General features: G+C 42.6%; 118 protein-coding genes and 2 pseudogenes (2 of these 120 cut by a window edge). 29 read left to right on the top strand and 91 right to left on the bottom strand.

Annotated features, from left to right (window positions below):
- The 3 genes from panF to ACFS5O_RS05470 all read right to left on the bottom strand — a co-directional run.
- Positions 1 to 69, bottom strand: the 5' end (the start) of a protein-coding gene (panF, locus tag ACFS5O_RS05480) for a sodium/pantothenate symporter (protein ID WP_066398724.1). 1,371 nt of this gene lie to the left of the window's left edge; 69 of the gene's 1,440 nt are visible here — the first part of the coding sequence; its start codon is at positions 67 to 69; its stop codon lies beyond the left edge, outside the window.
- On the bottom strand, positions 66 to 359 hold the full coding sequence (locus ACFS5O_RS05475; RefSeq protein WP_205725003.1) for a YhdT family protein: 294 nt from the start codon (positions 357 to 359) through the stop codon (positions 66 to 68). Before ACFS5O_RS05475 ends, panF begins: the two co-directional genes overlap by 4 nt.
- 182 nt (positions 360 to 541) lie before the next feature.
- Complete coding sequence (locus ACFS5O_RS05470) at positions 542 to 1,174, bottom strand: spore coat protein (RefSeq protein ID WP_205725474.1); 633 nt, start codon at positions 1,172 to 1,174, stop codon at positions 542 to 544.
- A 335-nt stretch (positions 1,175 to 1,509) separates the two neighbouring features.
- Here ACFS5O_RS05470 and ACFS5O_RS05465 point away from each other — a divergent pair, with 335 nt between their 5' ends.
- Positions 1,510 to 2,070, top strand: coding sequence for a transposase (locus ACFS5O_RS05465; protein ID WP_318300106.1), 561 nt, complete (start codon positions 1,510 to 1,512; stop codon positions 2,068 to 2,070).
- A gap of 130 nt (positions 2,071 to 2,200) precedes the next feature.
- On the opposite strand, the gene ACFS5O_RS05460 is transcribed toward ACFS5O_RS05465, so the two are convergent.
- Positions 2,201 to 4,174 carry a methyl-accepting chemotaxis protein gene (locus ACFS5O_RS05460; protein ID WP_205725001.1) on the bottom strand — a complete coding sequence of 658 codons (1,974 nt, stop codon included), beginning with the start codon at positions 4,172 to 4,174 and terminating at the stop codon, positions 2,201 to 2,203.
- A 255-nt stretch (positions 4,175 to 4,429) separates the two neighbouring features.
- Between ACFS5O_RS05460 and ACFS5O_RS05455 the strand changes: the two genes are divergently transcribed.
- A complete protein-coding gene (locus tag ACFS5O_RS05455; protein ID WP_082861519.1) occupies positions 4,430 to 4,600 on the top strand; it encodes an aspartyl-phosphate phosphatase Spo0E family protein in 171 nt (56 codons plus the stop codon).
- A 142-nt stretch (positions 4,601 to 4,742) separates the two neighbouring features.
- Here ACFS5O_RS05455 and ACFS5O_RS05450 read toward each other — a convergent pair whose 3' ends face one another.
- Together ACFS5O_RS05450 and ACFS5O_RS05445 are read right to left on the bottom strand one after the other, a co-directional pair.
- Positions 4,743 to 5,690, bottom strand: coding sequence for a nucleoside hydrolase (locus ACFS5O_RS05450; RefSeq protein WP_205725000.1), 948 nt, complete (start codon positions 5,688 to 5,690; stop codon positions 4,743 to 4,745).
- Positions 5,691 to 5,766: 76 nt separating this feature from the next.
- Complete coding sequence (locus ACFS5O_RS05445; RefSeq protein ID WP_318300105.1) at positions 5,767 to 6,183, bottom strand: thiol-disulfide oxidoreductase DCC family protein; 417 nt, start codon at positions 6,181 to 6,183, stop codon at positions 5,767 to 5,769.
- Positions 6,184 to 6,303: 120 nt separating this feature from the next.
- Between ACFS5O_RS05445 and ACFS5O_RS05440 the strand changes: the two genes are divergently transcribed.
- The 3 genes from ACFS5O_RS05440 (at position 6,304) to ACFS5O_RS05430 (ending at position 9,494) form a co-directional block, all read left to right on the top strand.
- Positions 6,304 to 6,966 carry a DUF975 family protein gene (locus ACFS5O_RS05440; RefSeq protein WP_205724999.1) on the top strand — a complete coding sequence of 221 codons (663 nt, stop codon included), beginning with the start codon at positions 6,304 to 6,306 and terminating at the stop codon, positions 6,964 to 6,966.
- A gap of 201 nt (positions 6,967 to 7,167) precedes the next feature.
- A complete protein-coding gene (locus ACFS5O_RS05435; RefSeq protein ID WP_379838778.1) occupies positions 7,168 to 8,793 on the top strand; it encodes a hypothetical protein in 1,626 nt (541 codons plus the stop codon).
- Between the two features lie 5 nt (positions 8,794 to 8,798).
- Positions 8,799 to 9,494 carry an OmpA/MotB family protein gene (locus ACFS5O_RS05430; RefSeq protein WP_205724997.1) on the top strand — a complete coding sequence of 232 codons (696 nt, stop codon included), beginning with the start codon at positions 8,799 to 8,801 and terminating at the stop codon, positions 9,492 to 9,494.
- Between the two features lie 56 nt (positions 9,495 to 9,550).
- Here ACFS5O_RS05430 and ACFS5O_RS05425 read toward each other — a convergent pair whose 3' ends face one another.
- On the bottom strand, positions 9,551 to 10,033 hold the full coding sequence (locus tag ACFS5O_RS05425) for a hypothetical protein (RefSeq protein WP_205724996.1): 483 nt from the start codon (positions 10,031 to 10,033) through the stop codon (positions 9,551 to 9,553).
- A gap of 217 nt (positions 10,034 to 10,250) precedes the next feature.
- Here ACFS5O_RS05425 and ACFS5O_RS05420 point away from each other — a divergent pair, with 217 nt between their 5' ends.
- The 5 genes from ACFS5O_RS05420 to ACFS5O_RS05400 are packed head-to-tail and all read left to right on the top strand — an operon-like array spanning position 10,251 to position 14,835.
- Positions 10,251 to 10,796, top strand: coding sequence for an RNA polymerase sigma factor (locus ACFS5O_RS05420; protein WP_205724995.1), 546 nt, complete (start codon positions 10,251 to 10,253; stop codon positions 10,794 to 10,796).
- Positions 10,797 to 11,552: a hypothetical protein gene (locus ACFS5O_RS05415; protein WP_205724994.1), complete on the top strand. Its 756-nt coding sequence runs from the start codon at positions 10,797 to 10,799 to the stop codon at positions 11,550 to 11,552.
- A complete protein-coding gene (locus ACFS5O_RS05410) occupies positions 11,553 to 12,437 on the top strand; it encodes an ABC transporter ATP-binding protein (protein WP_205724993.1) in 885 nt (294 codons plus the stop codon). It abuts the gene before it with no gap.
- Positions 12,421 to 13,689, top strand: coding sequence for a hypothetical protein (locus ACFS5O_RS05405; RefSeq protein ID WP_205724992.1), 1,269 nt, complete (start codon positions 12,421 to 12,423; stop codon positions 13,687 to 13,689). Before ACFS5O_RS05410 ends, ACFS5O_RS05405 begins: the two co-directional genes overlap by 17 nt.
- 15 nt (positions 13,690 to 13,704) lie before the next feature.
- A complete protein-coding gene (locus tag ACFS5O_RS05400; RefSeq protein WP_205724991.1) occupies positions 13,705 to 14,835 on the top strand; it encodes a hypothetical protein in 1,131 nt (376 codons plus the stop codon).
- Between the two features lie 47 nt (positions 14,836 to 14,882).
- Here the strand turns inward: ACFS5O_RS05400 and ACFS5O_RS05395 are convergent, their stop codons facing one another.
- From ACFS5O_RS05395 to ACFS5O_RS05380, 4 genes are all read right to left on the bottom strand, one after another.
- Positions 14,883 to 15,758, bottom strand: coding sequence for a permease prefix domain 1-containing protein (locus ACFS5O_RS05395; protein ID WP_205724990.1), 876 nt, complete (start codon positions 15,756 to 15,758; stop codon positions 14,883 to 14,885).
- Between the two features lies 1 nt (position 15,759).
- Complete coding sequence (locus ACFS5O_RS05390) at positions 15,760 to 16,095, bottom strand: PadR family transcriptional regulator (RefSeq protein ID WP_205724989.1); 336 nt, start codon at positions 16,093 to 16,095, stop codon at positions 15,760 to 15,762.
- Between the two features lie 133 nt (positions 16,096 to 16,228).
- Positions 16,229 to 17,098, bottom strand: coding sequence for an AraC family transcriptional regulator (locus tag ACFS5O_RS05385; RefSeq protein WP_205724988.1), 870 nt, complete (start codon positions 17,096 to 17,098; stop codon positions 16,229 to 16,231).
- 194 nt (positions 17,099 to 17,292) lie between these two features.
- On the bottom strand, positions 17,293 to 18,255 hold the full coding sequence (locus tag ACFS5O_RS05380; RefSeq protein ID WP_205724987.1) for a DMT family transporter: 963 nt from the start codon (positions 18,253 to 18,255) through the stop codon (positions 17,293 to 17,295).
- A 473-nt stretch (positions 18,256 to 18,728) separates the two neighbouring features.
- On the opposite strand from ACFS5O_RS05380, the gene ACFS5O_RS05375 reads away from it, so the two are divergent.
- Complete coding sequence (locus tag ACFS5O_RS05375) at positions 18,729 to 19,517, top strand: GNAT family N-acetyltransferase (protein ID WP_205725472.1); 789 nt, start codon at positions 18,729 to 18,731, stop codon at positions 19,515 to 19,517.
- A gap of 111 nt (positions 19,518 to 19,628) precedes the next feature.
- Here the strand turns inward: ACFS5O_RS05375 and ACFS5O_RS05370 are convergent, their stop codons facing one another.
- From ACFS5O_RS05370 to ACFS5O_RS05360, 3 genes are read right to left on the bottom strand one after another with little or no spacing between them, the layout of a single operon-like run.
- Positions 19,629 to 20,159, bottom strand: coding sequence for a chromate transporter (locus tag ACFS5O_RS05370; protein ID WP_205724986.1), 531 nt, complete (start codon positions 20,157 to 20,159; stop codon positions 19,629 to 19,631).
- The gene (locus ACFS5O_RS05365) at positions 20,156 to 20,737 is read right to left on the bottom strand and encodes a chromate transporter (protein ID WP_205724985.1); all 582 of its coding nucleotides are present in this window, start codon (positions 20,735 to 20,737) and stop codon (positions 20,156 to 20,158) included. The genes ACFS5O_RS05370 and ACFS5O_RS05365 overlap by 4 nt, the downstream gene beginning before the upstream one ends.
- Before the next feature lie 36 nt (positions 20,738 to 20,773).
- Complete coding sequence (locus ACFS5O_RS05360; RefSeq protein ID WP_205724984.1) at positions 20,774 to 22,417, bottom strand: gamma-glutamyltransferase family protein; 1,644 nt, start codon at positions 22,415 to 22,417, stop codon at positions 20,774 to 20,776.
- 290 nt (positions 22,418 to 22,707) lie between these two features.
- On the opposite strand from ACFS5O_RS05360, the gene yhfH reads away from it, so the two are divergent.
- From yhfH to aceA, 3 genes are all read left to right on the top strand, one after another.
- Positions 22,708 to 22,839, top strand: coding sequence for a protein YhfH (gene yhfH / locus ACFS5O_RS05355; RefSeq protein ID WP_082861521.1), 132 nt, complete (start codon positions 22,708 to 22,710; stop codon positions 22,837 to 22,839).
- 83 nt (positions 22,840 to 22,922) lie between these two features.
- On the top strand, positions 22,923 to 24,512 hold the full coding sequence (gene aceB, locus ACFS5O_RS05350) for a malate synthase A (protein ID WP_205724983.1): 1,590 nt from the start codon (positions 22,923 to 22,925) through the stop codon (positions 24,510 to 24,512).
- Between the two features lie 297 nt (positions 24,513 to 24,809).
- A complete protein-coding gene (gene aceA / locus ACFS5O_RS05345) occupies positions 24,810 to 26,096 on the top strand; it encodes an isocitrate lyase (RefSeq protein ID WP_205724982.1) in 1,287 nt (428 codons plus the stop codon).
- A gap of 257 nt (positions 26,097 to 26,353) precedes the next feature.
- On the opposite strand, the gene ACFS5O_RS05340 is transcribed toward aceA, so the two are convergent.
- The 3 genes from ACFS5O_RS05340 to ACFS5O_RS05330 all read right to left on the bottom strand — a co-directional run bounded on the left by ACFS5O_RS05340 (position 26,354) and on the right by ACFS5O_RS05330 (position 29,257).
- Positions 26,354 to 27,313, bottom strand: coding sequence for an ABC transporter permease (locus ACFS5O_RS05340; RefSeq protein ID WP_205724981.1), 960 nt, complete (start codon positions 27,311 to 27,313; stop codon positions 26,354 to 26,356).
- Entirely contained in the window at positions 27,285 to 28,235 is a 951-nt protein-coding gene (locus ACFS5O_RS05335; RefSeq protein WP_205724980.1) for an ABC transporter ATP-binding protein, read from the bottom strand. Before ACFS5O_RS05335 ends, ACFS5O_RS05340 begins: the two co-directional genes overlap by 29 nt.
- A gap of 89 nt (positions 28,236 to 28,324) precedes the next feature.
- A complete protein-coding gene (locus tag ACFS5O_RS05330) occupies positions 28,325 to 29,257 on the bottom strand; it encodes a DMT family transporter (RefSeq protein ID WP_205724979.1) in 933 nt (310 codons plus the stop codon).
- 375 nt (positions 29,258 to 29,632) lie between these two features.
- On the opposite strand from ACFS5O_RS05330, the gene ACFS5O_RS05325 reads away from it, so the two are divergent.
- Positions 29,633 to 30,553 carry a DMT family transporter gene (locus tag ACFS5O_RS05325; RefSeq protein WP_205724978.1) on the top strand — a complete coding sequence of 307 codons (921 nt, stop codon included), beginning with the start codon at positions 29,633 to 29,635 and terminating at the stop codon, positions 30,551 to 30,553.
- Positions 30,554 to 30,822: 269 nt separating this feature from the next.
- Here the strand turns inward: ACFS5O_RS05325 and yidC are convergent, their stop codons facing one another.
- The 5 genes and pseudogenes from yidC to ACFS5O_RS05300 form a co-directional block, all read right to left on the bottom strand.
- Complete coding sequence (yidC, locus tag ACFS5O_RS05320) at positions 30,823 to 31,572, bottom strand: membrane protein insertase YidC (protein ID WP_205724977.1); 750 nt, start codon at positions 31,570 to 31,572, stop codon at positions 30,823 to 30,825.
- A 26-nt stretch (positions 31,573 to 31,598) separates the two neighbouring features.
- Positions 31,599 to 31,880 (bottom strand): hypothetical protein, encoded by a 282-nt coding sequence (locus tag ACFS5O_RS05315; protein WP_205724976.1) that lies wholly within the window; start codon positions 31,878 to 31,880, stop codon positions 31,599 to 31,601.
- Between the two features lie 38 nt (positions 31,881 to 31,918).
- Entirely contained in the window at positions 31,919 to 32,935 is a 1,017-nt protein-coding gene (locus ACFS5O_RS05310; protein ID WP_205724975.1) for a MoeB/ThiF family adenylyltransferase, read from the bottom strand.
- Positions 32,932 to 33,634: pseudogene (locus tag ACFS5O_RS05305) on the bottom strand (thiazole synthase). Before ACFS5O_RS05305 ends, ACFS5O_RS05310 begins: the two are co-directional and overlap by 4 nt.
- A 365-nt stretch (positions 33,635 to 33,999) precedes the next feature.
- Entirely contained in the window at positions 34,000 to 35,298 is a 1,299-nt protein-coding gene (locus tag ACFS5O_RS05300) for a YjiH family protein (RefSeq protein WP_205724974.1), read from the bottom strand.
- A 202-nt stretch (positions 35,299 to 35,500) separates the two neighbouring features.
- Here ACFS5O_RS05300 and ACFS5O_RS05295 point away from each other — a divergent pair, with 202 nt between their 5' ends.
- On the top strand, positions 35,501 to 35,770 hold the full coding sequence (locus tag ACFS5O_RS05295; RefSeq protein ID WP_205724973.1) for a hypothetical protein: 270 nt from the start codon (positions 35,501 to 35,503) through the stop codon (positions 35,768 to 35,770).
- A gap of 90 nt (positions 35,771 to 35,860) precedes the next feature.
- On the opposite strand, the gene ACFS5O_RS05290 is transcribed toward ACFS5O_RS05295, so the two are convergent.
- From ACFS5O_RS05290 to ACFS5O_RS05275, 4 genes are all read right to left on the bottom strand, one after another.
- A complete protein-coding gene (locus ACFS5O_RS05290) occupies positions 35,861 to 40,198 on the bottom strand; it encodes a pullulanase X25 domain-containing protein (RefSeq protein ID WP_318300147.1) in 4,338 nt (1,445 codons plus the stop codon).
- 607 nt (positions 40,199 to 40,805) lie between these two features.
- On the bottom strand, positions 40,806 to 41,018 hold the full coding sequence (locus tag ACFS5O_RS05285) for a hypothetical protein (RefSeq protein WP_153238101.1): 213 nt from the start codon (positions 41,016 to 41,018) through the stop codon (positions 40,806 to 40,808).
- A gap of 164 nt (positions 41,019 to 41,182) precedes the next feature.
- Positions 41,183 to 41,659 carry a GNAT family N-acetyltransferase gene (locus ACFS5O_RS05280; protein WP_205724971.1) on the bottom strand — a complete coding sequence of 159 codons (477 nt, stop codon included), beginning with the start codon at positions 41,657 to 41,659 and terminating at the stop codon, positions 41,183 to 41,185.
- 22 nt (positions 41,660 to 41,681) lie between these two features.
- Entirely contained in the window at positions 41,682 to 42,278 is a 597-nt protein-coding gene (locus ACFS5O_RS05275) for an SGNH/GDSL hydrolase family protein (protein ID WP_318300104.1), read from the bottom strand.
- 125 nt (positions 42,279 to 42,403) lie between these two features.
- On the opposite strand from ACFS5O_RS05275, the gene ACFS5O_RS05270 reads away from it, so the two are divergent.
- Positions 42,404 to 43,438 carry a class I SAM-dependent methyltransferase gene (locus ACFS5O_RS05270; RefSeq protein ID WP_205724969.1) on the top strand — a complete coding sequence of 345 codons (1,035 nt, stop codon included), beginning with the start codon at positions 42,404 to 42,406 and terminating at the stop codon, positions 43,436 to 43,438.
- Positions 43,439 to 43,468: 30 nt separating this feature from the next.
- On the opposite strand, the gene ACFS5O_RS05265 is transcribed toward ACFS5O_RS05270, so the two are convergent.
- Entirely contained in the window at positions 43,469 to 43,897 is a 429-nt protein-coding gene (locus ACFS5O_RS05265; RefSeq protein WP_205724968.1) for an RrF2 family transcriptional regulator, read from the bottom strand.
- 172 nt (positions 43,898 to 44,069) lie between these two features.
- Here ACFS5O_RS05265 and ACFS5O_RS05260 point away from each other — a divergent pair, with 172 nt between their 5' ends.
- Positions 44,070 to 44,537 (top strand): cysteine dioxygenase, encoded by a 468-nt coding sequence (locus tag ACFS5O_RS05260; protein WP_205724967.1) that lies wholly within the window; start codon positions 44,070 to 44,072, stop codon positions 44,535 to 44,537.
- On the top strand, positions 44,530 to 45,966 hold the full coding sequence (locus ACFS5O_RS05255; protein WP_205724966.1) for a 4-hydroxyphenylacetate 3-hydroxylase family protein: 1,437 nt from the start codon (positions 44,530 to 44,532) through the stop codon (positions 45,964 to 45,966). Before ACFS5O_RS05260 ends, ACFS5O_RS05255 begins: the two co-directional genes overlap by 8 nt.
- 389 nt (positions 45,967 to 46,355) lie before the next feature.
- Here the strand turns inward: ACFS5O_RS05255 and ACFS5O_RS05250 are convergent, their stop codons facing one another.
- From ACFS5O_RS05250 to spoIID, 10 genes are all read right to left on the bottom strand, one after another.
- Complete coding sequence (locus tag ACFS5O_RS05250; protein ID WP_318300103.1) at positions 46,356 to 46,886, bottom strand: HAD hydrolase-like protein; 531 nt, start codon at positions 46,884 to 46,886, stop codon at positions 46,356 to 46,358.
- Positions 46,887 to 47,021: 135 nt separating this feature from the next.
- Complete coding sequence (fabZ, locus tag ACFS5O_RS05245) at positions 47,022 to 47,447, bottom strand: 3-hydroxyacyl-ACP dehydratase FabZ (protein ID WP_066398842.1); 426 nt, start codon at positions 47,445 to 47,447, stop codon at positions 47,022 to 47,024.
- Between the two features lie 132 nt (positions 47,448 to 47,579).
- Positions 47,580 to 47,867, bottom strand: coding sequence for a DNA-directed RNA polymerase subunit beta (locus ACFS5O_RS05240; protein WP_318300102.1), 288 nt, complete (start codon positions 47,865 to 47,867; stop codon positions 47,580 to 47,582).
- Positions 47,868 to 47,882: 15 nt separating this feature from the next.
- Complete coding sequence (locus ACFS5O_RS05235) at positions 47,883 to 48,710, bottom strand: flagellar hook-basal body protein (protein WP_205724965.1); 828 nt, start codon at positions 48,708 to 48,710, stop codon at positions 47,883 to 47,885.
- Positions 48,711 to 48,721: 11 nt separating this feature from the next.
- Positions 48,722 to 49,555: a flagellar hook-basal body protein gene (locus ACFS5O_RS05230; protein ID WP_205724964.1), complete on the bottom strand. Its 834-nt coding sequence runs from the start codon at positions 49,553 to 49,555 to the stop codon at positions 48,722 to 48,724.
- A 197-nt stretch (positions 49,556 to 49,752) separates the two neighbouring features.
- A complete protein-coding gene (locus ACFS5O_RS05225) occupies positions 49,753 to 50,844 on the bottom strand; it encodes a low temperature requirement protein A (RefSeq protein ID WP_205724963.1) in 1,092 nt (363 codons plus the stop codon).
- 144 nt (positions 50,845 to 50,988) lie between these two features.
- Positions 50,989 to 51,984: a rod shape-determining protein gene (mreB, locus tag ACFS5O_RS05220; protein WP_066398851.1), complete on the bottom strand. Its 996-nt coding sequence runs from the start codon at positions 51,982 to 51,984 to the stop codon at positions 50,989 to 50,991.
- Positions 51,985 to 52,179: 195 nt separating this feature from the next.
- Complete coding sequence (gene spoIIID / locus ACFS5O_RS05215) at positions 52,180 to 52,446, bottom strand: sporulation transcriptional regulator SpoIIID (RefSeq protein WP_007203593.1); 267 nt, start codon at positions 52,444 to 52,446, stop codon at positions 52,180 to 52,182.
- Between the two features lie 532 nt (positions 52,447 to 52,978).
- On the bottom strand, positions 52,979 to 53,944 hold the full coding sequence (gene spoIIQ, locus ACFS5O_RS05210; RefSeq protein ID WP_205724962.1) for a stage II sporulation protein SpoIIQ: 966 nt from the start codon (positions 53,942 to 53,944) through the stop codon (positions 52,979 to 52,981).
- Between the two features lie 186 nt (positions 53,945 to 54,130).
- The gene (gene spoIID, locus ACFS5O_RS05205) at positions 54,131 to 55,171 is read right to left on the bottom strand and encodes a stage II sporulation protein D (RefSeq protein WP_318300101.1); all 1,041 of its coding nucleotides are present in this window, start codon (positions 55,169 to 55,171) and stop codon (positions 54,131 to 54,133) included.
- A gap of 195 nt (positions 55,172 to 55,366) precedes the next feature.
- On the opposite strand from spoIID, the gene ACFS5O_RS05200 reads away from it, so the two are divergent.
- On the top strand, positions 55,367 to 55,981 hold the full coding sequence (locus ACFS5O_RS05200) for a DUF3298 and DUF4163 domain-containing protein (protein WP_205724961.1): 615 nt from the start codon (positions 55,367 to 55,369) through the stop codon (positions 55,979 to 55,981).
- Positions 55,982 to 56,131: 150 nt separating this feature from the next.
- Here ACFS5O_RS05200 and ACFS5O_RS05195 read toward each other — a convergent pair whose 3' ends face one another.
- The 18 genes from ACFS5O_RS05195 to ACFS5O_RS05110 form a co-directional block, all read right to left on the bottom strand.
- Complete coding sequence (locus ACFS5O_RS05195) at positions 56,132 to 56,836, bottom strand: YetF domain-containing protein (RefSeq protein WP_205724960.1); 705 nt, start codon at positions 56,834 to 56,836, stop codon at positions 56,132 to 56,134.
- 1 nt (position 56,837) lies between these two features.
- Positions 56,838 to 57,548, bottom strand: a complete 711-nt coding sequence (locus tag ACFS5O_RS05190; protein ID WP_205724959.1) for a YetF domain-containing protein — start codon at positions 57,546 to 57,548, stop codon at positions 56,838 to 56,840.
- Between the two features lie 136 nt (positions 57,549 to 57,684).
- On the bottom strand, positions 57,685 to 59,352 hold the full coding sequence (locus ACFS5O_RS05185) for a M4 family metallopeptidase (protein WP_205724958.1): 1,668 nt from the start codon (positions 59,350 to 59,352) through the stop codon (positions 57,685 to 57,687).
- Between the two features lie 225 nt (positions 59,353 to 59,577).
- On the bottom strand, positions 59,578 to 59,724 hold the full coding sequence (locus ACFS5O_RS05180) for a lmo0937 family membrane protein (protein ID WP_137791095.1): 147 nt from the start codon (positions 59,722 to 59,724) through the stop codon (positions 59,578 to 59,580).
- Between the two features lie 315 nt (positions 59,725 to 60,039).
- On the bottom strand, positions 60,040 to 61,350 hold the full coding sequence (murA, locus tag ACFS5O_RS05175; protein WP_205724957.1) for a UDP-N-acetylglucosamine 1-carboxyvinyltransferase: 1,311 nt from the start codon (positions 61,348 to 61,350) through the stop codon (positions 60,040 to 60,042).
- Between the two features lie 30 nt (positions 61,351 to 61,380).
- On the bottom strand, positions 61,381 to 62,127 hold the full coding sequence (locus ACFS5O_RS05170; protein ID WP_205724956.1) for a YwmB family TATA-box binding protein: 747 nt from the start codon (positions 62,125 to 62,127) through the stop codon (positions 61,381 to 61,383).
- A 109-nt stretch (positions 62,128 to 62,236) separates the two neighbouring features.
- Positions 62,237 to 62,470, bottom strand: coding sequence for a DUF1146 family protein (locus ACFS5O_RS05165; protein ID WP_137791098.1), 234 nt, complete (start codon positions 62,468 to 62,470; stop codon positions 62,237 to 62,239).
- 448 nt (positions 62,471 to 62,918) lie between these two features.
- Positions 62,919 to 64,451: an NADH-quinone oxidoreductase subunit NuoN gene (gene nuoN / locus ACFS5O_RS05160; protein WP_205724955.1), complete on the bottom strand. Its 1,533-nt coding sequence runs from the start codon at positions 64,449 to 64,451 to the stop codon at positions 62,919 to 62,921.
- A 3-nt stretch (positions 64,452 to 64,454) separates the two neighbouring features.
- On the bottom strand, positions 64,455 to 65,972 hold the full coding sequence (locus ACFS5O_RS05155; RefSeq protein WP_205724954.1) for a complex I subunit 4 family protein: 1,518 nt from the start codon (positions 65,970 to 65,972) through the stop codon (positions 64,455 to 64,457).
- Complete coding sequence (gene nuoL / locus ACFS5O_RS05150) at positions 65,969 to 67,837, bottom strand: NADH-quinone oxidoreductase subunit L (protein ID WP_205724953.1); 1,869 nt, start codon at positions 67,835 to 67,837, stop codon at positions 65,969 to 65,971. Before nuoL ends, ACFS5O_RS05155 begins: the two co-directional genes overlap by 4 nt.
- An 18-nt stretch (positions 67,838 to 67,855) precedes the next feature.
- Positions 67,856 to 68,170 carry an NADH-quinone oxidoreductase subunit NuoK gene (nuoK, locus tag ACFS5O_RS05145; RefSeq protein WP_205724952.1) on the bottom strand — a complete coding sequence of 105 codons (315 nt, stop codon included), beginning with the start codon at positions 68,168 to 68,170 and terminating at the stop codon, positions 67,856 to 67,858.
- Positions 68,167 to 68,679: an NADH-quinone oxidoreductase subunit J gene (locus ACFS5O_RS05140; RefSeq protein ID WP_066398893.1), complete on the bottom strand. Its 513-nt coding sequence runs from the start codon at positions 68,677 to 68,679 to the stop codon at positions 68,167 to 68,169. Before ACFS5O_RS05140 ends, nuoK begins: the two co-directional genes overlap by 4 nt.
- A complete protein-coding gene (gene nuoI, locus ACFS5O_RS05135) occupies positions 68,676 to 69,095 on the bottom strand; it encodes an NADH-quinone oxidoreductase subunit NuoI (protein ID WP_205724951.1) in 420 nt (139 codons plus the stop codon). Before nuoI ends, ACFS5O_RS05140 begins: the two co-directional genes overlap by 4 nt.
- 473 nt (positions 69,096 to 69,568) lie before the next feature.
- Positions 69,569 to 70,570 carry an NADH-quinone oxidoreductase subunit NuoH gene (gene nuoH / locus ACFS5O_RS05130; RefSeq protein ID WP_066398898.1) on the bottom strand — a complete coding sequence of 334 codons (1,002 nt, stop codon included), beginning with the start codon at positions 70,568 to 70,570 and terminating at the stop codon, positions 69,569 to 69,571.
- Entirely contained in the window at positions 70,567 to 71,667 is a 1,101-nt protein-coding gene (locus ACFS5O_RS05125) for an NADH-quinone oxidoreductase subunit D (protein ID WP_205724950.1), read from the bottom strand. The genes nuoH and ACFS5O_RS05125 overlap by 4 nt, the downstream gene beginning before the upstream one ends.
- Before the next feature lie 5 nt (positions 71,668 to 71,672).
- Positions 71,673 to 73,097 carry an NADH-quinone oxidoreductase subunit C gene (locus ACFS5O_RS05120; RefSeq protein WP_205724949.1) on the bottom strand — a complete coding sequence of 475 codons (1,425 nt, stop codon included), beginning with the start codon at positions 73,095 to 73,097 and terminating at the stop codon, positions 71,673 to 71,675.
- On the bottom strand, positions 73,094 to 73,609 hold the full coding sequence (locus ACFS5O_RS05115) for a NuoB/complex I 20 kDa subunit family protein (RefSeq protein WP_137791106.1): 516 nt from the start codon (positions 73,607 to 73,609) through the stop codon (positions 73,094 to 73,096). Before ACFS5O_RS05115 ends, ACFS5O_RS05120 begins: the two co-directional genes overlap by 4 nt.
- Positions 73,600 to 73,974 (bottom strand): NADH-quinone oxidoreductase subunit A, encoded by a 375-nt coding sequence (locus ACFS5O_RS05110; protein ID WP_066398906.1) that lies wholly within the window; start codon positions 73,972 to 73,974, stop codon positions 73,600 to 73,602. Before ACFS5O_RS05110 ends, ACFS5O_RS05115 begins: the two co-directional genes overlap by 10 nt.
- 219 nt (positions 73,975 to 74,193) lie before the next feature.
- On the opposite strand from ACFS5O_RS05110, the gene ACFS5O_RS05105 reads away from it, so the two are divergent.
- Positions 74,194 to 74,391 carry a hypothetical protein gene (locus ACFS5O_RS05105; protein WP_066398908.1) on the top strand — a complete coding sequence of 66 codons (198 nt, stop codon included), beginning with the start codon at positions 74,194 to 74,196 and terminating at the stop codon, positions 74,389 to 74,391.
- 32 nt (positions 74,392 to 74,423) lie between these two features.
- Entirely contained in the window at positions 74,424 to 74,813 is a 390-nt protein-coding gene (locus ACFS5O_RS05100; protein ID WP_205724948.1) for a DUF1722 domain-containing protein, read from the top strand.
- 324 nt (positions 74,814 to 75,137) lie between these two features.
- On the opposite strand, the gene ACFS5O_RS05095 is transcribed toward ACFS5O_RS05100, so the two are convergent.
- From ACFS5O_RS05095 to ACFS5O_RS05080, 4 genes are all read right to left on the bottom strand, one after another.
- Positions 75,138 to 76,796 carry a glycerol-3-phosphate dehydrogenase/oxidase gene (locus ACFS5O_RS05095; protein WP_205724947.1) on the bottom strand — a complete coding sequence of 553 codons (1,659 nt, stop codon included), beginning with the start codon at positions 76,794 to 76,796 and terminating at the stop codon, positions 75,138 to 75,140.
- Between the two features lie 238 nt (positions 76,797 to 77,034).
- On the bottom strand, positions 77,035 to 78,537 hold the full coding sequence (glpK, locus tag ACFS5O_RS05090) for a glycerol kinase GlpK (RefSeq protein WP_205724946.1): 1,503 nt from the start codon (positions 78,535 to 78,537) through the stop codon (positions 77,035 to 77,037).
- Positions 78,538 to 78,573: 36 nt separating this feature from the next.
- Entirely contained in the window at positions 78,574 to 79,401 is an 828-nt protein-coding gene (locus ACFS5O_RS05085; RefSeq protein ID WP_198768668.1) for an MIP/aquaporin family protein, read from the bottom strand.
- Positions 79,402 to 79,605: 204 nt separating this feature from the next.
- A complete protein-coding gene (locus ACFS5O_RS05080) occupies positions 79,606 to 80,151 on the bottom strand; it encodes a glycerol-3-phosphate responsive antiterminator (RefSeq protein WP_066398926.1) in 546 nt (181 codons plus the stop codon).
- 192 nt (positions 80,152 to 80,343) lie between these two features.
- On the opposite strand from ACFS5O_RS05080, the gene ACFS5O_RS05075 reads away from it, so the two are divergent.
- Complete coding sequence (locus tag ACFS5O_RS05075; protein ID WP_205724945.1) at positions 80,344 to 80,523, top strand: hypothetical protein; 180 nt, start codon at positions 80,344 to 80,346, stop codon at positions 80,521 to 80,523.
- A gap of 589 nt (positions 80,524 to 81,112) precedes the next feature.
- Here the strand turns inward: ACFS5O_RS05075 and ACFS5O_RS05070 are convergent.
- The 10 genes from ACFS5O_RS05070 to ACFS5O_RS05025 form a co-directional block, all read right to left on the bottom strand.
- Positions 81,113 to 81,520, bottom strand: coding sequence for a F0F1 ATP synthase subunit epsilon (locus ACFS5O_RS05070; protein ID WP_066398933.1), 408 nt, complete (start codon positions 81,518 to 81,520; stop codon positions 81,113 to 81,115).
- A gap of 22 nt (positions 81,521 to 81,542) precedes the next feature.
- On the bottom strand, positions 81,543 to 82,931 hold the full coding sequence (gene atpD, locus ACFS5O_RS05065) for a F0F1 ATP synthase subunit beta (RefSeq protein ID WP_144696930.1): 1,389 nt from the start codon (positions 82,929 to 82,931) through the stop codon (positions 81,543 to 81,545).
- Between the two features lie 56 nt (positions 82,932 to 82,987).
- A complete protein-coding gene (gene atpG, locus ACFS5O_RS05060; RefSeq protein ID WP_066398937.1) occupies positions 82,988 to 83,839 on the bottom strand; it encodes an ATP synthase F1 subunit gamma in 852 nt (283 codons plus the stop codon).
- 242 nt (positions 83,840 to 84,081) lie between these two features.
- Entirely contained in the window at positions 84,082 to 85,581 is a 1,500-nt protein-coding gene (gene atpA / locus ACFS5O_RS05055) for a F0F1 ATP synthase subunit alpha (RefSeq protein WP_066398939.1), read from the bottom strand.
- A gap of 19 nt (positions 85,582 to 85,600) precedes the next feature.
- Complete coding sequence (locus ACFS5O_RS05050) at positions 85,601 to 86,152, bottom strand: F0F1 ATP synthase subunit delta (RefSeq protein WP_205724944.1); 552 nt, start codon at positions 86,150 to 86,152, stop codon at positions 85,601 to 85,603.
- Positions 86,149 to 86,667 carry a F0F1 ATP synthase subunit B gene (gene atpF / locus ACFS5O_RS05045; protein ID WP_197195284.1) on the bottom strand — a complete coding sequence of 173 codons (519 nt, stop codon included), beginning with the start codon at positions 86,665 to 86,667 and terminating at the stop codon, positions 86,149 to 86,151. Before atpF ends, ACFS5O_RS05050 begins: the two co-directional genes overlap by 4 nt.
- A gap of 112 nt (positions 86,668 to 86,779) precedes the next feature.
- Positions 86,780 to 86,992, bottom strand: a complete 213-nt coding sequence (gene atpE, locus ACFS5O_RS05040) for a F0F1 ATP synthase subunit C (protein WP_066244772.1) — start codon at positions 86,990 to 86,992, stop codon at positions 86,780 to 86,782.
- Between the two features lie 83 nt (positions 86,993 to 87,075).
- Positions 87,076 to 87,786, bottom strand: coding sequence for a F0F1 ATP synthase subunit A (gene atpB / locus ACFS5O_RS05035; protein WP_205724943.1), 711 nt, complete (start codon positions 87,784 to 87,786; stop codon positions 87,076 to 87,078).
- A 6-nt stretch (positions 87,787 to 87,792) separates the two neighbouring features.
- Positions 87,793 to 88,179 carry an ATP synthase subunit I gene (locus tag ACFS5O_RS05030; protein ID WP_144696912.1) on the bottom strand — a complete coding sequence of 129 codons (387 nt, stop codon included), beginning with the start codon at positions 88,177 to 88,179 and terminating at the stop codon, positions 87,793 to 87,795.
- Entirely contained in the window at positions 88,176 to 88,400 is a 225-nt protein-coding gene (locus ACFS5O_RS05025; protein WP_066244770.1) for an AtpZ/AtpI family protein, read from the bottom strand. The genes ACFS5O_RS05030 and ACFS5O_RS05025 overlap by 4 nt, the downstream gene beginning before the upstream one ends.
- A gap of 291 nt (positions 88,401 to 88,691) precedes the next feature.
- Here ACFS5O_RS05025 and ACFS5O_RS05020 point away from each other — a divergent pair, with 291 nt between their 5' ends.
- Complete coding sequence (locus tag ACFS5O_RS05020; RefSeq protein ID WP_205724942.1) at positions 88,692 to 89,117, top strand: DUF3889 domain-containing protein; 426 nt, start codon at positions 88,692 to 88,694, stop codon at positions 89,115 to 89,117.
- A 318-nt stretch (positions 89,118 to 89,435) separates the two neighbouring features.
- Here the strand turns inward: ACFS5O_RS05020 and upp are convergent, their stop codons facing one another.
- The 4 genes from upp to ACFS5O_RS05000 form a co-directional block, all read right to left on the bottom strand.
- Positions 89,436 to 90,065: a uracil phosphoribosyltransferase gene (gene upp / locus ACFS5O_RS05015; protein WP_066398955.1), complete on the bottom strand. Its 630-nt coding sequence runs from the start codon at positions 90,063 to 90,065 to the stop codon at positions 89,436 to 89,438.
- A 399-nt stretch (positions 90,066 to 90,464) separates the two neighbouring features.
- Positions 90,465 to 91,112: a class F sortase gene (locus ACFS5O_RS05010; RefSeq protein ID WP_205724941.1), complete on the bottom strand. Its 648-nt coding sequence runs from the start codon at positions 91,110 to 91,112 to the stop codon at positions 90,465 to 90,467.
- 92 nt (positions 91,113 to 91,204) lie between these two features.
- Positions 91,205 to 92,569: a copper amine oxidase gene (locus ACFS5O_RS05005; protein ID WP_205724940.1), complete on the bottom strand. Its 1,365-nt coding sequence runs from the start codon at positions 92,567 to 92,569 to the stop codon at positions 91,205 to 91,207.
- 185 nt (positions 92,570 to 92,754) lie between these two features.
- Positions 92,755 to 93,990 carry a serine hydroxymethyltransferase gene (locus ACFS5O_RS05000; RefSeq protein ID WP_205724939.1) on the bottom strand — a complete coding sequence of 412 codons (1,236 nt, stop codon included), beginning with the start codon at positions 93,988 to 93,990 and terminating at the stop codon, positions 92,755 to 92,757.
- 189 nt (positions 93,991 to 94,179) lie between these two features.
- Between ACFS5O_RS05000 and ACFS5O_RS04995 the strand changes: the two genes are divergently transcribed.
- Positions 94,180 to 94,635: a hypothetical protein gene (locus ACFS5O_RS04995; RefSeq protein ID WP_205724938.1), complete on the top strand. Its 456-nt coding sequence runs from the start codon at positions 94,180 to 94,182 to the stop codon at positions 94,633 to 94,635.
- Between the two features lie 16 nt (positions 94,636 to 94,651).
- Here ACFS5O_RS04995 and ACFS5O_RS04990 read toward each other — a convergent pair whose 3' ends face one another.
- On the bottom strand, positions 94,652 to 96,190 hold the full coding sequence (locus tag ACFS5O_RS04990; RefSeq protein WP_318300100.1) for a gluconokinase: 1,539 nt from the start codon (positions 96,188 to 96,190) through the stop codon (positions 94,652 to 94,654).
- Positions 96,191 to 96,357: 167 nt separating this feature from the next.
- On the opposite strand from ACFS5O_RS04990, the gene ACFS5O_RS04985 reads away from it, so the two are divergent.
- The gene (locus tag ACFS5O_RS04985) at positions 96,358 to 96,834 is read left to right on the top strand and encodes a GNAT family N-acetyltransferase (protein ID WP_205724937.1); all 477 of its coding nucleotides are present in this window, start codon (positions 96,358 to 96,360) and stop codon (positions 96,832 to 96,834) included.
- 278 nt (positions 96,835 to 97,112) lie between these two features.
- On the opposite strand, the gene ACFS5O_RS04980 is transcribed toward ACFS5O_RS04985, so the two are convergent.
- From ACFS5O_RS04980 to ACFS5O_RS04965, 4 genes are all read right to left on the bottom strand, one after another.
- Positions 97,113 to 97,685 carry a TIGR01440 family protein gene (locus tag ACFS5O_RS04980; protein ID WP_144696897.1) on the bottom strand — a complete coding sequence of 191 codons (573 nt, stop codon included), beginning with the start codon at positions 97,683 to 97,685 and terminating at the stop codon, positions 97,113 to 97,115.
- A gap of 41 nt (positions 97,686 to 97,726) precedes the next feature.
- Positions 97,727 to 98,167, bottom strand: coding sequence for a ribose 5-phosphate isomerase B (rpiB, locus tag ACFS5O_RS04975; RefSeq protein ID WP_066398975.1), 441 nt, complete (start codon positions 98,165 to 98,167; stop codon positions 97,727 to 97,729).
- A gap of 108 nt (positions 98,168 to 98,275) precedes the next feature.
- Complete coding sequence (locus ACFS5O_RS04970; protein ID WP_066398977.1) at positions 98,276 to 98,884, bottom strand: low molecular weight protein arginine phosphatase; 609 nt, start codon at positions 98,882 to 98,884, stop codon at positions 98,276 to 98,278.
- Positions 98,885 to 99,189: 305 nt separating this feature from the next.
- On the bottom strand, positions 99,190 to 99,732 hold the full coding sequence (locus ACFS5O_RS04965; protein WP_318300146.1) for a manganese efflux pump MntP: 543 nt from the start codon (positions 99,730 to 99,732) through the stop codon (positions 99,190 to 99,192).
- 197 nt (positions 99,733 to 99,929) lie between these two features.
- Here ACFS5O_RS04965 and ACFS5O_RS04960 point away from each other — a divergent pair, with 197 nt between their 5' ends.
- Entirely contained in the window at positions 99,930 to 102,149 is a 2,220-nt protein-coding gene (locus tag ACFS5O_RS04960) for a PAS domain S-box protein (RefSeq protein ID WP_205724936.1), read from the top strand.
- Between the two features lie 269 nt (positions 102,150 to 102,418).
- On the opposite strand, the gene ACFS5O_RS04955 is transcribed toward ACFS5O_RS04960, so the two are convergent.
- The 3 genes from ACFS5O_RS04955 to spoIIR form a co-directional block, all read right to left on the bottom strand.
- Positions 102,419 to 103,474, bottom strand: coding sequence for an L-threonylcarbamoyladenylate synthase (locus tag ACFS5O_RS04955; protein ID WP_205724935.1), 1,056 nt, complete (start codon positions 103,472 to 103,474; stop codon positions 102,419 to 102,421).
- A 123-nt stretch (positions 103,475 to 103,597) separates the two neighbouring features.
- Complete coding sequence (locus ACFS5O_RS04950; RefSeq protein ID WP_066398985.1) at positions 103,598 to 104,035, bottom strand: GNAT family N-acetyltransferase; 438 nt, start codon at positions 104,033 to 104,035, stop codon at positions 103,598 to 103,600.
- A 158-nt stretch (positions 104,036 to 104,193) separates the two neighbouring features.
- Complete coding sequence (spoIIR, locus tag ACFS5O_RS04945) at positions 104,194 to 104,862, bottom strand: stage II sporulation protein R (RefSeq protein ID WP_205724934.1); 669 nt, start codon at positions 104,860 to 104,862, stop codon at positions 104,194 to 104,196.
- A 176-nt stretch (positions 104,863 to 105,038) separates the two neighbouring features.
- Between spoIIR and ACFS5O_RS04940 the strand changes: the two are divergent.
- Positions 105,039 to 105,179 (top strand): annotated as a pseudogene (locus ACFS5O_RS04940) (D-ribose ABC transporter substrate-binding protein); the annotation flags it as partial.
- Positions 105,180 to 105,325: 146 nt separating this feature from the next.
- On the opposite strand, the gene prmC reads toward ACFS5O_RS04940, so the two are convergent.
- The 4 genes from prmC to ACFS5O_RS04920 form a co-directional block, all read right to left on the bottom strand.
- The gene (prmC, locus tag ACFS5O_RS04935) at positions 105,326 to 106,192 is read right to left on the bottom strand and encodes a peptide chain release factor N(5)-glutamine methyltransferase (RefSeq protein WP_205724933.1); all 867 of its coding nucleotides are present in this window, start codon (positions 106,190 to 106,192) and stop codon (positions 105,326 to 105,328) included.
- Between the two features lies 1 nt (position 106,193).
- Complete coding sequence (gene prfA, locus ACFS5O_RS04930; protein WP_205724932.1) at positions 106,194 to 107,267, bottom strand: peptide chain release factor 1; 1,074 nt, start codon at positions 107,265 to 107,267, stop codon at positions 106,194 to 106,196.
- A 144-nt stretch (positions 107,268 to 107,411) separates the two neighbouring features.
- Positions 107,412 to 108,035 carry an MOSC domain-containing protein gene (locus ACFS5O_RS04925; RefSeq protein WP_205724931.1) on the bottom strand — a complete coding sequence of 208 codons (624 nt, stop codon included), beginning with the start codon at positions 108,033 to 108,035 and terminating at the stop codon, positions 107,412 to 107,414.
- Between the two features lie 63 nt (positions 108,036 to 108,098).
- A complete protein-coding gene (locus tag ACFS5O_RS04920) occupies positions 108,099 to 108,425 on the bottom strand; it encodes a hypothetical protein (protein ID WP_205724930.1) in 327 nt (108 codons plus the stop codon).
- 153 nt (positions 108,426 to 108,578) lie between these two features.
- Here ACFS5O_RS04920 and ACFS5O_RS04915 point away from each other — a divergent pair, with 153 nt between their 5' ends.
- Complete coding sequence (locus tag ACFS5O_RS04915; RefSeq protein WP_205724929.1) at positions 108,579 to 109,913, top strand: FAD-dependent oxidoreductase; 1,335 nt, start codon at positions 108,579 to 108,581, stop codon at positions 109,911 to 109,913.
- Positions 109,914 to 109,958: 45 nt separating this feature from the next.
- Here the strand turns inward: ACFS5O_RS04915 and ACFS5O_RS04910 are convergent, their stop codons facing one another.
- From ACFS5O_RS04910 to murA (ACFS5O_RS04885), 6 genes are all read right to left on the bottom strand, one after another.
- Positions 109,959 to 110,429: a hypothetical protein gene (locus ACFS5O_RS04910; protein ID WP_205724928.1), complete on the bottom strand. Its 471-nt coding sequence runs from the start codon at positions 110,427 to 110,429 to the stop codon at positions 109,959 to 109,961.
- Between the two features lie 297 nt (positions 110,430 to 110,726).
- Complete coding sequence (locus tag ACFS5O_RS04905) at positions 110,727 to 111,353, bottom strand: thymidine kinase (protein WP_066399020.1); 627 nt, start codon at positions 111,351 to 111,353, stop codon at positions 110,727 to 110,729.
- 212 nt (positions 111,354 to 111,565) lie between these two features.
- Positions 111,566 to 111,811, bottom strand: a complete 246-nt coding sequence (locus ACFS5O_RS04900; RefSeq protein WP_066399025.1) for a type B 50S ribosomal protein L31 — start codon at positions 111,809 to 111,811, stop codon at positions 111,566 to 111,568.
- 104 nt (positions 111,812 to 111,915) lie between these two features.
- Positions 111,916 to 113,202 carry a transcription termination factor Rho gene (gene rho / locus ACFS5O_RS04895; protein ID WP_205724927.1) on the bottom strand — a complete coding sequence of 429 codons (1,287 nt, stop codon included), beginning with the start codon at positions 113,200 to 113,202 and terminating at the stop codon, positions 111,916 to 111,918.
- Positions 113,203 to 113,530: 328 nt separating this feature from the next.
- Positions 113,531 to 114,499: a class II fructose-bisphosphatase gene (gene glpX / locus ACFS5O_RS04890; protein ID WP_066244703.1), complete on the bottom strand. Its 969-nt coding sequence runs from the start codon at positions 114,497 to 114,499 to the stop codon at positions 113,531 to 113,533.
- Positions 114,500 to 114,582: 83 nt separating this feature from the next.
- Positions 114,583 to 115,343, bottom strand: partial view of a UDP-N-acetylglucosamine 1-carboxyvinyltransferase gene (gene murA / locus ACFS5O_RS04885; protein ID WP_137791147.1) — the 3' portion only. Its footprint extends 532 nt past the window's final position; the window shows 761 of its 1,293 coding nt (coding positions 533–1,293); its start codon lies beyond the right edge, outside the window; its stop codon occupies positions 114,583 to 114,585.

The following is a 115,343-nucleotide window of genomic DNA, read 5'->3' as shown; positions in this document are numbered from 1 at the left end:
TGTATAGATACCTACTAAAAAAACGGAGATCAAAAAGAAAGCTAAAGGAAGAATCACATCCCAATTCATCGGACATCTCCCTCCCCATCCTCGTTCGTTTCATCAAGGTCAAACGGAACCTCTTTGAAGAAAAACTTCACCATGATCCAAACTAAAATGGTGAAAACAACAAATCCCATCATACAGCTATAAAAAAACCATGCTGGAAATCCAAGTATGTATGTGTATTCTTTAATAGGACGTCCGCCTAGGCCGTAAGCGAACGCATACCACCAGATAAAGTTCAAAATGGCAAGCACGGTACCCATGACAGCTTCTCTATTCGATACTCGATACCGCCAGTCTGTTCCCTTTTTCATTTCCTTAACCCCCTGGAGTTTCAGTACAAAATATAAGTCCACTCATAACTATGGCAAATTCGTTTCTTGTTGTCGAGTCCTTTCAACTTTATGAAATTTTCTATTTCTTCTCATGATATCCCTGTTTTAACCTGTGTAAAAGTAAAAACGAGCACCTTTATAGGTACTCGTTTAAGTCATTTTTATTGAAGAGGTGGTTGTGTTGATGGAGCGTATGCACCGAGCATGCTCGTCATATCTTGTTGGTTCAGTTGAGGTACTTGATAATAATGGTTCTTATTCTGCCAGATCGATAATTCATAGGCCATCTCGATCCAGTTTGGAATCCCATCTGCTAATACTCGTCTAAGCACTGGATTTGTAACTTCGAGTGTCGCCATTCCTCTTAGCGAAGCATTCGATTTTAATGTTCCTAGAATTAGAGATGATACAGATTGATCGTTTAATTCTGTAACGCTTTGAATAGGTTTAACCGGTTGAGCAGGCTTCAAGCCATATACAAAATCATTATCTTGAGCCATCTTGTAAGATTCTGTACGCATTGCTGGATCTTTTCCTGTCTGAAAAGCTTGAACACACGCGTTATATTCTTTTGTAATGTGCTGATAATGACGATTGAGCATCGTTTTAAGCTCAGGGTCCTGGACATGCCCTTTACAAAGTGTATATAAGTTTAAAGTTCCTACAATGCCGCTTAACATCTCATGAACATCAAACATCTCATGTCCGCCATGGTTCATCTGGGCTAACACTTGACCAGTCTGCATGTTTAGATGGTTAAATTCAGGATTGGTGTTCCCTGATTGAGGATTCATGTTTTGTTGATTTGAATCTTGATTCATCATACATACCTCCGATTTATAAAATACGGGGTTATTGTATGTAGAAAGGAATACTCTATTCTCTTTTTTTAATAATTTCCGAGGAAATATGATAGAAACTCTAAAGAAGAGACGAAGTTCGACATTTTTTAAGAGGGGCTATTCGCGAAAAAGGTGACTTTCTGAAAAGAAAAGTTTCGAACCGTTTGCATTTCAAAACTGCTTTAGGGTTTTACTTGAAAACAGCAGGGGAAATAATTTTTTTGGGGTCAGTCCCCATTTCCCAGATTCAGGTTCAACCCTTATAATAAAGATACGATTGAAAGGAGGTGAAAATCATTCCTAGATCCCCTCGCATTTGGTATCCGGATGCTGTTTATCACGTGACTACTCGCGGAAATCGCAGGGAACCTCTTTTTTATTCCCACTTGGATTTCCACCGCTATTTAAAGATTCTTAGCCACTGTGTTAAAAAGCACGAAGTCGAGCTCTTCTCGTATTGCCTCATGACCAACCACACTCACTTACAAATATTGTGCAGCAAGTCCCCACCTGGAGATTTCATGAAAGAATTAAATGAAACGTACGCGATGTATTTCAACAAGAAATATGAGCTCACTGGTCATGTGTTTCAAGGACGTTATGGAGCAGAATTGATCGAAGATCGTTCGCATTTATTAGACACTAGTCGCTACATTCATTTGAATCCTGTTTCTGCCGACCTGGTCATGTATCCTTTAGAATATCAGTGGAGCAGTTACCGCTATTATGTAACCCCATCGGTGTGTCCTTTCGTAAACACCTCAACCCTTCTTGAACAGTTTAACCATTCGAAATCTCAGTACCGAGATTATGTTGAAAGCAAGATCACCCCTGTTGTTGAGCTTTAAACCCTTTAAACTAAATGTATAACTACACACTTTCCTTTTTCAAAAGTCAGTACTAACAAAGAAAAAAGCCGTTTTTGTCTTTTTGGAAAAGACAAAAACGGCACAAATGTAATTGTGTGGGGTCAGACCCCTAAAATGTGAACCGCTGGACGTGGTTGCGCATCTGTTCAGCGTACTGCTCAAGCTGATCCGCTAGATGGTTCAACTGCTCCATTGATGCTGATTGCTGTTCTGCTGATGCAGATACCTCTTCTGTTCCAGCCGCTGTTTCTTGCGTGATCGCCAAGATATGCGACGCATTCTCAAGGAGTACATTCTTTTGCATCGTCATTTCGTCAACAGACTGAATCACGTCTTTTAATGCCGCTGCATTCCCTTTAACTGCAGTAGAGATCGCGCTAAAGCTTTGCTCTGTCTCTTCAACTGCTTCGCTTTGTGAAAGAATGAGAGCGGCAGCTTCTTGAACTTGTCCGACGGTGTTTTCCGTTACTTGCTGCATATCCGTGATCAATGCGCTGATATCTTTTAAGGAAAGCTCGGTCTGCTCTGCCAGTTTTCTTACTTCATCCGCAACGACCGCAAAGCCTCTTCCTGACTCTCCAGCTCTCGCTGCCTCGATTGCCGCGTTTAATGCTAGTAAATTCGTTTGATTGGCTATATCGCTGATCGTTAGAACGATCTGTTGAACGCTGCCAGATGTTTCATCAAGCTTTTTAATAGAAGAAATCATCTCTTTTGTCATTTCTGTTGTCATCAGTGACTTCTCTTTTAGCACGCTCACTTTTTTTACACCGTTCAACGATTCTTCATTCATTTGTTTTGTTGCTTTTTCAATTCTTTCGCCATGTGCATGAACGGTACCGATACGCTCAGCCAGCACATTGGCTGCCTTTGCGTTCTGATCCATCAACTCTGCTTGATGAGAAGAGCCTGCTGCGATCTGCTGCATCGTTGTTGAAACTTCTTGTGCAGATGCTGAATTTTCTTCTGCACTCGCAACGACCGTTTGAGACGCGTCCGTCACATGATCGGTAATCTGAGCCATCTCTCTGATCAACGTTCGCATCTGGTTAGACATATCATCAAAGCTTGCAGCTAGTTCACCGATCTCGTCTTTTCTTTGTATAGAAACGCTCGCCTGTAGGTTTCCATTCCTGATCTCATGCATTGCGTTCTTTAGTTGGTTCACGGGTACTGTAATTCTTCTTGAAACGAACACCGAAATAATGGCCGCCACTAAAAGAGTGATGAGTAAGGCGATTCCGATTGGTAGAAGAATCACATAAGCCTTTTCCTCAAACTCACTAAGCGAGACAGTTCCAGCTAGTTTCCAACCGGTTGTATCATTTTTCGTATAGCTGACTACTCTCTCTTCACCATTGATCTTTGTGGTTAACGTTCCACTTTTTTTAGTAATAGCATTATAAAAAGATTCTTTTGTAGCGCTTTTCCCCAGCTTTTTTGCATCAGGATGAACCATATAATTCCCCGAATTATCGATGAGAAGAGCATAACCGGTGTCCCCGATTTTCACGTTTTGCATCAGCGTTAAGATATCATTTACTGCGATATCAATCGCTGTTACACCCACGATTTTTCCGCTGTACTCAACGGCTTTTACAGCTTTTACAACCGGACGATCGGTCGCTTCATCGATGAAAGGATCTGTCCAGAACACTTGAGTAGGGTTCTTCGTTGCCTGTTGATACCACGGTGTTAACGTCATGTCCTCAACCGGTGATGCAGGAATCGGATACATGACCACTTCCTTATCATCCGAAATGAAATAGCTGTTCATGATCGCTTCATTTGCTAGATGATAGTCTTCAAACTTAGAAATAATATAGTCCGGGCTATCTCCTTTTGCATGAAGCTTAATCGTAGCGGAATCTGCATAGGCCGATACAAAATTTGCGTTATCTCTCAAAAAACCATTGAGCGTCTCATCTAGATCAAGCATACGTTCAGATGTATTCTCTGAGGAATTTTCAATGGTAGTTTTCTTGCTGAACATATAACTAACTCCGCTCACTACAACTCCTGTCATAACAATGAGCAATATAAAAGGCACTAGAATCTGCCTCTGTAGACTTTTTTTAATCATTTCTTCCTCCTGCAGTTACTTTTTACTAGACAGCAAAAAGTATATCGACAGAAAGCTACAAAGTTTTACAGAAATAGAGCAGAACTTGTCTATTGGAGTAGTACAAAACGAGGAAAAGTGTAATTGTAGGGGGTCTGTCCCCCTATATGTGTAAAAAAATAATAGACTTGACACAAAATATGGTATATAATATTTACAAGATTTACCGATATTAATGGTGCAGAAGTGGTTATTATATTAGAGGGGGAATGGACCATGAGCCGAAGCAATGCTCTTGTCTTAACTACAGAGATAGACGCCATTCGCACGACCATGTATGAGGTAAGTAAAAAGGTTAATAGTCTTGCAGATCCGCTTCTTGTTCAACTTAGCCAGATATTAGATGAAAAACTAAACAAACTGGATCAAATTAAAAATTGCGCTTAATCTCATAAACTACTATTAAAAGTTAAACCGGGGTCCTAACACGTTGTGGGACTTCCGGTTTTTTTATTATAGGAAAGCTTTAATCTTCTACATCCTTCTACTAAAACAGGTGCTCCAAGAGTTCGCCTTCCATATCAACATGCTATGAAAACTTCTCCCCTGTCATGATACTCATAAAATCTCGGAAGAAATAGCTATAATCGAAATCAAACGCGATTCGGTGCCTTTTTTTACCATCTGCAAACTGAGCATACGGTCGAACATCCGCGATACTCTGTCCTCTCGCCGTATTGCCGTCTTGAAGCACAATATGTACCGGTAGCGACTTATACGTGAACATATCTTCTCTTATGGATGCCATCAATGTAATCGCATCATGAACAGGACTTCCCAAAATATCTGGGTTTCTGCTTTTGTAAAAATTGTAATAAAAATCGAGCATCGGTTTTAAAATGGGCATCTTACCCTTGTAATCGATATAATTCACCATTTCAGGAGTGACAACAGCCCGATCGGTAACATTCAGCGGAATGATCGTCACGTTTTTGGCGTACGTTAATACGATTCTAACCGCGATCGGATCTCCAAAAAAATTCGCTTCAGACACTGGCGTCACATTTCCTGGCACCCAGAACGCTCCGCCCATAATATAGTACGCTTTTACTTTTTTCATCAGCGACTGAAACAAAATAAACATCGTAGCCAGAGAGGTCAGCCTGCCTGCATTCACGATAATCAGTTCATCTTGATACTGTTCGATCAAATTTACGATTTCAAAAAAGTTTTCTATGAATCCTTCCGATATACCCGGATCGATCGGACCCAATCCATAAACCCCGTGCACGTCTGGATAAAACGTTGGTTTTTCCCCTGTCATCGGAACTTCTGCTCCACCAATCACTCTCACATTTACCGGAAAGTTAAATGTTTTAGCAATAAATTTCACATTCGATACCGTTTGTTCCCTTGATACGTTGCCATAGTCTGCCACAACGCCAACAATATCTATTTCATCGCTAAAAAAAGCATAAGCTAGTGCAATCGTATCGTCGATTCCAGCGTCACCAAAGAACAGAACTTTTTGTCCCATCGTGCAGTTCCCCTTTTTAGGCATTTGTTCTATCCTATTAGTAGATCTGCAGACTTATGAAGTTTGCTGGTAAAAACTATTGCAAAAACCTATTTCGAAGGTCAGGTGTTGGAATCATACAACTCTCTTTTTGCCCAAACCATTTATACCGATTACTCGCGACCTTTTTATAGGTAGCATTGCGAATCGGGCGAGGTACCACTTTCATGTAACTTCCTAGGTTGTATGGGAATTTTAGAAACTCTGCAACTTTTGCTACGGCATCTGATTCTGTATATACCACTCCGTCACTAATTAAAATAACGGAGTTTGTTTGTTCGGGGTCTATGCTGTACTGTGATAACAATTTTTGCCCGGCTTCTGATTGAATAGCTGAGAACTTTAAATCGGAATTTTTTTCGTGTTTCAGGATAAATTGAATGCTTCCATTACAAAGATTACATACTCCATCAAAAAGAAGCACTGCAGGAGTTATTTCTTCATTATTTTTCACTCTCAGACCTCCTCTAACATCCGCTTTCCTCTAGTTTACTATTAATTTTCATGAAAACGCATCTTTCTGCCTTTTAAACCGTAGTATAATCATAGGACAACTTCAGAAAGGTGATACATCATGAAAAATAAAGAAATCAAACAGCAAGCTCGTCTTCAGCTCAAAGGACAATGGGGCACTGCGGCGTTATTCACGTTGTTGTTCTCGAGCATCTATTACCTCATCCCACTCATTATTGAAGTGAATTTGAGTGGTGGTTGGAGCGCTTGGTTGAACAAGCCTAGCGACGAAATGGACGGACCGGCAGCCAGCACGTTCATCATTACACTCGTTTTATTACCATTATATATTGGATATTTGTGGACTTTTTTATCTGTGATCCGTACAGGTGAAAAAATTAACGTTTCAAGCCTATTTCAAGCGTTTTCTGAGATCAGCACGTATGTAAAAATACTCGGCGCCTACTTAGTGATGATGGTGTACTTGATTCTGTGGTCTCTTCTTCTATTGATCCCTGGAATCATCAAAGCGTTCAGTTATTCGCAAACGTACTTTGTTCTAAAAGATCATCCTGGTATTGGCATCAACGCTGCGATCAAGAAAAGCCGACAGCTGATGGACGGATATAAGTGGAAGTTTTTCGTTCTACAACTAAGCTTTCTAGGCTGGGGCATTCTCTGTGTTTTATCTCTCGGAATCGGATTCTTCTGGCTCGCTCCCTACATGAGTACTTCGTATGCTGCGTTTTACAACGATCGTGTAAAAAATTACAAGAGAGATTAAGGTACACGTGGCATGGAGATTAATTTCTCTACTTTGTAAAAATTAACCCCAAAAAGTTTCCCCCTTAACTGTCCATCTTAAATGGACAGTTAAGGGGGTTTTGTATTTGTTTGGGGTCAGACCCCATTTCCTAAAATATTTCCCAACACCGGGACATATCTATCAATATAGGACAGTCAGACAAGACATCTAAGGGGTGGCATGATGGATCAACTTACTTTAATCGTCGTCGGGATTATTGGGTTTCTCGTATTTATAGGGATTGTAGGTCATACACAGACCGCTTATCACTTTCGCAAATGGAACAAAGAGCTTCAAGGGGTCGAAACCAATAAAGAGCAGCAGCCGTATTCGCATTGGCTGCAACGTGTTACAGCCGATTACAAACAGTTTCATCTAGCAGGAGTTCCACAGCTCAACACACAAGCACTAATCGAAAAACACCTATACAACGAACGCATTCCACTTCTGGGTGTCTTGCGAGTGCCGGTCGGAAACATTCAGAAGCTACTCAACCAGCTTCCGTCCTTCACGATCATTTTCGGCGTGCTTGGAACGTTTGTCGGACTTACGCTCTCTCTTTTATCGATGCAAGATACGCTCATGACGCTCGGAACACAGCCTGCTGACTCAAACCTTACGCTAAATTCGATCATCTCCTCCCTCACCGCACCATTTGAAGGGATGAGTGTCGCTTTTTATACGAGTATTGCCGGAATCGGTGCCGCACTTCTGCTCAATTCCATTCAGTCAGGCTTCTTCTCGCAAGGAACATCACTTTCTTACATGCAGAACAAACTTTTAGCCGATTGTGAAGTGTACCTGGATCACAACATCAACAGCGACCTGATCAACGACAAGCCACAAGATTCGGTCGAACGCCTTCTTGATCGCCTTGCCTCACGCGTCGAGTCGTCATTTGATAAAACACTCGGTGAGTTCGCATCACAGATGGTCAATTTTACAGCAGGTCTTCAAAAAGCGATGGAAGACGTGAATGGCATATTTGAAGCACAGCGCGAGCACGCTGAACGGTTCGCGGCATCTGCTACACAGCTCGATCAGTTCGGACAGCGGTTCAACGAGACGACAAAAGAACTCGGAACCATTCAAAAAACGGTCGACACGAGTATTAACGCACTCGCTAAGAACATCTCTTCTTTCGAGCAGCAGCTAAAAACAAGCAATGACCGGCACACTCAAGGTCAGCAAAAGTTTGAACAGCTCATTCAACGTTCTGATAAAATGCTGCAAGAAGCTCAGCGTCGGTCTGAAGAGCATGCGCAATCAATGTTGCGCGGCATGCAGGAACAGCTTCAGCACTACCAAAATCAGCATGATGCACTCGAGAACCGTCTCGCACAAAAGCAAGACGAATGGCATTACCGCTATGCCGAAAAACAAGGAGAATACGGCCGTGCGGCAGCTGACTTTGCTTCAAGCGTCGGTCAGCTCGAAAAAGGATTCTACGCTGCGGTGGAGCATATCAAGCGTGATTTTACCGATGGAGTTAGAAACATCATGGACAGTCAGAGCAGACAGCTCGCTTCTGCCTTAAACAACTCACAAAATCAAAACAGCCGCGATGATGATATGCGCGAGCTCGCTCGAACGCTCGAAAACCTGCACCACGGCTTGACGCGAAGCATCACCGACAACAATCGTACGCTCTCTGACATGTATCACCTCATGCAGCGCATCTACCAAGCTGCGATGAACCAATCATCCAACCAAGTGATCTATGAAACCCGCAGTCCTCGCGCACCCGAATACGTAGAAGATGAACGCATGCCAGAAGTCTCGCCGCAACATTTTAGGAGACGGTGATCGGTATGAAAGCGCGTAAATCCTACTACAACGACGATAACCAAGAAACGCAAGAAATCTTCTGGCCAAGTTTTACCGATATGATGAGCATGATGGTGCTCGTTATGATTTTTATCGCGATCCTTGCTTATGTGCAGAGCATCTATAACGCGTATGATCAAGCTCAGATCAAGCGTGAGCTCGGACAGGTGGCTGAAGTGAAGAAGCACATCTCTGATCTCATTCAAAAACAGCTGGAAGAAAACGTGGGAAAAGACAAGATCATCCGTGGACCGAACAACACGATTTCTGTAGAAGGAAACATTCTTTTTGATACGGGAAGTGCCGATATTTCAGAAAAAGGAAAGCAAGTGCTCGACCCGCTCGCTGACGCACTCGCCGCGATCATCGAAGAAAAAGATATGAGTCAATATCTGTACATCATTCTGATTGAAGGCCATACCGATTCTGTTCCATACGACAACTGGTCGCTCTCCACTCAGCGTGCGGTTGCAGTCGTCGATTATCTTGGAAAAGCGAACCCAAAACTCGCAAAAAAAGAGTACGCTCAATACCTTGCCGCAACCGGATACAGCGAATATAAGCCGATCGCAAAAGGAAACTCTGCTGACGCCTTACAAAAAAATCGCCGCATCTCGTTTCAGATCATTTTGGACGACGACAAGTGGCAGAGCAAGCTGAAAGAAATTGTAGAACAATAACATCACTTAAAAGCACAAAAAAACGAGCGGAACACTTCGCTCGTTTTTGTTTGCTATTAAGCTTCTTTTTTACGTAACTGACGCTTGAAATACAGAAAGACCGGAAATGGAATGAGTATAAACCCAGAACTTTTGAAAATATTATTTATCTCATTCCTTCTCTCCTGCAACTTTTCGTTTTCAATCATCATCTCGTAGTCTTTCCGCATCTCTTCATCCGTTTTCTTATTAGGCAACGGTTTTCCGTTTTCATCAAATACAGTCTCCGCTAAACCCAGTTTGTATTCTGCAAAACTAGCTTGATACGTATCCGGGCTCACGATATCAGCCACGCTCATAAATATGCTAATACTTCCTCCTATCGTTAGCGAAAGCGTCGTAAACAACACCAAATATATATACAAATGTCTAAACATCTTCTCTTCCCCCTTCTCATCGTAAGCTGTTTTTGACTTCACAGCTGCAATCGCCACTCCGACAAATAACAATAATACGACCACGGCAAAATACACCAAGTAATCCAGATCAAAATAAAACATATCTTCACCTAGCTTTCTATTAAAAATTGCTATATTAACAGAGCTACTCTTCTATAGTTCTTCTATTATTTGCTATTACTATATAATTCTCCTTTAACCTCCTATAAGAACCTATAATAAAAATGGAAATATTTTTATAAAACGTAAAACTATTTATCTTTCCTTTACGAATATATGAGCAAGACAACCTTTTTAGTCTGGAAGTGAAGACAAAATCATGATGAAGCAGAAAAGATGGATCAGCTCTGTTCAAAAAAGAGGCGATCAACATGCAGCGAACGAGCTGATCTCTCATTACTATCAATCGATTTATGCCTATGTTTATAAACAAACACTGAACAAAGAACTATCACTCGATCTGACACAAGACATTTTTATTAGCATGCTTCAATCGATCCAGCAGTTTGATGAGAAAAAAGCATCCTTCAAAACGTGGCTGTACCGAATCGCGACCTACAAACTCGTAGATTATTTCAGATCTAAAAACTATACATATGATCGTTCCACAGACTCGATGGAAGGTGTAGACATAGCCACACCTTCAGATTTCACGCTCGAATTGGAATGGAGGGAAGATATAGAAAAGGTGGCACAGCTTATAAACCAGTTCTCTATTATTGATCAGCAGGTACTAAGGCTTAAATTGTTCGGCGAGCAAACGTTTATCGAAATCGCCAGTTCTCTAGATATGCCTGAGTCATCTATTAAAACAAAGTATTATGCTGCAATAAAGAAAATAAAACATCGAATGGAGGCTGAATAAATGGAGAAGGAAAAGTTTCACATCGAGTATCCAACGGATTCCGAAAGAGGTAAACAGATTTCGTATATCGTATCTGTCGGTCTAACAAAACCCAAATCGTTTCTATCTTATCTTCATGAAATGTATCAGCAGCTTGGCTTCCGCTATTTATTTCGAGATGCCACTGAAATTCTGTTCACGATCGGTTTGGCGCTAGCTGTAATGCTCTACGGCATATTTTCTCTAAAATCATCCATAGACACGCAAGCTTTGTATTCTTTTATCTTTACGTTGTCTCCTATTTGTTTCTTTGCGCTATCCTCTCTATTTTTAGTGCGCGCTTTAACGAAAGACACCTTTTCAGTAGAGATGACCTGTAAGTACCATGTGTTCCAGCTAGCCGCTTTTCGTATGTTGATTTTCAGTCTGCTTACGATGGTTATGAATATCGTATTGATCATCGTACTATCGTTCCTGTTTCAATCGATTCACATTCTAGATGCACTGCTGTTATCATGCAGCTCGTTAAGCATATTTTCGGTTCTTTACCTGTACGCTTTACGCCATGCAAAAGGGCTGTACGCCACTTATGTCATGATGACAAGCTGGCTGATCGTGAATGTTCTGCCGGCGTTCTTAAGTCAAAACATGTACAGTATGTTTTTAAGTCATGTACCGGCATATGTGTACGGAATCGTACTCATCATCAGCATCGTGCTCTATGTAAAAACGTTAAAAAAACTAATCGCATTTCGAGGTGCAGAAGGAGTTCAATAAATGTTAATTGTTGAAGACGTTACAAAAAATTTCGGGCAGTTCAATGCACTGAAAAATATAAACCTTGAGTTTCATAACGGTGTGTATGGATTATTGGCGCCGAACGGAGCGGGCAAGACAACACTGATCAAAATGCTCACGACACTGTTGTTCCCAACGAGTGGAAGCATTCGTTATGACGGAGAAGATATTATTAAGATGGATGAAAGATACCGCGAGATGATTGGTTACCTTCCCCAGGAGTTTGGCTATTACAAAAATTATTCGCCTACCTCTTACCTCCTTTACCTTGCAGCGTTAAAAGGAATACACCGAAAAACGGCGATAGCTCGCGTTGAAGAACTGCTTAAAACCGTAGCACTGGATCATGTGGCCAACAAAAAGATGAAGAAGTTTTCCGGAGGGATGATTCAGCGTGTCGGAATCGCTCAGGCCATGTTGAATGATCCGAAAATTCTTATTCTAGATGAGCCTACAGCTGGCTTAGATCCAAAAGAACGAGTTCGCTTTCGTAATCTGCTTACGAATCTCGCTCGAGATCGCATTGTCATTTTATCCACGCATATCGTATCAGATGTAGAATCGATCGCAAACGAGATCATCATGATTAAAAATCAAGAAGTGTTATACAAAGATACCGTTTCTAACATTTGCGGTAACATTCAAGGCCTCGTTTACGAGACTAAAGTTGCTTATGATGAAACGGAGCGGTTTCGTTCTACTTACCTTACATTGTCTGAAAAACAAGAAAACGGAAGCATGTACATGCGTTTTTTAACAGAAGATACAGCTAAAGCAGAATGGAAACCGGTTCATCCAAACTTAGAAGATGTCTTTTTGTATATCTATCAAGATGGAGTACTATCTGATGATCAAACAGCTTGAATTTAAAAAAATTATCTCGTCCCCTATTATTCTAGGATTGTTTGTACTGTTTCTTCTGTTCAACTGTTTTCTCATCTATCAGCAATCAACTCTGCGTCATGATATGAGGTCACTTCAGCCAATCGTACATGAAACGGGAACGTTAATGAATGAAGAGGGACGTCAAAAGCTGCAAACCTCTTATGAGCAAGATTTAAATACTTGGAATAAGCTCTCACAGAGCAAAACTGGAGACACCTATCAAACCGCAGTGGAATTTTATAAGCCCGAACTCTACTATAGTTTGATTGAATCAAACATTTATTCAAAAGAAGAGCTGCAAGACATCAACAAACTCGCGATAAAAGAAACGTATGTGAACTCCATACAAGAGATTGAGACAAAATATAATGAACTAAATGTAATGGAAAATGCAGAAGAAGGTATTAGGCTTTTCGGATTGAAAGGTGCAGCTGCTGAAAAAGTTCGTGAGCAATACACGGTATTAAAACCACGTGTAGAAGAGCTTATCCAAAACAAAGAACATCTTCACCTTTTCTTTCATGGAAAGATGTTTGGTACACATTCTTTTCTTTTTAAAACGTTATTTGGGTTTATGCTTTTTCAAGCGATGATCTTAATCGTTCTCTTCACTGCATTTATCGTGAACTATGAATTTGAACATAAAACATCCTTAGTCGCTTATGCAACAAAACGCGGCAGAAGATTAATGTGGGATAAACTTCTTGTGTCCATCTTCACATCAACACTTGTAACTGTCGTTCTACTCGCTATAACACTATTCGTTTATTTTATGGTGTTTGACTATTCTAGTCTTTGGAATGTTCCCATTAGTTCTGGGTTCTTAATAGAATTAAACAAAATACCTTTTATAAGCTGGTGGAACGTCACGTTTATCCAATATCTATTGATGTCATGTGGTTTAGTTGTAATCTGCCAAATCCTATTTGTTTTGATTACGTTTTGCCTCTCCATGCTGATACGGAACAGCTACATCGTTTTCACGCTTTTTGGTGTTATCTTTTTGGCAGGTCTTTATGTTCCGAGCATCATTCCCAAGGACAGCACAATGCTTCTATACGCGCACTTCTCTCCTTTTATTCTTGTAATGAACGTGAAGAAATGGTGGATGGAAAGCGGCGTTTTTACGACGTTCAAATTTTACGAAGTCATTACCGTCACAGGATGGTTAATCGCTTTACTGCTCACAGCATGGCTGTTGATCAAACGTTTTGCCAGAGAAAATATATAGATAGGACGCGAACTTATGAGAATCTTATTTAATGAGATAAGAAAGCTGTTTTCGGTAAAAATCATCTGTCTGCTGCTTTTAGTCAGCTTCATCGTATATCAACAGTTTATCATGTTTGAATTTAAGTATTTTCCTAACGGCAGACCACTATTAGATGATTTCCGAGCTACGCAAAAGATGCTAGTTGATTATGGTAAATCTATGGATAATGAGGAATTTGAAGATTTTAAAGAGATTAAGGAACAACGAATAGCAGAAGCAACAGAGTATCTTAAGTCACAGAAAGAAATGGTCGCGGCAGACATTGATACGTATGAGGAATTTAGCAACATGGATCTGGAAAACGAAAAACTAGCTGCCCTGCACAGCAAAATCTTTTTTGAAGACTCTGTAGATATTTTTTGGGAGATTCAGGCACGTGATGGGATCATTGATAGATATGAGCATCCTGAACGTTTTATTGAGCATGAACTAACTCCAAAACAAGATGCACGCATGGATGAATTGGTTGAAAATGGATCAACAAAGGCGATATTTACGGATATGGTATTTGATAATTACAATGCTTTAATAAAATTTGTAGCCATTCTCATCTTCTTAAACATCATGATTATCCTAATGCCACTATACATTCGCGACAAGCGAAATCACGTACAGCTTCTGCAGTATACATCAAAAACGGGACGCAAACTTTTTTCTCAAAAGCTCGTTACAGGAATATCTGCCGCAATGATCGTTATTACTACTCAGCTCGCTTTTTTCTTTTTCATGTATAAAGGCAATGACACGAGTATGTTCTATCCACTGCCGATCAACTCTATTTTTAATTTCTTTGTTTCATGGTATGATCTAACCTTTTTTCAATATATTGTTCTTACTGTTATATGTGTCTACCTGTTAGGAATCGCATTGGTATTGGTAGGAGCTTGGATATCAAGCATCGCTCCCAATTATATGACAAGTGTAGGTCTGCACGTTCCGCTAGCCTTCTTGCTGTTTGGTTCAGGTACTACATATCTTGTTCAGAACCTTACTATAATTTATTCAAATCCTTACCTCGCACCTATTTCTTTCGTTATCATTTTAGTTCTTAGTTCACTATTGTTTATGTGGCGTTATCGAAGTGAAAAAGTGAAGAATATTTAAGGAGGAGCAGCATCGGCTAGTTTATGCAGATGCTGCTTTAATACACGTTATTCCATTACCGTACTCAATCTCTTATTCTGCCTATTCAAAAACAGCCATACTCCACCAAATGCTATAAATAATGCAGCAAACAGAATCGGAATTTGATAGAAACTCCAGATGCTCGGTCCATAGTTGGTATACTGAAGATGTTTTTCAACCGTTTTTTCATAAGAAGTTCTGTATTCGTACTGAACGACCCAGTTGTCATTCGCCATGATTACCGTTCCCATGTCATAGTCACTCGGTACAATTTGATCCTTATCCTCTATTACTTTATTGTTGCCAATAACGATGCTCGCATTTGCATAGTCGATTGGATAATGAGTGTCAGGTCCTTCCTTTACAGCTTGGTTATCTTTGTCTTGCAACCAATCTTCTACATCCTTAGCAGAGAACACGGCAACTAAATTCAACTTATCATCATACTTGTTGAAGACATCTAGCAAATCGTATCTTTCTTTGTCTCCTACTTCATTTGATGTATCTAGTACATCAAACACATCGTTCATGATGATTTCCTTTTCCTCTTCCACTACTTGAAGCTGATCTAGTTCTTCTTTATAAGCATTTGCTTTTGAATAGGATGTGATGAAGAAGATCGCGCTTAGAACGAGAAAGAGAACTGAGAGCGTTAGGATATAGTTCGTAAACTTTTTCTGAACCGTAAAGAATTCAGAAAGTCCTTTAACCATTTGATTTCTTCCGCCAAAATTATTAATCGCCATACGAATCGCTTCTTCTTCCGTTTTTCCTTCTGCTTTCAATTCTTCAACGGCTTCAATGAGGTGAGATCGCATCTCTCTTTTTAGCTCTTCCACTTCGTTTCTTGAACCTACAACATCTTTATAGATGGATTGAATGTATTTATCGATCTGCTTCAACCTATTTTCCTCCTTCAATGAACTGATCAATGATTCGTTTTACAAACTGCCATTCTTTTCGCTTTTGCTCAAATCCATCCTTACCTTGCTCTGTCAATCTATAATACTTCCGTCTTCCTCCTGGACCGTGCTCATCTCCCCAATAGGATTCAATCCATTTGTTCTTTTCTAAACGCTTTAATGATAAATAAAGTGTTCCTTCTTTTAGTTCAAACTGATCTTCGCTTTTTTCGCGAACGAGCTTTGCCAGCTCATAACCGTACATATCTCTTTTAACCATTAACGATAAAATCAACGTGTCAATGTGGCCTTTCAGAACTTCTTTGTTAACTTCCATTAATAACCACCTCCAAATTCAATATAAAATATAATACCTAATAATGCAAGGTATTATTAAAAAAATATATTAGAACTCTTTTCCCCATGAAAAAAGCACCGGCCACTTAGCCGACACTTCCTACACTACTTCTTTATTTTTTCTTAACAGGCACCCAAATCTCACTTCTAAATGTAGGTGACGTCGTATCTTTATCCGCGTTCCAAAGAATCTCTGGTCCTTCTGTTTGTTCATACGACGATGATGGAAACCATTCTGAATAGATGCGTCCCCACACGTTCTGCAGGGTTTCTGGAAACGGACCGACCGCTTCAAATACTGCCCAAGTGGATGCTTCCACTTTTAGTTCTGACAGATTCTCGGGACAAACACATGTTGTAGCTGCCCCAATATAATGATCAAGCTCACTGTTTTCAGTAGTTCTCTCGGAAAAGTTCGTTGAAGCGCTAATTATGCCACTCGGCTCTATATTTGATAAGCTCTTTAGCTCACTAATCATCTCTGGTGTGAGGCTTTGCCACATCCCGGCGATTTCCGGATTTACTCCTTCAAAAACGAGTGGAACACGTTTTTTAAGACCCACAATAGAAAAGGCTTCTTTTTCAACGATACGATAGTTCATCTCACTTCCTCCTTTTACTGATAATTGAAAGGACATGCGCGGAAAAGCTTTGAGTGAATGACCACTTTTACGAGCTTCTGAAGGTGTTATACCATGCATCTGCTGAAAGGCTTTTGTAAAAGAATCTGGTGAAGAGTAGCCATATTTCACTGCCACATCAATTACTTTTATGTCGCTGTTCTGCAATTCAAAAGCTGCAAGAGTTAGCCTTCTGCGGCGAACGTATTCTGAAAGTGGAACTCCTGCCAAAAAGGAAAACATGCGTTTAAAATGATACTCTGAACAATACGCTCGTTTCGCTACTTCCGCAAAGTCGATCTCATATTGAAGATGATCCTCCATATATTGCAACGCGTCGTTCATACTCTTAAGCGAATCCATTACTAACGCCTCCTTTCAAAATAAGAATAACAAGGGGAAGAAGATGACATCCGACAATCTCTGTATATAGTTTAACGGATTTGACGTTTTTATCGCACAAAAAAACAACCGCTGCTACGGGCAACGGCTGTTCCAAATTACTATTTAAAAAGGGGGGGTAGTACTACTATTCCCAGCTCACATTTTTTTATTCATCATTTTGCAAGTTTCATAGATTTTTTTTGCACAACTTCTGTTTTTCCATAATAACTGTGTAAAAACATGCCGAGCATGATGATGAGAACACCCATCATAGAAAGGAACGTTGGACTTGCGATCGATAACAACCACATCTCTCCTGCCAACACAAAAATAATTTCAGCCGATTGCGTCGCTTCTACACCTGCCAGTTTTACAGGATTGTTCGCACAAAGATCCGTCGCTTGGAAAAAGAGCACGGTTGCGATAACACCTGATGATATGGCTACTAAAAACGTCTGCCATAACTGATCGTTCGTTGGAGGTCCGCTCTCTACCCATCCGATTCCGGCGAGGACAATCCACCATGGAAGTGATGCGATGGTCATGCCGAATGCTCGCTGAAAAGCATCGAGGCGTTTATTTGTTACAACCATCATTTTTCGGTTGCCCAGTGGATAAGCGATCGCCGCAATCAGAACAGGCAGCACAACGTTCAACCAAGCGGAGCCGTTCACACCGCTCGCTTCTTGCACTTGAACGAGTGCGACACCTCCTAGTATGATCAGCGAAAAACCTAATCCTTTAAAAGGTATCTTCTGACGTGTTGCTCCTTTGCTTTTGTCTCCTTCATAGAAGAAGGGCACGAGAAGAGAACCTGCAACGATCGTAATCTGCCAAGTCGCCGCGACTAACCAAGCCTCTCCAAAACCTGCTGCATATGTAATCGGTGCATAAAAGAGTACGAATCCTACCGAACTCCATAAAAACCACGTGCCAAATCGTTTCTTAAGTTCTTGAAAAACGGGACGCACGTTGCCACGCATCCAAACGATGATCCACAATAACGGAACCATGTAAAAAAAGCGAAGGGCTGCACTCCAATGCCAGCTTCCACCTGATAAGTCCATGGAACGATTCAATATAAATGTGACGCCAAAGAAAAAGGCTGCCGCAATGCCAAGCCATATCGGTCTCATGTTAAGTCCTCCGTTTCCCCTTAGAAAGTATGCATCTGTCTTGTCCAACATGCTTATCTTTTTTTATTATCTTACCATACGGTTGTATGAAATTGGGAGGACTCTCCATAAAAGCGAGGGCAAAAAAAAGACGCGTGAAGAGCGGTTGTACAAACGTTGTTTTTCATACGATGTTGCTCTTGATTTTTGCTCACATGCGCTCGCTTTCTGTAGAGTGTGTGGAGCATTTGATTCTTGGTTGTGAAGCTTTGTCATAGTTCTAAGACACGTGTTTAATCATTTTACGTTTATACTAGTAATGCTACTAACAGGATTCATTAGGCAAAACGCTTTGTATGGAGAACAAGTAAGTTTACTTTATCCTTTTCTTCATTCTGCTTCCTATGTACATAACGAAGATCTTTATTTGTGGTTCCTGTCTCTTAAATCATTATTGTCAGCAGCATATTTTGATGTTGCATGAAAGGAGTTTCATTTTGAATATGAAAGATGTTACTTTACTTGATTTTGCTTACCTTAACACCTTTACAAAACGAACAGAATTTTCGTGGGGGTCCATTTTTTGCAATCCAAGTCAGCCTACTTATTTTGATGCAAATCATGCTCATATAAGTGATACTATTGATAACCCTCAGTCAGTCATTGATGATGTGGTGAAATTCTATAAAACAAGAAACATCATACCTAGATTTTATATATATAACCTAGAAAATCAAAAAGACTTAATACAACAATTAACAATTAATCATTTCAAGTTTGAAGAATTAGTCAATCCAGTTCAATTGTGGGATCAAAGAGTTCAACAAACAGAACAGCACAAAAAGATTTCTATTGAGTTAGTTACAAAAGATAATTATAGCGAAGCCTTAAACATAGAATGCAGCATTAAAGAATTCGGAGGCAGATCCGTTAGGGAAAAGGCATTTGAAATTGAGTTTAACCATCCTAGTTTTGAACATTATATACTCCGCTATGATGGAATAGCGTGTGCTACAGCTTGTATATTTATTACAGAAAACCAAGCAAGAATGGAGAGCGTTGCAACACTTGAAGAATTTAGAGGCAGAGGTTTGATCGGTAAATTAATTCGGTATATTCAAGCTGAGTTTACAAAAAAAGGATTAGAAAACCTTTGGGTGTTCCCTATTAACGAGACCATTGAGAACGTGTACAAAAAATACGGCTTTAAGACCATTAGCAAACAGAGGATGGGGCATGCTTTTTTAGGCGGTAGAAGCATTACGGAAATTCAGGGTTCTTAGTGGTATGAAATAAAACATAAACAATACATGGAGATAGGGATATTCGCTCATGTGGTGCACTTCATAAGGGTGCATAACACGAGCGAAATTTCCATAAAGTTACACTTCCCCCTAAGCCAAAAACACAGCTCCATATCCAAGCGAGCCTATAATGACAAACACCGGGGACACTTTTAATTTCTCCATCAATAAAAAACTGACAGCAGCTAGAAACAGCGTGTGCATCCAACCGACACTGATATAAGATTCGGCAAAAAACTGATACGCCATGATGCCAAGAAGCACAGCAATCGTCGGCTTTACATACGTGCTCATGTTCTTCACGCGTGGTGAATCTTTAAATTTATAGACAAGACCTAAAAATGCGACCATCAATAAAAGGGAAGGCGCAACGGTTGCGAAGACACCAACAAACGCCCCGAACCAGCCTCCTTCTTGAAATCCGATGTAGCCTGCCATCTTCGTCGCGATCGGACCAGGAAGTGCGTTACCTAGCGCCAGAACTTCAGTAAACTCATTAACAGAAAGCCATTCATAGCGGTCGACGACTTCGTTTTCAATCAAAGGAATCGACGCTGGGCCACCGCCATATCCTAAAATTCCAGGTAGAAAAAAGGCGAGAAAGATATGCCAAAACGTCATCCTGTCTTCTCTCCTTCCTGTACGGTTACTTTCTTTTTATCCGTTCCCTTCAATGGTCCAAAAAGAGCGTATGCCAATAACGCACCAATGATGATTCCAGGGTGAACACCTAGAAATTGAAGAAGGATAACGCCCGCAAAGATGTGAAAAAGGCTCAGTTTTAAGCCTAATCCTTTTTTGGAGCTATCAAAGAACTGCCATGTGAGGACAGCGAGCATCACAGCGACAACGGGAATGACGCCTTTTGTCATGCCTTGTACCCATGGCTGATCCTTAAATTCTCGGAGTGAGGTTAAGAGCAGAATCATGAGGATAATGGTCGGCAGAATCGTTGCTAATAGCGCAACTAAAAGACCCATCATGCCTGCCACTCGATATCCAATGTATCCGGCCATTTTTGTCGCGATCGGCCCAGGCAGTGTGTTTCCTAGCGCCAACACATCTCCAAATTCTTCATCGTTCATCCATTTGTATTTTCCGACCACTTCCTTATGAACCAAAGGGATGGAAGAAGGACCTCCCCCATACCCCAGCATGCCCGACCGAAAGAAGGCAAGAAACAAGTTGAGATACGTCATGTGATCAGTCCTTTATTCTTAGTTGAGTTTTGTTTGTTACCATGTAGCGATCGAGCCATCTGTTCTTCCTTCCGTTCCACCTGCTAATACACCAGTCTCTGGGTCTCTCCATATAATCTGCCCTCGACCAAAGTTACCTGAATCTGCAGCCACTTGAACGTCATGACCCCTTCTTGCTAAGTCATCAACAATATGCGGCGGCAGTGAGCGTTCAACTAGAACTTTCTTATTCTCCATCCACTGCCAGCGTGGCGCATCTAGTGCCGCTTGCGGGTTCAGATGAAAATCAACCGTGTTCATCACAACCTGCAGATGACCTTGAGGCTGCATATAGCCTCCCATCACACCGAAAGGACCTACCGCTTTTCCGTTCTTCGTTAAGAAGCCAGGAATGATCGTATGATACGTCTTTTTACCAGGAGCGAGCGCATTATCATGATTTGGATCTAGCGAAAAATCATGTCCTCTATTCTGTAGTCCAATTCCTGTTCCAGGAACGACCACGCCAGAACCAAAGCCCATGTAGTTGCTCTGAATGAACGAGACCATATTACCTTCTTCATCTGCCGTTGCTAAATATACCGTTCCACCACTTGGCGGTGTTCCGGGTTCTGGCTGAAGAGCTTCACTACTGATCAGGTCTCTTCGTTTTGCAGCATAGCTCTCTGACAATAATCCCTCAACAGATACATTCATCCTTAGTGGGTCTGTTACATATTTTTTCGCATCCATAAAGGCTAGTTTGATGGCTTCGATCTGTTTATGATACGTTTCCGCTGATTCTTTTTCGGTAAAATCATACCCTTTTAACATGTTGAGTGCCATGAGTGCAACGATGCCTTGACCGTTCGGCGGTATTTCCCAAACGTCGTATCCTCTGTAGTTCACTTTGATGGGGTTCACCCACTCTGGATAAAAAGTAGCGAGATCTTCACTTCGGAGGAATCCACCGTGCGCTTCTGACGCCTCGTTTATTTTTTGTGCGAGTGCTCCTCTATAAAAAGATTCGGATTTCGTTTCTGCGATATCTCGTAATGTACTAGCATGGTGAGGGGAGCGCCAAATCTCGCCTACTTCTGGTGCACGTCCATCTGGCGCAAAGGTTTGGAACCAACTCTCGAACTCCTCGCCTTTTAATTCACGCTTGTACGTTTCATACGCTTTGCGCCAGTACTTACCGAGAATAGGCGTCAAAGGGTAACCTTCTTCTGCGTAAGAGATCGCAGGTTTCAGCACTTCTTTAAACGGTAGCTTGCCAAATCGGTTGGACAATTCCGCCCAAGCAGCGGGCGCACCTGGAACCGTAACAGGCAGCCAGCCGAACTTAGGCATGATATCATGTCCCGCTTTCTTTACTTCCTCGATCGAGATGCTTCTTGGTGCAGGACCACTCGCGTTCAAGCCATGCAGTTCACCATTCATCCAGACGAGGGCGAACGCATCACCACCGATTCCGTTTGATGTTGGCTCAACGACCGTTAGGCAAGCTGCGGTGGCAATAGCTGCATCAACTGCATTCCCACCCTTTTTTAACATGTCAAGCCCAGCTTGTGCGGCGAGCGGCTGACTCGTCGCAACCATCCCTTTTTTCGAAAAAACGCTCATCCGATCTGAATGATAAGGGTTATGAAGGGCATTGTACTGAAGTTTCTGTTGTGTATTGTGTATCGTTTGATTCATTTTTATCACCTTTCGTTTTGGGAAGTTAAGGTGCCTTTATAGAATGCATTCATTGTATGGTTTATTGTCTAAAAATTCAAATAATCACACCGATACAGATCTGTATTACAACAGTTTTTTAATTTTTAACACATTCCTACAAACCCAGTCATATCAAGGATAAACAGTGGGACAGATGACTCAATTTTATAAAAAATGCGAAAATGTTATAAAACAGGTGTTGCAAAATATAATCTGTTATAATACAATGCATTATAATCAATTCAAAAACAAAACAGGAGGAATTTAAAATGAAAAACTACTTGGAGCTTCACCGTAATATTCCGGACAAAACGTGTATAGAATGTGGATGTGTAATCGAAGAACAACATGAATCTTATCTTTATGAGTGCGAGCGCTGCATGGGAAAACACGAGAGGTAAATTTTTTTACCTCTTCTGTTATATAACAATAATATTTTAACTCTATCTGTTTAATAACATGTTCAGAAAGGACTGTGTAATAAGTGACGATTGAAACTACTAATCTTCAAGTGTTAGGCGACATTACCCCAGCGTACGAAAAAATATTAACACCAGGTAGCATTCTTTTCTTAAAATCATTGCACCTTCACTTTAACAACACCCGAAAAGAACTTCTGAAACAACGTAAAGCGAGGCAAAGTGAAATTGATGCTGGAATCATGCCCACCTTTTTACCGGAAACCGAACATATCCGTAACAGTGATTGGACCATCTCACCGCTTCCCCAAGATCTTCAAGACCGACGAGTAGAAATTACAGGTCCTGTTGACCGCAAGATGGTGATCAACGCGCTTAACTCAGGAGCTAAGCTGTTCATGGCAGATCTTGAAGATTCCAATTCTCCCACTTGGGAAAACACGATCGATGGTCAGATCAACTTAAAGGATGCCGTTAACCGTACGATCTCTTTTGATAATGGTAACGGAAAAACATATACATTGAACGAACAGATTGCCACGCTTATCGTACGTCCACGCGGCTGGCATCTTGAAGAAAAACATATTGTTGTCGACAACGAACCGATGTCAGGTAGTTTAGTAGATTTCGGACTTTATTTTTATCACAACGCTAAGACACTGATCGAAAAAGGGTCAGGACCGTATTTCTATCTTCCTAAAATGGAAAGTCATAAAGAAGCTCGCCTTTGGAACGATGTGTTTATTTACGCACAAGAACAGCTAGGGATTCCAAGAGGCACGATTAAAGCAACTGTACTAATCGAGACGATCGTTGCCGCATTTGAGATGGACGAAATTTTATACGAACTTCGTGAACATTCCGCAGGCGTAAACTGTGGCAGGTGGGATTATATTTTCAGCTATATTAAGAAGTTCCGTAATCAGCCACACGTCATTCTTCCTGACCGTTCGCTCGTTACAATGACTGTTCCGTTCATGAGATCCTACTCTCTTTTGGCAATCAAGACATGTCATAAACGAAATGCTCCTGCGATCGGTGGAATGGCGGCACAGATTCCAATTAAAAACGATGAGGCTGCAAATGCTGCTGCTTTTGAAAAAGTACGTGCTGACAAAGAGCGCGAGGCTTCTGACGGTCATGACGGAACATGGGTTGCCCATCCGGGACTCGTGCCTGTTGCTATGGACGTGTTCGACCGAATCATGCCAAAACCTAATCAGATCGATCGAAAACGTGAAGATGTAGTCGTAACGGCTGATGATTTAGTGGCTGTACCAGAAGGCGAAATCACAGAAGAAGGTTTGCGCGTCAACATTAGCGTCGGCATCCAATACATCGCTTCTTGGCTGAGAGGTAAAGGAGCTGCACCGATCAACCATCTCATGGAAGATGCAGCTACGGCAGAAATCTCACGAGCTCAAGTATGGCAATGGATCCGACATCCTAAAGGTATTTTAAGTGATGGCCGCAAAGTGACGTTCGAGCTGGTAGAGGACCTAAAGTTGCAGGAAGTTCAAAAGTTGAGACAAGGAATGAATGAGGAGTCATTCAATTCTGGTCGTTTTATGGAAGCTGTCGCGCTGTTTGATGAGCTGATCCGCGATGATGAGTTTCAAGATTTCTTGACCAATCGTGGGTATGAGGTGTTGTAAGTCTTATTTCTAGCTGCTTATGGAAGAGGTTGTTGATTTCCATTAGCTATCAGATTTTTTCTAAAAAGGCGTCACTGAATAGTTAATCGGAGTGTAAGGCGCGAGACTCCTGGGGGATCAGCGGGACAGGTGAAACACCTAAGGACGCATAGCGTCGAGGTGGTTCACCGCACGCCCCCCGGAAAGCGAGCACCTAAAACGGAGATTAACCACCCACAAGAACAACTTGAGTTAACTTTACGCTACCCACTTTTCAACAATAAAAATCTAAAATATAAACCTTAAGGAGAGAGATTAATGAATCAATCACGTGTGGAGAAATTACAGGATATGTGGCAAAACGAAGAGCGCTGGTCAGGTGTTCAGCGTCCTTATACAGCAGAAGAGGTTATTCGCTTACGCGGATCCATCGATATCGAGCATACACTTGCTAAAAAGGGTGCCGAAAAATTTTGGGATCTGCTTCAGAACGAAACATATGTAAACGCTTTAGGAGCACTAACGGGTAATCAGGCTGTTCAACAAGCTAAGGCAGGTCTGAAAGCCGTATACTTAAGCGGTTGGCAGGTCGCAGCAGACGCCAATCTTTCTGGAAACATGTATCCTGACCAAAGTTTGTATCCGGCAAACTCTGTGCCACACGTGGTAAAACGTATTAACTCTGCTCTTCAGCGCGCTGATCAGATACAGCACATGGAAGGCGGAAACGAAGTCGATTACTTCCTTCCGATCGTTGCCGATGCAGAAGCTGGTTTTGGCGGACAACTAAACGTGTTTGAACTGATGAAAGGCATGATTGAATCTGGAGCGTCAGCAGTTCACTTTGAAGATCAGTTATCTTCTGAGAAAAAATGCGGACATCTAGGTGGAAAAGTGCTTTTGCCCACGATGACGGCTGTACGCAATTTAATTTCTGCTCGTCTGGCTGCTGATGTAATGGGTACGCCAACAATATTGATCGCACGTACAGATGCTGATGCTGCAGACTTGATCACGAGTGACATCGATCCAGTGGATCGCGCGTTTATTACAGGTGAGCGAACAGCTGAAGGCTTTTACCGTACGAATGCTGGGCTTGATCAAGCAATTGCACGTGGTCTTGCGTATGCTCCATATGCGGATCTAATCTGGTGTGAAACGAGTGAACCAAATCTAGAACAAGCGCAGCGTTTTGCAGATGCCATTCATGAGCAGTTCCCTGGTAAACTATTAGCTTACAACTGTTCACCTTCTTTCAACTGGAAAAAGAAGCTGGATGACGCAACGATTGAAACGTTCCAGCAGCAGCTTGCCGCGATGGGCTATAAGTTCCAGTTCGTCACGTTGGCTGGTTTCCACGCACTGAACCATAGCATGTTCGAGCTAGCAAAAGGATATAAAGCGAGAGGAATGGGTGCCTATTCTGAGCTGCAACAACGAGAGTTTGATAGTGAGATCGATGGCTATACAGCAACTCGCCACCAACGTGAAGTAGGAACAGGCTATTTTGATGAAGTAACACAGCTTGTTTCAGGTGGTACAGCTTCAACAACGGCTCTAAAAGGATCTACTGAAGAAGACCAATTTCAGTCACAAAAAGCGTAGAGATAGAGTAATTGGATAGGAGATATATATAAAGGACAGGAGCAGACGCCCCTGTCCTTTTAATTTGCATGTAGAATTGTCGAAAGGCCTATATATAATTTTGAGGGACTATAGATTTTTTTGAAGGACTATAAAAAGATTGGAAGGACTATAAAAAATGTTTTAGGGCTTATAAACTGCTTTTTAGGGCCTATAAATAAGTTTTTACCTATTAAAAAAGGGACAACTCACAAAACTGAGAGTCATCCCTACAACCTTTAAGCTTTTACATCACGCTTTTGGAAGACCGTAAACGTAATCGCGAGCATGATTGCTGTATACACAGCGAGCACACTAATGGAGAACGGTAGCGTTAAATCCTTAACGAGCTGGTTTTGCCCATCAATCAATACACTCAAATCCATGTTAGCGAACAACGTGTAGATCACCCAATCTTTATTAGCAAGAAGAGTAACAATGATGTTACCTGCAAATAGCGTAAACATGGCAACACCAATTGCCACCGAGTTACTCATAAATAGCGTTGATATCATGAACGACATGGCCACGAGTGTTGTTAGTTCAATAAATTCTACACCGATGTTAGCAAATACATATTCAACGATTAGTCTTTCTTTTACTTGGCCATCATCTGCTGTTATTAAGTAGGATTGATCCATTCCTCCGAATCCATAGGCTAGACCACCTACAAGCCATGTAGCTACAATCACAACGAGCCACATAACAAACGCAAAGCCTAATGTTGCAACAAATTTGGATAAAAGAATCTTCCATCTGCTGTAAGGACGGATCAGAAGCATCTTAATCGTCCCTTTTGCAAACTCATTTGAAACAATGTCACTAGCCACAACGATTACAAATAACCCGATAAGTGACGAGATGAATGCCATGTCTTTCATAAACTGCCATGCTGTTGTTTCATATGGTGAGATGTCGTTAGCAATCGCATACTTATTCTGTTTGATGGCTGATTCAAGCGAATCAATGTATATGGCGTTGTCACCATTCTTTTTGGCATCATCTAACGCTTTTTGGTCATCTTTGACCGTTTGTGTCAGCTCTTGCTTCCAATTTTCGTTCACTTCAACATCTGTTGTGACTTTATCATAAACAGCGATACCGATAATGATAACGATTGGGATGGCAAGGAAGATCCATGTACGTGTACGGCTAAAGATTTTAATCCACTCATTTGTTAACAGGGACAGCCACTTCATTCAGATCTCCCCCTTTCTTTGTCATTTCTAAGAATCGTTCTTCAAGCGTTTTTGTTTTGCGTTGGATACCAACAACGAGAACGCCAGCAAGAACCAGTTGTTTGTTTAATTCAGCTATGAATCGAACATCTGCTGTTTGAACGATCAGTTCTTGACCTGACTCGGTTACGTTCAGATCTTCATTTAAGTTAAGAAGAACTTGTTTTGCCTGTGCTACGTCTCCTTCAATTTGAAAGTGAACTTTAACTTCAGTTTCGTCTTCTTGGTTTAAAATCTCATCGATACGCACAAGCTTTCCATGTTGAATAATCGCTACACGGTCACACATCATCTGCATCTCAGCCAGCATATGAGAAGAAACGATCACAGAGGTACCGTTGTTCGCGAGTAGGCGTAAATAGTTACGAAGGTCATAGATTCCTTGTGGATCGAGTCCGTTTGTCGGTTCGTCCAGAATTAACACGTTCGGTCTATGTAAAAGTGCCTGAGCTACACCCAGTCGCTGTCTCATACCAAGCGAGTATGTTTTCACCTTATCGTGAATTGCGTACTTCAGGTCAACGAGTTCAATCACTTCGTCAATTCTTTCCTTCGTCACATCGGGCATGATCCTCGCATATTGCATGAGGTTTTTATAGCCTGTCATATAATCGTACAGCTGCGGGTTTTCAACGATTGCCCCAACGCGTTCCATTGCTTTTTCAAAGTTTCCACGCAGGTTATCTCCGTTAATCAAAACGTCTCCATCCGTGATAGAGATCAGTCCTACGATCATTCTTATTGTTGTCGTCTTACCCGCTCCGTTCGGACCAAGCAGACCGAAAATCTCACCTTCTCTTACCGAAAATGAGAGATCATCCACAATGGTCTTGCCTTTGATCTTTTTCGTTAAGTTCTTAAGTTCTAACGTATGTGTTGTCATGCGCTCCCCAATTCCTCCTATCATAAAACTCTCTCTTTTCACACTGTAATACGACTGAAACAAAAGAAAAGTTTCGCTAATTTTGTAAATTATTTACTTATTACTTTAACGCTTCTATTTGGTGATTGCTTATGTTTTTCTCTTTTTGTAAGGCCGGTTGAGATAAAAACACCCAGTATAACGAGCACACCGCCAGCTCCTTGATACCATGCGAGCGATTCGTCGATAAAAAGAACGGCAAAGATCGCAGCAAACACAGGGATCAGGTTCAAAAAGACTCCAGCTTTACTCGGACCCACCCGCTCAACCGCTGTATTCCAAGACATGAACGCAACGATCGATGCAAAGATCCCTGTGTAAAGAATGGTTGCAACAGTACCTATTGACCACACAATTTCTTTCGTCTGCATCTCACGTACGGAAAATGGCAGCAAGATGAGGATACCGAGAAACGCCGTTACAATAAACGTGCTGTATGTAGGAAGAATTCCAGCATATCTTCGAATAAGAAGCGAATAGATGCTCCAGCAGATCACAGCTCCGATCACGATTAAATCACCTTTATTAAACGACAGCTGGAGTAAGACTAAGATTGAGCCTTTTGAGATAATAAATAGCAGTCCGATGAGTGAAAGCAGAGCTCCTGCAATCTGTTTCGAGTTAAGCTTCTCTTTTAGAAAAAGGAACGACAATAGGAAAAGCAGAATCGGCGTTGATGTGTTTACGATGGATGCATTAATGGACGTCGTAAAGTTCAAGGCGATGTACAGAAGCGTATTAAAGCCCGTGATCCCAGTGATCGATAAGACGAGCACAACTTGCCAGTGCTTTTTTAGCACCTGCCATTCTTTTCGTAAAAAGGGTACGGCAAACGGAAGAAAAAGGAGAAATGCCGTGCACCATCGCATAAAAGAAAGGGTTACTGGCGGTAAACTGCTCGTTATCGCACGGCCGATCACAAAATTCCCGCCCCAGATTAAGTTCGCGACCACTAATAGTACATACGGGTTAACTTTTTGCACGGTGTGAATCACCTCTTTTTTTGAGATTAAGTCGTTTTGAGCTTTAATAAGGTCATTTTCATAGTAGATTAAGTTTAATCAGCCACGCATTAAGTCTAAACAGCGACCAATTAAGTCTAAAATCAAAAATAAAGGCGATTCGACAAACCTGACCATAAAACGTCGCCTGCCAGCCCCCACCTAATCAGCAGCTTCAAAATTATTTTCTCCCACTATAGCAGACTACCTTTTAAAGTAGATATGGTCATATTGCCTCAATCTAAAATTTGTAAGCTTTTTTCCTGTAAATCCACTTTGAATGCTGTACAATGGAAATTAAAATCATTGAAATACTTTACTTTATGAAGTAAAAAGCAGAAGAAAGAAGATGACATAATGAAAGCGTATCGGACGTATGTGATTTTATTCCTGGTGATGGTGGTATGGGGCTTAAACGTAACCGCGACGAAAATTTTGGTTACGAACTTTTTGCCTGTTACCATCACTGGAATTCGTGTTCTAACAGCGGGTTTAACCGTATTTCTGCTTCTCTCTATAATAAAAAAAGTGCGGTGGCTAACAAAAAAAGAGTTTTGGTATGTCTTTCTTGCATCAATCTTTAATGTTGTCGCGCATCATTACTTTCTTTCAATCGGCTTAACCGAAACAACTGCCACGAACGGCGGGTTGATCATGGGCATGTCACCGCTTCTCACGACCATTCTCGCTATCTCGTTTTTAGGAACTCCACTTACTCTCTTGAAATCGATCGGACTTCTGCTTGGGTTCTCTGGCGTTGCGTTCATTGTTCTTGAAGGCAACAATCAGGTAGCAGGGATCTCGTTCGGTGATGGATACATTTTATTATCTGTACTCACGCAAGCTGTAAGCTTTATCCTTATCAAGCGCGTGGCGCACACGTTAGATCCTCGACTCATGACCGGCTATATGATGGTGATCGGTTCACTGTTCCTAATCGTGATCGGATTGATCGAAGAGCCACAAGGATTTGCAGGTGTTGTTGAAAATTCGACCGTTTCGCTATGGCTGATCTATTTTGCTTCAGCTTGTATCGCTACAGCTGTCGGCCACATGCTCTATAATGAGGCGATCGGTAAAATCGGAGCATCCGAAGCTTCAATCTTTATTAACCTGAATCCATTCTTTGCTCTCGTTGGCGCCTACCTCTTTTTAGGTGAACAAATCTTGTTTCAGCACATTTTCGGATTCCTGCTCATTATCACCGGTGTCCTCTTAGGATCTGGTGCTGTTGAAGAGATTCGGAACAGGAGATTACGCAAAAAACACGCGGCTTAAACATAGCGGACGAACATAAAAAACGACCAGAGATTTTAAAAAATCTGGTCGTTTTCTTAGGCTGTTTTCAAAAGATTGTTGCTTTCCTTCTTTGACTTTTGATTGTAGTGGAAGGTGGGAGACTCTAGGCTAGGGACAGGCGGGCAGGTGAGACACTTATACGGAAACGTACAAATGTGGCTCACCGTCTGCCCCGGGGAAACGAGCATCTGGAACGGAAATCAACTACTTTCAAAAGCAACAAGGAATACGAACACAGCCTTTTTTTATTATAAGCTAGCAGACGCTGCTTTCTTCTTCCGTTTTTGCAGCACTACATTTTGAATCGTCAAAAACACATTCCCTACCATCCAATAAAGGGGCAGAACAGCAGCTAGCTTCCATGCAGAAAATAGGATAATGACCGGCATCACGTAACCCATCATTTTTATTTGCGGATTAGACGCAGCAAGCTCAGTTGTACTCATTTTATATTGGATGAACGTGGTTAAAGCTGCTAATACCGGAAGCAAATGTATGGGATCTGCTGTTCCCAAGTTAAACCAAAGAAAGTTGTGCAGAGCGATCTCTTTCGTTTTGATGATCGCATAATAAAAGGCAAACAGGATCGGCATCTGGATCAATAGCGGCAGACACCCCATCGATAACGGGTTGACCTCATGTTTTTTATAAACAGCCATCAATTCATTTTGTAATTTCAGTTGAGATTCTCGATCTTTGCCTGTGTGTTTTTCACGAAGCTGCTTGATCTCCGGTTGAATCTCCTTCATCTTTTCCTGATTTTTCGTTTGTTTTAACGTCAACGGCATGATCAGGAATCGTATAACCACAGTTAAGATAATGATCGCAATGCCATAGCTATCGTTAAACAGATACGCCACATATTGAATGAGCTTTGAAAACGGGTAGATGAAAAAATGGTTCCAGATCCCCGGGCTCTCTGCGGTAATCGGCGCTTTATTGCAGCCGGATAAAAGAAAAATAGCTAGTAATGAAAAAATGGATATATATTTCTTCAAAGTTGTTCCTCCTTGTTATGAAAACTTTAAGCAAACAAGGAGTAAACGTGCCCTTCTTTATCATCAGGCGATTCTTTTCTAAACATCGTACGCGCGATCTCATCTCGAATGAAACAATAATTTTGAACGAGGTGAGAATCGGTCATCATCATCTCGGAACATAGCCTGTCCTTTTTCACATGGTGATTTGATCGATGAACAAGAGATTGATTAACGACTGACAGCTGTTTAGCAATAATAAAGGTTAGTGCGATACTAATGGATAAAACGAGCGTATCTGTCTGATAGATCAGATCAAAAAACTCCATAGATCAAATCACCTCCTAGTAATGATTATACAAAAATCTTACCCAATATATCTATGATACAGAGATTTTGCTTCTGCCATATTTTTCGTGCCATGAACAAGCGCACGGCCATCTTTAAAAAGAACAAGCCGATGACTGTCACTCTGAAGCTCTAGTAGGTACGGATTGCAGCGAACTTCTCCATGTGGCAGCAATCTCTTCTCCATCTCTGTTAAATTTATTTCAACCGTGTGAGCGGGACGGATCTGAACAGTATCCCGGCCGCAAAGAACAGCTGTTTTTAACGCAGCACTTTTTTCTAGATAAGGATACGTTGGGTTAGCTCCGCAAGATGGACAGTCTACCTTCTTCGCTTTTTCCATCCCTAGTTGAACATGCTGATTCGTCCACGTATCAAATGTGACGATCTTCTTCCTGATAGATGCATAATCCTCCACTAAAATCTTTAACGCCTCAGCTGTTTGATAAGCGGTGACCATCTGAACGGCTGGAGAGATAATTCCTGCTGTATCGCATGTTTGGCCGTTCGCCGGAATTTTATCGAGTAAACAGTTCAAACACGGTCCGTCTCCAGGTAAAATCGTGTAAGAAATACCATAGCTCCCAACACACGCCCCGTAAATCCACGGTATCTCATATTTGTGAGCTAGATCGTTAATCAACAGACGCGTCTCAAAGTTATCTGTTGCATCCATGATCAGATCGATGCCAGAGATTAATTCTTCTGCTTCCTCGATTCCCATATCCATCACATATGCCTGAATTTCCACTTCGGAATTAATCTGGTTCAATCTATTTTTAGCAGCGACTACTTTTGGCAGCTGTCTCTTCGCATCTTCTTCAGAATAGAGCTGCTGACGCTGAAGGTTCGTCCAATCCACATAATCACGATCAACGAGAACGATCCGTTTCACTCCAGCACGCGTAAGAGCTTCAGCACTTCCTGCACCAAGCGCGCCTGCACCAACGATCATCACGCTTTTTGTCCGTATTTTTGCTTGCCCATCTATACCGATCGGGCTAAATAATTCCTGCCTTGAATAACGTCCATTCACTTCACACTCAACCCTTCTAAAGGACTGCTCGCTGTTGCCGTTTCTTTTCTTGGGATTCTTCCCGCTTCATACCCTAGCTTTCCCGCTTCTACAGCCATTTTCATCGCGTGGGCCATCTTCACAGGATCCTTCGCACCCGCAACGGCTGTATTTAACAACACACCGTCTGCTCCAAGCTCCATAGCGATCATCGCATCACTCGCACTGCCGATACCTGCATCTACAATCACAGGCACCTGCGTCTGCTCGATAATGAATTTTAAATAAAGCGGGTTGATGATTCCTTGCCCGGAACCGATCGGAGAAGCGGCAGGCATGATCGCATGTGAGCCCAGCTCTTCTAATCGTCTAGCAAGAACAACATCATCTGACGTATAGGGAAGCACGATGAATCCTTCTTTTAATAGCTCTTCTGTTGCTTTTAACGTTTCAACGGGATCCGGCAGCAGCGTTTTGTCGCATCCGATGACTTCTACTTTTACCATATCACATAATCCTGATGCTTTCGCGAGTTTTGCGATGCGCACTGCTTCTTCCGCTGTTTTGGCGCCAGCTGTGTTCGGTAACAACGTGTATTTTTTTCTTCAAATCAAGCATCTCTAAAAAGTTGGGCTGACTTCCTTCAAAGATGTTCATCCGACGAACCGCAAATGCTGTTCCCTTTACCTCTGTATGCTTATCGCTTACTTCGTTCACTATTTGTTTCTTCTGACCTAACCGTATCTTTTTCAAAGGTTATTTCTTGAATCTGAATCACTGGTGGTTGATTGGAGTCCAGGATGCTTAAAATCCAGAAGTAGCAATACTGCCAAAAGCACTTTTTGTGTTTTTACGGTACGTGTTCTTTTATTTATTACACGTTCGCGCAGTAAAACTCTTTTTCCACGCTAGACAGTCCATTTTCCGCGCAGGATGAAAGGATTTACACGCGCTTCGATTGGATTTACGCGCAGCAAAAGGTAATCCGGTTAAAATGATAATCATCTTATCAAGTTAAAGTCAGTTTCACACGAAAAAAGACGCTGCCGAATGCTCAGCAGTGTCTTTTTGTACTTTAATTACATCTATAACAACAAATACGCGATTGGAGTAGCTAAAATCAGAGCTAAAACTGTGCGCTGGAACCAGATGAATAGTAGTTTAGGAACACTGATTGGGATTTCTGTTGAGAGTACACACGGAATACTTGCGGATAAAAACAGAATGGAAGCTACGGATACGACGCCAATTACAAATTTCGTGACGAGTGCCGCTTCAGCTACTAAGAGTGCGGGCAGGAACATTTCAGCAACACCGATGGAAGCCGCTTTTGCAGCAAGCATAGCATCGGGAAGCTGCAGCGCCCATGTGATCGGATAGAAAACGTAGCCCAACCAGTCAAAGACAGGCGTGTATTCTGCTAACAAAAGAGCGATCAAACCGACACTCATAATCGAAGGCAGTATACTCATCGCCATCAGAAAACCGTCTTTTAAATTCGACCAGATATTTGTAAAAAATGCAGGGGCATTCTGAGATGTATCCATCGCGTTTCTCCAAGCCATTTGCAGGTATTTCTCAGTTACCACTTCTTCAGGCTGACCTTCCCCACCTGAATACGTATCATCCATCCTGCTTAACGGACGAATTCTCACTGTAATTGCCGTTACTAAGAATGTGACCACAAGCGTCGTCCAGAAATACGTGTTCCACATCTCCATCAGACCGAGCGTGTTCGCCACAACGATCATAAATGTTGCGGAGACGGTAGAGAACCCTGTTGCAATGATCGCTGCTTCTTTTACCGTATACTTTCCTTCTTTAAACACGCGGTTCGTGATGAGTAGACCAATCGAATAACTGCCGACAAAGGAAGCAACGGCATCAACTGCTGATCTGCCTGGTGTTTTCCAGATGGGTCTCATGATTTTTTGCACAAGCACCCCTATGAATTCCATCAGACCATATCCCACAATAAAGGCTAGGAAGACAGCTCCGAGTGGAACGAGCAACCCAACAGGAATCACGAGTTTCTCAAATAAGAACGTTCCCATGTTCGGATCACTCAACCAGCTCGGACCCCATTCAAAGTAAAGCAGGACAGCTGCAACGAGTCCTACAACTTTTAATAAAGAGAACGTAGTTGTGACTCGGTCTTTGTTCCACGTTTTCGTGTAGAACGGATAAACAGCACCGAGCAATATGACGAGCAATGCATAAAGCGGCACTGCTTCACCCATCGTATCCCTTACCCACGTTACAAGGTGATCGAGTGGGATCGACGACTTTCCTTTCACTGTGATCGGAATGAAGAACATGAAAATACCAACTGCACTGAACAAAAGAAATTTTAACGAATGAGACCAAGAACCCGCAGTTTTCATTACTTCCAACTCCCTCTCCGCTTGATAAGCCTGCACTTGTCAGGCCCTCTCTACATCTTATCGGGACAAAGTTCGAAATATGACGAGTCGTGCTTGTACAATTTTTATAGGTTATCTTCCCTTTTTGTGCCTTTATATGTCTGATGACAACGGGTCTAGGGAATAACAGTTACATAATCAAAAAAACAGGGGTGTTTTGTGAATGAAATATTTTATCAACGTGAACAAAAGTGTAGAAGAAGAGTATGGGAAGATGTTTGTATACGATCCTGAACGCAACAAGGAGAACGAAGACGAGCTGGAAGTGTTGAACAATCTAGACGAACAAGATAAAGGGAAACCTTACATTTTTCCGAAAACCTTCTTGTTAGAGGTATCAGGTGAGGATTATGAGAGGTATGCTGAAGCGAAGAGAAGTAATAAAGATTTAGAGAGTGTGACAAAAAATATTATAGAGAAGTACCGGAATTAGATATTTTAAAAAACGAGTATTCCTGATGGAATTACTCGTTTTTTTTACAAAAAAGATGCCGCTCCACAAGAGAAGCGACACCCTACCAAACTAATTCTTATTAATCGTCATCACGATATCCTTCGTGTTCTTACCAATCGCTCCACCGTCATTTTTAAAAATAGTAGATTTATTCTCTTCTGATGGTTCGATATGAATGTTCAGCTTGTTCTCTCCTGCAGTTAAGTTCACCGTGTGTGAGAACGTCATATCATCGTTAATCGTAACCGGCTGACCGTTGATCGTCATCACACCTTCTTTGATGGCATTTCCTTTTAGTGTGATCGTGTCAGAAGTTACGGTCTGACCATCCGTATGAGAGGTTACGACAACCGGCATATCGATCCATCGTAATATCTTATCTTGAACGACCATCGCATTGCCGCCTTGGTTCGTAACAACAAAGCTCAGGTCTGTTCCTGTTGCACCATATCCGTAGTAACTTACATCATCATCGTTCGGATTACTCGGTGTATGGTCAGCAAGTCCCTCTTGATCCCAAGAGCTGTTCTTTGCGTATTTGTAGGTAATCACTTCGCCTTCTTGCGCTTCAAACGTATATTCATAATCGTTCGTTACCGCACCGCCTCGCGTCATCTTCCACGCACCTGTGTTCCAGCCGTTCTTGCTGCCAGGCATTGTAATATCGACGCCTTGTGGTGTATAAGCTGGTGCGTTCACTTTCATAGTGACTTTTACCATCACAAGATCTGGTGTAACTTGAACGGCGTTCGACTTCACACTGTTACCGGCTTTGTCGTAGATGTGCACTTCATACGTATAGACTTTTCCGTTCGTTACGTTCAAATCTTTGTACGTTGTGGCACTGGTATCAAGAACTTGGTCAATGACTTCTCCATCACGAACGATCGTGAACAGATAAGGCTCGTTTCCGCCCGCTACAGACCATTTCAGATTCACTTGTCCTGATTCTTGCGCTGGTTCTTCTAATGTTACAGATGTTGCAGGAGCAGTCGTATCATCCCCTTTTGAGAACGTAACCGTCTTCGTTTCACTTGTCACCCACGTTCTGCCTAGATCGGTTGAGAACGCGTAACGATATTGATACGTTCCCTCTTTAAAAGGTAAGAAATCTGCGCTAAACGTGTTAAATTCTCCGTTCTGAGCGATGTACGTTCCTTTGTGAGATGTCCAGTTCATCTTGCCTGGCTCTTTTACTTGCAGCTCACTCTGTAATCCTTCTGCTGCATCGGTCTCTGTTTCACCTGTGATTTTGATATCTGCTGAAACCGTTTGTGGCTTAGATAGGTCAATCACACCATTCTTTAACGCGGTTACATTTGAAATGTTATAGTTTCCGTTCTTTAACGCCACATGCGGAATCGCAGCTTTTGATTCTGTTTTTAGAGATTCGTTGTTGTTTTTATCAATGGCAACCACTGCAAAATAATACTTGCGTCCGTTGTCCAAGTTATCGATCTTGATTGAGTTGCCTTTCGTTTCTGCTACTTTTTCATAAAAAGCACCAGAGATTGTGGTCTGATAGATTGCGTAACGTTTTGCGTCACCTTTCCATGAAAGCGAAACAGAGTGACTGCTTTCTGACGCTTTTACATCTTTCACCGCTTTTGGCGCTTTCAGATTCTGGTGCTTATCCGAAACGAGCATACGACCACTCATCGCAGGAACGGTTACTGTTAGCTTTCCATCCTTTACAGCTGTTTTGTATTTTTTGTTCAGCTGATCTGTTAGCTTTACGTTGTTCACGATCAGCTTCTTCACGTCCAGTTCAACGGTCTTATCTTCGTTGCCGCGGTTTGTGATCACAAGACCTGCATTTTTCTTATCTGTACGTGCGTAAGCTAGCACATCTTTTTCAGCGTATAGATGGTAAAGCTCACCATAACTGAAGAGATCGTGGTAATCACTACGCACTTTTCCGATGTTTTGATAATGCTTTACAAGATCTTTGTCTTCAGAGCCCCATGGATATGTTCTTCGGTCATCCGGATCTTTAGAACCCGTAACGCCGGCTTCATCTCCATAATAAAGAGTCGGTGCACCTGCATAACCCATCTGTAAGATCGCCGCAAGCTTCAGTCGCTTCACGCCTAGCTCGTGGTCATACTTTGGATCCAGTTCAGCACGCTCGTAAGAATCTGTTCCGTTTCCAAGGATAAACGCTGCACGAGGTGTATCATGAGATCCCATCAAGTTCATCAGCGCATAAAACGCTTCTTGTGGGTAATCTTCAAACACGGCATTCATCTGGTTCTCTGCACCTTCTGCGTTACCGTTTTTCAAGTAATCGATCATCGCACCGCGGAAACGGTAGTTCATAACCGAATCATACAGATCACCAAGGAAGTATTCAGACGCATCATCCCAGATCTCACCAAGGATTAATGGATCTTCTTTCTTGCCCTCCTTCAACTCTTTTCGGAACTCTCTCCAAAACTCTGTATCTACTTCGTTCGCAACGTCCAATCGCCAGCCTGATGCGCCACGATCTAGCCATGATTTTGCAGCAGAATCATTGTCATACATGATATAGTCTGCGAACGGCTTGTTGTTCAACTCAGAATCATAGTCTACTGCTTCACCAGGAATCGATTTAATCTCAGGAAGGGAGTCAAAGCCCCACCACGCCTGGTATTTATAAACGCCATTCACTTTTTCGTTCTCGATGTTAAACCAGTTATGGAAGCCGTACGGACTAAACTCTTGTCCTTCTTTTTTGAACTTCGCTTCTGTTTGTTTTTTTGCTTCTGTTTCTGTTAGACCTTTTGAGCTCATCAGGTCGTAGATGCTTGCCCAATATTCGTACGCTCCGACCGTTTTGTATTTGCCGTAACGGTCAAAATAGATCGAATCGTCCCCCACATGGTTGAATACACCATCAAGGATCAAATGCATCTTGCGTTTTTTCAGTTCTTTTGTAAAAACCTTAAATTCTTCTGGTGATCCAAACATCGGATCGATCGCTTTATAGTCCGTCGCATCATACTTATGGTTGGATGCCGCATGTGCAACTGGATTCAAGTAGAGTGTATTAACGCCAAGTGACTCGATATAGTCTAATTTCTTCTGGATACCAGAAATATCGCCGCCAAAGAAGTCGTTTGACCAGATCTCATCTCCGTCATATCCTTCTGTTTCTGCTTGACGAGGGTTGTCCGGAAGCTCATTCCAATCTCTGTGCTCGATCGGTTCAGTGCCACGTGCCGTTGTTTTTGCTCTGTCGTTCTTTTTGTTTCCGTTATAAAAACGGTCCGGGAAAATCTGATACACAACCGATTCTTTCATCCAGTCAGGTGTTTTGTAAGACGGATCGTATACCGTCATCTGGAAGAGAGCAGCGTTTGTATCTGCAGCTGTTCCTTTACCGCCTTCACCCGTATCTTCTCCGTATTCTTTTACCGCATCTCCATCACGCGCGGTGAATTTATAGCCGTACACCCCTTTTTCTTCAGGTGTAACCGTAGCTTCCCACAGCTCGATGTCTTCGCCATTCACTGTTGTCCAACCAGCGTTCACCATATCTTTTACCGTTGTATTACCGGAGTTATAGTTACGAAGATATAGCTTTGCACTAGTCAGATCGCCTTTTTTCGATTGCAGGCGGAGTGTTACGTCTTGTCCAGCTTTAATCGCTCCAAACGGCGCGCGAAACGCTTCGTTCCATGTATCATGGTGAAGCTTTCCTGCGTTCACGCTGCCATCCGGAAGACCCGCGTCATAGTTCGTGTACACTTCTTTTGTGTCATGGTTGTAGAAAAACGTGATCTCTGCGTCTTTCAGTACATTCAACTTCATGTTGTCTGTCGGATAATTCGGGGCATCCCAATTGTTGCCGAGCACGATCTTAAATTCGTGTTTTCCTTTTGGCACTTGTGCGGTGTATGTGTAGATGTTGTCACCGTCTTCATCTTGTAAAAGAGCCGTCGATTCACCAGGTGTCCACTCGCCACCTGCTCCGATATCCGGCTGGATGTCACCTACGATTCGCGGTGTTTTCTCAGCAGGAAGTGGTTCTGGAATCGTTAGTTTGTGAGTCGTATCGTCGTAAACGAATGTCACTTCTTTTTCCGTGTCGATCTTCAGCTTGTAGTTGTCGCCACCTTGTTTCCCATCCACTCCATAGTTCTCGTCCCATGAACCATTGATCGCCACCTTGTATTCATAGGTGCCGGCAGGAAGTTTTCCAGTAAGCTTGTACTTTCCGTTCGGTTGAAGTTCCATTTTTGTAGCGGTGTCTACCGGGTTCCAGTCACTAGAACCGCCAAGTTCAGATTGCAGATCTCCAACAAGCGTCACGGTGCGCTCCTCCGCTTTTGTTGAAGATGGTTGTATAAGTAAAGCAGATGCAAACGTTTGCAAAATAAGCGTAAAAAGTAATAACCAAGAAACTCTGTTGCGAGATTTCATTTTCCTCACTTCATTTCCCCCTTTTAATGGTGTGCAAATTAGCGAAAGCGTTTGCACAAATGCTTTTAAGATAACGCTTTCATTCCTTTTATTATGCCATTTTTTTATGTATTGGAAATGAGTCCTTCGGCTGATAAAGTCTATCTTAAATGGGTATATTTTCATATTTTTCAGATAATGGACTATTAGGAGAAGATTGTGCAGAGTTAGACTGGTAAGCTTTCAGAACCAATTTTCTTCTTTGATGAATGGTTGTTGCTTTCAAACCCTTGTCTCCTTTGACAGTTGATTGGAGTGGAAGATGCGAGCCTCCTGCGGGACAGGTGGGCAGTCCGAAAAGTGGAAGTGGCTCGTCAAGTCCCGACAAGCAAAAGGTGAATGGACAAGGAAGGCGTTCTTTGCCTTCATGGTCTATTTAACTTTTGACCTCGAGGGGCTAGCCACTGCAACTAGACAGGTGAGACACTTAAACGTGAAACGTTCGAATGTGGCTCATCGCCTGCCCCGTGGAAAGCGAGCAACCTGGAACGGAGATCAACTCTCACATAAAGCCCAAAATAAAAACCGGGTCCTCTCTGGAAGGTAGAGGCCCGGCATTTCTTTTATCTTATTCAGCTGACTCTTCCGTTGATTCCTCATCTGTTGAAGTTTCTTGTTCAGTAGAACTATCTTCATCTGTCGTTGTCTCTTCGTCTTGAGTCTCAGATTGCTCTGTGCTTGTATCTTCTTCAGTATTTGTGTCTTCCGCGTTGCTACATGCAGTGATCAAAAATATTGCCAAAAGAGATGCTCCGATTTTAGCCAAAAACGTTTTGCTCATTGTTCAATTGCTCCCTTCGGATTTTCAATATGATTTTTGCATGAGTATGGGATTTCTCTGTCCCTGTTCAGAATATATCATGAAAAAAACCCGAAAAGACGCAATTTACCAAGTCATAACCAACACTTTACAATTCTAAAATCAGCTTTATATGAACTTAATAATCAAACATCATAATGCAGCACATATTGCGGCCCAACTGGACCAGGTTTGATCTGGCCACGATCTACAAAACCTACTTTTTCATAAAGCTTTTTTGCAAGATCGTTTTTGAAGTTTACAGCTAAAATGAGCTCGTTTACTTCGGGAAAGTGGTCAGAAACAAACTGAGGCATCTGTAACATCGCATCTTTTGCGAAACCTTTTCCTTGTTCGGGGTGATTGATGGATAATGCACGAATCACCATTGCGTTCGGGTTTGCAGTAAAATCTCCAATGTTTTCACCCTTATGCAGAACGAAAAAACCAACTGTTCTACCGTTAGCTTCAATAACCACAGGATGACGCCCAGGATCTTCTTCACATTTCTTTAAAGCTTCATTCGGCATGGCCGTGAATTTTTCTTGCTCAGGAGGTAAATGAAAGGCGAGTAAGGCTTCTTCATGTATTTCATTACAAAATGTTAGTCGTGTGTTTGTCATCTATGTAACTCCTGTTTTTAGTTTATTGAGTGACGAGTGATTCTGCAGCTTCCAGCCAAGTTTTTGCCATAAGTTCGTTCCCTTTTCTTCTCATATGTACACCGTCTGTCGTTAAGGACACATCTGGCTTTTTGGTTAAGTGATTGATAAAGACTTCATGTGTGGGTACGAGCACGGCATCGAATTCTTTTGCTAAATTACGAACAACTTCCACATACGGGATCAACAGCTGGTTACCTTGGGACTTTGTGTTTTCTTTTATGATCGTTGGTTCCATAAGGACAAGTTTTGTTTTTGGTGAAAGTTTAGATAACAAACCGCGGTACACCTCTTCAAATCGAGAAACATCCACCTGCTCCAATTGAGGGCTGTCGAGCTGTCGCCACACATCGTTGATTCCGATCGATACGGATAGCAGATCAGGCTCTAAGTCGATTACATCTCGCTGCCAACGAAAGTCGAGGTCTGTTACGCGATGTCCGTTCACCCCTTTATTGATCACCGTTATTTCCTTTGGTAAGACATCTTTAATCATGCGAACGTACCCATCCCCAAGTCGATCTGGATCTGTGTTTTTATTTGAAGCTGTGATGCTGTCTCCGATAAAAATAATCTTCATAACCATTTCCCTCCCTGTTCTCTTTATTCTATTTTATCATGTTGAAGCGAAATGTTAGGTTTTAGAGGATTTTACATTCTTTCTTTGAATATCTATAAAAAATCCTTTTTTAAGGAGGGTAAATCATGCTTGAAACAGCGGTTCAGCAGCCTAAAACGTTAGGTCAAACGGAAATGAGACCGTCATACCGAATGGATTTGCGCCAGTATCGAGACAGGAAAGAATATGAAAAGTTTGTAAAAGTAAATACGGTGAACGATTGGTCCACTGTGACGTGGAAAGATATTGGCAAACCGTATGAGGTAACTTCTTTTTCAAAAGAAAAAACAGAGTGGGAACAGACGCACGGTGAGATGCTTCCGGTTCATATATCCTGGACGATATTCAACCAGTCGTTTCACGAATGGTTCTCTAAGGATGTACCCGCTGAGATTGGTGATAAAAAGAGTGCTTTTTTTAAAAGTTTAACAAGCTTCAAACCTAGCGAAGTAAAGACGGCACTCGGTGATTATGTGCGAATCCACCTCTGGAATTATGTGCACCGTATTCAGGATGGCATCTGGGATCCGCGCGGAAAGAGAGCTTTGTTTGAGGGACTGGACGTTGATAAGCCTCGCATTCTATTTTTGGGTGCTGCTGAAGGATATGAGGCGATGCAGCTATCTGCGATGTATCCTGACGGTGAAGTGGTGATGGTGGATTATGACCCGTTCTGTCGAGATGCACGGTTTGCAGAGTTTCCTAAATCTTATCCGTTTTTGGGGAAAAATTCACGAACAGGTGGAGATAAAGTTTATTATAAAGACGACTTCACTATTTCGTATGTCGTGGATGATATCCGCAATCTGCCATATGGCAAAGAGTTCGATATCGTGCTCAGCGTCGGGTTGTTAGAGCATTTTCCTGACTCTATGAAAGCCGAAGTCGTTGAGTGGCATCGAAAATTCTTGAAACCAAGCGGCTATATCGTGATGACAACACCTCGTGCGCAAATGCGTTCCAAGCTGTATTACGAGATCATGGCGGATGTGATGAACCATACGTACCGCGAGCTGATGACATTAGAGCAGATGGGACTGTATCTGCATGAAAATGGACTGGAGATCATGCGCCATGGGTACATCAAAGTACACAACGGAATCGTGGCGAGGGCGAAATAGTCTGGAAACCTGGAGGATGCTCCAGGTTTTTTATTTAGAGTGAGTTGGAAGGTTTCCTGTTAGCAAGTTCTCTAATGAAGTGTGATCAAGCAGATTGGCAACAACATCGCGAACGAGGCGCCATAACGGCTGTAACAGACAAGCTTTATCTTCAAGCGGACAATATTCATACGCCGTAACGCTCACACAGCTCATCGGGGCTAGCGGTCCTTCTATATCACGAACAACTTCACCAATACAGATTTGTGAAGGTTCTCTTTTAAGTGTATAACCCCCACTTGCCCCTCTCTTGCTTTTCACATAGCCTAAGTTTTTTAAAAGTAACAGAATCTGTTCCAAGTAATTCGAAGGAACAAGGGTCTCTCTTGCAATTTCCTTTGTTTGAACGAGATTTGGGTATTGTGCACCTAACACGATCAACGCTCGAAGCGCATACTCCCCTTTGCTCGAGATTTTCATAAACCCTCCCCCTCCCATCTCTATCACTCTATGGTTAACCGTTCGATTTATTCCATGATCCGTCCATTTATTATGCATTGCCGTTACGCTTGTCCCTTAAACCTCATACCTTATATAAAGGCGACTTCGTTTATCAACAATGTCGTCAAAGGCAGTAAAGGGGAAATGGAAGTTGGATTTTATACAAAAAATTGAGCGTGTATTTCGCACGTTCTCAAACATAGATAAAACAAATGCTGAGGACATCATGCTACAGCTCTCTCCTACTCTTCAAGATGTAGAGAAGCATCTATCAACTCCACAGGATTTGGAATACGGAAGGAATGTTCTGTTTAAGAATGAACGTGTTGAGGTGCTATTAGTCTTTTTACCTACTTTTTCAAAAACACTCGTACATGATCACGGGTTCTCTTCAGGATGGATTTATGTTGTGGACGGTTCTGTGTTGAATCTTTTGTATATGAAGGGAAAAGATGGTGTGAAGTATGAGAGAAATGAATTTTACCAAAAAGGTGAGCTATTTTCAGTGGAGGGAGATACGACACACGCCATGTACAACCCTTCATTCTCAGCCACGGTGACGCTTCATATCTATTCTCCTCCACTAGGGACAGGACAGGTGTACAAGCCGCATGAATAACTATGGTGAATCATTTATTCATAGCTTAAAAGACTCTCGTTCGGTGTGGCTGAACGGCAGTGTGACAGATGTTACGACAGATCCTCATTTTGCTGGGACATTATCTACGATCAGCTCTTTATTCGCTATGATGGATCGTGCTGAGCATCAGGATAAGATTAGCGTAGTGCAGCGTGTTAGAGAGCAACAGCAGCGCATACACACGTCTTTTTTAGTTCCTCATTCACAGGATGATCTGCTAAAAAGAAGAATCGCTTTCGAGACGTGGAGCAGAGCGACTTCAGGCGTGATGAGCCGTTTATCCGATTATGCTAGATCTCGTTTAACAGGATGGTACGGAAACCGGTTCGCATATGACACTTTTGATAAGCATTTTGCTGAAAAAATTAAAACGTATTATGAAACAGCTGGAGTCGAAAATCTTTTTCTAACGGTTGTTCAGCGTGATCCGCAGATTAACCGGGGTGTGAGTGGCGAGGTTCTTGCCGAAGAACTTGGACTTCTCCGTATCACAAGAAAAACAAGCGAAGGGGTTTATGTGAGTGGAGGCAAGATGATTGCTACTGCCGCTCCGTATTCCAACGATCTTATCGTGTTTCCTATCGCAAAGTGGGGTGAAAAGGAGAAGGCGTTGGCTAGTGCGCTTATCGTTCCGGCAAACAGCAAAGGCTTGCATATGATCTGCAGAGCGGGATTTGATTCTGGGAATGTGGCGCGTGCTGATTATCCGCTTAGTTCTGCTTTTGATGAGATGGACGCAGTTCTGATTTTTGATGATGTTCTGATTCCTTGGGAAAGAGTATTATTGTATGAAAATCCTGATGCGGTTTGGCAGTTTAAAAATGATCCTGTCGCAAACGCTCTTGCCTATCATCAAGCGATTGTTCGTCTTCAAGTAAAGTTGGAATTTACTGTTGCGATCGGGCACGCCATTGCAGAAAGTATCGGAGCCAATCAATATCTCCACGTACAGGAAAAATTAGGTGAACTCCTTATGCAGAGTGAAACGATTAAAGGGCTTGTCATTGCGAGTGAATCGGCGGGTAAGTGTAATGATCAAGGCATTTTTCTGCCTCACTTTTCTTTTATTGAAACAGCAAGAAATCTCGGTACCGCTTATTATCCGCGCGCGATTGAATTGTTGCAGCTGATTGGAGCAGGAGGATTCATTCAAACGCCTTCTATTATCGCCGACTTTGATGGACCAATCGGTCACCTGTTGGAAAAGTATTATAAAGGTAAGAACGTTGATGCGGTGGAGAAGACAAAGTTGTTTAAATTGGCGTGGGATTTAATAGGAAGTTCGTTAGGCTCAAGGCACGAATTGTACGAGCGCTTCTATGCGGGCGATCCAATTCGGAATAAAGCGGCTCAGTATGCAGGATCTGATAAAGCGGCTCTTATGAAGATGCTTGATTTGTATTTGTGATAGTTGATGGTGTATATACGGTCTGGTGTAACAATCTCGGCAACTTATTATAGTCGTAATATGTCGAAAATCGGATAAATAAATTTATACACGGAAATATTGGGCTTAAACCCGAAATTAATGAGCTTATCTGCGGATATAAATGGAATTACCTCGTAATTATTAAACAGCAATCGTCTTGTGCGAACATAAAGGTAAAGTACCGTTTCCACAAGTACACTGCATCAAAATATTTAACTATTTTTCAGCTCTGATTTTGAATAGTTGTGCCTTTCAACAAGAATTCCTTAATTTCTGAAACAGAGTTAATAATTTTTGTAGGTTTTATAGCCGTAAATTCTTCCACTGAACCATAACCGTATGTAACTCCTATTGAATCGATACCCGTGTTATGCGATGATATCATGCTTTCTGTCACCAATCATGATAAATGATCCCTTTGGTTGATCGCTGTAATGGTGAAGGATGTGCTGGATGATCTCTGTTTTGCTCGTACTTGTTCCGTCGAGATTGCTACCAACGATCAGATCAAAATGGTGATGAATGTTGAAGTATTTTAAGATTTCTTCAGCAAAGACAGTTGGTTTTGAAGTTGCAATAACTAATGTGTGGCCATTATCACTCAATTCTTGAAGAAGTGACGGTATATGTTCGTAAAGTGTATTCTCGTACATGCCTTTGTCTATGAATCTTTCACGATAGTGTGTGATAGCAGTTTGAATCTGTGGTTCGTCAAAGGAGTAAAATTCTAAGAAAGATTGTTGAAGCGGCGGTCCAATAAAAGATTCTAAGTAATCAAGGTTATTCTCTGTGATACCCATTCTTTTCAGGGCGTATTGAACAGATTTTGTAATACCTATTTTAGGATCAGAAAGAGTACCGTCTAAGTCAAACAAGATATATTCATAATTCTTCATCATGATATATGCTCCTTCACAGCCATATTTTGAAAGCTCAAAATAAAAATAGCATAAAAAGAAAGCTTGAAATAGGACATACACCCTAAGGGAATGCTCCATTTCAAGCTTTTATAATAATTGTGTGGGGTCAGACCCCTATTTGCCTAGTGCGAAGGTGATCTCGACTTCACAGGCTACTTGGCCATCAACGGTTGCGATTCCTTTTCCTTTACCGATCGAACCGCGCACACGTGTCATCTCAACTTCAAGACGAAGCTGATCGCCTGGTACGACTTGCTTTTTGAAGCGGCAGTTATCGATGCCTGCGAAAAATGCTAGACGTCCGCGGTTTTCTTCTTTTTTCAGCATCGCGACTGCACCTACTTGTGCGAGTGCTTCCACGATTAATACGCCTGGCATAACCGGGTACTCTGGGAAGTGGCCGTTGAAGAATTCTTCGTTTGCTGTAACGTTCTTGATTCCAACAGCGCGCTCTCCCTCTTCTACTTCTAAGATGCGGTCGATCAGCAAGAACGGGTAACGGTGTGGAATGATTTCTTTGATTTCTTCGATCGTTAACATATACAAACATCACCTTTCACTTATGGCTTCTAATTTATTTTAATTATACTTGGTATTGTTACCTGGTACTAATTTTACATCAAAAGAAAACAATGACTATCATGCCATGTCATTGTTTTTTTTATTATATCTTTACGCATCTTTTTCTACAAGGTCGATGATGTGTGTCCATGTTTCTTTTTCAAACACGTTCATCGGCTTACCGTCACCGATTACGCCATAGCCAACCATCGTACCAACAGCAAAACAGACGATGATTCCGCAGACAAGAAGCAGAAGACGCAGCCAGATTGGAAAGCTTCGTTTCGTTCGGCGTTGGTACCACTGTTTCTTCTCTTCTTTAGAAGACGTTTCTTTCTCTTGGTAACGTTGTGTTTTCGATTTTTCGTTTTTATTCAACTCTTGCATCTTATTCGTCATACAAACCTACCTCATTTAGCGAAGCCCGTTTACTAACCCCATCATCTGGTCAGCAATTGTAAGAGAACGCGCATTAAATTGATAAGAACGCTGTGTTTGAATCATTTCCGTCATCTCCGTGGAGATGTTTACATTCGAGGATTCGAGTGCACCTTGCTGAACGAAGTTACCTGCTCCAGCATTTACTTCCTCTATCAGTTGATTCAACGGAATGTCCTGTGGCGCTTGCAAGTTCTGTCCAACAGATACCATCAACTGCGGCCGCACCATGTTCACAATCGCAAGCTGACCTGATTCAACAATCGCTCCATTATTTAACGTTACCGAAACTTGGCCGTTTTGTCCAATGGTAATTTTGCTATGGTCAGCCGGAATCGTAATCGGTCCATCTACACCCATTACTTTATTGCCTTCTGATGTAACAAGTTCCATTTCATTAGCGTTGTTAGCAGACGGTGACAGATAGAACGCGCCGTCTCTCGTGAACTGTAACGATTCATTACCGTTGTTATCTATTGCCGATACCTGAAAATAATAGCTAGGCTGCGTGAGTGCTACATCAAGAAGTCGTCCAGTTTGCTGCAGCGTGCCCGCTTCTAAACTAAGTGCAGTTGAAGAAACACGCGCACCGCTGCCAAGTCGAATTCCGTTCGGCGTTAGACGGCCCGCTTCTGTCGGATTCAATGCTTCACTATTGATCTGCTGAAAAAGAATATCCGAAAATTGAGCCTCACGTCTTTTATAGCCGTTCGTCGTGCTGTTCGCCATGTTATTTGAGATGGTATCGAGCTTGTGCTGCAGCTGACCCATCGTTACTGCTGCTGAAATCATAGACTGGTTCATGTTAGATCCCCCTAGCCGATTCGGCCTATTTCATTCGATGCTTTTTCCATCGTTCGGTCGTAAGCTTGAAGTACTTTTTGGTTGGCTTCAAACGCACGGTAAGCCGTCAGCATCTCTGTCATCGTCTGTTCCGTGTTCACGTTCGACCGTTCAACAAACCCTTGTTGCACGTTGTACGTGATGTTTGGATTCCCAAGAGCACTTGGCGCATTCCCGTTTCCATCCAGTCTGAACAACCCTGTGCCTTCTTTTACAAGATCGTTAGGGTTCGTGATGTACGCAACATCAATCTGTCCCGCAACTGCACCGTTATCAAGCACCGTACCGTCTTTGTTCACTGTAAAATTATCGCTTCTCACCGTGATCGGGTTGCCATCTGTTCCAAGCACATAATACCCTTCCGGCGTTACAAGACTACCTTCTGCATCAACTGAAAAATGGCCGTTTCTCGTAAAGCGTTCTTCTCCGTTTACGTTCAATCGGAAAAAGAGTCCGCCCGGCTTTCCTGTTTCTGGGTCAAGTGGAACTTGTCCTTGAAGAAGCGCCAGATCTGTTTTGATCCCGGTCTCGCGCATGTCACCTTGCAGGAAATTAGGCGTCGTTTCCTGCACGTATACACCTGTTGAGAGTGCCGCTGGTCCGATTGGGTAGTTGTTCGGTAGCTTCTTACCGTTCATCTCAGTCTCCCCCATATGCTGAAGCAGCATCGTTGGGAACGTGCGCAGACTCGCATTGTCCGCTTTATATCCAGGCGTATTCGCATTCGCCATGTTGTTCGTTAAAATTTCTTGTTTGCGCTGCTGTGCTAGCATGCCAGCTGCAGCATTATAGAAGCCTCTTAACACGGAGTATTCCTCCTGTATTTGTAATCTGGACACAAAATGTCTCTTCCGTTTTATCGACAGTTTTTTACAATTATTAATAGTTTTCTTCAAAAATTGTGAGATTCCTTTTTTAAATGAGGTATTTGTACCCATTCTCTTTCCATACTAAAAAAAGAGGAAATGGCGATTAACTCCCAGCTCCTCTAACTGCCTATCTACTATTTAACGGTTAAAAATGAGTAAACGATAAAAAACACGGCCATCTCAATCAGTACGATTAGCCCGCTTACTGGTAAAAGCAAGCTACTTGTCCAAAATATCCCGAGAAGGCCCAAGAATAAGATTAAATGCTTAAAGCCTAAACGATCTTCAGTAAACCTGTATTTATGAAAGACGATACTTGTGCCTCCAAAATAAATAAGACTTGCTCCAAATGAGAAGTTGACCAAGAAGGTAGAATCAACTGGATGAATGTAAGACAGCTGAATGGTTGAAGCGAGTAAACTAAGCGCCATAAAAATGACAAGGTGGCCATAGATGATGATTTGACCCGATGTTCTGCTTTCTTTATCAATTTTTTTCTCTAAATTATCGAAGTACTGCCACCAAAGAGCAATAACGAGAACAAATGATGCCACTAGCGCTGTTATTCCTGAAAAGATGCTGTCTTTTACCTTTACAATGACTATAATGCTTACGATGAACTCCCCTAATAAAATGAGGGTTAACAAACCAAATCTCTCTAGAAGATGCGGTGTATTTATTGGCACTTTCTTCAGGTGTTTGTGACCCAAAAGCGGTATGATTGTATCGATCGCTATCCCCAAGTACAACACCAAGTATCTGACTCCACCGTCAAAGAAAAGAGAGCATAATGAGATAAGTGCTCCAAATAAGAAACCTCTTCCTAAGAACTTAGCCACAAGTTTTCTTTCTCCATATTCTTCAGAAGCAGAAATAAAATACTGAATTGCCGTTATAAAACGAATTCCTAGATACCCTGTTAGAAAAGGCAGATAATAGGGATCAAAATCAACGGATAAACTCGCTGTCATAACAATAATGAAAAGCATCTGTATAACCATAAACATCCTTTGTAACATACTATCGTCCCCGTACCGGTTGATATACAATGTTTGCCCAACCCAAGCCCACCAAATTGGTACAAAGATTAAAACAAACTTTAATAGATAACTTGAAGGAATCACACCTTCTTCCAGGTGCAGCAAAATATGCGTTACCTTTGCAATCGCAGCGACAAATATCAAATCGTTAAACAACTCTAACCAAACTACTTTTTTATGCGGCATGATCTACCTCCGGCTCAAAATATCACTTTAACAACATTCAAATTTTCTTCCTGACTTTATTACCAATTTTACCATTTTTTAATCTCGGTTCGTTTCACGATACACAAAAAAAAACGCCACCCAATACGGGCGACGTTCGCTTCATTAAAATACTTTTCGTTTTGCGATTTTATCCATATGTTCAAGCATCAAGCCTGTTCCTTGAGCGACTGCTCGCATCGGCTCTTCTGCGATCAATACAGGTACTTTCAATTCATCTGCAAACAGCTGGTCGATTCCGTGAAGAAGTGCTCCACCACCTGTTAGCATGATTCCACGGTCGATGATGTCAGCGGATAATTCCGGCGGCGTTTTTTCTAGAACGCTCTTTGCCGCTTGAACGATAACCATTACTGGCTCCATCAATGCGCGTTGGATTTCTTTAGATCCTACTGTAATCGTACGTGGAAGTCCTGATACCATGTCTCGGCCACGGATCTCGAGCTCCTCGTCGCGCTCGTAAACGGTAGCGACGTTCAACTTAATGTTTTCAGCTGTACGTTCACCGATCAACAGCTTGTACTCTTTTTTAATATATTGAAGGATTTCAGTATCGAACTTGTCCCCAGCCATCTTAATAGAAGAGGACGTAACGATATCTCCCATGCTCAAGACCGCAATGTCCGTTGTGCCACCACCGATGTCCACAACCATATTGCCGCTCGGCTGGAAGATATCCATCCCCGCCCCAATTGCAGCCACTTTTGGCTCTTCTTCAAGGAAAATATGTTTTGCTCCGCACTTTTGCGCAGCTTCTCTGATCGCTTTTTGTTCAACAGACGTAATGTTCGTTGGTGTACAGATCAAGATTCTAGGCTTGGCAAACATGCCTTTTACGTTAATCTTATTAATAAAATGTTTTAGCATCTGCTCAGTTACTTCAAAGTCAGCGATAACGCCGTCTTTTAACGGACGGATCGCCACGATGTTTCCAGGTGTACGGCCTACCATTCGGCGGGCTTCTTCTCCTACTGCGAGTGCTTTTCCGGTATTCGTGTCGATCGCAACGACAGATGGCTCATCGAGTACGATCCCTTTTCCTTTTACATAAATCAGTACATTAGCGGTACCAAGGTCAATTCCAACGTCCCTTGAAAACATGTTATATCCTCCCTGTTAACATCCATACGATATAATGACATTTTTAGTAAAAAATCGAAGTTCTATCCAATTTATCATTATATCACAAGTCTGTCGAACAAGGTGAAATATTGTCAAAAATTAATTATTTGGCATTGGAACGATGCGGCACATCATGTAATATCGTTTCATCTAACATCCTTACATCTCATAAACTTACTGAACAACTTCCTCTGTGCCTTTTTTGTACTTTACGCGAGTCGCTTCTCCACCTCTCAAGTGGCGGATGGACTTATGGTATTCGAGGATCTCTTTTACGTTGTTTGCAAGATCAGGATTAATTTCAGGCAGCCGCTCGGTGAGGTCTTTATGCACCGTGCTTTTGGAAACCCCAAATTCTTTTGCGATCATGCGGACTGTTTTTCTTGTCTCCACGATATACCGTCCTATCTTGATGGTTCGCTCTTTGATGTAATCGTGCACACCACTCGCCTCCCTAAAATGGATGTGAGAGATGCGATAGAGACTTGTATGAACAAGCTACGTGACAAGTTTCGTTGTCATCTTCGGCTTATAAGTATTGCTTCCATTCCCCTTTTTCCACCGCAGCCATAGTACGATTTCTCACCGCTCACCCTCAATTGAATTATTGTAGGTTTTGTAACATCTTATTAACCAAGTTTTCGTTATATGCCTAAATCTCAACTGGGACAAGGGGAAATGTCCATATTTGTGAAAAAACCTGCATAAACAGTTGGAAAATTAAGTTATTTAAGTGATAAGGAAGAAGAAAATAATTTTTACGGTACGTGTTTTTATATGTATTACGCGTTCACCGCTAAACTTGCTTTTTTCACCGGTAAAACGCTCGTGACCACCTGAGAACTGCCTCGTTACACCGGTGATGCAATCGTGACCACCTGAAAAGAGGAGTTTTTCACCGAGAAGTGGTCACATCTGTCTAAAAAAACAAAAAAACTGCCTCGATTGAACCGAGACAGCCTTATTTTTGCAATTATTCGCTAGCGCCAGAGTCGTCTGCTGCAGGAGCATTCGTATCTTCGGCTGATTGAGATGATGATTCTTGCTCACGGTTGGCATCTTTGCCATCCTTCGTGTCTTTCGTATCTTTTGTACCTTTAGAATCTTTTGTGTCCTTAGAGTCTTTAGACCCTTTGTCTTCAGACTTTGGTGCTGACTTCTTTTCTTCAGCAGGCTTTTTCTCTTCAGCTTTCTTCTGCTCTTCTGCTGCTTTTTTCTCTTCTGCTTTTTTCATCTCTTTACGAGAGTCATCCACAGCGGATGCTAATTGTGCAACAGATTGATCCCAAGCCATTACTGGATCGACTGCTTCTCCGTCTTTACGAACTTCGAAGTGTGCGTGGATCTTCGCATCTGTATCGTATGCGTTCTCACCAGCTTGTCCTAAAACTACGCCTTGCTTCACTTGGTCACCTTGCTTTACAGATACAGAAGCAAGAGAGGAGTAGTGCGTGACAACACCTTTGTCGTGTTTTACTTCAACAACGAACCCTAGTGCAGGATCTTTAGAAACTTTTACAACGCTACCGCTCAATGCTGCCGTTACGTCGAATGCTTTGTTGTCAGCAGTCGCTAGATCGATACCGCGGTTTTGGTAGTAGATATTGTTATAGAATACAAGAGCTGCTTCTTGTTCTTGAGCTGGAGCTTCTGGGCTAAAGAAATCTTTTACCACTTCAATGGCTTCAGGGTCAGAAACGGGCATTTGGAAAACTTCTTTTGTAAGGGATACAGGCACTGCTGCTCCATTGTCCTCTAATGCGCTATCTGGAGTATTATTATTCTCCGTATTCTTCGCATCGTTTTGATACCATAGAACAGAAGTTAGAATGACTGCTGCAAAGCTTAAATATACTGCAGGATAAACCCAACGTTTTTTCATAGCACTCTTACCTTTCATCGGTACTGTTTTTTTGTTTTGTTTTTCTTCTTCTTTCATTTTTCATCACCTCAGCAACAAGTTTGAACAGAATTCTGAAAATATATACTTTAGTGCAAAACTTTTTTGAAAGTTTCTTTCGACAATACAAAAAACCGCTGAATGCCTGATGACATCTAGCGGTTTCAATCAAAACATAAAGAGGGGGTCTGACCCGGGTCAGACCCCCTACAATTTAGACACAATTCACTGAGGCTGGTACGCGAGACCCTTATCAGCAATCGGTTTATAATCCGCAATCTCAATCCCCTTGTAATAGTGATTCACGATCTCTTTATACGTCTTGCCTTCCTTTGCCATTCCGTTCGCGCCGTATTGGCTCAGCCCCACTCCATGACCATAGCCGCGTGTAGTTACGGTAACTTGTTTTCCTTTTTTCTTCATCTCGAAATCCGTCGAACGCAGCTCAAGCTTCTCTCGTACTTCTTTTCCAGTGAACTCTTTTTTACCGATCGCCCATTTGCCGATTCGTTTTCCGCTCGTTGTGGCAACTACTTTCCCGATCTGACCGTCCTTCGTTAAGGAAACGCCTAGCTTCTGCTCTACCGTGCTGACTGGCAGCTGGATGGTCTCTGTGTATTTCGGAGACTCTTTTTTATCCCATGGACTTTCTACACTTCGTAAATATGGATATTCGTTCTTCCAATAATCCTCGGAATTGACAGTAAACCCGTTGCTTGTGGAAAAGAAACTCGCTTGAATCGGATCTCCTTCATACGTTAAGATCTGTCCTTTAGTCTCTGAGACAGCCTTGATGATCTTCTCTATCTTTTGATTGAAGTCATCCCCCCAAAGGGTCTCTAACTCTTCGTTTCCTTTGTACACTTGATGCATCACCGTGTCTGAGACGACCGCTCCTTCTGGCAGACTATCATCTTTGCCGCGGTTTAGTAGAGCTTTGACAATAAACGTTCGTGCAGTTAACGCTTGTGCTTTTAGCGCCTCTAACTCGAAGTCCGCTGGCATTTCAGAGGCTACCACGCCAGCCACATACTCTTCTAACGGGATGTTCTGAACCGTATCCATCGATTTTCTGAAAACAGGCACGACGATGTCTGAATGAGGAACTTCTAAAGCTAGCACTCTCTCAGATGGACGCGCAGCTTTCTCTTCTTTCCACTCGGGAGGTGCTGAGGAAAATGGTAGTACGAGTATCGTCGGGAGAAGGACGATGATAGCGACAAAAATAGCTAGAATCCAAATCAGCGGCTTGATATTTACATTCACGGTTCCAATGCCCTCCTAGATTGTTATCTACCATACAACTTATACAAAAAGAGGGGCATTTAGAACTCGAAACTAGCATTTTTACAAATGAATACACCTCACTACATTCTACATTTACAAGTTTTACTTCAGGGACTGATACAGGCCATCCGCCGCATAAAATAGAGAGATGAAATGCTTGAAAGGGTGAACAGCATGGACAGTTTTCAGCCTCCTGTTTTGGTTCGTACGCTCACGTATGCACCTGGCAATATTAAGATTTACTACCCGCGGATCGAAGGCAAAATTAACCCTCGTATTCAGCAGCAAGTAAATCGAGGGATCGTTCAGATCAACGAGCAGCTTGCGAATTACCAGAACCCCGAGGCTCGTCCAGGCATGTATGGAGAGTTTGCTGTGAAAACGAACGAAAAGAACATCTTGAGCATCGGTTTCTTAAATTTTGCTTATACACCCATGGCAGCCCATGGCATGACGTATATCAAATCGGAAACGTGGGATCTTTCTACAGGGAAAACGTATACGTTAAAAGATCTGTTTAAACCGGGAAGCAATTATGTGGAAGTCATCAATCGTCATATTCACGAACAGCTGAAATTACGCCAGATTGACACACTCGAACCATTTAAAAGCATCCGGCCGGATCAAGATTTTTATATCGCTGATAAGTCGCTCGTGATCTATTTTCAGCTTTACGAGATCACCGCTTATGTATATGGATTTCCCATGTTTCCTATCTCTGTTTTTGATCTACAGAATATCATTGATGAGAACGGACCACTTGGTAAAATGGCGGTGAATGGTCTATAACTTAGCTATGAAAAAACTGCACCACCAATTGATAGCGGTGTCTACAAATTGAGGTGCAGAGCATTTTAAAAGTTGGCTGTTTTTATCCATTTATATATAAACGAAAATTTATCTTAAAAAACCTCAACATAAATACGTATGATTCCAGCCTTATTTTTTTGAAACATACAGCTTTTTACCTTGATCAACAGTTGCTAAGTAAACAGACTCTACGCAATCCACTTGATGTGTCTTCAAGTTTTCTTTTAGCCAAATCAAATCTACGTTTGCTGTTTTAAGATTCTCTTCAAAAAGTTTCCCATCATTTATCACCACTAAGGGAATGTCAATTGGAGAAACTGCGGTTTTCATATCTGACGCAGTAACTGGATCGTATGCACTGTATTTCATAATGCTCAGCTGACCGTTCGGCTCCAACATGCAGTACCTAACTTCGGATATATCAAAAACTTTTCTAATTCTAAGCTCAGCTAGCAAGAGATCAATATTCATAAAGTGTTTTCTTAAATGTTTCCTGACGATTTTCCCATCATCAATAAGCAGCAATGGTTTTCCGTTAAAAAAATGAGCAAAAGACCTGCTCTTTAAAGAAATCATACTGAGTGCGGTATGCCAGAAGAAAAGCGTTAATATAGGGGTGATCGTCCTTGTAAAAGTCACATCCCCTTCTAATAAGGGAGATACAGTAAGGGCTCCTAATATCCAGATCAACGCAAAGTCAAAGGTCGTCATTTGGCTAAAGGACCTTTTCGTTACAAACCTTCCAACCAAGAAGACTATAACCCCTACAAGGATTGTTCGAATAACATACCCCATCAATGTTATATCTTTTAATTCACCAAAAACTTGAGGCATCTTAAACCTCCTGCCGGTTTATGTAAAGTGTTTTCTCAGGAGTTAGAATCCCAACGAAAACATCATTTATCGCTTGAATATCAAGTATTTGTAACTGCTCGTTTAACCAATCATGGTCAAGGTTGTTTTTCTTTAGCACCTGCTGATCCACTTTCCCTTCATAGATTAAAAGCTGAGACAGCTCATTTGAAGTCGTTGGTATACCCAAAGAAGATTTAGTTACGGGTTGGTCTTTATTGTCGATAGCAACACTAAAATCACCGGTTGTTTCTGCTACTAGAAACTTCACTTTTTCAAGATTAAAAGCATCTTTCACTCGTAAAATGGAAAATACATTATCAAGGGTTAGCCTCGTTTTCTTTAAATTTCCCTTTATGATTTTACCGTTTTTTACGATAATAGTAGGTGTTTGCGATACAATCGACGGTAGCTTAAGGTACCCGAAGTAAGTAAAACACAGCATAAAAATGGTATAAACAATGATTATTGCAAAAGCATCGATCGGTCTTGAATCAGGAACTACGATTCGAGTAGCTGAAATATGACTGATTCCAGCTGCCATGATGAAATTATAAGGAGTTGTAATAGCATTCTGCTTAAAACCCATTGCTTTATCAGACGCGAATAACAAAAAATAGAGCAAGGAAGTTCTAAAGACTTGTTCAATAATACTTAAATCCTCTGCTTCAAATAAAACATGTTTCAAATCCATATTTCATCTTCCTTTATTGGTGACCGAGTAAATTTATAACTACAGGTTAAACTTCCCAATTCTCCTAATAATTATTTGATAACGATAAAAAACCCCGATCTCCAAACTCAGAGATCAGGGTTTTTGCATGTTAATTTTAGTTTACACCAATCGCATCATACGATTTTTTAACTGCCGCTACTTCTGGAGATGTTGCTCCATAAAGGTCAGACGCAGATTGAACGAGAGCCGCTCTTGCTTGGCTGAAGTTTGAAGAAGCTGTTAAGTACACCGTGTTCGCTCGGTAGTAGATCGCCCCTACTTTTTGGTTGCCGATTGCCGGAACCGTTACACCATAATGCGTTCCACCGACTGCCAGCAAATATGCCGCTTTGTTGATGATACCGCTGTTGATGTGGACGCCACCATTATCACTTGTACCTGTGTAGCGAACAGAATAGTGGTCAGGATCACCGTACTTTGTCGGATCACTCATCGATCGAAGAGCATCACCGGCTTTATTTGGCGTGTAGATATCTTCACCGATCTCATAGTCTGGATTGTTGTTCGTGTGGTGCTCAACTAATGTACCAAAGATATCAGACAACGATTCGTTTAAAGCACCTGATTCGTTTTGATAAACAAGATCAGATGAAAAGTCTGTTACAGCATGCGTTAATTCATGCGCTACAACATCAAGACCACCGGATAATGAAACAAATGTTGTACCGTCTCCATCACCGTAAACCATCTGCTGGCCGTTCCAGAACGCGTTGTTGTAGTTGCGTCCGTAGTGTACCGTTGATTTTAGAGCAGCCCCCTTATTATCATAAGAGTTGCGGTTGAAGACTGATTTATAATAATCATAAGTGGCGCCTGCATAATAGTGAGCATCTACAGCAGCTCTGTCGTATGTCGCGTTTAGCTTATTATCCGCGTCTGCCCATAAAGTGCCAGGAAGCTGCTGACGGTTCTTCGCATCGTATGTAAATACACCGCCACCTCTCGTATTATCTTGTAGATAGTATGTTCCGCTAGACAATAATGTGTTTAGCGTTTTAGAGTCACCAAGTACTCCTGTTCCGGAACCAACAGCGTTTGTCCCTACTAATGAACCGCCGCCTGTTGGAGGTGCTTTTGTATCACCGTGAGCTTCATCTAAATCATTGTAAGAGTTTAGGATCTTGCCCGTTACAGCATCTACAAAATAGTTGTAGTTGCCCGGCTTAGGAGCTAAGAAGTTAAGGTTTACTAAATAGGCATATGCCGCTTTATCTCCTTCTGTATACACAACGAGATCAGATGTTGGATCTGCTTCATATTCTGGTGTAAAGCCCAAGTCTTTCACTGCAGCTGCTACCGCTTTAGAAGCAGGAATTTTTTTACCAAAGCCTAATCCAGGTTTACTTTTAAGATCAGGAGTAACTGTTCCTGAGAATACAACGAGCTCTCCCTTTTCGTTAACATGTGCTACTTGCGTGGAGCCCCAAACAGGAACACCTTTATAAGTTTGTTGGATTCGCACCAATTGTCTGCCTAACTCATCTTTTGTAACAGACTTAACCGTGAATGAATCCTCTGCTTTTTGAGTTCCTACTTTGAATGTTTTCGATTCTTTCTGAAGATAGTTGAATACCACTTCTTTTGCTGATTTTGAAGACGCCTCAGACAGTTTTCCAGAGACGAACGACGGTGTACCCGTTAAACTGTTCATCTTTTTAGTTGATAAAACATTAACTGGTGCCTCTGCTGATGCTTGTCCCGCTGCTAATGGACTTACTGCGAGTCCTAGTGCTAATCCCCATAGAGTTAATTGCTTTTTCATCCCTTCCCAATCCCCTTTGCTTCATGAATTTTAAAGCCAGTGGATTTATAATAGCACCTTTCGTTTTATTTTCAAACTATTCTTAAAATTTTGATTAATATGTACTAAAAGTAAAAATTTCATTCAAAAAACAGGTATTAGGAACTGTTTTTTTGTGTTCATTCGATTTAAAAGACAAAATTTCACCATTAAAAAAAGCTGGCTCCAAGAAGCCAGCTTTTACAGCTATTTCGATTTGCGGCCTTTAATAAAATTTAAAACAAAAACGATCAAAGCGATGACAAGTAAGATATGAATGATTCCGCCAGCTACTTTAAAGATAACACCTAATAACCAAAGTACGACTAATATTCCGATAATGGTCCAAAGCATGAGTTCGACATCCCTTCCATAAAATAAAAAAGTATAAGTATATGGTTTAGATTTCCCGAATACGCTTTGAATTAAACGGAAGTTGGTCCTAAAATCATGATTGTAGGTGGAAGTTAGGCATTTCCAGGTGGTTATTTATGAATCATCGGTGGTAATAGGATACGCACAGGTGAAACGACACACTTTTCAGGTGCTTATTACCTCTTTACCGGTGAACGTGTAACAAATATACAAACTCGTACCGTAAAACTTAGAACGCAGACGAAAAATAAAAAACCCTTTCTCATGATGAGAAAGGGTTCGCTCTAAATAATATTATGCTAAATTACTTTTTAATGATTGCTCTTTGGCAGGTGTTGTTTTCACATCTTCGTTTACACGCTCGATGTCAGCACCTAATGCAGCCAATTTCCCAGTGAAATCAACGTATCCGCGGTCGATGTGCTTCAGTTCAGTTACACGCGTGTAACCATCAGCGACAAGCCCAGCAAGTACCAAAGCAGCACCTGCGCGAAGGTCAGTTGAAGCAACCTCAGCACCTTGCAGATTTACAGGTCCGTTGATCACAGAAGAACGGCCTTCGATTTTAATATCACCATTCATGCGGCGGAATTCTTCCACGTGCATGAAACGGTTTTCGAATACAGTTTCCGTGATTACGCTTGTTCCGTTTGCACGAAGCAATAGCGCCATCATTTGCGACTGAAGATCAGTCGGGAATCCTGGGTGAGGCATTGTTTTGATATCAACAGGTTTCAGTTCACGAGGTCCACGAACACGAAGTCCGTTACCTTCTTCTTGAATCTGTACACCCATCTCTTCCATTTTTGCGATTAAAGGACGTAGGTGTTCTGCGATAGCATTTTCAACTAAAACATCACCTTGTGTAATAGCTGCTGCTACCATATACGTACCCGCTTCGATACGGTCTGGAACAACTGTATGCTCAGCACCAACAAGCTCTTCCGCTCCAACGATGCGGATCGTGCCTGTTCCTGCACCGATTACTGTAGCACCCATCGCGTTCAAGTAGTTAGCTAGACATACGATCTCAGGTTCTTTTGCAGCATTTTCGATGATAGTGGTACCTTCAGCAAGTGTTGCAGCCATCATGATGTTCTCAGTAGCTCCTACACTTGGGAAGTCTAAATAAATCTTTGCACCTTGCAAGCGGCCATCAATTTTTGCTTCGATAAATCCGTTCCCGATCTTTACAGTGGCACCCATCGCTTCAAATCCTTTAAGATGCTGATCGATCGGACGAGATCCAATCGCGCATCCTCCTGGAAGTGCGATACGAGACAATCCAACGCGAGCAAGCAATGGTCCCATTACTAGGAATGATGCTCTCATTTTGCGGACATACTCAAATGGTGCTTCTGTTTTCAACTCGCTTGTAGCATCAACAGAAATTTCACCGTTTTCAAATGCTACATCAATATTTAAATAACGTAATACTTCGTTAATCGTAAACACATCAGCTAGACTCGGCACGTCTTTAATTGTGCTTTTGCCTTTACTTGCTAAAATGGATGCTGCGATGACAGGAAGTACGGCATTCTTAGCTCCTTCAACTCGAACAGAGCCTTCTAACCGCCTACCACCACGGACAATGATTTTTTCCAACGATATTCCCCTCCGCGTCCAATTTGTATATTAATATTCAGACGTAATTATTGGTGTGCCAATTGTGACAGTTGTTCCGCTGCCCAATCCTTCAGATCGTAATGCCACCTGAAGATTCATTTTATGTTGATGACCGGTATAAATCGCTTGTTCCCACTGCTCAGTATATGCAGAAAGCGACACAAACGTCTCTTCTTTTAGTTCCTCGACAGAATCACCAGAAAAGGCGCGTACCAATTCATTTGCTTGCGAATACAAATCAACCATCATTTTATCACCGTATGTACCGGTAACACAAGAGAAAATTTTGGGATTTCCTCCAATTGATTGTTCAACCCGACTATCGATCAGGTTCTGGATTTCTTTCCAATTTTGATTTGCATTTACAAGTCCTTCAACCGCATAAATAAAATACGATGCAGATTGATCTTTTTGGGGGTATGTAATGACGGTCATTTTCTCTCTAACCCCAATATCATTACGCTCAAATAGTCCGGTCATTTTATAATGCCCGGCTTGATCTTCCGTTACCGCCCAGTTAAATTCAGGATAATTACGTTTAAGCTCTTCTGCTTTTTTTACATACCCTAGTCCTTTAGATGTAAAACCTGTTTGACCACGAAAATGCATAGTCCATTTGTCAGGTGTTGCTCCGCTGTCTTTTAGAACGTCTATTATATGTGTAACTTCATTTGTTTTTTCATCTGTTTTTGCATATCCAGAAGTAATCATAACTAATAGCAAAATCGCTGTAATCGTCATCGTCCATTTTTTCATTCCCCAGCACATCCTCTCTATTTCTCATTGTTGCCAATGAAACAGAGGATATCCGTGGAAGTTGTAGTCATATTCCGACAAGTTCACTACTTATGTAAAAGATATGGACTTATCCAAATAGCTGACTAAGATTTTTGGAATACTGTAGATACTTTAGAAAAAAATCGCTCGCGATGCTGGCTAAGCTGATCACTAGAAGTATGTATAACACTCTAGCTTGCATGACCTTCCCTTTTTTGATCCATTTATCAAAATGAACGGCCTGCAGTGCCCACCAAGAGATCACGAGAAACAATAGATGTACGATGATATGTAACAAAGCTTGTTGTCCGATTGGAATCATTTAAAAAGTCTGACCTCCTTATTACATATTTCGACATCTTAAGCATACGTCTTTCTCAATAATTTAGATAGATACTTTTTCCCTAGTAAGGGGTTGTGAAAGCCTTTTCTTTTAAGAAGTTCAAAAATTTGTAACGACTACTAAATGTAAGTCTCAGTTTATAGTCGTTTCACTATGATTAGACGAAACTAAACCGCAGAAGTTACGGTAGTTTTGACTCATTTTTTTTATCCAGCTGGATCCGACAAAAATATTATCAAATAAAACGAAAACCATTATATTCACATTATTCATGATATATTCACGTTAATTTCAATAATTCCGCGTTAACGCACCTTATATTCACTTTATTCTCGCCAATTTCACGTTAGCTGATTTCAATAAAAAAAGCTCATCAAGGTTCCCTCTCGCGGAAACCTCAATGAACTAGCTTTCATATATTCAACAATCAATGATCATGCGTATGAACTTCGGTTTCAATCTGCATAAAGAATTCGTTCACATCAAAATTCCCGTAAAAGAAATCGAGTGCAAGATCTGGCATAATGCCTAGAATGATAACCGATGCCGTACAGAATGCGAGTACGGCAGCCATTCCACCTGGGATTGAAACCTTCGTTCCATCACTGTCCCGGAAAAACATGATCGCAATGATGTTAAAGTAATACACGTACGACACGAGCGTGGTTGCCATCATAACAGCGGCTAGCCAATAATGTGCGGGATCGAGTCCAAGCGCTCCCATAAAGATTCCAAACTTCCCGATAAATCCTGCGGTGATCGGAATACCCGCTAGCGAGAGTATGAAAAATGTCATCGGAACCGCAAGCCACGGAGATCTTCGAAATAAACCACGGAAAATCCCGACATCAGCTGAGCCTTCTTGACTGCTTAATAGTTGAATGACCGTAAACGCGCCAATATTCATAAACAAATAGGCTAAAAGATAGAACCAGATGAGTTCGAACAACAATGACGAATTTGAAACGAACGGCACTAAAATGTAACCCGCTTGTGCGATAGACGAATAGGCGAACATTCTTTTTATATTTCGTTGTCGAAGCGCCGTAACGTTACCAATGATCATGGTTGCCGCTGCTAATACCATCACATACGGCTGAACTTGCAGCAGGATCGGTTCCTTATCGATCCCTGGAGCCGCGATAAAACAGATGATGATCACACGCAGCAAGATCACAAAGCCTGCTGTTTTCGACACGACACTCAAGAATGCTGTAACCGGAACAGGCGCCCCTTCATATACATCTGGTGCCCACATGTGAAGCGGAGCGGCCGCAATCTTAAACGTTAGTCCAGCAAACGTGATGATGAAAGCGAAGACGATGAGAAAGCTGTGCTTTAACAGTTCAAGGTTCCCCATGTTCTCTGCGATCTTGAACAAGTTCGTCTCTCCGGTAAGCCCGAAAATGTAACTCATTCCAAAAAGGGTGATAGCGGTCGCAATTCCGCCAGATACAATATACTTAAACGCTGATTCGTTGCTTCGTTTATTTCGCCGCTCTAGACCAGCCATTACATAGGAAGAAAGTGAGAGAAGTTCAAGGCCCACAAACAACGTGATCAAGTCAGCGCTCGAAGCCATCATCATAGCCCCCAACAAAGCTGCGAGAAGCAAGTAATAAAATTCTCCCCGGTTTTCTTCCAGATCTTCTTTCTTATAATTGGATGAAAGAACGATCACTAATAACGTTCCTAACAAAAGCAGAATCTTGAAAGCTTTTGAAAACGAATCAAGTCTGTACGTATCATACAGAATCGATGTTACTTCTATATCAAGCTGCATAAAAACGGCGATGAGGGCAGCTAGAATACCTGCTCCAGCAAGCCAGGCCAAAGGCTTCCGGCTCGATTCTTTTTTCATAAAAAGGTCGATAACTGATAAAAGAGTCGCAACACCTAAGATAATAAATTCAGGTAGCATAACGCTCCATCTAAACGATAATAAAGTATCTAGATCCATGACTTAGCCCCCTAACCCTAGCAGAATGCTATCTAATGTTGGACGGAGCATATCACTTAACCATGCAGGATAGATGCCGATGAACAAAATCGCTGCAAGCAAGATAAACGCCGGAATTCGTTCTGTTGATGAAAGATCATGTGCATTCGTTAGTTCTTTTTCAGCACCAAACGTGATCGCTAAAACAGCGCGCAACACGTAGACTGCCGTTAAGATCAGCCCTAGCGTTCCTACCGCTGCTAGCACAGGCATCGTTTCAAACAATCCTAAAAACGCCATGAACTCACTTATAAAACCTGACATTCCCGGTAGTCCTAATGAGGCGAGCCCCCCAGCGAGCATCACACCTGCAAAGATCGGCATCCTTTTGGCGACTCCACCAAAGTCTTGTAACTGTGATGAACCCGCTCGTTCGTAGAGAACACCTACTAAGAAGAACAACAGAGCCGAGATCAATCCGTGCGAAACGACTTGGAAAACCGCTCCCGTCATACCTTCTTCATTTAATCCAGCAAGCCCGATCAGAACGATTCCCATATGCGAGACAGACGAATATGCTAAGACGCGTTTTAAATCACGTTGTGTGAGTGCTAAGAAAGCTCCATATAGCAAGTTGATCACACCGAACAATCCGATGATAAAAGCAAGAGACTTGAATTGATCCGGAAACAGTCCTGCCCCAAAAACAATCAAGCCGTATGCCCCAATTTTCAGTAGAATCCCTGAGTGAAGCATAACGATCGGCGGTGGAGCTTGAACATGGACCCTTACCATCCAAGAGTGAAGCGGTGCTACCGGTAGCTTTACTGCAAACGCAACAAGCAGTGCGATCAGCATTCCCATCTTAAAATTCTTTGTGATGTTCATCTCGTTCAGCTCAGATTGAGGAAGCGAGAATGTATTAGCTAACTGCTCAAAATTCATCGTCCCCGTTTTCATGAACATCGCAACGAACGCGATCAGAAGAATGGCTGAACCGACCCCGTTATAGATCAAAAAACTGTAAGCTGCTTTTTCTCTTTCAAGATAACCCCAGCGTCCGATGAGGAAGAACATCGGAATGAGCGTGATCTCAAAGAAAATGAAGAACAAGAATAAATTTTGTGCAGCGAATACGCCAATCATGCCCATTTCGAGCAAAAAGAACAAAATGAAGTAACTTTTCCAATCCTTTTTAATTGAAAAGGATGCAATGGCAGCAAGGACGCTCACTACCGTTGTTAATAAGATAAGCACCATTGATAAACCGTTAATGCCCACTTCGTAAAAGATCGGATAGGTCACATCACCGTTCGTTTGAAAGACTTCATACGAAACCCATTGAAATTTTTCAGCAAGCTGAAGACCTTTGCCCGATATATTAAAAGCTGACAACGTAACGAGTGCAGTACCTAGCGGAAATAATGTACCTAATATCCCGATCCATTTAATCGATTTCTCATCTTGGGAAGGAGTAAATAAGAGAACCAAAACGCCTAACAACGGGGACAGAATTAAGATCGATAGAAGCCATGTGTTCATGTGAAGTACCCCCCTGTTAATGCGACGATCAGCAATAGAATCACAATGCCAAAGATGGCGAACGTCCCATACGTTTGAACCTGCCCGTTTTGAAGACTCGATCCTACCTTACTTAACCCTTGAACGCCACTCACAACGGCTGCCACGAGTCCGTCCACGATATATTTATCAAACAGGACGCCAAGTTTGCTCAAACCCTTCGTTCCTTTAACGAAAGTCGCGTCATATCCTTCATCAACGTACCACTTGTTGTAGATCACGTTGCTGAGCCCTGGTAACGAGCGGGTGATCCAATTGCGAGATAATGTTCCTTTTTGATAGATCAGATAAGCTAGACCGATGCCTAGTAAAGACGCTGCTGTTGCCACGATTGGAATCCAGCTTGGACCGTGGTGATCACCATGCGCCAGTTCAACAGGACCTCCTGCTAAGTAATCGGTTAAAAATGTGCCGAACCAAGCTGTGTTCAGATAACCGGCAACAATCGCTAACACACCTAAAACCAACATCGGTAAAGTCATAACACTAGGTGATTCATGTACGCCACTCTGATCGCCGCGCGGTTTCCCTGTAAACACAAGGAAAAATAGACGGAACATGTAGAACGCCGTCATAAAGGCAGCAACGACTGCCAACCAGAACAATCCGTAACGTCCATCTGCGTAAGTACTGGCTAAAATTTCGTCTTTTGAAAAGAAGCCGGATAGAAGCGGAACTCCTGAGATGGCTAGAGCGCCGATTAAAAAGAGAGGTCCTGTAAGCCGAAGCTTTTTCCAAAGTCCGCCCATCTCTTCAATGTTTTGTGTATGTACAGCATGAATTACGCTTCCTGCCGCTAAAAATAATAACGCTTTAAAGAATGCGTGCGTTGTTAAGTGAAAGATCCCTGCCACATAACCGGATGCGCCAAGTGCAAGCATCATGTAACCCAACTGGCTGACTGTTGAATACGCCAAGACACGTTTGATGTCTTTTTGCATGAGACCGATCGAAGCGGCAAAGATTGCCGTGACTCCTCCTACTATCGCAACGACCGTTAGTGCCGTTTCTGAAGCTTGAAAGAGCGGATACATCGCAGCGACCAAGTACACCCCTGCCGCGACCATCGTTGCTGCATGGATAAGCGCTGATACCGGTGTTGGACCTTCCATCGCGTCCGGAAGCCACGTATGAAGAGGCAACTGACCTGATTTTCCGATCGCTCCCACAAAAATACATAGTGCGGTAAGAGTGAGCATACCAGAAGATATATCACCATTTCGAACAGAAGCAAAAATTTCGTCATACTCAAAACTACCAACCTGCCAAAATAGCAAGACCATTCCGATAAAAAGACCAACGTCCCCTATCCGGGTCATGACAAATGCCTTTTTCGCTGCGGCTTTTGCTTCTGGTTTAAAATAGTAGAATCCGATTAACAAGAACGAACCAAGTCCAACAAGCTCCCAGAACATATAGAGCTGTAATAGATTCGGAGATAGAACGAGTCCGAGCATCGCAAAGGAAAACAATCCTAAGTAAGCAAAGAACACAGGAAACCGTTCATCGCCATGCATGTAACCTTTTGAGTAAAGATGTACAAGGAAACTGACGAGTGAAACGATCACAAGCATAAGAGCATTAAGCGGATTGATTTCATATCCCATCGTGATGGCCCGCTCACCGATCTCAAACCAAGTGCCTTCTACTTTAATCCCGTCACCTTGCCACACCGCGATCCAAACCCCGATGGATAGAATGAGCGATAACCCGGTTAGAAGTACACCAATCCATGCGGTGCCCTCACTTTTTGATTTTCTAAAAATCAGCAATAAAACGAAGGATAAAAGCGGGAACAACGGTATAAGCCAACTATTCTGCAACATAATCGTCCATCTCCTTCCTTATCGCTTCATCGAATCCATCTCATCCACGTTTACCGTCTGTCTGTTGCGGTACAGCGCTATGAGAATCGCAAGTCCGACCGCCGCTTCTGCCGCGGCAACCGTAATCGTAAACAGCGAGAAGATCTGACCTGTTAATCCAGGGTTGATTGAGTATTTTGCAAAAGCGACGAGATTGATATTTACCGCATTCAGCATCAGTTCGATCGAAATCAGTACGATGACCGCATTCCGTTTCGTTAATGCTCCAAACAAACCGATGCAAAAAAGAATCAAGGCAAGCAACAAGTAAGCTGCTAAAGGGATAGAGCTCATTTTTTTGCCTCCTTTTCATCGTCATCCCGCTTTGCCAGAATGATAGAACCAATTAAAGCAACAAGCAGGAGGACGGAAGTTAACTCGAACGGAATCACATAATGCGAATACAGCTCGATTCCGATCTTTTTCGTATTATCGATGTGAAGCTCTGCGTTCTGCTGACCAAAATCAAGGTCTTTGATCTTACCGTACATGATCAGGAAGAAAAGTCCGATCGCAAGTCCTGTTAAGATGACTTTTAACCGTGGTGCACGTTTCTCTTTTTCCTGATGACGCGTGAGCATGATCCCAAACAGCATGATGATCGTGATAGCTCCTGAGTAGATCAGCACCTGCACGACGGCAACGAACTCTGCTGATAGTGTGATGTAGATTCCTGCAATGGCAATGAACGTAAAAATAAGAGCAACAACCATGTGTACGACATTTGAGAGGTTAATAAGAAGAACGCCGCCGGCAATGGCTGTTAAGGCGAGAAAGAAAAACGCGATCATTTCACCGGTCATGCTTTGTTCTCCTTTCTGACATTCTCATCGTTCTCATCGAGCCACTCGAGGTTTTTAAAAAGCTCATCACGGCTGTATTCAGCAAGCTCGAACTGATTCGTCATCACGATCGCTTCGGTCGGACAGACTTCTGTACACAGATCACATAGGATACAGATTTCAAAATTGATGTCGTACGTGTCGATGATCTTCCCTTTTTTCGCAGGATCGGGATGCGGTTTACCCGTTAACTGGATGCAGTCGGTCGGGCATATCTGCGCGCATTGGTTACAGACGATGCATTTTTCGGGATAAAACTTTTGGATGCCGCGGAAACGGTCAGGCATCTGGATCGGCACGTCGGGATAGCTTGTGGTGACGTTTTGTTTTGTTAGGTTTTTGACGGTATAGTTTAAACCTTTTACAAGACCTTTCATCCTGAGATCACGCTCCTTATGCGTTGGTCTTTCGATTGATAGAGCATTCTATTGCGGACTAGAACCTTTTTAAGTGATTTCGCTTTGTCGTGTTGTGAAAGTGTTGATTTCCTCTCCAGGATGCTCGCTTTCCGGGGGGCGTGCGGTGAGCCTCCTAGCGCTCTGCGCTGTTAGGAGTCTCACCTGTCCCGCTGATCCCCCAGGAGTCTCGCACCTTGCGATCCAATCAACTATTCGAGGAAGTATGCTTGTAATACTTCCAAAGATTAAATAACTTGGCTTTTGAAATTCAGAGTGATGGCTAAGGTCATTCTATAAAGCTTTTTTTCAAGATGCTTGTTGCTTTTTAATCTTTTCTACCTTCTTTGAACTGTTGGTTGTAGTGGAAGGTGTGAGACTCCTGCCCCGCGGAAAGCGAGCACCTGGAATGGAAACCAACCCCCACAACTACTACCAGATTTGTGATTTGTCTTTTATAAAAACAATTCCTTAACTGCTGCACTGACAAAAATGTTTAGCAGTGCTAGAGGCAGTAGGACTTTCCATGCGAAACCCATCAGTTGATCGGCGCGGAGTCGTGGAAGTGTTCCGCGAATCCAGATCATGAAAAATACGACGATGCTGAATTTGACGCCAAACCACAACATCCCTGGAATAAAATCTAAGAACGGAATCGGGTTCCAGCCTCCTAAGAAAAGAACGGTTGTTAAGGATGCCATCGCGAACAGATACACATATTCTGTGAGCATGAAGAAGGCCCATCGAAAACCTGAGTATTCAACGTGATAACCCGCAACGAGCTCTGACTCTGCTTCAGGCAAGTCGAATGGTGTACGGTTCAACTCAGCGATCGAGGAGATCAAGAATACGAAAAATCCGATCGGCGTTAAAAAGATGTAAGCAATGTTTTCTTGGCCTCTTACGATGTCGTTTAAGTTCAGACTGCCCGCGAACAGAATCACCCCGATTACAGAGATGACGAGCGGGATCTCGTATGAAATCATCTGTGCTGCAGCACGCATGCCGCCGAGTAACGAGTACTTATTGTTTGATGCCCAGCCACCCATTAAGATGCCGATCGTTGAGATACCTGAAACGGCTACGTAATACAGAAGGCCGACGCCAAGGTCTGCAAACTGCATGTTCTCTGAGAACGGAATCGTCGCGAGCACCATGAACGCTGGAGCAAATGCGATGACGGGTGCCAATATGAACAGTGGACGATCAGCTAGTTTTGGTATGGTGTCTTCTTTTATCAAAAGTTTAAAAACATCAGCTACCGTTTGAAGGAGACCGAATCTTCCTCCAACCCGGTTCGGTCCTGTACGCATCTGCATGAATCCGAGCACTTTTCTTTCCGCTAGAATTGCGTAGGTTACGAATCCGAGCACAGTTACGAGTAACGCCGCACCGAGCGCAAAGAAGATCGCAACATGTGTCCAGCCAGGCTGTGCGTATAAAAGATCCTCCATCAGCCATCAACCTCCCCGAGAACGATATCAATCCCACCTAAGATGGTAATCAAGTTGGAGATGTTTTCACCGACTAAAAGTTTTGGCAGAATCTGAAGGTTGTAAAAAGATGGCCTGCGAAACTTCAAACGGTACGGTTCTTTCTTTCCTTCTGATGCGATGTAGCAGCCGATCTCTCCGCGAGGCGACTCGATACGAACAAAAGCTTCACCCTTTGGCGGTTTGATGATTCTTGGCACTTTTGCCATGACCGGTCCTTCTTTTGGAAACTGTTCTACCGCTTGTTCTACAATCTTGAGTGATTCTTCGATCTCCTGCATGCGGCACTGATAACGCGCCCATGCATCGCCCGTATGAAAGACCGGTACATCAAAGTCAAAACGGTCATAGATCGAATACGGCTCATCTTTTCTAAGATCCCAATTCGTACCGGTGCATCTTAAGTTTGCGCCGCTTAATGAAAAGTTCAGCGCTTCTTCTTTTGTGTAGTAGCCGATTCCTTTTACACGGTTCAAGAAGATTTCGTTGCCCGTCACAAGGTCGTGATAGCCAGCAAGCTCTTCTCTCATATACGGAACAAAATCTCGCACTTTCTCGATCCAGCCATCTGGCGCATCCCATTTCACACCGCCAACACGCATATAGTTGAACGTCAGGCGAGCCCCGCATATCTCGTTCAGCATATTGATGATCGCTTCACGTTCACGAAACGCGTATAGAAATGGGCTCATCGCCCCGATATCTAATAAATATGTACCGAACCACACGAGATGGCTTGCGATGCGGCCGAGCTCCATCACGATTACACGCAAGTACTCCGCGCGTTCTGGTATCTCTAGACTCATCATCGTTTCGACCGCGTGACAGATCACATAATTGTTCGTCATGGCCGCTAAATAATCCATGCGGTCTGTGTATGGAATAATCTGCGTATATTGAAGATTTTCTGCTAATTTCTCTGTGCCTCGGTGAAGGTAGCCGATCACTGGTGTGGCTTCAATGATCGTCTCACCGTCAATTTTGAGTACGATTCGAAAAACACCGTGTGTACTCGGATGCTGAGGCCCAACGTTGAGGAGCATCTCTTCTGTTCTGATCAATGTCTCTACACCTCCACGTCATGTGGTTCGTAATCTTTTCTGAGCGGATGTCCTACCCAATCGTCCGGCAGCATGATACGCGTTAAGTTCGGATGACCTTCAAAATGAATTCCTAAAAGATCATACGTTTCACGCTCTGGCCAGTTTGCTCCTTCCCATAACGGGGTAATGGAATGGGTAGTGGCGCTATTTCTATCTATTTTTACTTTTAGAGCAACCGATTGGCGATGATTGTACGAATACAGATGGTTATAGACTTCAAAATGCGTTTCAAAATCGGTGCCGTGCATTTCAGATAAATAATCAAAACGAAGCTGATCGTTATATTTTAAAAACTCCGCAATTTTGTAATAGGAATCAGGTTTTGCAACTAAGGTAGGGACGTCTTTTGACAGTCTGTTAATATAGGAATCTTCGAGTACATCTTCTCCTAGATGTTCTTTGATGACTTTTCTGTAGGTATCGAGGATAGGTTGGTTTGGTGATGGCTTTTCTTCAGTCGCAGGTTCTGTAGCTGCACCTTTGGCGTTTGCAGCAGCTCGTGCTTTTGCGGCTGCAGCTGCTTTCGCCTTTGCAGCAGCGATCGCTTTCGCTTTTTCATCGTCACCTGCTGGCTCAGTTGTTGCATCTGATCCTGTTTCACGGGAAGCTTTCGCTTTAGCAGCGGCGGCGGCTTTTGCCTTAGCGGTGGCGATGGCCTTTGCTTTTGCCGCAGCTTTCGCCTTTTCGTCGTCTGAGGCGGGTTCGGTGGATGTTGTGTCGCCTCCACCCTCTCTTGCTAGTTTTGCTTTAGCAGCTGCTGCTGCCTTCGCCTTGGCGGCTGCGGCGGCTTTTGCTTTTGCCGCGGCGAGTGCTTTTTGTTTTGCAAGATCATCCGTTGGCTCATTACTTTGTGGAATTTCTGTCGTTTTCGCTTTTTCAGCCTGACGCTGTTTTGCTAGCTCGAGCGCTTTTGCTTTCGCCTCTGCAGCCGCTTTTTTCTTCAGCTCTTCTTTTGTTAATTCTGGCTCGTCTGCTGTCGGCTCCGTTCCTTCTGCAGCTTTCGCTTTTTCAGCCTGGCGCTGTTTTGCGAGTTCAAGGGCTTTTGCCTTGGCTTCTGCGGCAGCTTTTTTCTTCAGCTCTTCTTTTGTTAGCTCTGGCTCGGTTGCTGTCGGCTCTGAAGTTTCTGCGGCTTTCGCTTTTTCAGCCTGACGCTGTTTTGCAAGCTCGAGCGCTTTCGCCTTCGCCTCAGCAACAGCCTTCTTTTTCAGTTCTTCTTTTGTTAGCTCTGGCTCAGGGGCGGCCGTCTCCGTTCCTTCTGCAGCTTTCGCTTTTTCAGCCTGGCGCTGTTTTGAGAGCTCAAGAGCTTTTGCTTTCGCCTCTGCGGCGGCTTTCTTCTTTTGTTCTTCTATCGATAATCCTTCATTGGAATCATTTTGCTTATCTGTCATTCGCTCATCACCTTCTTGCCTGTCTTCGCTTCATAACGGATTTTTTCTTGAAGCTTGTTGATGCCATAAATGAGTGCAGCAGGGTTAGGTGGACATCCAGGTATGTATACATCCACGGGTACGATTTGATCGACGCCTTTTACGACGGCATACGATTTGATATAAGGACCGCCAGCTGTAGCGCATGAACCCATCGCGATGACCCACTTCGGTTCTGGCATCTGTTCGTATAATCGTTTTAATACGGGCGCCATTTTTTTCGTCACAGTTCCTGAAACGATCATGACATCAGATTGACGAGGTGACGTACGGAATATGCTTCCGAAACGGTCTAAGTCATAATGAGACGAACCTGTACCCATCATTTCAATCGCGCAACAGGCGAGTCCAAAGGTTAACGGCCATAGTGAATTGCTTCTGGCCCAGGCTTTTACTTGTTCGAGTGTTACCATGAATACGTTGCGGTCTAGTTCGGCGCGTTCTTCAGCCGTAAGTTCCCACTTTATGTCCATTTCAGCACCTTCTTTTTCCAAGCGTATACAAGACCTAACGTTAAAAGAACAACAAAAATCCCCATCTCGATCAGAGCGAAAACGCCAAGCTCTTCATAGGCAACAGCCCAGGGGTATAAAAATACGGTTTCAACATCAAAAATAACGAACATGAGCGCAAACAAATAATAGCGGACATTGTACTGAACCCAACTTTGATGAAATGGCTCAATGCCGCTTTCGTAGGTGGTGTATTTTTCTGCTGATGGTTTATAAGGGCGCAACAAACGGCCTGCAGTCAATGCGACCACCGGCAAAAGAACCCCTAAAAATAAAAATACAGCCACAATGAGGTAATTGTTTTGATACAGATGATAAAAATCCATTCTGACTACCTCCTAATATTCAGAATTTTATAAATTCTGTAACCGCTTTAATTATAGCAAATTCCATATTTTGTGTCGATGTGCTTCTTCACATATGGTACTTCTACTATATTAAGGTCTACCCCTTATTTTTCTATAGAAATGTTCATAATCCTGTAATTTTTTTGGATGTGACGATACACTGTTAGCAGTATGATAGGTGTAAAGGGGAGATTTGTAATGGATATATGGTGGATTGCTTACTTTTTGATCGTCGTGATCTCGATCGCTGGATTAGTCGGTACGATCATGATTTCTAAAACGCAGGACGAAAAATACGGAAGTTCAACTCGTCAGAACCTTGTGCGCCTTACACTCATCTATGCAGTAGTAATCCTCGTTTCGATCATCGCACTTGCTCTATACATTTATCTTTAATGAAATGCTGTTATTAAAGGATGTGATCTACTTTGAAAAAAGAGACCGAACAATTGTGGGCAAGTGAAAAGTATACCGTGATGGCAAAGGGTTATAACTTTTACAAAGAGGTTCAAGGGTTTATGAGAGATGCTCAATCTAATGCTGATTATGAAAAAGTGACGATGTTGATCGCTGAGGTGAAGGAAAAACCTTTTGAGCGCCGTGCTTTATGCAATACGTTAGAACATGTTTGGGGTTATTTTAAAAAATCAGCAGAAGAAGTGGATAAAGAGCACTTTTTTTCACTGCTGAAAACCTTGAGAGAGTCAGATGCAGCGTATTATGAAGAAATGCCTTATGAAATTCACCTGTATTTGCAGTATTTGCTTCAAAAATACCCTTCAGAATACTTATCACGCTCATCATTTATTAAGAATTGAGGATGCTCCCGTTATGCTGTGGGATCATCCTTTTGTTTTGGCTAAAATAGGTGCAGTTTCGGTGAACGAAACTTTTTTTATGCATACCTGGGTGGGTACCTTTGCAAATCAATCAAGAAATTATAGCGTTCAATCCACAAAAATCAGCGTCTAATCCACGAGTTTTAAGCATGAATCCAAAAGTTTTGGCTGTTTATCCACGAGTCGACAAACCTCGACATCCAGCGGACATATTTAACCCCTCATATACCCCGCACATCAAAAAAAGACACCCCGCTCTAACGAAAGCGGGATGCCTCTATGCCCATACTTATATACTTTTTATTAGATCGCCTCTACAGACAATCGCAATTGCTCTTCAAAATCTTCTGCATGCTCGCGTTTTTGTACTTCGTTCCAGCCCAATTTATCAGCCATGCAGTTGATCACACTTTCTTTCCATTCATATACCGTATCGATGTCGAAATATAACGCAGACGTACGACGGATCAAGAAGTCAGATGGTGTGGATGTCATCTCATATTCTAATGCGTAAAGTAGTGATGCATACAGACTTTCTGGTAAGTTGTAGTTCTTCGCTTCTGCACCGCGTTCTTTCATATAACTATATACGATGTCGATGTTCGTGCCGTAGCGTTGAACGAGCTCACGAGCTTTTGCTTCATCTAAGCCTAACGCTAAGCCTTCCTGTACTTTTGTACGAAGGAAGTCTGCGAAGTTTTGACTTCCGCCCAACTTACCGCCGGATAATTCCATATGTTGCGTACGGCAATTAGGAAATTTCGTGCCTTCTTCTTCACCAAGCTGATCACGAACGATATCTACGACTTTTTCAGCCATTTTACGGTAACCTGTCAGCTTACCACCAGCGATTGTTAACAATCCGGATGGAGAATGGAACACTTCATCTTTACGAGAAATTTCTGAAGGTCCTTTCTTCGGTTCGTGAATTAACGGACGCAGTCCTGACCATGAAGATTCAACATCGTCACGCGTGATCTTCACGTCTGGGAACATGAAGTGGATCGTGTTTAGTACATATTGAAGATCCTCTTCTGTCATGCCAGGGTTTGCAAGATCTCCCTTATAATCCGTATCTGTTGTACCAACATACGTCTTACCTGCACGTGGGATCGCGAACACCATACGGCCATCTTCTGTGTCATAGTAAACCGCTTGCTTCAATGGGAACTTAGAGCCATCAATAACAAGGTGGATACCTTTTGTATGGTGAATCTCTTTTCCTGTTTTTGAACGGTCTTCTTCACGAAGCTCATCTACCCATGGACCTGTTGCGTTGACGATCTTTTTCGCATAGATCTCATGAATTTCACCAGTCAGCTGGTCTTCTACTTTTACACCAACTGCTCTTTTTCCGTTATAGATAAAGCTCGTTACTTTCGCGTAGTTAACAGCTGATGCTCCACGTGCTACCGCTTCTTTCATAATCTCAAGCGTCAGACGCGCGTCATCTGTTTTGTATTCAACATAATATCCGCCACCAAGCAAGTTATCCTTTTTCAATAGTGGTTCTCGGCGTAATGTTTCTTCAGCTGAAAACATCTTTCTGCGTTCTTTGCGTTTTACCCCTGCTAAGAAATCGTACACTTTTAGACCGATGGAAGTAGAGAACTTTCCGAACGTACCACCTTTGTAAAACGGAAGTAGCATCCATTCTGGTGTCGTTACGTGTGGTGCGTTTTCGTACACGATTGCACGTTCCTTACCAACCTCTGCAACGAGCTTCACTTCGAACTGTTTCAAATAACGAAGTCCACCGTGAACAAGTTTTGTAGAACGGCTGGATGTTCCAGCAGCAAAGTCCTGCATCTCTACAAGACCTACCTTCATACCACGCGTCTGAGCATCTAAAAGAATACCTGCTCCAGTTACGCCTCCTCCGATTACAAGGAGGTCTAGCTTCTCTTGTTTCATACCTGTGATGATTTCTTCTCTTTTATATGTTGAAAATGATGCTGTCATTTTCTCTTCACTCCTTCTGTACAGAACCGTTGGACATATATGATACGGGTAGTTTTCCCGGAATCGGCAAACCCAACACACATTTTTCAACATTTCCGTGTATTGGCACGTATGCACGCAAAAAAGACCACAAGAACCCCGCATCGTTTGTACGAGGTTTTGTGGTCTCTCCTGATCTCCAACCGGTTCAATATCAACTTGTGTTTAGTATAACTCAGTTTTCAAGATTTTGAAAGGGTTATGCTTTAGGTTTGTATGCGATCGTTGCTTCAACGGCTTTTTTCCAGCCATCATAAAGCTCTTTACGCTCTTCTTCTTTCATGTTTACGTCGAAGTCTTTGTCCACTTTCCATTTATCTGCGATTTCTTGACGATCGCCCCAGAATCCTACAGCAAGTCCTGCTAGATAAGCGGCACCGAGCGCTGTCGTTTCATTGATTTCTGGACGCTCAACAGGAACGTTTAAGATATCGCTTTGGAACTGCATCAAGAAGTTGTTCTTTACCGCTCCGCCATCTACACGAAGCTTCTTCAACTCGATGCCTGAGTCTGCTTCCATCGCTGTTAACACATCAGCTGTCTGATATGCCAATGACTCGAGTGTTGCACGAACGAAGTGTTCTTTTTCTGTACCGCGTGTGAGTCCAAAGATCGCGCCGCGTGCTTCTGAATCCCAGTAAGGAGTTCCGAGGCCAACGAATGCAGGAACCACATATACACCATCAGTAGAGGCAACGCGCTCTGCATAATCTTCACTGTCTGCCGCATCTTTTAACATACGAAGTCCGTCGCGCAGCCATTGAATCGCTGACCCTGCAACAAAGATACTTCCTTCAAGTGCGTATTCGACTTTCCCGTCCACACCCCAAGCGATGGTCGTTAATAGGCCATGCTCAGACTTAACGGCTTTTTCTCCTGTGTTCATAAGCATAAAACAACCTGTTCCATACGTGTTCTTCGCCATTCCTTTTTCGAAACAAGCTTGTCCGAAAAGTGCCGCTTGCTGATCGCCCGCGATACCTGCGATCGGAATGTTTTTACCGAAGAAATGATAATCGATCGTTTCACCGTATACTTCTGATGACGATTTAACTTCTGGAAGCATGGATTTCGGAACGCCCAAGATTTCAAGAAGCTCGTCATCCCACTTTAGATCGTAAATGTTGTACATGAGTGTACGTGATGCGTTGGAATAATCCGTCACGTGCGCTCTTCCGCCTGTTAGCTTCCAAACCAGCCACGTGTCGATCGTACCGAATAACAAATCACCGTTTTCCGCTTTTTCACGAGCACCTTCAACGTTATCAAGGATCCATTTTACTTTTGTTCCGGAGAAGTAAGCGTCGATCAATAATCCAGTTTTATCACGGAATTTATCGTTTAAGCCTTTTTCTTTCAGCTCATCACAGATCTCAGCGGTTTGACGAGACTGCCATACGATCGCGTTATGAACAGGTTTTCCCGTGTTCTTGTCCCAAACGACCGTTGTTTCACGCTGGTTCGTGATTCCAATCGAAGCGATCTCGCCTGGATCTGTATCTGTTTTTGAAAGAACTTCTGCTACTACCGCTAAGATCGTTCCCCAGATTTCTTGTGCATCATGTTCTACCCAGCCTGGCTTCGGGAAGTGCTGCTTGAATTCCTTTTGTGAGATCTCAACGACTTCTCCTGCTTTGTTAAAAAGAATTGCTCTTGAGCTTGTTGTTCCTTGATCGAGTGCAATGATATATTTCTTTTCCATACGTAAACCCTCCCAAATTGGTTTGTTGTTATTGTTTTAGTTTTCTATTTGATCTCCGTGAGGCAGTGCTTGTGTGCCTTTACTTCCTAAGAAGAATGTTATGGCGAAAATCGCTACTGATACCACTGTCCATATCCAGAATAATGTTGTAACTTTCCCTGTAAAAACTGCTTGGTAGAACAATGCTCCAAAAACTCCACCCAGCACTGGTCCTACAACCGGAATCCATGAGTACGTCCAGTTTGATCCGCCTTTACCTGGAATCGGCAAGATGAAATGTGCGATTCTTGGACCAAGGTCACGTGCCGGGTTGATCGCATATCCAGTAGGTCCACCAAGTGATAACCCAATCGCTACGATTAGGAATCCGACGATCAGTGGATTCAAGCCATCTGAAAATTTATTCGCTCCGATTGACAATAATCCTACTAGTAAAACCGCAGTTCCAATAAATTCTGATAAAAGATTCGAAAATGTATGTGGAATTGCAGGGTCCGTTGAGAAAACTCCTAATTTTACAGCTGGATCATCCGTTGCTTTCCAGTGCGGCAGGAAGTGGAAGTAGACGACCATTCCTCCTAAAATACCGCCGATCATTTGTGCAAGAATATAAGCTGGTACATCTGCCCAAGCAAATTCACCGATTGAAGCAAGACCGAGTGTAACGGCAGGGTTAAGATGTGCACCACTAAAGCTTCCGACTGCATATACCGCCATCGCAACGGCTAGTCCCCAAGCAAGTGCGACAACAATCCAGCCGCCACCTTGGGCTTTTGATTTATTCAAGGAAACGTTTGCAACAACGCCCCCGCCAAATATGATTAGAATCATTGTTCCTATCAGTTCTGCCATAAATGTTGACATATCTTTTTCCTCCTTTTATGCAATCGCTATCAATTATAAGTGCAAGCATGTGAACGGATTTCATCAAAAAAAGACCCAGCAAAAGATACCTATAGTTTTGCTATAAGTAACCCCTGTGGATCTCCATGTTCTCCGTCACGTTTATGAACTTGTCTCTATTATAACAAGGATGAAAACGTTGTCAAACGTTATTTCACAAGAACATTAAATCCACAATTCAGGGTTTGAAGTCGTCACAGCTTCTGCACCGGCCTCCAATGCTTCCATCACATTTACTTTTGTACGAATCAATCCACCAGCAATTACCGGAATTCCAGCTTGCTCACTTACTTCTTTTATTATTTCCGGCATGATGCCTGGCAAAACCTCTAAATAGTCTGGCTGAGCACGTTCGATGACTTTATAACTTGTTTCAAGTGCTAATGAATCTAATAAAAACAAACGCTGAACGGCGATCATGTTCTTCTTTTTTGCACGCATGATGCAGTTAGATCTCGTTGAAATGATTCCTGCTGGTTTCATTTCTTGAGCCAAAAAATCGACTGCGTACTCATTCGCTTTCAGCCCGTTAATCAGATCCAGATGAACCAAAACTTTCTTTTTTCGTTCGTTTGCCATCGCGATCATAAATTTCAACTGACTGATATGTGTATCCAAACATACGATATATGTGTATTTGCTGTTTAGCAGCTTCTCAAAATCTTTCATCTTTCTCGCTGCCGGCAAAACTTTTTGTCCATGGAAGCTCATCGTGCCCACTCCTTACCTTCTTATCATTCACCAGTTCTCGTAATTTATTGCAAACCCCGGTAAATCGCCTTTTTTACATATTAAGTGATAATAACACATACAACTACCGGCGGACGAGCATTTAATAGTATATAGCTTGTTTAAAGAGCTATATTTCTTAGGACACTTCCTTTGCTTGAGGAGGTGAAAAGCATGCTTAAAAAGAGAAAGAAACCTGTGATCTCTCCTGTTGGTGAATTTCAAAACCCGTTTGGTGATGAAGTCGTTCAAATGGAAGAGGCAGCAGAAACGAACGCGATGACTGGTGAAAATGGCGACCAAGTATGGTTACGTAGGGTCTCATGTGCTCGGCCGATTTTTGGAAGAAACTAAATAAAAACGAATCTCGTATGCGATGTAGCTATCCTGAAGTAGTTGATTTCCGCTCCAGGTTGCGCGCTTTCCATGGGGCGAACGGTGAGCCTCCTGCCGCTTTGCGCCATTAGGAGTCTCCACCTGACCGCTCGTCCCATAGGAGTCGGCAACCTTATGCTTCAATCAACTTGCATAGGGAGACTTTTAGAAAAGAGCCAAATAAAAGAACGATTCATCCTATGTTCAACCTTCTCAAACTGAACGTGATGTACTCGTATGGAACCCCTTTGACTTTGTTTTTGGACAAGTCGGAGGGGTTTGTGAGTTCTGAAAAAGAATAAAGGTACAGTTTCGGTTCCAAAAACTGAACAATTCAGATACCTTATGGGGTATTAAAATTAGTGCAATCCAAAAGTTTAGGTTGTTTATCCAGAAGTTTTGCCTGTTTATCCACGAATTTTTGCCCTCAATCCATAAGTTTTGCTACTTTATCCACGAGTTTACAATCCTCGACATTGCTCGCACTCCCTTTATTCCTCTCATACCCCTTACAAACACAAAAAAAGCCCTCCAACTCTCTATAAAGAGAGCTGAAGGGCTTTTTAAATTAACGCTTTGTTGCTATGTCGATACGGTTCATTGCGCGTTTAAGCGCAAACTCCGCACGAGCTGCATCTAGGTTGTCTTGTTTGTTGCTTGCAAGACGTTGCTCGGCACGCTCTTTTGCTGCGCGTGCACGATCTACTTCGATGTCGCCAGCGATCTCAGCAGCTTCTGCTAGGATCGTGACTTTTTCAGGTCGCACTTCAATAAATCCACCGCTAACGGCCACATATTGTGTTTTCCCATCAACGTCGTGAACACGCACGGCGCTGATCGTTAAAGGAGCTACAAGAGGGATATGGCCTGGAAGAATTCCAAGCTCCCCACTTTTTGCTTTCGCGCTGACCATTTTCGCATTTCCTTCAAACACAGGACCATCAGGGGTTACTACGCTGACTTGAATGGTTTTCATCCAATCTTACCCCTTTCAGGCATTAGGCCAAAGTTTTTGCTTTTTCAATAGCATCCTCAATAGAGCCTACGAGATGGAACGCTGATTCCGGAAGATCATCGTATTTTCCTTCAAGGATTTCTTTGAATCCACGAACTGTTTCTTTAACAGGAACGTATGAACCTTTTTGTCCTGTAAATTGTTCTGCAACGTGGAAGTTTTGAGATAAGAAGAACTGGATACGACGCGCACGGTGTACAACTAGCTTGTCGTCTTCAGAAAGCTCGTCCATACCAAGAATTGCGATGATATCTTGAAGCTCTTTATAACGCTGTAAAGTCGCCTGTACTTTACGAGCTACTTCATAATGCTCTTCTCCAACGATCTCAGGAGAAAGTGCACGTGAAGTTGAAGCTAGTGGATCTACCGCTGGATAGATACCCATAGCTGTAAGTTTACGCTCAAGGTTAGTTGTTGCATCTAAGTGGGCGAACGCTGTAGCTGGAGCCGGATCCGTATAGTCATCGGCAGGTACATAGATCGCTTGGATAGATGTTACAGAACCTTTTTTCGTAGATGTGATACGCTCTTGTAATTGACCCATCTCCGTTGCAAGAGTTGGCTGGTAACCTACCGCTGATGGCATACGGCCAAGAAGGGCAGATACTTCAGAACCTGCTTGCGTGAAACGGAAGATGTTATCTACGAAGAAAAGAACGTCTTGTCCTTCTTCATCACGGAAGAATTCAGCCATTGTCAAACCAGAAAGAGCGATACGTGCACGTGCTCCAGGCGGCTCGTTCATCTGTCCGAATACCATTGCCGTTTTCTTGATAACACCAGAGTCGCTCATCTCGTGGAAAAGGTCATTTCCTTCACGAGTACGCTCACCAACACCTGCGAATACGGAGATACCACCGTGTTCTTGTGCGATGTTGTTGATAAGCTCCTGGATAAGAACCGTTTTACCTACACCCGCACCACCGAAAAGACCGATTTTTCCACCTTTTACGTATGGAGCGATAAGGTCAACTACTTTGATCCCTGTTTCAAGGATCTCCGTTTTAGTTGTTAATTCTTCAAAAGAAGGTGCTGAACGGTGGATCGGGTCACGGCGAACATCTGCCGGTACTGCCTCACCAAGGTCAATGTGATCACCTGTTACGTTAAATACACGTCCAAGTGTTGCTTCACCTACTGGTACAGAGATCGGCTTACCTGAGTCAGCGATTTCCATTCCACGAACAAGACCATCCGTTGAATCCATTGCGATTGTACGAACCATGTTATCACCAAGGTGAAGTGCTACTTCTAGTGTTAAGTCAACACCCTCAGCGCTAACAGTTAAAGCGTTAAGCAATTCTGGAAGCTGGCCTTCGAACTTAACGTCAACGACCGGTCCAAGAATTTGAGTAATATAGCCTTTATTCATCGGTTTCCCTCCTATCTTACTTTGCAAAATAGCTGCTAGAATCACTTATAAAAAGTCTACTCTAGAGCTGCTACACCGCCGACGATTTCCGTAATTTCCTGAGTGATAGCTGCTTGACGCTCACGGTTGTACGAGAGGTTCAATTGGCCGATCAGTTCATTAGCGTTATCCGTTGCATTTCTCATCGCAGTCATACGAGAAGCATGCTCGGCTGCTTTCGCATCAAGTAAAGCACCATAAATCAAGCTCTCCGCATATTGAGGAAGAAGCACTTCAAGGATCTCGTCCTCTGATGGTTCATACTCATAGGAAGATTTTGATTTTGTTGCAGCGATATCTGTTAACGGAAGAAGCTTCTTCTCCGTCAGATCGCTCTGAATGGCACTTACAAAATGGTTGTAATACATGTAAAGCTCATCAAATGTTCCGTCCGCATAAAGACCGACTGCCTTTGATGCGATCGCCTTGATCTCAGCAAAGGATGGCTGGTCTGCCACGCCTGTGATGCTGTCCAAGATAGACATCTTACGGCTTTTGAAGAAGTTCACCCCAACTTTACCGATCACGATCAATGCATACTCATCTGCTGATTTGTGACGCTCTTGAATCGTACGGTAAACGTGGCGTAAAATATTCGAGTTATAAGCCCCTGCTAATCCACGGTCAGCTGTAACGACGAAGTAACCCGTCTTTTTCACTGGTCGTGTTAAAAGCATAGAGTGTTTCGCGTTGCTTCCAGATGCGATGCTTCCTACCACTTCTTGGATCTTGTCCACGTAAGGGCCGAAAGATTTCGCATTTTGCTCAGCACGGTTTAGCTTTGCAGCTGAAACCATCTCCATCGCTTTTGTGATCTGCATCGTCTTCTTAGTAGAATCTATTCTAGCTTTTATATCTTTCAATGCCATTCATTTTCACCACCTTTATAGCGGAGGTTTAAAATTCCGGTTAACATTCCTGTCGGATTTCTTCGTTGACTTGTTTCTCCGGTTCTCATTTAGCTAACTAAACTCCGATCCTCGAAACTGCGTCGCCTCGAACTCCTCCGCCCTGTTAATCCTCATTTTAAACAAACCTTTTTAGTAAGCTGGTTGCAGGGTGCGAAACGTTTCCGCACCACTGCTTTTGGGTCTTTTATTTATAAAACTTCTTACGCGAATGTCTTTTTGAATGCTTTGATCGCTTCGTCTAGGCTGTCACCTTCAGGAAGTTTACCAGTCGTTTTGATTGCATCAAGAACGTCTTTAGAGTTTGCTTCCATATGAGCGTAAAGCGCTTCTTCAAAGCGGTTTACATCTTCAACAGCTACATCATCGATGTAACCACGAGTCAATGCATAAAGGATAGCAACTTGGTGCTCAACTTTTAGTGGTTTGTGAAGTCCTTGCTTAAGTACTTCAACTGTACGTGCACCACGGTTAAGTTTTGCTTGAGTTGCTTTATCAAGGTCAGATCCGAACTGAGCGAATGCTTCTAGTTCACGGTATGAAGCAAGGTCTAGACGAAGTGTACCAGATACTTTACTCATCGCTTTGATCTGAGCCGCTCCCCCTACACGAGAAACGGAGATACCTGCGTTGATCGCCGGACGAACTCCGGAGAAGAACAAGTCAGATTGTAAGAAGATCTGTCCGTCTGTGATAGAGATAACGTTTGTTGGAATATAAGCAGATACGTCAGATGCTTGCGTTTCAATGAACGGAAGCGCTGTGATCGATCCGCCACCTAGCTCGTCATTCAACTTCGCTGCACGCTCTAACAAGCGAGAGTGAAGGTAGAATACGTCCCCTGGATAAGCTTCGCGGCCTGGAGGACGACGAAGTAGCAAGGAAAGCTCACGGTATGCAGCAGCTTGCTTAGAAAGATCATCATAGATGATCAATACGTGCTTGCCAGCCCACATGAATTCTTCAGCCATAGATACCCCAGCATAAGGAGCTAGGAACAACATTGGTGCAGGTTGAGAAGCTGATGCTGATACAACGATCGTGTAATCAAGCGCTCCGTGTGCACGAAGTGTTTCTACAACGCCCGCAACTGTTGATTCTTTTTGACCGATCGCTACATAGATACAGATCATATCTTGATCTTTTTGGTTAAGGATCGTATCGATCGCTACAGCTGTTTTACCTGTTTGACGGTCACCGATGATAAGCTCACGTTGTCCACGTCCGATTGGCACAAGTGCGTCAATCGCTTTGATACCTGTTTGAAGCGGCTCATGTACCGATTTACGAGCCATTACGCCTGGAGCTTTTTGCTCGATAGGACGTGTTTTTGTAGTAGCAATCGGACCTTTGCCATCGATAGGCTGTCCAAGAGGGTTAACTACACGGCCAAGAAGCTCTTCACCTACAGGAACTTCCATGATACGTCCTGTACGTTTTACTTCGTCACCTTCACGAATTTCTTGGTAAGGCCCAAGAATGATGATACCTACGTTGTTTTCTTCAAGGTTTTGGGCCATACCCATTACACCGTTAGAAAATTCAACTAGCTCACCAGCCATAACGTTATCTAATCCATGGGCACGGGCAATACCGTCACCGACCTGGATAACTGTACCCACATCATTAACTTCGATCTCAGATTGATAGTTTTCAATCTGTTTTTTAATTAAAGCACTGATTTCTTCAGCTTTAATGCTCATGAATTTCACCCCTATCCTCTCAGCTTCCGTTAGAAGCTAATTGACGTTCCATTCGATTCAACTTTCCGCTGATGCTTCCGTCAAAAATACGGTTGCCAATGCGGATCTTAATTCCTCCAACAAGAGAAGAATCTACAATATTATTAATGCGCAACGCTCTTTTGCCGACTCGGGCAGCAAACGTTTGCTCCAACTTCTGTATCTCTGAGTCTGATAAAGGACGTACAGAATATACATTTGCGTCGGCAATGCCTTGTGCTTCATTTGCTAATTCAATGAACTGCGCTGCCATCTCTGTGATGTATGTGTAACGGTTGCGGTCTACCATCAGATAGATCGTGTTCATTACAGCAGTAGAAAGTTCAGCTCCAACGCTCTCTTTGATCAAAGCTTTCTTTTGATCTTTTGATACTTTTGGATGTGATAGAACTTTTTGAAGATCTTTGTTGATCTCCAGTACGTTCTTTACAAGACGCAATTCTGAAACTGTATCTTCAAGTTTCGTAACACCAACTACTTCAAATAGTGCTAATGCATAACGTTTTGCTACGATTGCTTGATCTTTGCTCATCGAGACTCGCCTACCTCTTGAAGGTATTCGTTAATAAGCTTCTCCTGAGAGCTCTCATCAAGTTCTTTTGCAATAACTTTAGAAGCGATCTTAACGGATAGAGCAGCAACTTCTTGACGAAGTGTAGCAACCGCTTTTTCTTTTTCAGAAGCGATCTCAGCTAATGCAGCTTCTTTCACACGCTCAGCTTCATCACGAGATGCTTTAATAATTGCTTCACCTTGTGCTTCGCCTTGCTTTTTAGCATTGTCGATAATAGACTTTGCTTCTTCTTTTGCTTTCTTCAACTCAGCAACTTGAGATTCAAGATAGCTCTTAGCTTCTTGACGGGATTTTTCAGCCGCATCAATTTCGCTGTTGATATGTGATTGGCGCTCCTTCATGATTCCCATTAACGGGCCCCATGCGAATTTACGCAATAATACTAGTAGAATTAAAAATGCAACTAATTGGTAAAGGATATCACCTGTGTTCAGGCCTTCACCTGCAGCAGCACCTAGAATTAAGTTTTGCACACCATTTCCTCCCTTCAATCAATCATACATAAGGAATGGCGAAGGGTAGTCCCTCTAGGGAAACTTGCTTCGCCATTATAGAAATCGTAATAAACAGTGGTTGTTTTAAGGATTAAGAACCAAGCGCGATGAACGCGATAACCACACCGATGATTGGAAGTGCCTCAACTAATGCAACCCCGATGAACATTGTTGTTTGAAGAGTACCACGTAGTTCTGGTTGACGAGCGATCCCCTCAACTGTACGTCCTACGATTAAACCGTTACCAATACCAGCACCAAGTGCCGCTAGACCTACCGCGATTGCAGCTGCAATAAGATTCATGATAAAATTTCTCCCTTCTGAATTCCCTTAAAGTTTTTATGAAAATGGGCTTCTTTTTATAGAAGCTTGATATTTCCTAAAGATTAGTGATCGTGACTTACTTTATGTGCTAAGTAAACCATTGTTAGCATCGTGAAGATAAATGCTTGGATCGCACCAACGAATACTGAGAAGCCTTGCCACACGATTAGTGGGAAGATTCCAAGTACGCCAGCAAAAATACCCATCTTAGTCAAACCTACCAATAGACCTAAAAGCATCTCACCTGCAAAGATGTTACCGTAAAGACGAAGACCAAGCGTTAATGTGTTCGCAAACTCTTCAATAATCTTTAATGGGAACAAGAACTTCATCGGCTTGAAGAATTCAGCTCCATATTCCTTGACCCCTTTCATTCTCACACCGTAATAGTGTGATAGCGCCACTACCATAACTGCTAGAGTCAAAGTAATAGTTGGGTCTGCAGTAGGGGATTTCCACCATAGATTATGGTCGACTACTACTGCAAAAGGTAATCCCAGCATGTTGGCAACGAAAATGTACATGATTAATGTAAGTCCTAAAGCTAAAAAGCGTCCGCCCGTATGCCAATCCATTGTGCTGTTGATGATTCCTTTTACGAAATCGACTACCCATTCAAGGAAGTTTTGCATTCCTCCTGGTCGCATTGACAGGGTTCGAGTAGCGAGTACCGCAATAAGGAAAACAATAACGGATGAAACTGTGATCATCAGTACGTTTGACATATTAAACGTCAAACCTAGAAAATCTTTTGTAACTGCACCATGTTCCACCTATGTTCACCTCTTTTCCTTTGGAGTACGTGTAACTTGAGTTAGTGAATCTATTAACATGATAATGTAGACTGACATCAATCCCACTACCACACTTAATAAATGAAAATGTTCCGGGTATTTCATCGCGATGAGCACCGCTAACCCTGCAAAGAGGAGCCTAGAAAGTGAACCGAGTGTTTTCACTCTTTTCTGCTGAATCACTGCTTGGCCCATGCGGTCAATCTTTGAATACATGCTCCAAAGATTGTAGAGGCTAAAAGCAGTTCCTAGAGCTAGTCCTAAAAAGATAGCTTTGTAAGGAGTGACAGCATAACCGACGAAAAAAAGAGAGAGAAGATATAATGTGTACTTTATGTATTTGAAAAACACCGATTTGTACTCATTCATCATTGCCCGTCCCCTGAAAACTTCGATATTAAGCGGATCATCCCGTAAACACCTGTTCCAAGACCTAGAAACAACCCGATGATAAGGAAGATTGGAAATTCATTGCCGACTTTCTCGTCCAGCCATTTCCCTCCAAAAAGTCCAACTAAGATACATCCAACAAGCTGAGAAAGAATGCCAGACATTAAAGCCATCGCTTTATAAGGGCGTTTCCCGTTGCTCATATCGTATGGACTCCTTCCTTCTGGAAATTTGGTAATAATTTTCTTGAAAACCCTTGTAAACACAAGAATGTAAACCTTACCATATTCCCTTTGTAAGAATACAATAGTGCCATTTCTATGTCAACGACTTCCGGGACGGTTTATTAAATAAATTGTGGAAATTTTGTGGCTTGTTTCAATGGTTTATTATTCACTTTGTTTACTACTTTTGCCTGCAGTTTCCATATTCCTGAATAAAACACCCTATTTGATAAATACTTACATTAAATATATGGAAGGAGCTTGTTCGACATGAAACAAAAAATATTTATTTTCTTTGCGTTGACCGGAATTTTGGTAGCTGGCGGCTGCATGAATAATGACAAAAAGCCTACAGAAGAATCTACAGATATGAGAAATAATGTGGAAAACGAGCGTACAAAACCATTGAATGTTCAGTATAATGACCAGACGCCGTCAGAAGATTTAAATTCATCTGTGACACAAAAAGACTATGCAAAATGGGGGAAGATGGCTCTAGCCGAAACGAAAAAGAAATATCCGAACAGTGATGTGAGTGATTATCAATATGACACACGCCGTGTGAGCCCGGATGGTACTATCTCAGATTTCTTTGATTTCACGGTGGATGAAAACGGAAAGAAACGATTAGTAAAAGTTGGCGTGATGCATACCGATGAGGAACTTGTGGATATGAAGGTTGAAGAGTTAAATTGATTTTAGGTTAGTTAGTGGACCAGGAAGAGTTATGAACGTTGATGTATAGGCGTGTTAAGGCTGACGACGGAAATTTGTCAGCTTTTTTGCTGTTTTTACGGTACGTGTTTTTATTTTTCTTACACGTTCACCGATAAACATCTAGTTTCCACCCGTAAATGATCGCTGACCACCTGAGATTAGCCTGTTTTCACCTGTAACCGCACCTCGACCACCTGAAAACTCGTCCACACCACCGCTAAACACGTTTTTCAATAAAAAAACTGACCCCGCACAGGCAATTTCACCTCTGCAAGAGTCAGTTTTATCTTTTTCATCTTATTTTGTTCCGAACAAACGGTCTCCAGCGTCGCCTAGACCTGGAACGATGTAACCATGGTCGTTTAATTTTTCATCAAGTGCTGCTAAGAAAATATCAACGTCAGGGTGCTCGTCCTGGATCACTTTAACACCTTCTGGAGCTGCCACTAAACACATAAGCTTAATGTTTTTTGCACCGCGTTTCTTGATCGATTCAATCGCTGCTGCTGCAGATCCACCTGTTGCAAGCATCGGATCGATTACGATGAAATCACGCTCTTCTACGTCAGAAGGAAGCTTCACGTAATATTCGATCGGCGTTAGCGTTTCAGGATCACGGTAAAGTCCAACGTGTCCAACTTTTGCTGCTGGAATAAGTTTAAGGATTCCGTCTACCATTCCAAGTCCTGCACGAAGGATCGGTACTAGCCCTAACTTTTTCCCAGCGATCGTTTTCATAGTTGCTTCGGCAACCGGCGTTTTCACCGTTACCTCTTGCAATGGAAGATCACGTGTAATTTCAAAAGCCATAAGCCCAGCTACTTCATCAACAAGTTCACGAAATTCTTTCGTACCCGTACGTTCATCACGGATGTATGTTAATTTATGCTGAATTAACGGATGATCAAGGACATATACCTCACTCATGTTTTAAGCACCTCTCCTTATGTAACATTTATTTTCGTTCAAAAAGCATCTCTAGCATTGTACAGAAAAACGACCTTTACTTCAAGGAAAATCAGCACAGAAACGATAGTTTTCTAACTCCAAATTTTACATATAAACTCTTCTACTACTATTCCCTGAATTTAGAGGTGAAATCCTGAAAAAGTTGGCGCGGGTGCAGTACCCATTTGAAGTTTACTGTCCACTTCGGCATAAATACTGTCGACTTTTCGCATTTTACTGTCCACTTCCATCATAATACTGTCCACTTTTCACAATTTACTGTCCACTTCCGTTAAAATACTGTCCACTCAGTTTTTCTGCGCAACAAAAAACACCCACTCCACACGAATGGATGCTTTCACATAATGTTAATTATCCCTATTCTTTCGCTTTCAACTCTGTATAAATAACCAATCTCTCTTCATGTGTGCCTTCATCACGATTAAAGTTACCGGTACACGTGATCAAGTTCAGCTTGCTGCCATACGAATAGTCGAATATTTTATCAACAGGCGCGTTTTTTCTGTCGTATTTTTCTTTTCCTGTTACTTCAAAGGTTAACGTTTTTCCCTCTTTATCCTTAACGATCACTTCATCGCCTTTTTCAAGGTCTTCTAGCTTATAAAACACAGCGGGGCCCGTCTTGCTGTCAACATGCCCTGCCATTACAGCATTTCCTGGTGATCCCGGTTTTGCTCCATCACCAAACCAGCCAACGGTATCCATTCCTTTTGGAACACCCATCTGACCATTTTTTAACGTACCTACTTTTTCGATTTCGGTATTGATTTCTAATGCTGGAATTTCAATCGTAGAAGGTGTGATCCCTTCTGTATCTGCCTTTAACTTTAAGCCTTCAGGCGGTGTTAGTTCCGTTGATGAGGAGTCCACTTCTTCCTGTTGCTCTTGTTTTTTCACAGGTTCCGCAGATTTTTTAGAGCTCTCACTTTTAACTTGTTCTTCTGCATTTGAACAGCCACTTACAATCAACATACTTAACAAAATACTAGAAATGAATTTTTTCATTAAAAACCTTCCTTTCCATCTTCAATAGATAGAAAAGATGGAGGACAGATTCGCCCTCCACTCTTAACCTCTTATCTCTTATACTTAATCTCTTAAGAATGGTTCGTCGCTTTTCTACGAAGAATCATCGCTGTTGTTGCTGAAGCCAAGATCAAGCCGAACATGCTCCAAAGGATAGCGTCAATTGATGTTTGGCTCATTCCGCCCATACCTGTTTTCGGCATATCAGATGGCTTTTGGCCAGCAAACTTATCTGGGAATTGATCAACGATCGCACCAGATAGGGATTGTCCTACTCCGAACATGTGCGCATAAGCTTCAGAGATGTTCTTGTAAGCGGCTGGGTAATCTTTTCCTGTATAACTGTTAAATGCCGCTAGTAATTGGTCGATGTGTACTTTTAATCCTTCTTCTAAATCAGCCGCTTTTAGGCGTCCTTCTGTTGCCGTATCTAAGAATTTAGCTTGTTCCATACGGTACTCATCGAGTTCAGAGATCGCTTGCTTCTTACCTTCTTCATTCTTTTCTGCTGTAGCTGTTACATAGTCAACAAAGTAACCGATGTGGCTGCTCCAGATTTCTTTAAATTGTGCTGCACCTTCTGCACCATATACGGATTCTACAGCTGCTGTGATGTCATCTGTATTTTCGTTCAGTTCAGCTGCCGCTGCTTCAAAGTCTTTAGCACCGTCGATTCCTTTTTGCATCGTTAATGCTGCCAAGGCTGCATGGGCCGAGAACACACTGTTCAAATCAGCACGAAGATCAGCTGCAGGTGTATCTACTGATTTATTTTCAAATTTGTCAGGGAACTGATCCGTGATCGCCCAAGACAAACCTTTACCTGTCATGAACATGTGGTGCATCGCTTCTGAAATGTTGTCATACGCTTTGTCGTAGTCGCCCGTTCTGTAGCTTTCAAACGCCCAGATCAGCTGGTCGATGTGTACTTTTAATCCTTCTTCTAGATCAGCCGCTTTTAATCTACCTTCTGTTGCTTTATCAAGGAAATCCGCTTGCGTTACACGGTACTTATCCAATTCCGCTAATGCTTGCTTTCTTCCTTCTTCGTTGTTTTCAGCAGTTGCTGTTACATAATCTACGAAATAGCCGATGTGGCTGCTCCAAATTTCTTTAAATTGATTGCCAGCTTCTTCTCCATAAACAGATCCAACTGCTTTTGACAGAGCTTCTGTATTTTGGTTCAACTGTCCAGCCGCTGCTTCGAAATCTTCTTTTCCGTCAATTCCTTTTTGCATCGCAACCACTGCTAAGAATGCATGCTCAGAAAGAAGAGTATCAAGTGAAGCGCGTAGATCGATTGCCGGGTTTGTCACTTCTGCTGACATTTGACCTTTGCTGTGACTTTCGTGGCCATGTGCATCTGCCACCGTAAATGTAGGGATTAATAGAGAAACACTTAACGGTACTGCCAAGAGTGCTTTTTTCATTTTCATTTGGAATCTCTCCTTTTTTTGTTTTTTACACTTAGCTAACGGAGAGAGTTTTGATTTGGATCACTTTTTTTAAAAAAGTTTTTGTTTTTTTGTCGAACCTTTGAAAAAGTGTAATTGTTTATTGTAAAAACCGTGCAAAAAAGCCCCTCTAGCCTGCTGACTATAGGAGCTCTAAACGTTTTATTTTATTCGTACAACTTATACTTTCCGGCTAACTTCTCAACACGTGTCTCAGCATTTTTCAACACCGATTCGTCCTCGATGTTTTTTAACACAGACGCCATGATCGAAGCGATCTCGTCCATATCTTCTTCAACAAAACCACGTGACGTTACCGCAGCTGTTCCAATACGAATACCGCTCGTTACGAACGGGCTTTCTTTATCGAACGGAATCGTGTTCTTATTAACTGTAATTCCGATATCATCCAATGCTTTTTCAGCCACTTTTCCTGTTAGTGCAAGTTCACTCACATTAATCAGAATCAAGTGATTGTCTGTACCATCAGAAACAAGAGTGATGCCTTCTTTTTTCAAAGACTCTGCTAAGCGTTTCGCGTTCTTCACGATCTGCTCTGCGTAGCTTTTGAACTCATCTGTTAATACTTCCCCAAAGGATACCGCTTTTGCTGCGATAACATGCATTAAAGGACCACCTTGGATGCCTGGGAAGATCGATTTATCAATTTTTTTCGCGAACTCTTCTTTACAAAGAATCATACCGCCGCGAGGGCCGCGAAGTGTTTTATGTGTAGTCGTTGTTACAAAATCTGCATAAGGAACTGGATTCTGGTGAAGACCTGCTGCAACTAAACCTGCAATGTGGGCCATATCAACCATTAGGTAAGCTTCAACTTCATCAGCGATCTCGCGGAACTTAGCAAAATCGATTGCACGCGGATACGCGCTCGCTCCTGCTACGATCAGCTTTGGACGGTGCTCTAGTGCTTTTTGACGAACATCTTCATAATCGATAACATTCTTCTCTGCATCTACGCCATATTCCACAAAGTTATATTGAATGCCAGAAAAGTTAACGGCACTTCCGTGTGTTAAGTGACCGCCATGAGAAAGGTTCATACCCAATACGGTGTCGCCTTGCTCGAGGATCGTAAAGTATACAGCCATGTTTGCTTGTGCACCTGAGTGAGGTTGTACGTTAGCGTGTTCAGCACCGAAGATTTCCTTCGCGCGGTCTCTCGCTAGGTTTTCAACTACATCCACGTGTTCACATCCGCCATAATAGCGTTTGGACGGGTAGCCTTCTGCATATTTATTCGTAAGTACAGAGCCTTGTGCTTCCATTACGGCTTGACTTACAAAGTTTTCAGAAGCAATCAATTCGATTTTCGTACGCTGGCGGTGCAATTCATCCATGATGGATTGGTAGACTTCTTGATCAGCTGTTTTCAAATGGTTCAATTTCGCTTCCCCCTTACCTTATGTGAAAAATGATTATGATTGTAACATACCCCTCTATCTTACACGTTAAGACTGTAAGTTGTAAGAGGAAATGCACAAGTGTGAAAATTCATTTTATTTAAAAGGGATGAACATGGTATGATGATACATAATAGAGAGAAAGAGCTATTTATAAGGGGTGTTATCAACATGATGAAAAAGTGGTTTGGAGCGAGTCTCCTTGTACTTGTACTAGCTTTGGCAGGCTGCAGCGAAGAAAAAGCTAAGCCTGAAGCTAAGGAAAAAGTAGAAAAAACAGATAACGAAGATCAAAATACAACAGATGATTTGGCTGGTCAACAAGCTGAGATCATTAAGAACATGGAAGAAAAAGCGGTTCAGTTAGATCCAAAAGCACTTGAAGCAGACCCAAAAGCATACGAAGAAAAAATCATTAAAGCTACGGGGAAAGTGCTAACAGATAACGAAAAAGGAATGGGCTCAAGCTTTGAATTCCAAGTTGGAGAAACAAAATTTAGAGTGATGAACTTTACGATGGGCAGCGGTTTTGAAAAAGGTTCTGAGGTCACAGTATTCGGCAATGTTAAGACAGGTAAGGATGCTAAGACTGGCCTTCCGCTGATCAACGCAACATATATGGAATAAGAAACAAAGAGCGGGATTATTCCCCGCTCTCTTTTTTATGCTTATTTTGAAAATCATGAAGTGCCTTATATTGCGTTTGCATCGTGTCTGATAGAGACTGATAAAGTTGAAACAGATCTTTATAGACGTTTTCGTAATCGGGATTAGGCATGATTTCTTGGTAATGCTTCGTCTCAACGGGTGCTTCTTCTAATATTTTTGTTTCCCCTATCGCGTATCGGCCGAGCAAGACCGCACCTAAGCACGAACTCTCCGTATGTTCAGGAATACTCACTTTCGTCTGAAAAATATCTGCTAAGATCTGTTTCCAAAGCGGCGAGTTCGTAAAGCCTCCTGTTGCAAAGATCTTCACTTCCCTTTTCCCCACTTGGCTCTTAATGAGAGAGTAAACACTAAACAAGTTAAGAATCGATCCCTCAAGCACCGCCCGCACCATATGATTGTGATTATGACGAAGCGTCAGACCGATAAATGATGCTTTTGCTTGTGCATCCCATAACGGTGCTCGTTCTCCAGTTAGATAAGGCAGAAAGATTAAGCCCTCTGCACCAGGCTGAATCTGTTCGGCATCTTTAGACAGCTTTTCATATGCCGCACTATCATCCTCTTTTTGCAAAGTATCATGAATCCATTGAAACGCGATTCCTCCATTGTTAACCGGGCCCCCTGAAACCCAATGATTCTCCGTAAGCGGGTAACAGAACGTGCGACCCTCTGTATCGAGGATCGGTGTAGGTGATGTGGTTCGAATCGCACCGCTCGTCCCTATCGTTACTGCCACATCACCAGGTGATATCGCACCAACACCTAGGTTGGACAACGGACCATCCGTCGCACCGATCACGACTTTTACAGAAGAAGCAAGACCTGATTTCTTTGCAAGAACATCAGACAGCTCTCCCCAATAATAGGTGGTGCTTTGAAGAATTGGAAGTTTGCCTGGTGAGATACCTGCAAGTTTCAATGCTTCTTTATCCCACGTTTTTGTATGCATGTTCCAAAGACCAGTTGCTGCAGCTGACGCATGATCCGTCTGCCACTCATTGAACCATCGGAACAGTATGTAATCTTTAATTCCAACAAACTTTTCTGCTTTTTGAAAAATATCGGGACGTTCATTTTTTAACCATTGCAATTTAAAAAGTGGTGTCATCGGATGAAGCGGGACACCGGTACGTTTATAAAGTTCGACCGCAGTTTCACCGTAATCTGATTTATAAGCTGCTACATACGGCTCACTTCGGATATCAGCCCATGTGATGCTATTCGTTAGTGGCTTACCTTCTGAATCCACTGCAATTAATGAATGCATAGCAGTGCTAAAAGAAATAAAACCGATCCTTTCCGCTAGATCTCCACTTTTTCGCACCGTTTCTCTTAATGATTCATTCACTGCTTCATAAATTTCATCCGGCTTCTGTTCGGCAGCCCCTGGCTCTTCCGACAGCAACGGATAATTTTTCGAATGATGAGCAACAGCCGCTCCATTTTCATCAAAAAGAACAACCTTTGTACTCGTTGTCCCGATATCTATTCCGATCGCATAATTTCTCAAGATCTCTTTCTCCTTTCACATAAAAAAGGAAGCAGCTCTAGTATGCCCTTCCTAAACAACACGTCATTCTACATCGCCTTTTTTATCATACTATTCAGACCAGAAAGAATCACTTAATATAGATGTAAAATGAATGGTTCCTTTTTTGGGAAGTCAGATTAGAGGAGATGGATAACGTGACTAGTTTTAGAATTCGCCCTGTCGTTTTGGAGGATTTAGATCAGTTGAAGGGTTTGATGCATCGTTACATTGTTGATTTTTATAAAGGAAAAACGCCTGAGGGATCAAAGTTGGAGGATCATATCAAGCATCTGCTTTCTTCAGAGGAAGCAGGAACTCAGTTTGTAGCTGAGACAAAGAATGGCAGATTAGCTGGATTCGCAACACTCTACTTTTCGTTCAGCACGACTCGTTTACAGAAAATCGCCATATTAAACGATCTTTTTGTAGATGCGGAATTTCGTGGTGCCGGTTTAGGGGAGGAGCTGTTTCTGCATGTGCTGGAATACACGAAAAAGGAAGGCTATGCGTACATGACGTGGCAAACGGCGGTCGATAACACATCGGCTCAAGCACTTTATAAGAAGATGGGTGGAAAAAACATCAATTCAGAGTGGATTCATTACGAGATTGAACATAACTAGAGAGATAGAGAGCATAGCGAGTGCCAAGAAGCCGCTTAACAGGGGCTTGTTAACCGTAATCCAACACAAAGTGGCGGTGAATCCACGAGTTTCAGCTTGGAATCCACGAGTTTGGGTGGTTTATCCACGAGTTTTGCCTTTGAATCCAAAAGTTTTGGAAGTTTATCCACGAGTCTACAATCTTCGACACGTTACGACAGTCTCACTTCATCGCCCCGCACATCACAAAACATCACAACACTACAGAAAAAAGCCCTCACCAGGAGGGCTTTCCACATCTAGAAACAACGTATGTCTTCTTTACTCGGATAAACTGCACGTTCGCCGCCAATTAACTTCGGACGTGTCTTCGCCAACGTCACGTGTGCGGCGCCGACCTTTTTCACTTCACTGCGAACCGGTACGGCCACATGCTTCAAGTGCATACCAATAAAGGTGTCACCGATGTCGATGCCTGCGTCGGCTTTTATATATTCAACGATCACGGGTTCATTCATATGGTGGTAGGCGTGTGTTGCCAAAGCACCTCCAGCTGATCGTGCTGGAACGACCCGCACTTCTTCATAGCCTCGTCGTTCAGCTTCTTCGCGCTCGATAACAAGCGCACGGTTCAAGTGCTCACAGCATTGCACGGCAAGTGCCACGCCCGTTTCCTCTTGAAACGCTACGATACCTCGGTAAAGTGCACCCGCTGTATCCATCGTGCCTGATGTGCCAATTCGTTCACCAATTACTTCGCTTGTGCTTGCGCCTACTACTAATAATTGAGACGGTCTTAATTGTGCATGCTTTTGCAGATCTTGCAAAACATTCAGGACTTGGTCTTGAATTTGTTGGAGCTCATCGCTCATGAGATGGTCTTCCCTTCATTTTATGGGTTTATAGCTTTAGGCTATTGGCCTTCATATTGAGAGATTTTATCTACACGGCGACCGTGACGTCCGCCTTCATATTCTGTCGTCAGCCATACTTTTGCGATTTCAAGTGCGAGACCCGGCCCGATGACACGTTCACCCATTGCAAGTACATTGCTGTCATTATGCTGTCTTGTAGCTTTAGCGCTGAATAGATCATGAACAAGCGCACAACGGATTCCTTTAACTTTGTTCGCTGCAATGCTCATTCCAATGCCCGTACCGCAGATTAGAATTCCGCGATCAGCTTCACCGTTGGCTACTTTTTCTGCTACAGGAATCGCATAGTCTGGATAGTCTACAGATGTGTCGCATTCACAGCCAACATCCTCCACTTGCATACCCAGCTCTTCAATCATGCTGATGATTTCTTTTCTTAATTCAACTCCGGCGTGATCTGATCCAATTGCTACTTTCATGTTGTGTGCACCTGCTCTCTCATACTTTTTTTCATTATATGCTCTTCCAATTACCCGTTCAATGTGACTGCTAGGCAATTTAGAACAGCCTTACCTCATTTTGTCCTACTACTTCTTGCTATCGTCTTTTTTCATTAATTTTTCAATAAGAACTTCAATTTCGTCTCTTGTTTCTTGATAAAGATGAAGCGGTCCACCGAACGGATCTGTAATGTCTAGAGAAGGGATTTCACTCTCTAACTTCATCCTTCTTTCAACGAGGGGCCTTACTTCTCTTTCAAACGCCTGTCTTACTTCTTCATCTGCAGAGTCCTTTGACATATACTGAAGCTTCAGCATCTCGATCTCTGTATAGAGCTCATAGATCTCTTCAATCTTTTTCTGCTCATCGTCGTCGAGAACATACTCTTTTAATGTATACGTCTTATTTACCGCATCTGGCCAGCGTCCGACGAGCGCATGTTTATGGCTCTCGGTCATCGTTAAGATAAGATCTGCCCACTCGATCAAATAATCGGACACACCTTGCGACTGATGACTTTCTTTAATACTTCTTTCCGAAAGAGCTTGTGTCGCATTCGAACTCATCACGGCACCGTTTCCAGCAAATACACCAGCTGATTTAACGTTGAATTTCCCTTTTCCTTTTTTGCGTAAAATGGCCTCAGCCATCGGACTGCGACACGTATTGCCTGTACAAATAAATAAAACATTCATGGTGAATTCACCTCATATTCTATCTTTCCCTATTTTACTATAGGTTAACGCTCTTACTAGTAAGTATATCATCGGATTAGTGAATAAAAAAATGCCTGTTTTTCGTATTCGAAGTAGTTTTGTAAGTTGTTTCTCTCCGTTCCAGGTTGCTTCGCTTTCCGCGGGGCGGGCGGTGAGCCCCTTGCCGCTTTGCGCCTCTAAGGGTCTCACCTGTCCCACTCGTCCCGCAGGAGTCTCGCAACCTTCCACTCCGATCAACCTCTCAATGGGAGAAACACTCCAGAGAATAACAGCAATGATAGCATTTAGAACGGAAACAGAATCTTCACCCCAAAAGCAAGGAGGATGCATCCGCCTAACGCTTCACCATAGGAACCGAGCCACTTCTGTACTTTTTTTCCCATGATCAATCCAGCCCACGTTAAGACCATGCTCATGAGACCAAACATCGTAATCGTAAGCCACGTTTTTGCTCCATAGATACCTAGTGATAATCCCACTGAAAAACTATCTAACGAGGCGCTTAGCGCAAAGACGAAGAGCCCAATACCGATCGGCTGTACGAACGGTTCATCATCATTTGAAAACGAAGACCGAATCATCGTTACACCCAGTATGACAAGCAGAATTCCACCGATGATGGCTGCTATACCGCCAAAATGAACAGAGATCTGTTTACCGAGCGTCATTCCTGCAAGTGGCATGAGCATATGAAAGATTCCTATCGTAATTCCTATTTTCATAATTTGTCTTATGCGAAGCGATAACATCCCCATCCCTAGGCCGATCGAAAAAGCGTCCATACCTAGCGCAACTGACATAAATAACAGTGTCATCCATTCTCCCATGGTTGCCAAATACTTCCCACTCCCTTAAACCATCATACTTTCAGACTATGCATGTCTACTTTTAAAAAGACTAAAAACCATACAAGCTGTTGGAAGAATGAAAAAATGGAACTCTTTACCGCTTTAGAGGAAGGGATAATGTGATTTTTATCGTATATAAAAGGAAGTGAATCTGTATGTAAAGGAGAGGAACAAGCATGGTCCATAACGCATCGGCCATAACGGCAAATGGAAAAGACATGTGGCGAACGTCGCCATTCCCGACTGGCCTGTCACGTCAAAAAAGCATGACTTTTCGATGTATGAAGCATAATGAAAACCTCATTATGACCGAGAGCGAAGGTGAACTGTTTGACTTGTTTGGCCTTAAACGTGAAAACGTACTTCAAAAGAGAATAGAAGACATCTTTCCTAAAGAAATTGCAGACTTTAAAAAAGAAATGTACGAAAGAGCGCTGAAAGGAGAAAGTCTTACGTACGAATCCGAACTGAACGGTATTCCTTTTTTAGCTGCGATCGGCCCCATTTATGATAAAGATGGTACCGTTTCTGAGGTGTATGGATTTTGTGTTGATCTCACTGAACGAGTATCCGTTGAAACTCAGCTTGCTGAGAGTGAACAGCGCTTCCGGTCATTGATGGACCATAACATCGATGCCTTGTTTTCGCTCGATCTTGAAGGCAAATTTACGACTGTCAATAAAGCGTGTGCAACCTTGAGCGGTTATAGCGAGACAGAGCTTTTGAACATGACGTTTAATCCGTTCATGATGCCAGACAGAAGAGCTGCCGCGGTTGATCAGTTTAAGGATGCATTAGAAGGAAATTCCAAAATGTACGAAACCCGAATCAAGCAAAAGAACGGTGAAACACGCCAGATCATGTTCACCCTTACTCCAATCATCGTTCTCAATAAAGTTCTCGGTGTTTTCGGAATCGCAAAAGACGTAACCGCAAAAAGAGAGGCGGAAAAAGAACTTCGTGAAACAAAGGACCTGCTGGAATCTGTGATCTATCATTCTAGTGATGCGATCTCAGTCGTCCACCTTACAGACTTTTCTGTAAAAGTGAACCCGGCGTTTGAATTCATATATGGATGGACTGAAGACGATCTCGCCAATATGACTTCACACATCTTGCCCGTTGTTCCAGAGGATAAGGTAGCTGAATCCGATAGGCTCATGACGATCGTCAAACATGGTGGATATGTTAAAGGCGTGGAGACGATCCGATTAACGAAGTCTGGCAAACGATTAAATGTAAGCCTTTCCTTAAGTCCGATCTATGGCGAGAACGGTGAAGTCGTGGCATTATCCGCGATCTCCAGAGATATCACAGATAAAAAACTAAAAGAAAAAGCGTTAAAAGAAAGCGAAGAAAAGTACCGTATCATCGCAGAGAACACGACTGATTTAGTAGGTGTCGTTGACCTTGAAGGAAACGTCAAATACGTCTCTCCTTCAAACCGTCTTCTTCTCGGCTTTGATCCGTCTCTTTATGATGGGAAAAAGATTCAAGGATTCTTCCATTCAGATGACCGAGCAAAAGTCAGAATGGCGATGAACGAGATGGTTCAAACTCAAAAACCTGTAAAGTTTGAAGTCAGATGCAAGCATGCACACGGCCATTGGGTAACCCTTGAAGCAAACGCTACTCCTATCGCCAACGATTCAGATCAGCCTGATTCGTTCGTTGTTGTAGCTCGTGATCTGACCGAACGAAAAAAGACCGAAGAAATGCTAAGAAAATCTGACAAGCTCTCTGTTCTCGGACAGCTTGCCGCAGGTGTAGCGCATGAGATTCGCAACCCGCTCACCTCAATCCGCGGATTTTTACAGCTTCTACAATCTAGAGCTTCAGAGAATGAAGACTATTACGAGATCATGCTCTCCGAGATTGATCGAATCAACAGCATCGTCGGAGAATTTATGTTGCTCGCTAAGCCGCAAGCGATGAACTTTGTACAGACCGACCTGCGCCAACTGTTGCGACACGTCATCTCGATTCTTGATACTCAGGCGATCCTAACGAATGTTCAGATTTATTTCGAGAGTGAACCAGATCTGCCAGAAATATGGTGTGTGGACAATCAGATCAAGCAAGTGTTCGTGAACATGTTGAAAAACGCGATCGAAGCGATGCCAACCGGCGGCTCTGTACATATTCATCTAAAGAAAGAAGGCGGATATGTGGTTGCTTCTTTCATCGATCATGGCTGCGGAATATCAGAAGAACGGTTGCCAACTTTGGGTGAACCTTTTTATACCACCAAAGAAAAAGGTACCGGCCTCGGGCTCATGATCTGTTATAAGATCGTAGAGAACCACCACGGTAAAATACTAATCAACAGCAAGATTGATCAAGGAACAACCTTCTCCATCCTGCTTCCGATCGAAAAAAACAAGCCTGTGTCTTGAGTAGACGCAGGCTTGTTTTTTAGGTGGACGCTTAGTGTGGTTGTTTGTCGAAAATCGTTTAAATAATTTTATCCGTGAAATTATAGGCTCTATCCGTGAATATATTTTGAATTACCGTGAAATTAAAAGGGATTACCGTGAAATTATTAAACATTACGATTTCCACTACTAAAATTCCCAGTGCAAACTAGACCAAACAGCCACTGCAGCTCCCTTTAATAACAAAAAAGCTCTGATCCAATCAAAAAACGCTGAATCAGAGCATCATTCTATTCTTTTATGATATTCCCGCCGGCCGATTTTTCAAGTCTGTTCATGATCGCAACACCGACCCCTGTTTTCGGGAAAACCTCTCCGAAAATTTGATCGACACCCGCTTCGTTAAACGCGCGTAACGCTTCGTATAGATGCTGAGCTACGGATTCAGGATTAGAACGATTTCCCGCTGGAATCACACAATCCGCTTTATAAACGTCAGCTCTTTCTTCTGTCGTCAGAATTCCAATCCGTTTTCCTGCTTCGCGTTCTTGATCCACAAGTCTCTGTAGGAATTCCACGCTTCCATCCACAAGTACGAACGGTGCATCAGGTGCATAGTGTGTATATTTCATACCTGGGGATTTCGGCGCTTGTTTTTCGTTTTCCAATCCGGGATCTACCACAACTTGCCCTGAACCCGCTACCTTTTCTAGCTCTTCTAACGTAATTCCGCCCGGTCGTAAAATCGTGACAAGGTCACCTGTACACTCAACAACCGTAGATTCAACGCCAACACCGGTTGAACCACCATCCACAATGCCAGGAATTCTACCTTTTAGATCTTCATAAACGTGCTGAGCTGAAGTGGGGCTTGGTTTTCCCGAAAGGTTAGCACTTGGTGCAGCAAGTGGGACACCCGAAGCAGAGATGACTGCAAGAGCGATCTCATGGTCTGGCATCCTTACCGCAACTGTGGATAACCCAGCAGTAACTCTTTCACTGACGTTTTCACCTTTTGGCAACACAATGGTCAATGGGCCCGGCCAAAACGCAGTCATTAATTTTTTTGCTGTATCTGAAACAGAAGAAACAAGCCCCTTTAATTGTGAGAGATCTGAGATGTGAACGATCAGAGGGTTATCACTCGGTCTTCCCTTCGCTTCAAAAATGCGTTTGATCGCGTCATCACTTCTTGCGTTCCCCGCCAAACCATAAACCGTTTCTGTTGGAATAGCGACTACTTCATTTTCATTTATCCACAGGGAAGCCTGAATAATATGTGGATGATTTTCTAGAGTATTTTCTGTTTTATCCACAGCCCAGCGTTCCGTTTGGAATGATTTCATGAGATAAATCCTTTCTATTACTCAGGTCAACCTTCTTTGAAAAGGTCGATTACAAAACTTTTATATCCACAGAGTTATACACAATTTGTCGCAAATTGTGGACAACTTGTTGACAATTTCTTATTAATCTAGTGCATAAGCTAAAAGTTCTGCTCCTGATGTTGCGTTATTTTTTATATGATCCGCGCTCTCGATATGTGGAGGCACTTTATCTTTCGGAATCGTTTTGAAAGAAAGTTGTTCGAACATATGCACAGCTTTCGTAAGTAAATAAAGGGTTTCGACTCCTTTATCTTTTGAGTATACCAAAATTTTATCGATGAGTTTAAGAAGAAGCGTCTCTGACGAATATTTCTGCTTCAGTACGAAAGATCGGAGCAATCCATCGTTTCCGATTCTCTCTAAACCGACTGTACCGATGGTCTCACCTTGGTCGTTTACCACGACTAAATAATTTTCAATGCTGTCTTTAATCCCTTCTGACTGTAGTCCGGCTTTTCCGACGAGCTGTAGCAGATCTTTGGCTTCATGCTGCATAGCCTGCCTTAAGATTATCGTCATCACATAACTCCCCTATTCCTATATAATTTCAGCCTTCGTTCGGCTGTTTTTCACCATTTCATCACGAAAATCATTTTAAAAAAAGAAGGCTAACCACCATTCGGTTACCTTCTTCATTTTCTATAATCTATGAAAATAGGGAGGAAAATATGCACATTTTAAGAGAATAAGGATCCTACAAAAGAGAACAGGCTATCAAATAGTTCTACCACAAAGTATTTCGTCTCGATTTCCTCAGCTTCATCTGCTTGGTCTGCACCTGGATCAGCAGAAGCCGTATCTACTACATCGCCTTTGCCATCTTTGTTTTCCTTTACAGCATCGCCATTTTCAAAGTCTAGGAAGCATAATGGCGGGAAGAGCACACACCACCAGTTCTTCCCTTCCCCTTCACCAAGGGTGATCAGGACCGCTTCATACTGACCTGCCGGATAGATGTAGTCGCCGTACATTTTAGTAGGAAAAGCTACTTTGTTTAACTCTACAGAAAACGTCTTCTCAAGGCCGGCTTCATCCAACTTATGTTGAACGATCTTTTCAATCGTTGGCAACTGTTTACGAATGATCTCACGCGCTTCAGAAATCGTAGATAGCTCACCCACCCAAGTCGTGATCTGAGCGTTCACTTCATCACGGATCTCACGCTTCAGCTTTTGGTCGGCATCCGTATTGCTGTTTGCTAGAATGCGAAGTCTGATCGATTCATCCGGTATCTTAACAGAGGCGTTCATGGTTGCGTTCGCCACCTTGGTTTGTGTTTCAAAAAATAAGAACATCACCGCTAAAGAGATAAGTACTAGAATAAAGAAATGATTGCGTTTTTTCATTGTTTTTTCCTCCCCCGTCGTATCTAACCACAGTTTGGACACGGTGGGATTTTTTCATACTAGTAAACTACTAATTTTCGTTCTGTCTGATTCGACATTTGTTTTGCTCTGGTGTTTTTGAAAGTGGTTGATTTCCGCTACAGATGCTCGCTTTCCGGGGGGCGTGCGGAAATGAAGGAAAACTCGCAGCAACTGTCGCACAGCAACCTGACTTGATCGGTGAACTTGCAGTGAAAGCAGCATCCGACGTTCTAGCAGGAAAGAAAGTAGAAAAGAAGATTGCAGCACCACTTAAGTTGATGGTGAAAGAAGAATAGTTGAACAGAGTAGAAATAATAGTAGAATGAATGAAGTTAGAAAAGGCCGACTGGCTGAAAGCGTTACATGCTTGTACCCAGTCGGCCTTTTGAATTGTGTGTAAATTGTTTGGGGTCTGACCCGGGGTCAGACCCCATTTCCCACTTTATTTCCCGAGGATGGCGAACACCATGCGGTCCTTGCCGCTGATGTCTTCCTTCACATACACATCCGCACCAGGGAACGTGACACGAAGCATGCCCGCTACCGTCTCTCCCTGCCCTGCTCCTACTTCAAAGCCTACGATCGCTTTTTCTTTCAGAACGAGTGGCAGTTCTTCCATGAATCTTCGATAGAACACATAGCCGTCTTCCCCACCGCTTAGTGCTCTCATCGGTTCACGGTCTTTTACGATCGTTTCAAGGACCGCGATCTCATGATCTGGGATGTACGGCGGATTGGATACTACTACATCAAGTTTCTTCCCACTACTAATAAAAGGATGTAAAAGGTCACCGTGCAGGAATGTAACCTCTGCCCCAAGTCGATCGGCGTTTCCTTTCGCTACCTCAATCGATTCCTCTGCAATATCAACCGTGAATACGTCCAGTCGATTGTTTTCTAGAGCTAATGAGATCGAAATGGCGCCGCTACCTGTTCCAATATCTGCAACAGCAACAGTCTCATAGTCACTAAAATGTTCTGAAATAAGCGTTAGTGTGTGCTCGACCAACTCTTCTGTTTCCGGTCTTGGGATTAAGACTTCTTCGTTTACCGAAAACGTTCGACCGTAAAATTCTTCTTTTCCGGTAATATACTGAACAGGCTCTCCTTCAGCGTGGCGAGCGACTGCCGCTCTGAGTTGCGACTCATTCTCTTCACTCATCACATCATGAAGGCGCATGAGCATTTCTGTTCGGTTCACATCCCCTAACACATGCCTCATCAAAATCTCTGCCGCAAAGCTTTCACGTCCGTGTTCAGCTAAAAAAGAAGAAGCCCACGCGAGGGCTTCATGAACTTTTGTACTCATTTTACGCGTCCGCCTGAGCTTTCATCTTGCTTGTTTGATCTTCTGTAATCAATGCTTCAACGAACTCATCCATCTTACCAAGAAGGATTTGATCAAGCTTTTGAATCGTTAAACCGATACGGTGATCGGTAACACGGTTTTGCGGGAAGTTGTACGTACGAATACGCTCTGAACGGTCTCCAGAACCAACCGCACTCTTACGTGTTTCATCATATTCTTTTTGTATTTCTCGTTGAATCTTATCATATACACGAGCACGAAGAACCTTCATCGCTTTTTCTTTGTTCTTGATCTGTGACTTCTCATCCTGACACGATACAACCGTACCTGTAGGAACATGTGTTAAACGAACCGCTGATTGAGTCGTGTTTACCGACTGCCCCCCAGGACCTGATGATGTAAACGTATCAACACGAACGTCTTTTTCATGAATCTCAACTTCAACCTCTTCAGCCTCTGGCAGTACAGCAACCGTCGCTGTAGACGTATGGATACGTCCGCCTGATTCTGTTGAAGGAACACGCTGAACACGGTGTGCGCCGTTTTCATATTTAAGCTTCGAATAAGCACCCGCACCATTGATCATAAAGATGATCTCTTTGTATCCGCCAAGCTCTGTGTATGAAGCTTCGATTACTTCAGACTTCCATCCTTGCATCTCTGCATAACGTGTGTACATACGGTAAAGGTCACCCGCGAAAAGTGCTGCCTCGTCTCCACCTGCTGCACCACGAACCTCGACGATAACGTTCTTGTCATCGTTCGGATCTTTTGGAAGCAATAGAATTTTCAACTGAGCTGTAAACTCTTCAATCTGTTGGTTAAGACCCGAGATCTCTTCTTTTACCATCGCAGTCATCTCAGCATCAAGCTTATCTTCGAGCATTAATTTAGCTTCATCTAATTGCTCTTTCGCTTCTTTAAACTCACGGTAAACCGCTACCGTTTCTTGAAGGGAAGATTGCTCTTTTGAATAATCGCGCAGCTTGTTCGTATCATTTATAACCTCAGGATCACTGAGTAATTCATTTAACTTGTCGTATCTTGCTTCGATCGTCTCTAAACGTTCTAACATGGTTTTTCACCTCTGTTTTATATGCATAACATTATAATTATAGACTATTACAGGTCTTACAGTCAAAAGCAAAAAGGAATAAAATCAATAAAAAAGGCCGCTCTTTCCTTAAAAAGAGAGCCCTTATGAAACTTGAGACGATATTTACATTTTCCGTTTTTGCAGCGACTCTCTCATCGATTCAGCCAATTCTTTTACTTCGATCAATCTTTGAATTTTTTCAGCATCTATTACAAATCCATACTTGATCTGATTGGATTCTGTTACAGAAATACGTGCAGGGTGCTTTTCGATCAGCAACATCTCATCACCCGCTGTAACTATCCCTTCTTTTAGAACGCGAAGGTAATAACCGGTTCGCCCCGTATCTACTACCTTTTTGATCATATCTGGCCGGCAAAGGATAGAAGCTAATGTTTGACAAGGCTGACGAGGCTGTGTGATCTGCACGATTGCTTCACCTAATTGAAACACGTCACCAATACAGACATCATCTTCCAAGAGACCTTTAACAGTAAGGTTTTCACCGAACGCCGGGATAGATAATGGAACTTCTAAATCGAGTTCCGTCGTCCACTTTTCATAATGCTCAAAGGGATACACACAGACTGCTTTATCTGTTCCACCATGGTGCTTCGTATTCCCTACTCCGTCACCTTCAAAGTGTGTTATATGTAAAAAAACAGGTTGCTGCTGCGGCGTTTTATTGTAGGCTGTAAAAAAAGTTTTAGTTTGTGTCTCCACTTCTTCTGGGAGCTTAATGTTCAAAGATGCTACATTCCCCTTCATTCCCCTCACCTCATGAAAAGCATAGCACAGGACAAAAGGAAATTAATAGGAAAAGATATTGCGACGCAACTGCTCATAATCAAGACGCTCTTGGTTCATTCGAATCGCTTTTGTCAGCTCCTCTATCACCACTTTTTCATTCGTGATCACGTTAAACACATAAGGAATGGTCGCAAAATGTCCAAGAAAATGCGTACAGCCAATATAACGCGGGTTGTCGGTCTGATTTTCATTTTTATATTTAATAATAAAATTGCCCATGCCCTCATAGACAGGATCCAATGGCTTTTGTTCAAGTTTTTTTATCAGTGTATGAATCGGCTGAACCGGTGCGTTCCAGTCCGTTCCGTTCGATTTGATCTCTAGCACAGTCCACCACCTCTTTCTACTATCATAGTTCGTTTTAACTCTGTACTTCTTGTTGGTCAAAATGAAGAGAGTTGTGGCATCATACAGGTAACGTTACTTTTTTCGAAACAATGGGAATACTATATGGTTAGAGAGACGTAAGGAGCTGATCAGATGAAATATTGCATTATTGGTGGAGATGCGGCTGGCATGAGTGCCGCGATGCAGATTGTTCGAAACGAAAAAGATGCTGACATCACGGTTCTTGAAAAAGGCGGTATCTATTCTTATGGACAATGTGGACTTCCTTATGTTGTAGGCGGACTCATCCCTTCTACTGATGAACTTATCGCTCGCAGTATTGAGACGTTCCGTGAAAAATACGGCATGGATGCGCGTACGTTTCACGAAGTAAAAGCTATAGATACTACCTCTAAAACAGTCTCCGGTGTACATACGAAAACAGGGGAATCCTTTGAGGTTCCGTACGATAAACTCTTAGTCGCAACAGGTGTTAGCCCCATCATACCGAAGCAATGGACAGGATTGCATCTAAAGGGCATCTACCCACTCAAAACGATTCCAGATGCTGAGGACCTTATGGCCGGGTTAAAAGATGTTCAGAACGTAACCATCATCGGTGGAGGATACATCGGTCTTGAGATGGCCGAAAACGTACTACGACTCGGTAAAAAGGTACGTATCATCCAGCGGAGCAACCAGTTAGGAAATATCTTTGATCATGATTTTGCTCCACTCATACATGAAGAAGCAGAAAAACATGGCATCGAACTTTGTTTAGAAGAAGAAGTGCTCGGTTTTAAAGGCGACGATCACGTTCAATTTGTAAAAACGGCTAAAAAAGATTATCCAACTGACCTTGTGATCGTGTCTGTCGGTGTGTCACCGAACACAGGATTTTTGAAAGAAACGGACGTGGCACTTAATGAGCAAGGAGTGATCGTTGTAAATGAGACGATGGAAACGAGTGTGAATGGTGTGTATGCGGCAGGTGATTGCGCGACCCATTATCACCGAGTTAAAAAACTAAATGATCACATTCCGCTAGGAACGACAGCGAACAAACAAGGGCGGATCGCCGGTTTGAACATGGTTGGTATGAAGAAACCATTTAGAGGAATCGTAGGTACCTCTATCATCCAGTTCATGGATCTAACACTTGGAAAAACAGGATTATCAAATAAAGAAGCAGAACAGCTGAACATTCCTTTTTCAGAGATCAAGATTACATCAAGAAATCATGCCAGCTATTATCCTGATCCGAAGAAGTTAGAAATAAAATTAACGTATCATAAAGAGACAGAGAAGCTACTTGGTGCACAAATCATCGGTGAAGAAGGCGTAGATAAAAGGATCGACGTGCTCGCAACGGCCCTTTATCATGAGATGGATGTAGAGGAATTGGCAGATTTGGATCTGGCATACGCCCCTCCGTATAACGGGTCATGGGACCCCATCCAACAGGCCGCTCGAAGACTTGGGAAATAATATGGGAAATGGGGTCTGACCCCATTTCCCGTTTTATTTCCCACTTTAGTGATCGATCTTTAGTGAGAAGTTATATCGTGGAACAGCTCTTTCTACTGCGTTCATGATTTTACGATGCGTAGCTGCACGTTCCTTTTTAGACATATCATGCGGCACATTCACGTGGATGTGAGCATAATTTCCGTTAATTGTGACCATCTGTGGATTGATCCCAGATGAATCAATAACAGCCTGACGAATCATATCTTGATCATCGGACAGATCAAAACGCGTAGTGTTCATCGTTCGATAATCATTCGGATTCATGTTCGTGTCATAGCTATAGTTGGTTCTTGGTTCATTTTTGGTTAGGTGGTAATTGATAATCCCATGACCAAACAGGTTATCCCGAATATCCCGTTTATCTTCATGAGCGGCAGGCTCTATTTTTGCCCCTTCTTCTTTATAAGACTGCATAGGTGAACATGCTGTTGTTACCAATAGTGCGAAAAGCGGCGCATATATTGCCTTTTTCACTATAAACACCTCCCATATTGTTAGGATTTCCTGTTCAGGAGGTGATTATGTTAAGTTGGTAGCCGTTTCTAAGAGGATGATTTTCAAATGTAGCGATGAATCCACAAATTTGGAGCTTGAATCCAAAAGTTTTAGCCTTCAATCCATAAATTCTTTCGTTCAATCCACAAGTTTTGGCCATTTATCCACGAGTCGACACGCCGCGACATTTTTCGACTCCACCTGCACGCTACCTCAGTCCTACCAACATCAAAAAAAGCCCGAGAGCACAAAGCTCCCGGACAATATAAAATCACACTATTTCAACCGACCTTCTAAGCCCTCTGCGCTTGATAGGAGGTTTCTTTTCTTTCCTGGTACTTCATGACAATGGCGGCAGCGCGGTTCATATGACTCGGATGCTCCCACTAGAATCACTGGATCATCGTAAGAAGCAGGTCTGCCATCGATCAAACGCTGTGTGCGGCTCGCAGGTGATCCACAAACCATGCAGATCGCTTGAAGCTTTGTCACATGTTCAGCAAGAGCCATCATTTTTGGAACGGGTCCGAACGGCTCGCCTTTAAAGTCTTGATCTAGCCCTGCAACGATAACGCGCAGTCCTTGATCCGCTAATTCTTGAGCAACTGGGATGATATCTTCATCAAAGAATTGCACTTCGTCGATCGCTACGACTTCGGTTTCAGGCAATACGTTTTTTAAGATTTCCACAGAACGTCCGACTGGTTCAGCCATAACAGCTGTTCCGTTATGAGACACAACCGATTCCTCGCTATAGCGGTTATCGATCAGCGGCTTAAACACCTGTACTTTTTGCTTTGCATACGTCGCTCTTCTTACGCGGCGAATAAGTTCTTCTGATTTTCCAGAGAACATGCTGCCGCAGATCAATTCGATCCAGCCATTTTGATTCATCACATACATGGCCTGCTCCCCCTTTCGCAACAATCTTTCCTTTAGTATGTACGAAATGTATGATGTTCTACCATACATAAACGTTCGGTACTGGAGTGCTCGACTCCTTTTAAGGCGTATAAAAAACCCGGTCCATCAAAACAGTTACCGAGTTCTTGTTTTCTATAAAATACAAAAGAAAAAAGGGCAAGAAAGACTCCTGCCCTTTTACTTGCAACAAATTACTTAAGGTTGTATTTCTTCTTAAAGCGGTCAACACGTCCACCAACATCAGAGAACTTCTGACGTCCTGTGTAGAACGGGTGAGTGTCAGAACTAACATCCACTTTGATTACTGGATATTCGTTACCGTCTTCCCACTTCATTGTCTCGCTTGAAGACAAAGTTGATCCTGAAAGGAAGCTAAATCCGCTTTGAGCGTCAACAAAGATAACCTTTTTATAATTCGGATGAATTCCTTGTTTCATTCTAATTCCACTCCTTCTGCCCTGTTTCCTATGCGGAGACAGAGTTATAAACACATAAAAATAGTATAACAGGGACAAAACCCATTTGCAACCATACTTTTTCGTTAGTTTGTTACGGGTTTAGCACGCTTTGGCGTTCCCTTTTTTTCACTTTCAAACAGCTCGAAAAACTCTTCGTTATTCTCTGTTTTACGCATACGTTTCATGAACTTATCTACGAAATCAAACGAGTCATCCATCGTCTTACGGATCGACCAAAGTGCCTCAAGATGATCTTTCGCGATAAGCATCTCTTCTTTTCTCGTTCCAGAACGGCGAATGTCGATCGCAGGGAAAATACGGCGCTCTGCCAGCTTGCGGTCTAAGTGAAGCTCCATGTTTCCTGTTCCTTTAAATTCCTCGTAAATGACATCATCCATACGAGATCCCGTATCTACGAGTGCCGTTGCTAAAATCGTTAAGCTTCCGCCTTCTTCGATATTACGAGCAGCCCCGAAGAAACGCTTCGGACGGTGGAACGCAGCAGGATCGATACCACCAGATAATGTACGACCGCTTGGCGGGATAACAAGGTTGTATGCACGAGCAAGACGAGTGATGCTATCGAGCAGGATGACAACATCCTTCTTGTGCTCAACTAGACGCATCGCACGCTCTAATACGAGCTCTGCTACTTTGATATGGTTTTCTGGTACTTCATCAAACGTTGAACTTACAACGTCTCCTTTTACAGAACGTTCGATATCGGTTACTTCCTCAGGACGCTCATCGATCAACAAGACGATCAGCTCTGCTTGCGGGTTGTTCGTTGTCACACTGTGTGCGATTTCCTTCAGCAAGCTTGTCTTACCCGCTTTTGGCGGAGCGACGATCAGACCACGCTGACCAAACCCAACTGGCGCCATCATATCGATGATACGCGTTGAAATATTGTTGCTCGTTGTCTCCATAACCATCTTCTTTTCTGGATAAAGAGCCGTCAGTGCAGGGAAATGCACGCGTTCTTTTGCCGTTTCAGGGTCCTCACCATTCACCGCATTCACTTGTAAAAGCCCATAATAACGTTCGTTTTCCTTTGGAGGACGAACTTTTCCAGATACTTTATCTCCGTTTCTTAGATCGAATCGACGGATCTGTGAAGCTGAGATGTAGATATCTTGAGAACTTGGTGAATAGTTGATCGGACGTAAGAAGCCGAATCCTTCGTTCGGAATGATCTCTAATACACCTTCCATAAAGGAATAACCATCAAGCTCTGCTTGTGCTTTCAGAATAGAAAACATCAATTCACGCTTTGTTAATTTACCGTAATACTGAATATTATATTGTTTGGCAAGCTCATAAAGCTCTTTTAATTTCTTTGTCTCTAATGTTGCTAAATCTATCCCCATAGTGACACCACGCTTTTCTATTAATAACTATCTTTTTGTTTATGATTGAAATGGGATTTTTTATGTTGGTTTGGTTTTGGTTTTTTTAATGGAAGGAGTTCCTTTGAAAGTAAAGGGTATTAGTGGGTATGAAGAAAATATTAACCTAATGAATCATACTTCTTATTTTAACCACATATTGAGTCTTTAATCAAGCAACAGAAACTCAGAAGTAAATGACTTCTAACGAGAATTTACAATACATGCTGAGCTTTTGCAACTGAAACTAAGATTAATTCATGTAATTGTAACGGAAAGACCGGACTACTTGTCCGGCCTTCCCTCTCATTTATGGTTTGATCACAAGATCTGGTTTCTTCTTCAAGCTGTGTCTTCCATCGATAAATCGTACGGTTCCTGACTTCGCACGCATAACAACGGATTGCGTTGTACCCGTCGACCCGTCAAAACGTACTCCTTTTAAAAGCTCTCCGTCTGTAACGCCTGTTGCAGCAAAGATCGCATCGTCGCCTTTTACAAGGTCGTCCATGTACAATACACGATTCACGTCATCGATGCCCATGCGTTTGCAGCGTTCTAATTCTTCATCATTTTGAGGAAGAAGCTTTCCTTGAAGCTCTCCGCCAAGGCATTTTAACGCAACGGCTGCGATTACACCTTCAGGAGCTCCACCAGAACCGAATAAGATATCTACACCCGTATCATCAAACGCCGTATTGATCGCTGCCGCTACATCGCCATCTGAAATCAGCTTGATACGCGCACCCGCTTCACGAATATCTTGGATGATCTGTTCGTGACGAGGTCGATCTAAGATAACCGCTACCAAGTCTTCAATATTCTTATTTTTCGCTTCTGCTACTGCTCGTAAGTTATCAATAACAGGTGCGTTGATGTCGATCTTCCCTACACTCTCACGCCCAACGGCGATCTTGTCCATGTACATGTCTGGTGCGTGAAGCAGGTTTCCGTGGTCTGCGATCGCTAGAACAGCCAATGCGTTCCACGTTCCGGATGCTACGATGTTCGTTCCTTCTAACGGATCGACTGCAACATCTACGCGAGGACCGTAGCCTGTCCCTAGTTTTTCTCCGATATAAAGCATAGGAGCTTCATCCATCTCGCCTTCACCGATCACAACAGTACCTTTCATCGGAACCGTATCAAAAACGTTACGCATCGCAGTTGTGGCTGCATCATCCGCTTCGTCTTTCTTTCCTCTTCCCATCCAACGTGCTGATGCAAGAGCTGCCGCTTCTGTTACACGAACAAGCTCCATCGATAAACTTCTCTCCATGTTTGTTCCCTCCCCATACTTTAACCGCTTACATAATTATCCTGAAGAAAAATCACCAGGTGATGGTGATTTCTCGTTTTAACTTATGAATTCTTAAGCTCTTCCATCTCTTCTGCACCTAAGCTCTCACGCCAAACTTTAGCGCCAAGTCCTTTTAACTTATCAACCAAAGATTCATAGCCGCGATCGATGTGCTCAAGTCCAGAGATCTCTGTAACTCCTTCAGCCATCAGACCCGCTACAACTAACGCCGCTCCAGCACGAAGGTCAGAAGCTTTCACTTTTGCGCCTTCAAGTTTCGCTGGCCCATTTATTATAGCAGAACGTCCTTCTACTTTCACATTCGCTCCCATACGGCGAAGTTCGTCGATATGTTTAAAACGTGCGCTGTAGATCGTATCTGTGACGATGCTCGTTCCTTCTGAGCTTGTTAAAAGTGAAGTGAACGGCTGCTGAAGATCCGTCGGAAATCCTGGATAGACGAGCGTTTTGATGTCAACGCTCTTCAGAGGATCTTTTCCACGATAAACGAGCACTTGATCATCTTTTGTTTCGATATATACACCCATCTCTCTCAATTTCGCGATGAGAGATTCTAAGTGTAGAGGAATCACATTATCTAACAATACTTGCTGACCCATTGATGCTGCTAGAATCATGTACGTTCCCGCTTCAATGCGGTCCGGAATGATCGAGTGACGGCAGCCATGCATCTCATCGACACCATCGATACGAATAACATCCGTTCCTGCTCCTTTGATCTTCGCACCCATGCTTGTTAAAAGAGTAGCCACATCAATGATCTCAGGTTCTTTTGCCGCGTTTTCAATGATCGTTTGACCTT

It is taken from the genome of Fictibacillus nanhaiensis, from assembly GCF_042686385.1.
In the GTDB taxonomy this organism is placed as follows: Bacteria; Bacillota; Bacilli; order Bacillales; family Fictibacillaceae; genus Fictibacillus; species Fictibacillus nanhaiensis.
The sequence above is the reverse complement of the archived record's forward strand: the minus strand, read 5'-3'. Positions and strand labels throughout refer to the sequence as shown.

Bases quoted from the DNA above. Each gene is read 5' to 3' on its own strand.
- prfA (WP_205724932.1), bottom strand. From the start codon at position 107,267: ATGTTAGAACGTTTAGAGACGATCGAAGCAAGATACGACAAGTTAAAT.
- ACFS5O_RS05185 (WP_205724958.1), bottom strand. From the start codon at position 59,352: ATGAAAAAGCAATTAACTCTATGGGGATTAGCACTAGGACTCGCAGTA.
- ACFS5O_RS05270 (WP_205724969.1), top strand. From the start codon at position 42,404: ATGCTTGAAACAGCGGTTCAGCAGCCTAAAACGTTAGGTCAAACGGAA.
- ACFS5O_RS05340 (WP_205724981.1), bottom strand. From the start codon at position 27,313: ATGAAGTGGCTGTCCCTGTTAACAAATGAGTGGATTAAAATCTTTAGC.
- ACFS5O_RS04900 (WP_066399025.1), bottom strand. From the start codon at position 111,811: ATGAAACAAGGAATTCATCCGAATTATAAAAAGGTTATCTTTGTTGAC.
- ACFS5O_RS05400 (WP_205724991.1), top strand. From the start codon at position 13,705: ATGAGAATCTTATTTAATGAGATAAGAAAGCTGTTTTCGGTAAAAATC.
- prmC (WP_205724933.1), bottom strand. From the start codon at position 106,192: ATGAGTACAAAAGTTCATGAAGCCCTCGCGTGGGCTTCTTCTTTTTTA.
- ACFS5O_RS05075 (WP_205724945.1), top strand. From the start codon at position 80,344: ATGCTTAAAAAGAGAAAGAAACCTGTGATCTCTCCTGTTGGTGAATTT.
- ACFS5O_RS05430 (WP_205724997.1), top strand. From the start codon at position 8,799: ATGAAAGCGCGTAAATCCTACTACAACGACGATAACCAAGAAACGCAA.
- ACFS5O_RS05250 (WP_318300103.1), bottom strand. From the start codon at position 46,886: ATGATGAAGAATTATGAATATATCTTGTTTGACTTAGACGGTACTCTT.
- spoIIR (WP_205724934.1), bottom strand. From the start codon at position 104,862: ATGAAAAAACGCAATCATTTCTTTATTCTAGTACTTATCTCTTTAGCG.
- ACFS5O_RS04970 (WP_066398977.1), bottom strand. From the start codon at position 98,884: ATGAATGTTTTATTTATTTGTACAGGCAATACGTGTCGCAGTCCGATG.
- ACFS5O_RS05155 (WP_205724954.1), bottom strand. From the start codon at position 65,972: ATGAACACATGGCTTCTATCGATCTTAATTCTGTCCCCGTTGTTAGGC.
- spoIIQ (WP_205724962.1), bottom strand. From the start codon at position 53,944: ATGAAAGAAGAAGAAAAACAAAACAAAAAAACAGTACCGATGAAAGGT.
- ACFS5O_RS05315 (WP_205724976.1), bottom strand. From the start codon at position 31,880: ATGGAGTTTTTTGATCTGATCTATCAGACAGATACGCTCGTTTTATCC.
- ACFS5O_RS05025 (WP_066244770.1), bottom strand. From the start codon at position 88,400: ATGAGCAACGGGAAACGCCCTTATAAAGCGATGGCTTTAATGTCTGGC.
- ACFS5O_RS05020 (WP_205724942.1), top strand. From the start codon at position 88,692: ATGAAACAAAAAATATTTATTTTCTTTGCGTTGACCGGAATTTTGGTA.
- ACFS5O_RS05385 (WP_205724988.1), bottom strand. From the start codon at position 17,098: ATGGATTCGCTTAAGAGTATGAACGACGCGTTGCAATATATGGAGGAT.
- ACFS5O_RS05285 (WP_153238101.1), bottom strand. From the start codon at position 41,018: ATGAGCAAAACGTTTTTGGCTAAAATCGGAGCATCTCTTTTGGCAATA.
- ACFS5O_RS04905 (WP_066399020.1), bottom strand. From the start codon at position 111,353: ATGTATGTGATGAATCAAAATGGCTGGATCGAATTGATCTGCGGCAGC.
- ACFS5O_RS05335 (WP_205724980.1), bottom strand. From the start codon at position 28,235: ATGACAACACATACGTTAGAACTTAAGAACTTAACGAAAAAGATCAAA.
- glpX (WP_066244703.1), bottom strand. From the start codon at position 114,499: ATGGAGAGAAGTTTATCGATGGAGCTTGTTCGTGTAACAGAAGCGGCA.
- ACFS5O_RS04980 (WP_144696897.1), bottom strand. From the start codon at position 97,685: ATGAGCGATGAGCTCCAACAAATTCAAGACCAAGTCCTGAATGTTTTG.
- ACFS5O_RS05295 (WP_205724973.1), top strand. From the start codon at position 35,501: ATGAAATATTTTATCAACGTGAACAAAAGTGTAGAAGAAGAGTATGGG.
- atpA (WP_066398939.1), bottom strand. From the start codon at position 85,581: ATGAGCATTAAAGCTGAAGAAATCAGTGCTTTAATTAAAAAACAGATT.
- ACFS5O_RS05235 (WP_205724965.1), bottom strand. From the start codon at position 48,710: ATGAACCAGTCTATGATTTCAGCAGCAGTAACGATGGGTCAGCTGCAG.
- ACFS5O_RS04995 (WP_205724938.1), top strand. From the start codon at position 94,180: ATGATGAAAAAGTGGTTTGGAGCGAGTCTCCTTGTACTTGTACTAGCT.
- ACFS5O_RS05255 (WP_205724966.1), top strand. From the start codon at position 44,530: ATGAATAACTATGGTGAATCATTTATTCATAGCTTAAAAGACTCTCGT.
- ACFS5O_RS05325 (WP_205724978.1), top strand. From the start codon at position 29,633: ATGAAAGCGTATCGGACGTATGTGATTTTATTCCTGGTGATGGTGGTA.
- mreB (WP_066398851.1), bottom strand. From the start codon at position 51,984: ATGTTTTCAAGGGACGTTGGAATTGACCTTGGTACCGCTAATGTACTG.
- ACFS5O_RS05170 (WP_205724956.1), bottom strand. From the start codon at position 62,127: ATGAAAAAATGGACGATGACGATTACAGCGATTTTGCTATTAGTTATG.
- nuoI (WP_205724951.1), bottom strand. From the start codon at position 69,095: ATGAAAGGTCTTGTAAAAGGTTTAAACTATACCGTCAAAAACCTAACA.
- ACFS5O_RS05200 (WP_205724961.1), top strand. From the start codon at position 55,367: ATGGACAGTTTTCAGCCTCCTGTTTTGGTTCGTACGCTCACGTATGCA.
- ACFS5O_RS05370 (WP_205724986.1), bottom strand. From the start codon at position 20,159: ATGACGTTTTGGCATATCTTTCTCGCCTTTTTTCTACCTGGAATTTTA.
- ACFS5O_RS05440 (WP_205724999.1), top strand. From the start codon at position 6,304: ATGAAAAATAAAGAAATCAAACAGCAAGCTCGTCTTCAGCTCAAAGGA.
- nuoN (WP_205724955.1), bottom strand. From the start codon at position 64,451: ATGGATCTAGATACTTTATTATCGTTTAGATGGAGCGTTATGCTACCT.
- ACFS5O_RS05120 (WP_205724949.1), bottom strand. From the start codon at position 73,097: ATGACAGATAAGCAAAATGATTCCAATGAAGGATTATCGATAGAAGAA.
- ACFS5O_RS05010 (WP_205724941.1), bottom strand. From the start codon at position 91,112: ATGAAAAAATTCATTTCTAGTATTTTGTTAAGTATGTTGATTGTAAGT.
- ACFS5O_RS05365 (WP_205724985.1), bottom strand. From the start codon at position 20,737: ATGACGTATCTCAACTTGTTTCTTGCCTTCTTTCGGTCGGGCATGCTG.
- ACFS5O_RS05475 (WP_205725003.1), bottom strand. From the start codon at position 359: ATGAAAAAGGGAACAGACTGGCGGTATCGAGTATCGAATAGAGAAGCT.
- ACFS5O_RS04960 (WP_205724936.1), top strand. From the start codon at position 99,930: ATGGTCCATAACGCATCGGCCATAACGGCAAATGGAAAAGACATGTGG.
- nuoK (WP_205724952.1), bottom strand. From the start codon at position 68,170: ATGAGCTCTATCCCTTTAGCAGCTTACTTGTTGCTTGCCTTGATTCTT.
- yhfH (WP_082861521.1), top strand. From the start codon at position 22,708: ATGAAAAACTACTTGGAGCTTCACCGTAATATTCCGGACAAAACGTGT.
- ACFS5O_RS05095 (WP_205724947.1), bottom strand. From the start codon at position 76,796: ATGACAGCATCATTTTCAACATATAAAAGAGAAGAAATCATCACAGGT.
- ACFS5O_RS05380 (WP_205724987.1), bottom strand. From the start codon at position 18,255: ATGAGACCGATATGGCTTGGCATTGCGGCAGCCTTTTTCTTTGGCGTC.
- ACFS5O_RS05225 (WP_205724963.1), bottom strand. From the start codon at position 50,844: ATGCCGCATAAAAAAGTAGTTTGGTTAGAGTTGTTTAACGATTTGATA.
- ACFS5O_RS05165 (WP_137791098.1), bottom strand. From the start codon at position 62,470: ATGATTCCAATCGGACAACAAGCTTTGTTACATATCATCGTACATCTA.
- ACFS5O_RS05455 (WP_082861519.1), top strand. From the start codon at position 4,430: ATGAGCCGAAGCAATGCTCTTGTCTTAACTACAGAGATAGACGCCATT.
- ACFS5O_RS05030 (WP_144696912.1), bottom strand. From the start codon at position 88,179: ATGATGAATGAGTACAAATCGGTGTTTTTCAAATACATAAAGTACACA.
- ACFS5O_RS05425 (WP_205724996.1), bottom strand. From the start codon at position 10,033: ATGTTTTATTTTGATCTGGATTACTTGGTGTATTTTGCCGTGGTCGTA.
- ACFS5O_RS05085 (WP_198768668.1), bottom strand. From the start codon at position 79,401: ATGTCAACATTTATGGCAGAACTGATAGGAACAATGATTCTAATCATA.
- ACFS5O_RS05275 (WP_318300104.1), bottom strand. From the start codon at position 42,278: ATGAAGATTATTTTTATCGGAGACAGCATCACAGCTTCAAATAAAAAC.
- ACFS5O_RS05360 (WP_205724984.1), bottom strand. From the start codon at position 22,417: ATGAATCAAACGATACACAATACACAACAGAAACTTCAGTACAATGCC.
- rpiB (WP_066398975.1), bottom strand. From the start codon at position 98,167: ATGAAAGTAGCAATTGGATCAGATCACGCCGGAGTTGAATTAAGAAAA.
- nuoL (WP_205724953.1), bottom strand. From the start codon at position 67,837: ATGTTGCAGAATAGTTGGCTTATACCGTTGTTCCCGCTTTTATCCTTC.
- ACFS5O_RS04915 (WP_205724929.1), top strand. From the start codon at position 108,579: ATGAAATATTGCATTATTGGTGGAGATGCGGCTGGCATGAGTGCCGCG.
- ACFS5O_RS05450 (WP_205725000.1), bottom strand. From the start codon at position 5,690: ATGGGACAAAAAGTTCTGTTCTTTGGTGACGCTGGAATCGACGATACG.
- ACFS5O_RS05435 (WP_379838778.1), top strand. From the start codon at position 7,168: ATGATGGATCAACTTACTTTAATCGTCGTCGGGATTATTGGGTTTCTC.
- ACFS5O_RS05280 (WP_205724971.1), bottom strand. From the start codon at position 41,659: ATGACAAACACACGACTAACATTTTGTAATGAAATACATGAAGAAGCC.
- ACFS5O_RS05290 (WP_318300147.1), bottom strand. From the start codon at position 40,198: ATGAAATCTCGCAACAGAGTTTCTTGGTTATTACTTTTTACGCTTATT.
- ACFS5O_RS05420 (WP_205724995.1), top strand. From the start codon at position 10,251: ATGATGAAGCAGAAAAGATGGATCAGCTCTGTTCAAAAAAGAGGCGAT.
- rho (WP_205724927.1), bottom strand. From the start codon at position 113,202: ATGGGGATAGATTTAGCAACATTAGAGACAAAGAAATTAAAAGAGCTT.
- ACFS5O_RS04950 (WP_066398985.1), bottom strand. From the start codon at position 104,035: ATGACGATAATCTTAAGGCAGGCTATGCAGCATGAAGCCAAAGATCTG.
- upp (WP_066398955.1), bottom strand. From the start codon at position 90,065: ATGAGTGAGGTATATGTCCTTGATCATCCGTTAATTCAGCATAAATTA.
- ACFS5O_RS05080 (WP_066398926.1), bottom strand. From the start codon at position 80,151: ATGAGCTTCCATGGACAAAAAGTTTTGCCGGCAGCGAGAAAGATGAAA.
- ACFS5O_RS05410 (WP_205724993.1), top strand. From the start codon at position 11,553: ATGTTAATTGTTGAAGACGTTACAAAAAATTTCGGGCAGTTCAATGCA.
- aceA (WP_205724982.1), top strand. From the start codon at position 24,810: ATGAATCAATCACGTGTGGAGAAATTACAGGATATGTGGCAAAACGAA.
- ACFS5O_RS05050 (WP_205724944.1), bottom strand. From the start codon at position 86,152: ATGAGCAAAGATCAAGCAATCGTAGCAAAACGTTATGCATTAGCACTA.
- ACFS5O_RS05390 (WP_205724989.1), bottom strand. From the start codon at position 16,095: ATGGAAGTTAACAAAGAAGTTCTGAAAGGCCACATTGACACGTTGATT.
- ACFS5O_RS05140 (WP_066398893.1), bottom strand. From the start codon at position 68,679: ATGACCGGTGAAATGATCGCGTTTTTCTTTCTCGCCTTAACAGCCATT.
- ACFS5O_RS05460 (WP_205725001.1), bottom strand. From the start codon at position 4,174: ATGATTAAAAAAAGTCTACAGAGGCAGATTCTAGTGCCTTTTATATTG.
- ACFS5O_RS05115 (WP_137791106.1), bottom strand. From the start codon at position 73,609: ATGGACATAAAGTGGGAACTTACGGCTGAAGAACGCGCCGAACTAGAC.
- ACFS5O_RS04965 (WP_318300146.1), bottom strand. From the start codon at position 99,732: ATGGGAGAATGGATGACACTGTTATTTATGTCAGTTGCGCTAGGTATG.
- ACFS5O_RS05070 (WP_066398933.1), bottom strand. From the start codon at position 81,520: ATGAAAACCATTCAAGTCAGCGTAGTAACCCCTGATGGTCCTGTGTTT.
- ACFS5O_RS05240 (WP_318300102.1), bottom strand. From the start codon at position 47,867: ATGACGAATAAGATGCAAGAGTTGAATAAAAACGAAAAATCGAAAACA.
- ACFS5O_RS05405 (WP_205724992.1), top strand. From the start codon at position 12,421: ATGATCAAACAGCTTGAATTTAAAAAAATTATCTCGTCCCCTATTATT.
- atpG (WP_066398937.1), bottom strand. From the start codon at position 83,839: ATGGCATTGAAAGATATAAAAGCTAGAATAGATTCTACTAAGAAGACG.
- ACFS5O_RS05110 (WP_066398906.1), bottom strand. From the start codon at position 73,974: ATGGATTTTTATCATCTGTATCAAAACAATTACCTCATTGTGGCTGTA.
- ACFS5O_RS05190 (WP_205724959.1), bottom strand. From the start codon at position 57,548: ATGGATTTGAAACATGTTTTATTTGAAGCAGAGGATTTAAGTATTATT.
- glpK (WP_205724946.1), bottom strand. From the start codon at position 78,537: ATGGAAAAGAAATATATCATTGCACTCGATCAAGGAACAACAAGCTCA.
- ACFS5O_RS05300 (WP_205724974.1), bottom strand. From the start codon at position 35,298: ATGAAAACTGCGGGTTCTTGGTCTCATTCGTTAAAATTTCTTTTGTTC.
- ACFS5O_RS05105 (WP_066398908.1), top strand. From the start codon at position 74,194: ATGGATATATGGTGGATTGCTTACTTTTTGATCGTCGTGATCTCGATC.
- ACFS5O_RS05180 (WP_137791095.1), bottom strand. From the start codon at position 59,724: ATGCTTTGGACCATTATCGGAATATTAGTCGTACTTTGGTTATTAGGT.
- ACFS5O_RS04955 (WP_205724935.1), bottom strand. From the start codon at position 103,474: ATGAAATCATTCCAAACGGAACGCTGGGCTGTGGATAAAACAGAAAAT.
- ACFS5O_RS05470 (WP_205725474.1), bottom strand. From the start codon at position 1,174: ATGAATCCTCAATCAGGGAACACCAATCCTGAATTTAACCATCTAAAC.
- ACFS5O_RS05265 (WP_205724968.1), bottom strand. From the start codon at position 43,897: ATGAAAATCTCGAGCAAAGGGGAGTATGCGCTTCGAGCGTTGATCGTG.
- atpE (WP_066244772.1), bottom strand. From the start codon at position 86,992: ATGAATCTTATTGCAGCTGCAATCGCGGTAGGTCTAGCGGCACTTGGT.
- ACFS5O_RS05195 (WP_205724960.1), bottom strand. From the start codon at position 56,836: ATGCCTCAAGTTTTTGGTGAATTAAAAGATATAACATTGATGGGGTAT.
- ACFS5O_RS05005 (WP_205724940.1), bottom strand. From the start codon at position 92,569: ATGAAAATGAAAAAAGCACTCTTGGCAGTACCGTTAAGTGTTTCTCTA.
- fabZ (WP_066398842.1), bottom strand. From the start codon at position 47,447: ATGTTAACGATCGAAGAAATCAAAGAAATCATTCCACACCGTTACCCG.
- atpD (WP_144696930.1), bottom strand. From the start codon at position 82,931: ATGAATAAAGGCTATATTACTCAAATTCTTGGACCGGTCGTTGACGTT.
- ACFS5O_RS05415 (WP_205724994.1), top strand. From the start codon at position 10,797: ATGGAGAAGGAAAAGTTTCACATCGAGTATCCAACGGATTCCGAAAGA.
- ACFS5O_RS04985 (WP_205724937.1), top strand. From the start codon at position 96,358: ATGGATAACGTGACTAGTTTTAGAATTCGCCCTGTCGTTTTGGAGGAT.